This window comes from Flavivirga aquimarina, assembly GCF_030540835.1.
Classification (GTDB): Bacteria; Bacteroidota; Bacteroidia; order Flavobacteriales; family Flavobacteriaceae; genus Flavivirga; species Flavivirga aquimarina.
The window spans coordinates 1-115,343 of the sequence record NZ_JAUOEK010000084.1; the positions used below are offsets into that span (position 1 = coordinate 1).

Here is a 115,343-nt window from a genome sequence, read left to right on the forward strand (position 1 = left end):
CAAGAGAAATTATTTGCACAATTTCAATTGAGCGATCTCGTTCCCGAGCAGAACTTTTATAGACGCTTAAAAGGGGTATTGGATTTAGACTTTCTATACCCAATGACCAAGGGCTATTATGGAGAAAGCGGACAAAAGAGCATAGATCCTGTAGTTTTCTTTAAACTCTGTCCGGTTGGCTATTTAGAGAATATTATAAGTGATAGACACTTAATAAACCACTGTGGTTTACGTCTAGATATCTTATACTTTTTAGGTTATGATATAGATGAATAACTGCCCTGTCACTCTACGATAAGCCGAACCCGACAATTGTATCCAGAAATTGTTTTTGAAGAGGTTTTTACAAGATTACTAGGTATGTGTGTAGACAAAGGTATGGTCAGCGGTCATACCCAAGCCATAGACTCGGCACCAGTAAAAGCCAATGCTTCTATGGACACTTTAGAACTAAAAGTCCCTAAAGAAGATTTAGAATCTCATCTGCACCGAATTCGTCATATTAGTGCTATGGATAAAGAATCAGCTAGCATAAGGAAATCAAAACATAATAAAGCCCCAAAACCCAACAAGCAATAAGTGCCAGATCAAGTGAGTTGCAGGCCATAAAAAGTAGAAACAAAAAATGGTGTAAAGACCAAGACCAACGCTCAGGAGCTGGTAACAAAGGTTCAAAGTACACCTCGAATAAAACCCATTACAGTCCCACTGATCCGGATGCCCGGATCAATGTCAAACCGGGCAAGGCAAGAAAGCTTAATTATATGGGTCAGTTAAGTGTAGACACCGGGCATCATGTGGTTACAGATATCAAGGCGTACCATGCAGATGGAAAAGACAGTCAGTATTTACCCGGTATCTGTAACCGCTCAGAAAGACGTTTGCACAAACAAGGCTTATTATGGCATACTTGTATAATACGGGCTATAGTAGTGGGGAGAACTATGCTTTTTTAGAAGCAAAGGGTCTATGCAGTTATATTCCGCTCCATGGGACTTACAAAGGCGGGCCAGATGGGTTTAAGTACCACAAAGCGGACGATTGTTATACCTGCCCCCAAGGAAAAGTAATACCCTTTAAAAAGGTATTTTTCGAGAAAAAGAATCATACCAAAAAGAAGGAATACAGAGCATTAAAGCCTGTTTGTGTAGACTGCCCAATACGATCGGCATGTTTAGGTAAATCGGCACAAGAAAAGAAATTTACCGTCACCTTTTATCGAGAAGGGTATGAGCGTAATAATGCCCGGGTAAACAGCCCGAGAGGCAGCTACATGAAAGGCAAAGGCCAAAGTACCGTAGAACCTGTATTAGGAACGCTAACTCAGTTTTTAGGACTTCGAAAAATAAATACCATAGGCATTGACCAAGCTAATAAAGTAATGCACTTATCAGCCATAGCTTATAACCTGAAAAAGTATTTAAAATTCACTGCTAAAACTGTAAAAAGTGATACCAAAGCAGTGTGTTATGTTATTTTAAACATAAAAACCTTAATAACACTTCAAATAAGACTTTTAACAAGCTCCTGAATTTGAAAACAAACAAGAGCTTCTAAATTTTAGTGCCTTGTGCAACGATTACCGTTGTTGTGGTGCGTTATTTTTTGCCATCATTTATAAAATCAATCGGAATATCAAATTGAGTTTCTGTTTGATTTGTTTCTTTTTCGTTAACGATATTTAATAGTCTATTAATTAATGGTAGAGCAAATTTTGGATATTTATGACCATATCCAATGTGTGTTTTAGTTTTGTTGTCATCAAATATCTGAATTTTAATTAAAGAGCCGTGTGATGAACATCCTTTGCTGTCAATATTAAAATGAAAAAAACCACTTTTTCTCAAGTCCGAGTTCAATTCATTAAATTGATTTTCAGACAATGTGTCTTCGTAAAAAAAATCTTTTGAAATATATTCTTTTCTTGGTTTGCCTTCTTCAAATGGTTTCACTTTTTTAAATGCTTTAAAAGTTCCGTCACTATTTATTTCAAGATATTCATAATGCTCTTGAAACCAGCCATTGCTTTTACTTGATATTCTGATTTTTGACCAACTTATTTCCTCAAAAAGAATTTTAGAATTATACAATTTGATTGTTTGAAAGTAACTTGGCGTGTAGCTACTATCGGAAATGATTTTCTTTGTTTCGTTGTGCGGTCTGTTTTTTAACCAAGCAGATACTGCAATTGCCGAACGGTTAATTGGATTAAGAATTAAGCTGTCAGAAGTGAACTTATTAATTTTATACCATGAATTGGTTGTTACAAAGTCTGTACAAGGTATCCAAACAGGTTTTCCGTTTTCGTCTAATGATGAACATTCATTTTTTGGATAAACGTGTTTAATTTTTAATGTATCGTTTGATATCGTGTAACCATTAAAAAAATCAAAAATATCACTTCCAATTTTCCCTTCAATTTCCGTAATAAATGTTTCTTGATTATTAAATAACCAAGAGCCTTCTATTTCTTGACATTTTAGGTTGGAAGAATTAATTAATATTATTAAAACTAAGATTTTAAATTTATTCATGATTTTTCTTTAATGCACCACAACTCCTTATATATACACTAAAAAGTGCGTTTATCCCTTAAATAAAGTCGGATATATACACCTTAATTATCTTTAGTTTAAAATCGAGAGTATTCAAATGTAAGAAAAACATTCTATCTGGAGCGGGGGAAATAGAAATACTGTGATTTTTTAGTCAACCATTAATTTACAAGTAATCTACTGATTTGATAATAAGATTAATCATTGTTAGGTGTTTTTTAGATTTAGGAAAAGAATCACGGTTGCAAATCCGCGATATCGGGGTAAAAACAGAGACATCCTACACCATTGGTGTAGTAGAATAAATAATAACAGATAACAAAGCTCATAATAAAGTAGATCAACCTGCATCACAAAACAACGTGAGTGAATTAATTAGAATCTATTTAGTATCACATTTTTATAACAAGTGGACAGGGTATTAACTTATAATCATACAGATGCTGGTGACGGTCAGGAATCGATCACAAATAGGATGCTGAGCAAGTTATATCAAAAAGAAAAATAAATAAAATAGTAACTTTGAAACCCCGACAGCTATCGGGATTGGCTAATGCTTTTCATAGGACACGGTGTTGTGGGTGGTTTTTATTCGGTCAACTATTTCCGCTGTCACTTTACTAAAATTTGAATTCACTTCACTTTTAAATTTACCATTAGCATTATTTCCTTCAATATTGTTTGCTCCCCATTTGTAAATTTCAATAACAATCGGAATTATTTCAATACCTTTTTCTGTTAACGAATATAAATATGAGGATTTATTATACACATCTATTTCTTTTTTTAGAATATCGTTATTTAGCAATCGCTTTAATCGGTCAGCAAGAATATTTGTAGAAATCTTTTCGATGGTTACTAATTCATTAAAGTGCCTGTTGTCAAAGAAAATAAAATCTCTTAATATGAGTAATGTCCATTTGTCTCCAAAAATGTCAAGAGATAAGCTAATTGGACAGTCCGACCTTCTTTCAATCCTTTTCATATACAAATATAAAAAAAAGAACTTGTAAAATAAAAGCTCTTTTGTATATTTGTACTTGTAATATGCAAGTGCTATTGTATGTTTTAAAATTAAATTATGAATAGAGTAGTTATAACAGGCATGGGGGCACTAACACCTATTGGGAATTCTGTAGATGAGTTTTGGAAAAATGCTGTTGCAGGAAAAAGTGGAGCGTCAATAATTACAAAATTCGATTCCACCAATTTCAAAACTAATATTGCGTGTGAATTGAAGGGTTTTGAACCTAAAAAACATCTAAATCATTCAGAAATTAAACGTAGCGACCTTTTTACACAGTATGCTCTTTACGCAACTTCAGAGGCGCTTGTTGACAGTGGATTAAATTTAGAAATTATTTCTCCTTTTGATGTTGGAGTAATATGGGGAACAGGTCAAGGAGGAATGAAAACTTTTGAAGATGAAGTGAAGTATTATGCTAAAAACAAAGAAAACCCAAAATTTAATCCATTTTTTGTTCCGAAATTAATAGCAAATATGGCATCAGGAATGATTTCCATTAAGTTTGGTCTAATGGGTATTAATTATACTACGGTTTCTGCTTGTGCTACTTCAAACTCCGCAATAATGGATGCTTTCAATTATATTCGGTTAAATAAAGCCAAGGTAATTGTAACTGGAGGTTCTGAATCACCAATTACAGAGGCTTCTATTGGAGGTTTCACATCTATGAAAGCAATGTCCATTCAAAACACCTCTCCCAAAACGGCATCTAAACCATTTGATATAAATAGAGATGGATTTGTAATGGGAGAAGGAGCAGGTACCTTGATTTTAGAAGAATATGAACACGCAAAAAAAAGAGGTGCTAAAATATATGCTGAAATTGTGGGAGCAGCTATGACTGCAGATGCTTATCATATTTCTGCAACACACCCAGAAGGAATCGGTGCAACTAAAGCAATGGAATTGGCATTAAAAGAAGCTAAATTGAATCCTGAAAATGTGAATTATTTAAACGCACACGCTACCTCAACACCAGTAGGGGATTTAAGTGAAATAAAATCAATTAGAAATGTTTTTGGTGACAAGCCTTTGAATCTAAAAATAAGTTCGACCAAATCAATGACGGGTCATTTATTAGGTGGTGCTGGAGCAATTGAAGCTATTCTGTCTATAAAATCTATTGAAAAAGGAATAATTCCACCAACAATAAACACAGAGACTATTGATACGGAAATTCCTGGTTCAATACCCATTGTTCTAAAAGAAGCGATTGATTTTGATGTTAAATGTGCTCTTAGTAATACTTTTGGGTTTGGAGGGCACAATGCAATTGCTATTTTCAAGAAAATGAATTAAGTCGTTTTTTAATGTGTGTTTTACAACGGTTCGTGTGAAGGATAGTTGCGTGGTTAAGCAATCAACATAGCAAAAATGGAACGAACCAGAGGAAAATCTGAAGGATTTTCCGAGTAGGCCAGAACCAAGCAATTATTTTCACTTTGTTAGCCACTGTGTTTTTTATTGAGTTGTAAATTCTTTTATATGTTCACGAATATATTTAATTCGTAAATAACTAACGCTTTCTATGTTTTCCAATTCGTAAAATTCATCATCAAGATTGTTCAATGGGTTGTCTTTATAAGATTCACTGAAACTTTCCATAGTTCCATCATCAAATTCAGCAAGTCGCACTTTGTTTTCTGCATAAATTTTATTGGCACGAGAAGTTAAATTCGCATATTTTTCCGCTCCGATTGTTTTAAATCCGATTTCCGCCATATTTGCATACTGTCCACTCGAATTAAAATAAAATTGATTATATCCACCATTATTTACCTCTCCTTCTAAAATCCAAGTAGACCAAAACGCCTGTTGTCCTTTAGATAATTTTTGAATATTAGTTAATTCATTTTTATAGTCATTTCCAATTATTTCATAGATATTATCAAATAATGTTTGTTCAAGATTATCATCAGAAATAGAGTCGATAATTTCCGATGTCAGAATTTTATATATTTTACGATTATTCCATTCTTCAAAAGATTTATCCATTTGAATTTCTTCTTTTGATTTATTAGTGTCTCCCATTAACTTCCAGAAAACAAAGAAAATTATAAAAACTATTATTAGTAAAACAATATATAATGTCATAGGTTTTTGCATTGTGGCTAACTCCTTATATACACACTAAAAAAGTGCGTTTATCCCTTAAATAAAGTGAGATATATACACCTTAATTATCTTTAGTTTAAAATCCATAATATTCAAATCTAAGAAAAATATTCTATCGAGAGCCGGGGAGAAATATAAATACTGTGATTTTTTTAGTCAACCATTAATTTACAAGTAATCATACTGATTAGGTGATAAGATTAATTATCATTTGGTGTTTTTTAGATTTAAGAAAAGAATCACGGATTTAAGGTGCAAATCCGCGATATCTGGCAACAAGGTCGCTATATGAAATCCAAGCGGCAAAGTGCAGTAGAACCTGCCTTTGGAACGCTTACCCAGTATATGGGCTTAGGAAAATAAACACTATCGGAATCAAACAAGCCAACAAAGTGATGCATCTCTCTGCTATGGACTATAACCTCAAGAAATATCTAAAATTCATCTCTAAAACAGTAAAAAGTGATACCAAAGCAGTCTGCCATGTTATTTTAAACATAAAAGTCTTAATCACACTTCATATAAGACTTTTAACAAACCTTTAAATTTGAAAACAAACAAGCACTTCCAAAAAATAAAGCTCCTTGAAAAAGAAGCTTTTGAGTTAATTTCTGTGTTTTTTAGTGCCTTGTGCAACGATTACCATTGTTGTGTGTAGTTTTATATTTTATACTTTTTTATGATTTTAGCAAATTTTTCAGATTTAATATAACTTCTTATTTACTTGTATAACATCCATAAACCCTAATTCTACTAGAGACTTTAAATCTGCTCTCGCAGTAAAACTTGAAATATTAAATCTAGCTTCTACTTCTTTAGTATTCAGAACTCTATCACTGTCATCATTTAGTAATTTTAGTAGCTGTGCAGTTCTTTCATTGATTTGAGGTATTTTCATAAATGTCTTGCCAACGGGTTTGTATAAGATTTGTGCGATTGATAGTTCGTAACATATTCGCTCCACAAATTGCAATTATTTTTTGAATGTTTAAAACTACTAAAATTTGAGCATAAATTTTATACGTCTTTGTTGCCAGTAGTGTTTTCTATTCCCGTTATTCTGTTTCTAATTCTTTTTCAAATATTCAGTTAGTGCTTCTAAATACAGTTTGTTAAATGCAGTTCCAGAAAAAGGATTCTGACTGGTTACTAAATTTCTGTCTTTTACAGCATAGTTTGCCTTTGGTAACTTACTCCTATATTTTAGCCCCAATTTTTTTAATCTTTTGGCTATTTTTCTGTTTTTGGGCTTCCCTTTCATAATGAAACGCTCAATAACAAACTCCTCAAATGGCGAAACTGAATTAACTTTAAAACCAATGTATGGATTTTCTTCTTTTGGTATTGTTAATATAAGACTTGGTGCGTGGCAAATAAGACCTGTTGGTTTATTTTCCTTTGCAAAGTACTTTAATAGAATAGGTATGTTAATATCATCTTTCAAATCTATCATTAAGCCTTGTCCCCCAGGAATTATTAAACCTATATAATCAGATTTGTTTTTAATAGCCTTTTCAAGTGTTTTTGGACTATTAAATAAACTATCCGTTTTAGTAAATGTTAAAGCTTCATTTTTCACTTCCAAGTTATTTTTCCAATACTTGTCATTTATACTTTCTTCATCTATTGTTGCAACAATTCCATTTGGTGTGGCAAAATCTACAGTATAGCCAGCTTCTGTTACAGATTTATAAGCAAGATAAAACTCATTCAAAAAAACACCTGTTTGCCGTAGTTTTTCTCCGTTGTTTAATTGTAAGGTATCTGATGCACTCATTACGAATAGTATTTTGTTGTTTTGTGCAGAAACTACGTTGGCTAGAAGCACTAATACTATTATTAAAGTCCTAATTTTCATTTTATGATGTTTTTAAATTGTAACGCCTTTCATTATTCTATCGGCAATTTTTGGACTAATTCTGTTTATGATTCTCAATAGTTTTACTTTGTGAATATTTACTTCATATCTATTGTTTTCATAAGCTTTTATAAATTCATCTACTAATCTTTGAGGTGAAATTTTTCCTTTACCTCTTCCTTTCGTCATTTCAGTATCTACTAAAGGTGGTATTATTTCAAATACTTTTATTTTATCTAATTGGTATCGTAATGATTTTGAGAAAATGTGAATTGCTGCTTTTGTTCCGCAGTAGACAGCTGATTTGGCTTTGGGAACAATGGCTAAACCTGAAGAAACATTAACAATAGCTGAATTAGAATTATTTTGTAGTACAGGAATCAATGAACTAATAAGTTTTATAGGTGAAGTCAGATTCGTACTTATTTCATTTTCAATTTTTTGTATGGCATAAGTTTCGTCCAACAAAGTTTGGTTATACTGTATACCAGCGTTGTTTATCAAGACATTTATGTCTTTGTGTTCTTGTTTTATAAAATCTACAAGTCGGTCTAATTCCGATTGTGAAGAAATATCACATTTAAAAGAAGTAATTCGCTTGTCAAATCTTGCAAGTTCTTCTAGTTTAATTTCGTTTCTGCCAATAGCTATTATTTGATTGTCCAGTTGGCAAAACCGCTCTGCCAATTCTCTGCCAATTCCTGAAGTAGCACCTGTAATAAGAATTTTGTTATTGTTCAATTTCATACTCGTGATATTTAAAGCAAAATTCACGAGAATAAAACCTAGAAGCATTTACATATGTAAAGACTTTACTTTTTAGCTCTTATTCGACTTAATTGAGTTGGTGTAATACCTAAATATGAAGCAATGTGGTATTGGTTAATTAGGTTTTCTAAATTTGGATGTTCTTTTTTGAAAATTTCGTAGCGTTCTGTTGCTTCAAGCGTTACGAGTTCTATTTCTCGTTTTTCTTTTATTACAAACTTGTATTCGGCAAATATTCTAGAAAGCCTTTCAATTTTTGGGTAATCATTATAAAGCGAAGTGATTTTGTCAAAATTTGCAACTAGAATTTTACAATCCGTTAAACATTGAATATTTATTAAATTTTTCTGTTTTGTTGTTATTGAGGAATAAGCTGCAATAAAGTTTGAAGGTGTAAAGAAAGTTTTATTGTATTCAGTTCCCGACTTATTGCGAAAGAATGCACGCATTACACCTTCTGACATAAATGCTAATTTTGCTGAAAATTCTCCTTCTTTAGCAAAGTACTCGTCTTTTTTTAATTCCATTTCCGAAAATAAGGACGTAAATATCTCCATTTCATTTTCTGTAAAATGGATAAATTTATTCAAATATATTTTCAGTTCATTCATTTTTGGTTAGGGTGTTCTTTTTTGTGACTAACGTTAAGTATATGGTTTGTTGCGTGTTTTAAGTACCTAATTTAGCAAATACAAATCGAATAGAAAATCCGCAAGGATTTTCGTAAGTAGGCTAGAACTTAATGACATTAGGCTAGAACTAGCAATAAATTATACGGTGTTAGACAACGTTTTTTTATTTATAAATTATTTTTTCCAATTCGTTTTTTTGTCCGTTATAAATTTCGAAAAAGTCAGTTGGTTTATTTGCTATTAATTTTACTCTTTCTTCGTTGTCGTGATTCAGTCGGTATATTTTTCCTTTTTTGTCTACCGCAACGTAATTTCCGTCTTCCATATCCAAAATCGTATAGAACAATTTTTCGTCCAATTCAATTTCGAATGCATAATCCAATTCCAATAGTTTAAGTTGTTCTTTTGTTAGAGTTTTTAAAGCTTTTTCAGCAATTTTTTGGTCAGGATTTTCCATTTTCAGATGTTCAAGTTTAATTGCACTTTTCTGAATTTGGTTTAAGTCAAATGTTTTGTGGAAATACTCTGGATTTTCAATCTCAATTTGGGTCAGCACATCGTGTAGATATTTTAACCTGACGGGTTCGTAAATTCCTGTCTTATGATTCAAAACTGAAATTCCAGTTATATAAAAGAAAGTTTTATGATTCCGCTTAACTTCTTCATAGCCTTTTTCACTGCAACTTCTTAAAATGGAAATTGCACTTGGGTTTTTTACAAAGCTAAATCCGTAAAATTTTGAAATTTCGATTGCCTTCGTTAATTCAGGCATTTCAGCACGCAACAATTCGGCAATTTTAAGCTCAAATTGTTCAATGTGTTTCTGCTTTATTTTTCGATTGAAAATGTTCATTTTAAATGTTGCCTAACGGCAGTCTGTCTCAAAACAGTCCTTTATTATTGTTTTAAAAATATACAATTTTGTTTTCTCGAAGCAGAATCTTTTGCATAATTCCGTATATGTCATCGGAATTCAGGATTTTAATTTTTTCTTCTTCTGTCAGTTTTATGTCCATGAATGTAAAAGTAGGATTTTTTGGGATATGAAAATTTGGAGATTTTACTTCTTTTCTAATTTTTGTAATCTTTTTTGTATTTCAAGAAGTTTATCATTTAGTGATTCTAATTCCTTAATTTTCTTTTCTTGCTGAATAGTATATAAAGTCAACTCCTCAATTTTTTTAAGAAGGGTCATATCCATTTTGGCCTGCATCACACCATTTTGTTCAAATTCTTTTGCGGATGGGATTTCAGGGAGATGACTATTTTTTTTAATGAAATTTTCAACATCTTTTAAGCTTCTTAAATTATAACCTTCTTTAAAAACATAATCAGGAGCAGGAACATTAAGGTCAATTTTAACTTCTTCTGCATGGATATTTCCCTTTACTGTAAGTTTCATATCGGGATTAGAAGTTCCTATCCCGACATATCCGTTTGAACCTATTACAAGTCTATCAACATCATTGTTATCTCCAGTAAAGTTTTTAAAAATGTGAAACTTAGTAGTATTATTTCCTGTTTCAGATACTTTAAAACCTACAAAATCTCCTCCAGCATTTCCTAGAGGATCCCATAAGATTCTTGAATTCCCTGTTAAATTAGCATTGCCTTTGAATTGGGTATCTCCAACAGCATTAATTGCCAAAAGGCTAACATCATTACTATCTCCAGTAAAATTCCTATAAATATGGAGTTTGGTAGTATTGTTTCCTGTTTCAGATACTTTAAAGCCTATAAAATCTCCTCCAGCATTCCCTAAGGGGTCCCATTGGAATTTTGAATTTCCTGTTAAATTAGCGTCACCCATAAATTGAGTGTTTCCAGAGGCATTAATTGTTATGAGGTCAATATCATCAGTGTTATTCGTGAAATTCCTATAAATATGTAGTTTGGTAGTATTGTTTCCTGTCTCAGTAGCTTTAAACCCCACTAAATCTCCACTAGCGGATCCTTTTGGGTCAAGTTCAATTTTGCTTTCTTGTGCTTTTATTCCAAAACTAATTCCAATTAAAGCGATTATTAACATTGTTTTCTTCATAATTATTATTTCTTATTATAGTTCTTTTTGTTTTTTCCAGCTTGTGGCTAACGTGTTTGTATGAGCAGTAGCGGATTTTTATGCACTTACTGTTCAGTTTAGCACAAAGTTAGTTAAAAGCGGACACTTTCATTTTAGCACTTAAACGGCTATTGCTTATAGGACACATTGTTACCTGTTGGCTTTATTCCTTTAGTTGTTTCAATCTGTCAATCGCATTTTGATTTTTTGGATTCAACTCCAAAGACTTTTTGTAATTAAAAACGGCGTTTTGGTAGTCCTTATTATAAAAATACGCTTCGGCTAAACTGTCATACAGATTTGCTGATTTTGGATAAAGATGCAAAGCCAACAAAAAAACATTTACTCCTTGAACTTTCATTTCAGGGTCAAAAGATAATCGCAATCCTAAAGTGTTCAACATTCCTTCTTGAAGCTCAAGATTTGGATGATTGCTAATTGTTTTCTTATATAATGGGATTAAATCTTGATAATCCTGTTTGAATGCCAAATCATTGAAATCTTTATATGTAAAGTCCTTTTCGATAGCTTTTTTCGTTTGTTTAAAAATCAAAATATCAGAAAACCCGTTTGCAATAGGCTTATTTTCTATGAAATCAATTGCTTTTTTCTCATTTTTGAGTGTTGCATTTAAAAACTGCAAAGTATGTTGACAAAGCAAATTGTAGGAAGCCATTATTTTATCATCACTTTTATCTTGCCTTTTATCTCTGTTAGCGAATAAGACACCGAAAGAACTAAAATAAGAATGCGATAGGTCGTGAAATCTATATCTGTAAATGTTGCTATATTTCAAAGAATCGTATAATTGAAATTTGTAGTTCAACTCTTCAGGGATTTTGTCTGTAGTTAGAACTTCCTTTGGAATTTCTTTTTGAGCGAAATGGATATAAGGAATGGAAAGCTTATCTAAATTGAAATAGGGTGATTTTTCCAAAACAGGATAATTGTATCTTTCGGTGCCATCCAAACTAACAATTACATTTATAGTCTTGTTTTTCATGACAGTAATAGCATTTGACAATCCACCAAAACTAAATCCCATTAATGCCACTTTTTCAAAATCAATATTCTCGTAGCTGTGAATTTCTTTTAGAAGAAACTCAACATCTCTCGATTGCGTTTCCATATCTTTTGTAGTACCGCCTTCCAACCAACGTGTATCTGTTCCTCTTGAAGGACTTGATATCACTACAAAACCGTTACTGGCTAAATACTCGAATAATGCAAAGTTTTCAATTGACGAGGCTTGATAACTTGGTGCATAAACTACTACTGGAAATTTTCCGTCTAATAATGTTGGATTAGAAAAAGCATTTCCCTTTTCAGAAAGATGCGCCTTATTTTCTGATGTGTTCCATAAATAAGGAAACCAATCCAACAGAAAGTAATTCGGTAAATTTTTCCATTCTTCCTCTTCTTTTAAAACCTCTAAATAGTTTAAGACTGTTAATTGCTCAGAATTACTATCTTCTATTTTTGCGGGATACCAAATACTTATTGGAATGGGTCTCTTAATAAGTCGATTGTTAAACTCATTATGAATTTGATAGGTTCTTGTGCTATCATTGACTGTATAATGTTTAAAACCTACTTCATATTTTCCGGCTTTAAGCCCGATTTCTTTTAAGGATGTCTGTCCTTTCATAGAACAGACTTGAAGAAGTATTATGGTTACTAAAATTATTTTTCTCATAATTGTGTATTTATTCTTTTTTTAGGAAATTAATTTCACTAAAGTCAACATCAAGTAGGCTTTCTTGGTCAAAGGATATTCCTAATATTTTTCTGTCTGAATTGAAATTAAATGTTAAATATCCATCAGGCACTCTTATGTCGTACCAATCAATTTTGAATGTATCAAAATGCCAATGTTCTAACTTTCCTCTAAATATAGAAGAGCGTGAAAAAGAAATCTCTAGTTCTTTTTCGTTCAACGGTTCTATATTAATGTCTCCATACATTTTATCTGTGTATACTCCCGTATAACCATTTAAGCCAAGCGAAGGCGACGTGTTATTGACTCTTGTTTTGATTTTAGGTTCTCTATTTACCCTTCTATCTCTATACCCTTTAACAGTCTCATAAAAGTCAAGGGATTTATCCTCAAATATCTGTTCAAGTAATTTAGCTTTTAGCAAAAAGGAAGCTGGCTCTTTTGAAATATTGGTTAATATGATTACACCTATGTTTAGATTTTTTATCATAAAAAGCTTTGCAGCCATTCCATCAATGACACCATTATGTTCAATTAGTTTATCATTATTTCTCGGTGTAACCCACCAACCAAAACCGTAGGAAGAGAATTCATTACCAAAAGGTGAGCCTTCAATAGGATAGATTATTTGGGGTTTGATAATTTCTGCGAGGGTCGATTTGCTTATTATAGTATCTTGTTTAAAAACCCCATCATTAAGCAACATTTTCATATACTTGTTCATATCATTTGCTGACGAGTATATAAAACCAGCAGGTGCAAGATTATCTCCTTTTTCTTGAGCAACTAGCATTTTCTTGTAATCTTCATTCCAAACGTGCGGAAACGCCAAATTTTTATTACTTTCTCTGACCGAAGAAATTGAGGTGCTATTTCTCATCTCAAGTTTATCGAATATCCTATTTTTTAGAAAATCATCCCAACTTGTTCTTGCAACCATGCTTACTATTTCTCCCGCAACGAGATACATCACATTTTGATACGCTGGTTTTTCCCGAAAACCTGATACTGGTTCTAAATATTTTAATTTTTTGATAATATCTTTTCTCGACAAATCTGAATGATACCAAAGTGTTCCTCCACTAATTTCTTTAAGCCCGCTCCTATGAGTAAGTAAATCTCTAATAGTAAAATTTTCCGAAACGTAGGAATCATACAACTCAAAATAAGGTAGATAGTCTTTTACCTTATCATCCCAGTCTATTTTTCCTTCATCTACCAGTATTCCAAGAGTTAAAGCCGTAAAAGATTTTGAAATTGAGCCTATGCCAAAGATGGTGTTTTCATCAATAGGTAAGTTTTCATTGACTTTTCTCGTGCCAAATCCTTTTGAGTAAATAACAGAATCGTTTCTTACGATACCAATTGAAAGACCAGTTACTTCAAAATCTTTCATTAGTTGGTTAATGAAAGGCTCAATTGCCTCAAGTTGTATCTTTTGAGGATAGGCATTAATCGTAATGCCGAAAAGAAATATCAAATATAAAAACTTATTCATAACAAAGAATACTCAAAATATTGCTACAAAATAAAATCTTTTCAGAGTAAAAAAATTGTATAAATGGAAACCGAACTATATGGATAACCATACTACGTCTTCACTTGAATCTATACTTTTGAAAAACAAACTTGGATTGATATTGGTGAGCGATTTGAACTCCTTTATAAAATGGGATTGGTCGTAAAAAAGACTTTTATAGGAAAGTTCTGTTAAGTTGTTTACCTTCTGAAAATCTAATAATGCATTTCTAAACTTGTGAACTTTACGATATTCAGAAGGCGTTTTACCGACAGTATTAAAAAAGATTCTATTTAGATATTGTCTTGATATTTGGTGCTTTTTTGAAATGTCAGCAATACTATGATCGCTCTCCAAATCCGCAATGATGTTTTCTATTCTATCCGTTTCAATATTTTTAAGTTTGGATAGCCAATAATTCTCAAGGTGCTCTATTTGTTCATCTCTATTCTCTATATCAATGATGGATTGCATTTTCGTATTCAAATCATCGAATGGTTGAAAATCCATACAAAAACCACTAATAAAGTAATCTGAAAGGTTTGTAATAAAATAATTGAGTCCAAGAGGCTTAAACTTAATTGTTATTTCATTGGTAGGTTCTTGAAACGTGACTTTAAAAGGTTTGGTATATCGTAATACTAAGTCGGTTACAACTTTTTCCTTCTCAGAAGGTGTTACTAAAATTTGTCCTTCTTCAATTTTTACATCTGAGTTTTGAGTGGTACTAACAAAGCATAAATTATAAGGAAAAGTTATATAATGTAAAGGCAATTTTGATTTCCCTTTTGCCATAAAATAATAACCATCAATATACCTTCTCAAGGTTTCATTTTTTGGCTTGTAATGTTGGACGTTCATTTTTTTTTAGCTTCTGATTAACGTAAGATTATTGTGTTCAAAATCAACAATTTAAAATTAGTTGTTTTTTATCTCATTTTTCTCATCTTCGTTAGCCATAGTACTAAAGACTCTTTTGGAGTCTATGAGGGATTGCAGGTAACGGTTGCGTATAAGAATAGTGCGGTTTTGAGTCCGAGGATTTTCCGTAGGAAAATCGGAGTGACCAAATACGCACTAGTCTTTGATTAAGCATAAAACTAAGCATTATTTTTATAGATTGTTGGCAATAGTATTTATTTAATTTTCCACAGTTCACTGTTTTTCAAAGTATAAGTTCCTGTAAACCAATTTATTGTTATTAAGTCGACTTTTACATTTTTGCATTCTGAACAATTAGCTATTTTTTCATTAAATTCAGTCGGAATGATATTGTTTTTCGATGACTTGAAAGATAATAAGCTTTTCCCATTTTCATCAATTCCAGAGATTCTAAATCCGAGAATTTTATAATTAATATTCTTCCTTTTTAGAAAATTAGATTTTAGTCGTATTGAATCTAACTGATTTATATTGAATAATTCAATTTCAACGTCAGAACGCTTTTCAAATTCCGCTGTTATTTTTTCTCTTTCTTCAAGACTCTGGGAAAAGCCAGAAAAATGAACAAAAGTAAAGACTATCAAAATAGAAACTTTCATTGTTTTCATATTGTTTCCAACTCCTTATATACACACTAAAAAGTGCGTTTATCCCTTAAATAAAGTCGGATATATACACCTTAATTATCTTTAGTTTAAAACCCAGAGTATTCAAATCTAAGAAAAATATTCTATCGGGAGCGGGGGAGAAATAGAAATACTGTGATTTTTTTAGTCAACCATTAATTTACAAGTAATCATACTGATTTGGTGATAAGATTAATTATCGTTTGGTTAGGAAAAGAATCACGGATTACAAATCCGCGATATCGGGTTTATTTCCACCATATAATTTTTTCTTTCTTTCTACTTTCTTCAATGTCTTGTTTATCGAAAGTCATAAAGCCCTCTGATTGTCTAGTTTTATCAGATTCAAAATCTTTAGGAACTCCAATAAATGAACCCTGGTGTGCTAAAACATAAGTTCTCCACCCATTGTCAATATATTTTGAGTTAAAAATATAAAACTCATTGTCGTAATGCTTAAACAAATCATTTCGTTTGGTTGGTGGAATTTGAATCCCCCAGCTACAATATTTTGGAGTGTCTTTTTTATAATCTTTCCATTCGCCTATAAATTCAGAAACACCTTCTTGTCCGTACCAATCACTATTTACAACAAATCCAGTTGATGTTTTGTCATACATGGTTCTAAAGTCACCAAGGAATTGTCCTACGTGTGATTGCGTCTCATTTTCATTTAGTTCATAGTTTCCACTTAAAAATCCAAATGAATAATCAGGGTCTTCACAATCTAAATTCTTTTCGTCAAGTTTCATTGATTTTTGAATCAGAATTTTGCCTGTGAAATCACAAATATTTGAATTGACTTTCGATTTTCCAATCACGGAATAAGTCTTATCGTTTACCTTTGAAACTGAAATAAACCGAATTTCTATTCTCTGATTATTTTTTCCAATTGTTCCTTGAAAAGTCTCACCAATCCAAATACCACTAAAATCATTTCGTAGCATATCTTTGCTTTCAATATAGCAATCTTGACCACTAACGTGAACAGTCAAAAAAATCAGTGTTATTACTTGTAATATTCCTCTCATATTTATACTATCTCATTATTTCTTGGTATCGCTCATTCCATGCCCGCCAACGTCAGTCTGTCTCAAAACTAATTTTACTTCTCTGAGAATCTCATATTTGAGATTTTTCAAAGATACCTATCCGAATACCAAAACCAAAATAAGAGGTTTTGAGACAGTCTGACGGTCTCGGCTATGAGTAGTTGCGTGTGTTAGCACTTAACTTTGCAAGTACACACCAAACTGAAAATCTGCGAGGGTTTTCAGAAGTAGGCGAGAACAAGCAATTACTTATAGCATCGTTGTGCGTTCGGCTTTATTCATTAATTCTTAAATAAATATTAGTTTCTTCCCAAACTTTTGCATCTCCAAAAATCAGAAGTAAAGCTCCTGAATTGTCAAAAATATCATTTAAAATCAAATCGTTATTTTGGTTTAATGCTATTCGTACTTTTTTTACGTCAACTCCACCGAAGACGTATGGTATTCCTCTGATTATTGTATTGCGATTTTTGACATATAAAAACCCGTCATTTTTAAATTTATATCTAATTGTTTGACTTTTGACAATGTTATTTTTCTTAATGAAGTCAATTTGCAATTTTCTGTCGTCAATAATCTTGATTTTGAATTTTCCTCCGCTTATTGTGTCAAAACTTATTGTATCACTTTGTCCTCTTCCATATTTACGATAAAACTTGTTGTTTGCATTGTCAAAATATGGGTATTCAGTTTTTAATTTGTCAAACGCAAAAATAGAATAGGTACCATTCAAATTGTTTACATTGGCATTATTTATTTTTACGTGATTTTCCGGATTATTTTTAAAAACACCACAACTAAAAAATAATAAGGACAAAAAAATTAAGTAGGTGTTTTTCATTCAAATTCTTTTCAGTTTCTATTTTGCGGCTGACGCACAACGTATTTGTATATGGTTTGTTGCGTGTTTTAATCACCTAATTTAGCAAATACAAACCGAATAGAAAATCCGCGAGGATTTTCTTAAGTAAGCAAGAACTAGCAATAAATTATATTCGGTGTTAGCTACAGTTATTTATTTGGTTGTTGTTTCGGTTTTATTAATTTCATTAGCTCTTTCTTTTTGTACGGCATTCTCATTGTTCTTCGATTACTAATAAATCCGTAATCATTCCACATCAATTCCGCTCCATCTTCGATGTCTTCATAAATCGGTAACAATTCTCCGATACCAACAAAAATCCATTCCATTTCTATTTTGTCAGAATTCGTAAATTTATATTCCGCTTCTTTTCCGAGCTTTACAGCTTTATCAAATGCTTTTTCTGGTGAATCAGCCTTAATTAAATGATGATTTCCCCAAGTTGTCACTCTTCGCAATTCTTGCTTTTCATTTCGCTCAACAGGTTCGCATTTTTCAATAATCTCAACGATGTACCAATTCCCGTTTTTATTTGAAATCTTTTCTGCGTTTTTCATTATTCTCTTAAATATTTTGAAAATACGTTTGCATAACGGTCGTCAAAACTCAATTTTGTTATATCCTCAAAATTGTGCTTTGTATTTTTCTTGTCTAAAATGCCTTGAGCATTAAAATATCTTATCGAAATTGATTTTTTATTAATACGCTTTAACAGTCCAATGCAAAAAAAGTTTTGTTTAGGATGTTCGCATTCCGATATAATTGTTAATTCCGTTGCTTTAATATCTTTCACTATTGAATTCCAATCCGTTAAATCAACTTTATATTTAGCTTTTACTTCACTTATTAATCCTTCTTCTTTTAAAATCCGATGGATTGTTTTGTCATTCTTATTATATCTAACGTGTTTAATTGTTTGAATTGGAATGACTTGATAGCCTAAAACTCTGAATTCATCTGTTTCTTGAAGTAATATAAAATCAGATGACTTATCGAGAATAAATCCAGTAGAGGTTCCCTCAAAACCACCTTTTTTTCTTGTTAGTCGAACGTAAAGTTTTTCAGAACAATGTTTCTCTAATTTTTCTATTACTTTCTCTTTTTTCACGGTTCTGTTTTAATTGTAGCTAACGGCAGTCTGTCTCAAAACTAATTTTACTTCTCTGAGGATCTCATATTTGAGATTTTTCAAAGATACCTATCCGAATACCAAAACCAAAATAAGAGGTTTTGAGACAGTCTGACGGTCTTGTGTATGATTTCGTTGCGTGTTTCAGCAACTAATTTAGCAAATACAAACCGAATAGAAAATCCGAGAGGATTTTCGTAAGTAGGCGAGTACTAGCGATGAATTATATACGTTGCCAACTGTGCTTTTCATTCAGTTCGTTTTCTAATATCGTTTGTATTTCTTTTCTTAAAATTCCTTTAGTTTGGGAAACGTTCCATTCTTTTTTTTCGCTCAAAGTGATAAAGAAAGGTTGACATTCCGATTCTCTGACTAAATAACACATTAACGTTCCGATTTCATTCACTTTTGAGTTTCCACTATACCAAATAAAAAGTCCGTCATTAGTAAATTCCGATACATATCTTTTCAGGTTATCTTTACTTTCTTGGTAAATATGCAAAGTTTTTGGATTTTCCTTTTTCACATACTGTTCAGCCGTTTTTTGATAAAAATCAGAAGATTCAACACGATTCGGATGAAAAGGCGGAATTGTTGTTTCTCCTTTCCAAATTGATAATCCAGACATTATTGTTCCAGAAAATTCCATCCATTTTTCGTCAAACCAATTATCTATTCGATTCACGAAAATATCAGTCGGATTCCAAAGGTTAATTCGGTTCTGAATTATTTTCTCGCAGTTGAGAATAAAATTCGGATTATCGTTATGTTTTTCTTTCAGCAGTTTCATTTTCGGCATTGTTGGCAACTCCTTATATACACACTAAAAAGTGCGTTTATCCCTTAAATAAAGTCGGATATATACACCTTAATTATCTTTAGTTTAAAATCCAGAGCATTCAAATGTAAGAAAAATATTCTATCGGGAGCGGGGGAGAAATAGAAATACTGTGATTTTTTTAGTCGACCATTAATTTACAAGCAATCTACTGATTTGATGATAAGATTAATCATTGTTAGGTGTTTTTTAGATTTAGGAAAAGAATCACGGATTACAAATCTCCGATATCGGATTTACTTATAAGAACAAAAAAAGCAGCAATCTAATTAAAGATTACTGCTTCTGTATTATGAGATTCCTGTCTGCACTTCGACTGCGCTCTGTGTGACACACAGGAATTTAACTATTCAACATCACAGGCATTACCAACATCGTAATTTGCTCTCCTTCATCAAGTCCATCAATAGGTGTTAAGATACCGGCTCTGTTCGGCATACTCATTTCTAATTGTACTTCGTCTGATCCTAGGTTGTTTAGCATTTCGGTTAAAAAGCGTGAGTTAAAACCAATTTGCATATCGTCTCCCTGATAATCGCAAGTTAAACGCTCTTCGGCTTTGTTACTGTAATCGATATCTTCGGCAGAAATATTAAGTTCTGCACCAGCAATTTTTAAACGTATTTGATGTGTTGTTTTGTTAGAGAAAATACTAACACGTCTCACCGAGTTTAAAAACTGTGTTCTGTCAATCACCAATTTATTTGGATTCTCTTTTGGAATAACCGCTTCGTAATTAGGGTATTTTCCATCGATTAAACGGCAAATCAGTTCAGAGTTTTCAAATGTGAATTTAGCATTCGATTCGTTATACTCAATGGTTACATCTTCTTCGCTAGCAGCTAAAATACCTTTTAAAAGATTTAAAGGTTTTTTAGGCATGATGAATTCTGCAACTTGGTTTGCTTTAATATCTTCACGTGTGTATTTTACTAATTTATGTGCATCGGTAGCAACAAAAGTTAAACCTTCTGTTGAGAACTGAAAAAAGACACCGCTCATTACAGGGCGTAAATCGTCGTTTCCTGCTGCAAAAATAGTTTTGCTAATGGCTGTGGCTAATACATCTCCGGTAATTACTGTTTTACTCGGGTCTTCAAGAGCTACTGCTTTAGGAAACTCATTGCCATCTGCATAAGCCAAAGCGTATTTACCATGATTAGAGCTAATCTCAACAGTATTATTCTCTTCAACAACAAAAGTAAGTGGTTGCTCTGGAAATGTTTTTAAAGTATCTAATAACAAACGGGCAGGAATAGCAACACTGCCTTTGCTATCACTTTCAACATCGAGTGTAGATGCCATAGTGGTTTCTAAATCACTTGCCGAAACTGTCAATTTAGTTTGGTCTAATTCAAATAAAAAATTATCTAAAATGGGTAAGGTGTTAGAGCTATTAATAACGCCCCCTAAAACTTGTAATTGTTTTAATAAATAGGTACTGGATACTATAAATTTCATGTATTTATACAGAGTTTAGTTTAAATAATGCTACTTACAAATATATTCGATATGTACTTAAATTGGAAACAAACTTATTAACATTTACGAAGTATACTTTTTCTTTCTGAAGTAATTAAACCCTAATCCGAATAGACTTAATAACACCACTGGTAATGCGATATTTATAAGTTGCCATTTGGTTTTTTGTGCTGTTATTTTTTGCTGATCGAGAAATGCTATCGCAATTTCTTTGGATCGAATGTTTATAAGTCCATCGTCGTCCAATAAATAATTTACTGCATTTAGTAAAAATTCTTTATTGCCGTAAGTTTTTCCCGTCCAACGATCAAAACCTAATTCTTGCGGGGTATTTTTTATAACATCGTTTTTAATAACATCACCATCTGCAATAACAATCATTTTAGTGGGGATGCTTTTATCTTTTCCTTCTTTAAGCTGAAAAGGTTTGATACGGTTGTTGTATACCGAAGTAAACGTACCCTCTAATAAAACCGCTAGGGTTTGATTTCCTTTGTTGAATAAAGTTGGGTCTAGTTCTTTAGTAACAATATCTAAACTAATTTCTCTTGGTATACCTTCCAACTTAGTTAGCGGAGCTGTTTCTAAAAGAATGGTTTTCTTAATGTCGTTTTTAAGTGTATCTATTTGATTTGCAAAATCAAACTTTACCAAATTTAGATTATTAACTATAGGATGGTTATTGTTTATTCCGGCTAATGGCGAATACGGCCACCTTAAAGGCTGAAACTGAGATTCGCTTCCACTACCCATAGCCAAAGTTATAGGAGCAGAGTAAAGCGTACTAATCATGACAGGATTAATACGAACCCCATATTTGAAAAAGAAATCGGTTAGATTTAAGTCTCTGGAAACTGCGAAATTTTTACCGGAATCGTTGTATAAACTATCTTTTTCGATAGCAACAGCATCAATTAACCATAGGCTTTTTCCACCATTCATAGTGTATTGGTCTAAGACTAGTTTCTCAGCTTCGGTAAAAGCTTCAGTTGGTTTAGCAGATATAATTAAATCGAAATCATTTAAGTCTTTTAATGTTTTTTGAGAACTATTAGTAACACTATCTAAAGTAAATGGCGCAATAAAATAGTACTCACCAATCTTTTTTACAAAATCGGCAATGTATTTATCTTCAAGCTGTTTGTTACCTTTTAAAATAGCAATTTTTCTGCGTTTAGGTTTTATTAATTTACTAAAACCATCGGCAAAGGCATACTCTAAATGTTGTACCGAATTGGTAACTATTTCTTGTTGTAATGCTCCTATTTTATTTTTAATTAGAGGAATAGTAACTGTTTGGTCGTTAAAACTTGCTAACGCCCATGGAAAAATAATGGCTTGTGAAGATTTTCCACTTTCTTGAACGCTTAACTGCATAGGTTTTAATCCACGTTGTGTAAGCTGCTGTATGTTTCGTTCTCGTGTTGCTTCGTCTTCTAACGGATTAATAAAATTGAAAATGATGTTACTGTTTTTTGCTGCAAACTCTTCAAGTAGTTGTTTGGTTTCTCGTTGTAAACGTTTGAATTCTGAAGGAAAATCATCGCCGCTTAAAAATATATCTATGATAATGGGTGATTCTACATCTTTGATAATATTTATGGCAGATTCGCTTAGTGTGTAACGATTATCTGTAGTTAAATCAAATCGTTTGAAAACTTTGCTACTTAAAACATTAATAGCAATGATTACAAGTAGGAGTATGGTTATATGTTTAATTTTTTTATTCAAAGGTCTTCTCTAATTGGTATTGTTTAACACGTATTACAGTATTGTTATTGTATATAAGCTCTATACATTCTTGCATATTATTAAAAGCTCCCGGTTTAAAACCTAAATTGTAATTCCACATATCGGACGATGTTGCTTTTATACTATCGTTCCAACCAAACCATTCGCTTTTTCCTAAAAGGGTTTCCACTTCTTTTTTGCTTTTTCCAAGAAACAAACTTTCGTCAATTATTTCTTTACTCATTTCGTAACGTAATGACGGTTTATCTTTCCATGCTTCGGCATTGAAATGTTTTTGATGGTGGTAACTACTAAAAATGTTTAATATGGGGTAAAATACATAAAAATAGGCAAGGGGTGCTAATACCAAACTTATTAATAAACTTACCCATTTGCGTTTGTCTATAGTGTTAGCAAACAACCAAATTAGTACAAAAACAAGTACAAAAAGAATAATAAATAAAGGAGTGAAAATCATTGCTTCTCTTTAGTAATATTTATTTTGGTTAGCATTAAAAAGAAAATAGTGACGCTTAAAAAGTACAAAATATCACGGGTATCGAGCACGCCACGGCTCATACTTTTATAATGTAAGCTCATGCCTAATTGTTCTATAAAATTGCTTGAAGCAAAATCGGCAATGCCTTCAAAACCTATATAAAACAGAAAACAAATAAAAACGGCTGTGATAAATGATACAATTTGATTGTCTGAAAGGGAAGAGGCAAACACTCCAATGGCTGTGTAAGCCGCAATTAAAAATAATAATCCGAAGTAAGAACCTAGTGTACTACCTGTATCTATATTACCAATAGGGTTTCCTAACTGGTAAACGGTATAAACATAAAGTAAGGTTGGTAAAAGGGCTATTAAGATTAAAATAAAGGCACCAAAATATTTTCCTAAAATGATGTTTATATGTGATATTGGTTTTGTGAGTAAGAGTTCGAGAGTACCCTGTTTTTTTTCATCCGAAAAACTGCGCATAGTAACTGCAGGAATTAAGAATATTAAAATCCAGGGTGCCAATAAAAAGAAAGGCGATAAGTCTGCAAAACCATAGTCTAAAATATTAAATTCTCCTTTAAACAACCATAAGAATAAACCATTTAAAACTAAAAAAATAGCAATGACCAAATAACCTATGGGAGATGCAAAAAATGAGTTTATTTCTTTTTTAAGTATGGCTAACATGTATCTTCTTTTGTAATTGCTACGGGTTATTTTTTTATTTTATTCAAATGTATCAATTTGTCTCGCAATGCCCTTATATTATTGGCTAAAATTTTATAATGTGCTTAATATGGCTTTAAAACTATCAACTTTAATACGGCCTTTTGTCGGTATCATATTTTGCCACACCCAATTGTAATGTTCAATAACTTCTTCTGCTTTAAGATGTGGTCTGTTCCCTGTTGTATGTGCATCTTTTACCACTGTAACGTTGTAGTCTTTTGCTAAGGCAGATTGTATAGTTGCTTCTACACAAAAATCGGTAGCACAACCTGTAATATATAATTCGTTAATATTATAAGTTTCTAATTTAGATTTAAGATTTGAATTATAAAACACATCATTAGCATATTTACTTATTAGTATATCTTCTTTAGATACTTGTAAATCTGACAATATTTCCCATGCTTCAGTATTAGGAATAAAGTCATTATGCTTTGTACCATCGTGTTGAATGTAAAAAACATGATTTCCAGAAGTTCTAAACCTGTCGGCTAATAAATTAATTTTGTTTATCACACCATGTGTATCATATCGCGGCGTTTCTGGAGTAAAAGACCCTTTTTGCATATCGATTACTAAAAGTGCTTTATGGTTCATTATTAGCTCAAAGTTTCTAATTTATCGACGCTCCATGCAATTGGAGGAATATTAAATAGGGGTTTGGTTTTAGCCCAAACGTTTTTAAAAATTTCAGATTGCCTATAGTTTTCTAGGTTCTCTTCCGTTTCCCAATAGCTGTATGTGAAAAATATGGTTGGCTCATTTTTATCTCTATAGAGTTCTAAAAACTTACAGCCTTTAAAAGATCTTATCTTCTCTTTATTGGCATCAAAATTAGCGAGAAAAGTTTCGATGTTTTCTTCGTAAAATCCCATTTTCACAATTCTTACAAACATAAAATTATTTTTTGCCATGTCCGCTTTTGGCTTTACACAAGATACACTTAAACGAACTTCTCATCTTTTATAAAATTAACACTAACCGTATCCATTAAACCAAGTCCCATGAGTGTTGATGCACTACCAACAGTACCGCTATTACTTTTATAAACGGCAATTTCTAAAAAATTGCCGGAATTAAAAACTACCAAGCCTCTGCCTTCATCGTTGCGTTTGTTTTCTTCTATGTTGAAATTAACAATATCGCTGTATTTTTTAAAAATAGTTTTAAACTTGTTGTTTCGTGCCGAAATTTCGAAAGCACGTCCTTTCTGTATCGTTTCAAAAAAGCTTCTTTTAATATTAGTAACGACATTTCCGTAATTATCAATGTAAATAACACTGCCTATAATTTGCGTTTTATCGTCATTTACATAAGGTACGATATTCTTAATAGGCTTTATTTTACTAATGGGTTTCCCTATAACATCTAAAGTGCCACCGCGTGCAATATGACATGCTGCTTTTACAAATATGTCTAACACAGGAAAGCTTGTTTGTATTTTATCGTGAATATTAATTTCCACTATTTTTTCTGGCGCAATTTCAGATGAAATCATACTCATAATACCGTTATTAGCACAGATAAAAAAATGATCGTCAAGCTTTACAGCTATATGTTTGTTTTCTGGATTTATCTCAGAATCGATACCAATAATGTGTATGGTGCCTTTTGGAAAACTGTGATAGGCATTTTGTATAATGTAAGCCGCTTCAGGAATACTAAAAGGCGAGATAGAATGAGAGATATCAACAATTTTAACATCGTGGAGTTCGCTATAAATAGCCCCTTTTGTTGCGCCAGCAAAGTGATCTTTTTCACCAAAATCAGTAGTTAAGGTTATTATCGCCATTGGCAAAATTGTTGATATGTTTTTAGCGTTAAGTCACTCAAATTTATGTATTTTTGAGTTTTAACAAAACTAATAAAATCATTTCATCGAATTAAATATTATTTTCATTTAAATTGGGTGATATGCAAAAAATAAGTATACGCCTTTGAACGAAATTGTAATCGAACTTGAAGAAATCACTCCAAAAGAGTTTTTTGGAGCTCAAAACGCTAATATTGAACTCCTAAAAAAGTATTTTCCTAAACTTAAGATAGTCGCAAGAGGTAATAAAATAAAAGCTTTTGGCGATGAGGAATTATTAGAAGAATTCGATCGTAGAATTACGATGCTTTTAAAGCACTTTGCAAAGTACAATAAATTAGATGAGAATGTTATTGAGCGTGTTTTAACAAGTCAGAGTAGCGATGATTATACTACCTCAAAACAAAGTGGTGAAGTTATCGTGCATGGTGTTCGTGGTAAACTTATTAAAGCACAAACAGCTAACCAACGTAAGATGGTAGACCTTATGCGCAAAAACGATATGGTTTTTGCTATTGGCCCTGCCGGTACTGGTAAAACTTATACAGGAGTTGCTTTGGCAGTTCAAGCTTTAAAAAACAAGGAAGTTAAGCGTATTATTTTAACTCGTCCGGCAGTAGAAGCCGGAGAGAATTTAGGTTTTTTACCGGGTGATTTAAAGGAAAAATTAGACCCATATATGCAACCTTTATATGATGCGTTGCGCGATATGATTGCCCCCGAAAAATTAGCACATTATATAGAAAACGGTACGATTCAAATAGCACCTTTAGCGTTTATGCGTGGGCGTACATTGGATAATGCTTTTGTAATATTAGATGAAGGGCAAAACACCACACATGCGCAAATGAAAATGTTTTTAACGCGTATGGGTAAAAATGCCAAGTTTTTATTAACCGGCGATCCCGGACAAATTGACTTACCGCGTCGTACAATTTCTGGTTTAAAGGAAGCGCTTTTAATTTTAAAGAATGTTGAAGGTGTAGGGATGATATTTTTAGATGATAAGGATGTGATTCGCCATAAACTGGTTAAAAAGGTGATTGCAGCGTATAAGAGTATTGAGAATAGGGATTAATCCCCATTGTCCTTCGGACATTTCCCCAAAGGGGAAAAATATTTTATTGATGGTTAGAAGGTTGAAGATCATTTACATACTAGAAATCGATTAGTTTATAAATAAGTAAATAAAAATATACAAATAAGTAAATAAAAACTCGTAAAGAGTAAAAATATAAATGAGTAATACCATTACAGACACTAATTTCAATTTTCCGAACCAAAAAAGTGTTTACAAAGGAAAAGTAAGAGAAGTATATAATATTAATGATGAGCAATTGGTAATGATTGCTACCGATAGGTTATCTGCTTTCGATGTGGTGATGCCTAAGGGAATTCCATACAAAGGACAAATACTAAACCAGATAGCTACCAAAATGATGGCTGCTACCGAAGATTTGGTGCCTAATTGGTTAACGGCTACTCCAGATCCGAATGTTGCGGTTGGATATTTATGTGATCCTTTTAAGGTAGAAATGGTGATTCGAGGCTATATGTCTGGCCATGCTGCACGCGAATATAAAGCTGGTAAACGTATGCTTTGTGGTGTACCTATGCCAGAAGGGATGAAAGAAAATGATGCTTTTCCAGAGCCTATCATTACACCAGCTACTAAAGCTGAAATGGGCGACCATGACGAGGATATTTCTAGAGAAGATATTTTAAAGCGAGGTATCGTTTTAGAAGAAGATTATGTGGTTTTAGAAGATTATACGCGTAAATTGTTTCAACGTGGTTCTGAAATTGCTGCATCTCGTGGACTTATTTTGGTGGATACTAAATATGAATTTGGTAAAACCAAAGAGGGCAAGATTGTATTGATTGATGAGATACATACGCCAGATTCGTCACGTTATTTTTATGCTGAAGGCTATCAGGAACGTCAAGATAGAGGAGAAGCACAAAAACAGCTTTCCAAAGAGTTTGTGCGTCAATGGTTAATCTCTAATGACTTTCAGGGATTAGAAGGGCAAACGGTTCCTTTTATGAGCGACGACTATATTGAAACTGTTAGCGAACGCTATATCGAGCTTTACGAAAATATTACTGGCGAAACTTTTGTAAAGGCTAATGTTTCTGATATACAAGCACGTATTGAGGGTAACGTATTGGAGTTTTTAAAGTAAGTTCTATAAAACTTTTACGTAGAGGCTTTCACCGTTATTTTTAATTTTAATTTCGATTTCCAGTTTGTCAAATAAACGGTATATATCCCGTTCTATATTACGAGTGGTGTGCATGTATGAATAACGATATTCGCCTACATATAAGTTAAACTCATTTACCTTATCAATTTTTACATAATGCTCATGAGCCGTTTCAGTGAGCCAATCTTCAATGATAAACTTTAAGCGATCATTATCCTTTGAAGCTATTTTCGAGTCCATTGTCAGTTTCGAGTTCTTATCAAAACTAAAATCGATAACGGCTGTTTTACCATCTTCATATTGCTTGTTCCATTTTGTTATGATTTCCTTCATGAAGGAATCAAAACACGAATCGTCTTTACCATAATCTTGATTCATGGCACTCATGGTCAAGCTGCCTACATCTTTTGTATAAAACATGTTGGATTCACATGTTTTTGTACCTAATGAGTTTGCAGACGAGACCTCATTTGCTTCTAAAATAATCCTTACCAAATTACCTGCATTAGATTCTACATACATAAGGTCTAGTTCGACCACTACATCGGTTGTAATATTTCTTATAAGTAAATCTCTAAATTTATCTTTTGAAAGATGCTGCACTTTAGGGTCTGAAATGATTCTTTTAAAAAGTGCCTCAAAATCTTTAGTATCGTACCCATATTGATCAAACCCATCTTTTATAGAAGCTATTCCTACCCTGATAACAGGTTCGTTATCTACCAATGTACGGATATCTTCATTTTCGTTAGCTCTGGGTATTACCATAATACTAGGTAACACCTCTTTGTCTCTTTGTCCCAGAACTGTATTGCAGAAACTCGTAATTAACAATACATAAATTAAATACTTTTTCATATATAAAATTAAATGTTGATAAGGTTATTTTTTACGGATTTACAAACCAGAACGGTTTCTTTATCATTAAATTTTTGGGCTAATTCTTCTCCGCCTTTTGTTATTTTACCTTCAGATACTTCTCCCTGTACCTTACTAACCTTAAAAACAGCTATTTCGCGCTCTCTTTTTTTCTTTCCTTTTGATGTTTCTACATAAGTGACTTCACAGATACTAAACTTATCATTTTTATGCATACCATCGTCAATACCAGCATTTACTAGTACTGTTTTTACGACAGTGCCTCCTTTTTTATTATTTACTTCTTCAAGGTCTACGATATCTGTGTAAAAAGAAACATATTCTTCGATGAAATCATTAATCTTTTTTTCTAATAATAATAAAGCATTAATAAAAGCTTCGTCCTCTGTTGAACTACCAGTTAAACCTAATGAACCTATAGTACGGCTTGTACGATTTGGACATATTACCTTAGAAATCATGAGTTCTCCCGTTTCAACATCGCTAACATTAATACTAAAAGATAAATCACATTTTTTCTCCCCGCTTTTTATAGTAGAATAACTTGATATAAGAATTTTGCCTCCAATAATGTGTTTAGCTCCTTTACTTCTGCCTTGTTTTACTACATATCCATTAATAAAATCTATGTTCTTCTGTATTTCTTTTTCAGCAAATATGCTTGTTTTAGTATACATTGTTCTGTCCAATGCAGTAAATCGCTTAGAATTAACAAAAACTTCTTTTATTTTTTCAGTTATCATTTCTGCTTCTTTCCAATTATCTGCATTTATAGCTTTGAAAGTCTGCAAGCCAATAGTTGTTTTTTGAGCAAATCCTATTGTTATAAAAAACAATGAAGTTATTAGTAATATTTTTTTCATGTTATTATTGGTTTAGTTTGTTGTATGTTTTTTATAAAGAATTACTTACATAATAATTGAGATGTCATTATGTCTCTTTGTTATAACAGAATAAGGTTAAATAAAAGGTAAGTAAAATGGGGGCTCAAAGACATTTTTATTTTAATAAGTAATATTGTTCTTAATAAAAATGTAGGGTATTTTTGCCAAATATATAAAATTATTAGTAACTTTCTGACCTTATTCCGGTTAGCATAAAAAAACTAGATGTAATGCGTTTTTTTATGATTAAATGACAAAAAATAATAGAATTATATAGCTAAGATAAATTTATGAAGCAGCAATTGTGTGCGCCCCTCCTTTTCTTTTTTTCTTGTTTTCTTTTTGCCCAGGAAACTGTTTTTGTTAAAAGTACAGAAATAGGTAATGGGATTATTTGTGAACGTGCAGGTGAATGTTTTGTTATAACTCCAGCCCATGTAGTATCTGAATCTGTGAGTGATATTTTGGTTCGTAGTGCCAATAGAATTAATAATACTGCAAATTTAATTGATGCCTATGAAGCAGATTTAGCGATTCTGGGTATTACTAAAAGTTCCAGTACTACTTGTAAAAGTTGGGATATTTCCGATCAATTTGATAGAGCTATCGATAATGTATCAAGCGGGTTTGTTGAATATTTGGATGAATTTGGAGCATCTAATATGGTTCATGTTAATATAACGTCAAAAGACCAAACGAGCTTTATTATCATTCCACAAAATGCCAATATAGGCTTTAGGAAAGGTATGAGCGGTAGTTCTTTTTATATTAATTATCAAGGCGAAAAAATCTTAGCTGGTATGTTAATGAGTATGGAAGATGACTCAAAGCAAGCTTTTGTATATCAAATAGATGATATTATGAGAACTTTAGCGTCTTTTTTCGATGTAAAAAGGCAAGTTGAAACTACTTATAACGGACCAAAAAGGTTAGGAGTTATGCTTCTTAAAGATAATAACAGGTATGTTGAGGTGAACAATAAATTAGTAACCAACATTAATAAAGGAACATCCTATAAAGCTTATGATAAATTTGCTGAGAATGATTATGTAGAGAAAGAATTCGATAATATTGTTTTGGGACGTAGTGACTTGGTTATTCCAAGCAAATTAAGGAAAGAACTAGACCAGTTGTTCTTGGGAAATGTCATTTTTGAAACCGAAACGAATAGAAAGAACATGCATACGGTATATGTCAGGTTAAATGCCAGTTTGTATTTAACAAACAACCTTAATGTAATAGATTCCTATAGCTTTATGGGAAAAGGATTGGGTTTTGATGAAAAAACTGCTGAGAAACAGGCTATAAAATCATTATTAACTAACATGGAAAATCAATTTAAATGAAAAAAAACACAGTATTAACCGTTTTTTTATTGGCGTTGTTTTTTAACGCCATGGTTTCAGCCCAAGAAAAAAAGTCACCAATTAAACCGAATCAAGAAACTGTAAACAATAATAAATGGGAGGTCTGGACAGATAAAGTACCTGTTAGTGGTAATGTAAGGGTTGGTTTAATGTTTGATAGCGATGAAAATAACCTAAACCCTGAGCATTTTTTTGCTAGAATTCCAGAGGTTAAATTAACTACTAATCTTTGTGTAGAGATCAGCTCAAAAGATGGGCGCTATTCAGCAAAACGTAGTTACACAATTACACCTACAGATGATGATGTACAAGAGTTTTTTTGGCCAACAAAATATAAAAAAGCTTTGTCAGCGTTCAAAACTGAAGAGTTGGTTATTTTGGCTTCTTTAAGCGATGACTGTAATTCAAAACCGGATGCTTATGTAATAAGTAGTTGGAACTCTATACCTTCTGATGTGATAGAAACCAGAAGTGTCTCTGTATATGTAAATTCTATCTCATCGACCAGCTTGATCGTAGACAATGATACAGGAGGCTCCATTAAATGTAGCGATTTAGAGTCTCCTATGGTAGCTTATAATAAAAAAGGCACCATCCCGGATAATAAGGTAAAAGACACCTCGACTATTGTTATAAAGCAAATGAGACGAAGAGGGCCCAAAGTGAGCTTCGTAAAATATGAATTATCATTGAAATACTCTAAAAATTGAGCGCTAAAAAGAAACGCAAACGGAAGCAGAAGCAGTTTACATTATTTAAGAAGCTGATTTTTGTTGCAGTAATGGTATTAACACCTATTATTACTATTCAGGTATTTAATCTTTTCCCCTCAACTTTTAGTGTTTCAGTTAAAACCGAGCTTTTAAAATTTAAAACTATTGACCATAACAATTCTAAAATACCTTTATATGATGTAAAAGTATTTATTAGAGAAGACGATAGTATAGGCATTGATGGATACCATGGAACCTTTAAAATAGCAACAGGAGCAACTACAACTATTGAAAGGATTTCAAATAGCTATCTTACTATTGAAATTAAGGTGAGTAAAGGTGAAAGTGCTGGAACCTTTTATTCTCCTGATGACGACGAGGTGACACATAAAGCTGATAATTATGTGTTATTTTATATTGATGATATTGCAGATAGGATTAATAGAGGAGAAACTATAATTGTTCCTATAACCGGCGAAATTACTATTGGACGTACTATTAATTATGAAACCTATGGTAATTCCAATGCTATTGTAAGATGTGGGGGAGTTACTGTAATAGGTCGATCAATATTTTGGGGGCCTTATTTTAAATCCAATACATACGATTTAAATACTGGAGATCAATTTATTATCACAAATTATGATAAGGACAAAAAAGTTAAAGTTTATGGGTTTGCAACTATAAATGAAGAGATAGGGATGACAGCTACATATAAGGCTATTGGAAAAGAGGGGATAATAATCACACCTGGACCTATGGATGATAATTCAGGCTATAATATTTCAACAACAATTTTTGATAGGTTCGAGAAAGATCGAAATGTAAAAATAATTTCATTAATGTTTGTTATTTTGGTTACTATAGCTGATATTTTACCTTTGGTTAAAGAAGTTTTTCCTGATGTTTTAAGTAAATCAAAGAAAAAGAAATAATTTATTATAGAAATTTTTCAATTTCTATCAGTTTTTCAAAAACTAAATTATTTCTTTTCCTTCTTTTTTGACTTACTCGGTTTTAACCAAAAGGCTAAAAGCAATTCATAAATCTAAGAAATATGATAAACTTTCTATTTAGAATATAGATCACAAATCATTTCATTGCTAAATATTAATAACTCATAAACCAGACATCAAGTGTCGAACTATATATAAATGAGAGTGTTTCATGAAATTGACTTCCAAATGTTACTGAAGAATAGGTAGCATTAAATGCATACATCGTTTTTCCGTTTCCGTTTATCCCAGCGGTAGATGTAGTGCTGCATACTTTAATAAATTGCCCGTCTACTGGAGATGCAGGTAGCGTAGCAGTGTAATTACCATTAATAATTACAATATTATCACTTGAGGTTAGTGTTGTATTTGCACTAATGGTTTTTACAGATAAACTACTACTAGATGGCGTTTCCCAAGTGGCATTTCCAGACGCATCAGAGGTTAATACTTTACCATCTCCAGGTGTTCCTCCGTTAAGCTTAATCGTACCTGTTTCAAGTGCTACATTACTTCCTGTTCCTAATTGTACAGCAGTTAACGCGCTATTCCCTATTTGTACTTTGTTGCTTGCAGATACCGTAGCACCGTTTCCTATGGCAGTGGCATTTGTTAAGGTACCACTGGAGACATCGGCATCATAACCTATAGCAAGGTTGTAGTCTCCTGAAGTTATAGCATTTCCTGCTTGATAACCTATCGTAATATTTCCTTCACCGTCATTGTTCAATCTACTCGAATTATTTCCTAATGCAATATTGTTGCTCCCTGTTGATTCTTCATATAAAGCAGCTAAGCCTAAAGCGATATTATTGGAACCGCTATTACCTTGTCTGTAAGAAAGTGTTCCTAATGCAATATTGTTTGCTCCGGATGTGCCTTGATAATTGGCATTTTGTCCTATAGCTATGTTACCATCTCCTTCTGCGGCATTTCTATTAGTGGCCGTACCTATAGCAACATTATTGCTCCCTGTTATAGAAAACCCTGCTTGTTCTCCAATAGCAACATTGTTAATTCCGGATGCATTGGAAACCAATGCATTTATACCTATTGAGGTATTTGTGGCAACACCTGCTGTTCCGTTTCCAATAGTCAATCCTTTTACTATAACATTAGCATCAAAAGTTTTGGCACCTGTTATGGTTTGAGCAGTATTTAAGGTTACCAAGTTTGTAATGGCACCAGCATTAGTAGCAATACCGGAAATATCTTGGTCACCAGTATTGGTACCACTTTGGTTAGCTAACAGCGTTTTTTCAGCATCAGTAAAAGCATTGGTATCCGCATTATTTTCATAAGCTGTTTTAATTTCGGCATCAGTTTGGTCAGCAGTGGCATTAGCTTCGATATTGGCTAATTTATTGGCATCAGCAGTTGGATACGTTTGTTTAGCAGTATTTAGAGCAATAGCAGTATTTTGAGTCGTTTGCTCCGTTTCAATATCGGAAATATCACTAGCATTGGTAGCAATGCCGGAAATATCTTGGTCTCCAGTATTGGTACCAGATAAATTACTTAAATTAGTGATGTCGGTGGAAGTAATATTATTAGCTTCACTACCAGTAAAAATAGGGTCGGTTTCAGTAAAGCTATCAGCAGTTTTGGCATGTAGCGCATAAGGAACGCTCATTAATTGACTAGTTCCGGTTATACTATATGAACTACCACCGGTCGGATCAATTTCAGTTTTAATAAAATAAGCATTGTTTCCCCATCCAATAGAATTAAAAGTACCACTTACTATGGTTCCTGTGCCTATTTCTATGGTTAATAAACCATTGTCATTGGTAGTTGGGTTTTGTGTTTCGACATAAACAGCAGAACCACTGGAAGATCCTTGTAAAATACTAATTTGCATACCAACGCTTTGGTTGGCTAATATTTGGTCACTAGCATTTCTAACAATAGCTTGATAGCTCATTTTATCAGGGGCTTGGGCTATAGCAGAAAATGAGGCTATAGATAAAACGATAAGTAAAGTAATTTTTTTCATCTGGTTAGTTTTTAATTATTTTAAAAGTTTGAACTTTTTGATTTAAGGTGTTGTTAATTTTTAGAATATATGTTGCCATTTGTAAATGGTCTACATTAATCCTTGTGGTATTATCTGTTACAGTTCCGTTGCTTATTAATTTTCCGGAAGTGTTGAATAGTTTATAGGATAAGGTATTGGGTTTAAAATCATCAACATGAATATTTAAAATAGATGTTGTTGGGTTAGGGTAGGTGGCAATTTCTAAGTTGGTTTCCATATCTATAACAGTTAACGTTGAAGAGTCAAAATAAAATTGAATCCCTTGAATTATGGAACCATTTGAACCGGTAGCATTTTGTTGGATTATTTGACCAACAGAATAGCTAACCGAACCTCCAGTATCTGATATGCTATTTCCGGAGGTTAATACGATTTCTTGGGCCTTTATTTGGCTAACGTATATTAATAGGAAAAATAAGAGTAAGATTAGCCTATGGTTTAAATAAAATTGTCGTGTATTTCTAAAGTTGATTTGTTTCATAATTTTTGATTTAAAATTCAAAATCATCGATAAAATGATTAAAATATCCGTTCAAATGTATAATTTAAATATTAAATAACAAAAAAATCTTACAAAAAATAAAATTTGTAAGATTAAGATTTGCTTTAAGAATTGATTTTTTCTATTGTGGATTTTACTTTTTTTAAAGGTTTTACTAATTTAGTAGAGAGCATAAATACCCTATGTTTTTAGCATGTTTAAAATAGACTTTTGCTAAAACAAATTAAAAGGTCTTTATAAGTTTATTAGGACTCTTTGCTTAAATATTAAATGATATGTATGCTAATTAATGTAGGCAGTACTCTGTTAAAGGGAGCCATTTAGAAACTATTTCTACGCCTTCATTAACCTTAATTTCCCATGCTTTAAGTTTAGACTCTAAAGTTATTGGTCAATTCAGGGTTTTCTAAACTTAAATCTCTATTCTCTTGTAAGTCGTTTGCTAGATTATAGAGCTCAATTTTATCTCCAATCTTTCTTTTTTTTCGAATGTAAAATATCTAACAAATCTGTTGGATGATTTAATATGTATTTGGCACCACTTTCAATTAACTCTTTCTTATCTCTAAAACCCCACGTTACGCCTACAGCTAACATATTAGCGTTTTTTGCTGTTTGAATATCAATATTTGTATCTCCAACAAAAATGATGTTTTCTGGTTTTATATTTAAAGTTTCGCTTATTTCTAGTGCTTTTATAGGATTAGGTTTTTTATTAACTTCTTTAGTTAAACCAAAAACAGGATGAAAATAATTAGGCAAAAGACTTGACACCACTTTTTTAGTAAGTATATCTGATTTATTAGACAATACACTTAATTTGAGTTTTTGAGATTTTAATTGATTCAACAGTTCCAAAATACCATCATAAGGTTTAGTTTTAACGGTGCAATTATTACTGTAAACATCCATCATTGCATTAAAGCAAGTATTAACGATATCATGCGTTTTATGTGTTTCAGGCAATGCTTTTATAACTAAATTTTTAATGCCGCTACCAACAAAGTGATTATAAGCTTTGTAGTTATGTGTAGGATAACCAAAATTATCAAGAACCAAATTCATAGAATCTCCCAAGTCTTCAATAGAATTTACAAGGGTTCCGTCTAAATCAAAAATAATGGCTTTATATGTCATAATTCTTGCTAAGTTAAAGTTAATAGTTGTAGTATATCGTACGTTCGTTTACTGGTTGTTCATTTCTATAATTATTTAAAGGCATATTATCTCTTAATTTTATAACTTCCTCAACCGATAAAATGATAGGTTCTTTAAATACAATCCAATTAACACTTTCCGAACAAGGTGGCGTTGTTAATGAGCCACCATAAGAATAATAGTGTTTGTCTTCTAAAAATAAACTAGATAAATCAATGTTTTGATGAATGTCTTTTGTCTTCCCTGTTTCTATTGGTAGAAAACTTTCAAAGAATTCAAAGAGCTGACTTTCATTACCTTCTTCACCCAAAATGCCAATAACGGTTATTTTACCTGTTTTGTTCAAGTGAACCAAATGCATTTCAATAGGATAAATGATACCATTTACTTTATGTTCTGATGGTTCATGAAAATGAATTTGTTTTAAGTAATACGTCTCATTTTTGTAATTTATAGAATCTCCGGCTTCAAAATCAAACTGGATTGAATGTCCATTGTTTTCTACTTCACTAATCAAAGTTGTAGGTGTGTATAATATCTTTAAATCGGTTTTTGCAGGTACTGAATCTGTGTCTTTGTGTATAATATTAATTGGAGATTGTTGCTTCCCATTACAATCCGAATTTTTTTCAATTTCTGCCCAATGCTCAGGAGCAGTTTCTCCAGAATAACTCCAGTGTGGTATTGCCTTTTGATGATCGTTGTTTAGGTGAACAATTTTTTTTGAATCATTGCAGGATATAAGTATTGAGAGTGTAAGGGTAATAACTAAAACTATTTTTGTATTCATGGTATTTATAAGAGTTTAAAACCCAAATTTAATTAAGCCATTTAATCAAAAACCTTACTTTTATCATGTTTTAGATTCAATTTTAGAAAATGAACTCATCTTGACTTTTTCTATTTCCTAAAACCTGCCTGCCGGCAGGCAGGAACGGCTAAAATTCGCCCATATTTCGTTACTTTTTTTATGCTTAGCGATGCTATGCTTTTCAAAAAATGTCTCATCTGAACAAATTTTATCTCATTTTCGGTTAAAAACAAAAAGTCAAGATGAGTTCAATTATTAACTATTTCGTTTTCGAAATTGAATGCAGATTATTGAGCGTTTAAAAATATATTCACTATAGTTTCAATAGTGTTTTCATATTTAACATTTGAAGAGTTTGATAATGCTATAATAACAAGTTTTTCTTTTGGAAAAATTTCTAACTTAGTAACACCTCCAACCGAACCGCCATTATGTCCATAACCTTTTAACTTACCTCTTTTAATAACCCCCCAACCAATACCATAGCCTGTTTTTTTACCATTATTAAGTTTTTGCGAAGTAGTTAATGTTTTAGTCGTGTTTTTTGTTAATAGCGTCTCATTAACCATGGTGTTTCCAAACTTAATAATATCATGTGTAGTCGAAATAAATCCACCGCCTGCCCATTTGTAGCTGTTATCTACATAGGTAGCATTTTTAATTTTTAAGCTATCTGTTTGATAAAATGCACTTCGGTTTAGTATAATATTTTCGTTTTTATCTGCATAAGTATTATTCATATTTAATTTAGAAAAGATATTATTTTGCATAAAATCTAAAAACGGAATACCACTGGCACCTTCAACAATAGCACTTAGTAGATTAAAACCATAAGAAGAATACATATATTTTTTACCTGGTTTGAATAAAAGAGCATCATTTTTGAAAATTTGGATACCTTCTTCAACTGAATAATAACGTTTAGCTGATAAAAATTCATCATTTTTATATCCTCTAATCCCTGCAATATGTCCAGCAATTTGTCTTACAGTAATCGGGTGTTTTTTCTCAGGAAAATAAGGAACATAAGTTTGTACAACATCATCTAAATTTAGTTTGCCTTCATCAAGTAACTTTCCAATCGCCATTGCGGTAAAAGGTTTTGAAACGCTTCCAATTCTAAAAAGTGTTTTTCCTGAAATAATAGGAACTTGATGTTCTAGATTTGCATAACCAAAACCTTCAGACCAAATGATTTCACCATTAATAGAAATAGCAATATCAATTCCTGGGATATTTTGTTTTTGTTGAAGCGAATCAATGATACGATGTGCCTTAAAAATGGCAGAAGAATATTTAGGGTTCTTAATATCTTGGCTTCCAACATTCGTTACATTAAAAATGAAAATAAATAACAGAATGAATTTAATCAGGAATTTCATATTTAAATAACATTTAAAGCCTTAGTCGTAAAGCAATTATTTAGTTTTCTTTTTTTTAGGTTTACTGGCTTTAGCTAATGGGTTAAAATTAATACATAAATCTAACCAATACGATAGATCGTCTTCGGTATCAAACCCTTCAGGTGTTACGAAAATATAACCTCTCATGGGACGTCCGGTAAAGTCCATTGGTAAACATTCTGGTTTTTCGAGTTCTTTTTCATAAATAGATTCACCAATTCTGGCCATGAGTAAACTATCGCCGTACTTTTTATCAATATGGATGCCGCAAAGCATTTTATTATCTACTTTAAAACACAAGCCACCCATCATTTTCAATTCATCAAAAGAAGTTCTTTTTTCTTTTAATTGTTGCCGAATTCTATCGGCTAAATATTCATCATAAGCCATAAAACATTAATTTTTAAATCGGTCTACTAATTTACGTATCATGTTATATACAAATGTATTGGTTTTTGCATAATAAAAAGCTATAAAACAAGCCACTACTATAAATAATAGAGCCCCAAAAATTGCTTGAGTTGGATTTAACGAATGATTTAAAAACCGTTTTAGTCCGTAACCTGTATAACTTCCAAAAAGAATAATGAAATGAATAACATAAATAGACAGTGTTTTTTCTCCTATTCTAGCTATTATAGATTGTTTTAAAAAACGTTCGAATGTGTAAAACAACCCAAATAAGATTAGTACATTTCCTAAGCGTGTGAACAAATAATTATAATTGGCGCTGAGAATAAGTAGCTCAAAATTAGTTAAATAATAGAGTTCTTTTAAGAACCAAGAAGAGTAATAAATAAGTAAATAACCAATTACAAAGTAAGTGATTATAGTAAAATTTTTAAATCGATTTCGGTGCGCATGCCTAAAAAATATAGTAGATAAAAATGCGCCAAAAGCAGAATAACCAAACCATGGTAAAATGGTAAAGATAGAGCCATTAACCTTGGTCATATAATTAGCAATTGGTAGTGGTAAGTTTTCTATAACCAAATTTCTATATAAGGGTTCGGTAATAAAACACAAGCAACCTATTATAAAAAGAACGATAGAAAATATGTAGCTGTAATGTTTAAACAAAATATGCAAACAAACCAAAATGATTAGTGATAAACCAATGCATTGCAGCACATCAATTACAAAAAAATAAGAACTAAAGTAACCACTAAACCAGCTCACTAAATTAATACGGAGACTATAACCAATACCAATAAGTAGAAGCCCTCTAAAAAAGCCTTTTTTAATTCTTAATTGGTCGTCACCTTTAGCATGAGCACGTAATAACAAATATGCAAAAACCAAACCAGAAATAGTAAAAAAAATGGGTGCCGTTATGCCTCTAAAATAAGACCATATATTGTAAACTATATTGCTAGAATCTCTATAAATAGGATTAATTAATGTATCAATAAAATGCCCTTGAAGCATCATTAAGATAGCAAATGCTCTAACAGCATCAATAAAATACAGGCGGTTTGGTTGCAAATTGGTTAAATTGGTTATGCCTAAATATACTTTTAATTATTTAAATCGAAAAAAGTCTCTAAGACTTGCCTCGGAATTTCCGCTGAATTGTCATTCTCGCAAAAGGGGAATCTTAATAAATTGAAATTGATATATTTATAAAATGATTATAACTAAAAACGTATCAATAGATGAATTGATTAAAGCCTTTTCTAATTATGCTTGGGGGTTGCCATTAGTTATTTTATTAATTGGTGGCGGACTTTACTTGCTCGTACTGTCGAGGTTTTTACCTTTTCGATTTTTAGGTCATGCTATTCAAGTATTACGTGGTAAATATGACGATCCGGACGACCCCGGGCAAATAAGTCATTTTAAAGCTCTAACAACCGCATTATCTTCTACCATAGGTATGGGAAATATTGCAGGTGTTGCAGTAGCCATTTCGGTTGGAGGCCCCGGAGCTATGTTTTGGATGTGGGTAAGTGCTGTTGTGGGCATGTCTACAAAGTTTTTTACTTCCACTTTAGCAGTTATGTATCGTGGAAAAGATAGTCGTGGAGAATTACAAGGTGGTCCTATGTATTTTATTATGGAAGGTTTGGGGAAATCTTGGAAACCACTGGCCATTATGTTTAGTTTATTTGGAATGATAGGAGCTTTACCCGTAGTAAACGTTAATCAGTTAACCCAAGCCATAAACGATATTGTATTAACCCCGAATGGTGTTGAGGTCGGCCTGAAATCGAATTTTATTTTGGCTATTATATTAGTGGTATTAACATCGGTTATAATATTGGGTGGCTTAAAGCGTATTAGCAACGCAGCCTCAAAAATGGTACCTTCTATGGTGTTATTATATTTTGGTTTGGTGCTATTTATTTTAATTTCTAATTACGAATTAGTCCCCAAGTATTTTATTATGATTTTTACAGATGCGTTTGCTGCTAAAAATTATAGTGGAGCCCCGTTTTTTGGAGGTGTTCTTGGAGCCCTCATTTTATTAGGTATTCGGCGTGGAGCATTCTCTAATGAGGCAGGTATAGGAACAGCCCCCATGGCACATGGCGCTGCAAAAACGGATGAGCCGATACGAGAAGGACTTGTTGCTATGTTGGGGCCAGCAATTGATACACTGGTAGTTTGTACACTAACAGCTTTGGCCATTTTGGTTACAGGAGTTTGGGAAACCACAACAGATAATGGAGTAAGTTTAACGGCTTCAGCCTTTAGCCATGCAATGCCGGGCTATGGCAAGTATTTACTCATGGTATGTGTCTTAATATTTAGTGTCTCTTCACTATTCTCTTATGCTTATTATGGCACCAAATGTATGTCGTTTATAATTGGCGCAGATAAAAAGCATTATTACAATTATATTTATATTATTAGTATCATATTAGCAGCTACAACACCATTTAGTGTGATGCTAAATTTAATAGATGGAGTATTTGCGTTAATGGCCATTCCTACGATGCTTGCAACACTAATCTTAGCACCAAAAGTTATAAAAGAAGCTCGGAAATATTTTAAAAGATTATAGAATAAAAGCATTTAAACCTTAAATCGAATAGTGAAAAAGTAGCGAGTTAACTTTGGCTTTTAATTTTTATGTAGTAACTTGATATCTTTGATAAATTTTTTCTTGATGCTGTTTAGAAGGGCATTACAAAAAGAAACAAGCAAAATATTTTTTTACAAAGAATAGAATTCTTTTAAGGTGATTTGGGTGTAATAATAAAACTCAATCGAGATTATTTTTTACTTATTTTATTAGTAATATGGGCAAAAGTATTACTTCTATTTGCAGAAGGATAAATGTAGATAGTATAAGCACAAAAGTTTAATAATACATTCTAAAATATCATGTCTTTTACACGTTAAAATGACTATATGTAATAATTTGAAAACGCCATTTTATAGAGTTAAGCTAGTATCAAAATAACGTTAAAGCGTGGGTAGTCAAATATTTATAAAAAAATAAGTGTAATTAAAATTTATTATATAAATTTGACTTTTTAAACGTTAAAAAGACGTTTAATTGTTTTTAAGAGGTGATTTTTCTATTATTATTTATGAAAAATAAAAGAAAGAAAACCGTTTTATACAAAGATTTAAGCACTTTGTAGTAATTACTTTTGCGATAAGTCTATTCAATTGTGTTGAGCAAATAAATTCAAATAATAAGGATGTTGATAATGCTAGTTTAACTAATGATATAATTAAACAAGTGGTGGTCGTTGAGTACTTAATTACAAAATATAATTCTCTAGAACAAGATTTAAAGTTCATAGCAGAAAAGACAAACACAAATATTTTTATCGTAAAAAAACATAATTATGAGTTCAACATTACGTAAAAGGTTTTCTAAATGGCTAGCTTTATTTTTACCGGGAATTTTTCTTCTTGGATTTAATATTGGTACTGGTAGTGTAACCGCTATGGCAAAAGCAGGAGCTACTTATGGAATGTCTTTATTATGGACTATCGTAGCATCATGTTTAACAACATTTTTTATGATAAGTTTATATGGGCGTTATACTTTAGTTACAGGCGAAACAGCATTACAGGCATTTAAAAAGCATATCCACCCAGGAGTTGGCATCTTTTTTATAGTAGCATTAACCGCAGGGGTTTGTGGTAGTGTTATGGGCGTTATGGGAATAGTTGCAGATATTTGTTATGAATGGTCTAAAAGTGTCGTAGAAGGCGGCATAGCGCCAGTTTATTTTGCTGGCTTTTTTATTGCTTTAGTCTATTTTATTTTTTGGAATGGAAAAACGCAGTTTTTTGAAAGAGCTTTAGCAGTAATAGTGGCAATTATGTCTGCCAGTTTTTTGCTAAACTTTTTTATAATGATGCCACCACCAATAGATATAGTAAAAGGACTTATTCCAAATATTCCGGAAACATTAGAAGGCGGTAAAGGCCCCTTTTTAGTAATTGCCTCTTTGGTAGGAACCACAGTATTCTCCGGATTATTTATTATCAGGACAACCCTAGTAAAAGAAGCAGGTTGGACTATTACAGATTTTAAAAAACAACGTAATGATGCTATAGTATCGGTTACCCTTATGTTTGTTATAAGTGCTTCAATAATGGCAGCTGCGGCAGGAACATTATATGTAGAAGGTTTAGGTTTGTCTAAAGCCTCACAAATGATAGAATTGTTAGAGCCTTTGGCAGGAAGTTTTGCAACGTCAGTATTTGCTATTGGTATTATTTCGGCAGGGGTATCATCCCAGTTCCCAAATATTTTAATGCTGCCTTGGTTACTATGTGATTATAATAATTCGGAACGAAAGATGACACTTCCTAAGTATCGCGTCATGGTATTATTAATATCGTTATTGGGATTGGTGGTTCCTATTTTTAATGCGCGACCAGTTTTTGTAATGATCATTTCGCAAGCATTTAATTCAGTTATCCTGCCAGTAACCGTAGCAGGTATTTTATACTTAACTAACCGTAAAGATTTAATGGGAAAACATAAAAATTCAACACTAACAAATGTGTTTTTAGTGTTGATATTATTGTTTTCAATTTTCACTTCTACAATAGGAATAAAAGGTGTAATACAATTAATAAATTAGAAATATGAGCAACGATTTAAGTCAATATGCATACATCCCTTTAAAACAAAAATCTAATCGGGTATGGCGTACTTACGAAGGTGGTGCATTAATTGACAAATGGAAAATGGACACTTCCGAGGTTGACGGTAGCATGCCGGAAGAATGGATTATGTCTACAGTTACAGCAAGAGGGAAATGGAGACCAGAAGACGAAGGACTGTCATTAATAGAGACAACATCAGGGCTAAAACCTCTTAAGGAATTAATAGAGTCTGATAAAGCACTTTTCTTAGGGGAAAAGGTTGCCGAAAAATATGGAACTACAGGGGTTTTAATAAAAATGTTAGATTCTAAAGAACGTTTAACCATACAAGTACATCCAGATAAGGAATATGCGAAATCTGTGCTTAAATCGAATTTTGGTAAAACAGAATCTTGGTATGTATTGAATAACCGTGAAATCAATGGGGAAAAACCTGTGGTTTATATGGGCTTTAAAGAAGGTGTAACCCGAGAGCTTTGGAATCAGCATTTTAAAAACCAAGATGTAGAAGGCATGCTAAATTGCCTTCATAAAATAGACGTAGAGCCTGGTGATGCATTTATGATTTATGGGGGTGTGCCACACGCCATTGGTAGTGGATGCTTTTTAATGGAAGTGCAAGAACCTACAGATTATACCATGAGAGTTGAAAGAGTAACTCCCGGAGGTCTCTCAATTTCAGATGAATTAATTCATCAAGGTGTTGGAGAAGAAATGATGTTAGAATGTTTTCATTATAACACATCCTCTTATGAAAAAGCCATAAAACAATGGAAAGTAGAACCAGAAATAATCGATGACTCAGCTTCATATACATTAAAATCTATTTTCAATGAAAAACATACCGATTGTTTTGGGCTTGAAGAACTTGATTTAAATGGCACCTATACAATTAAATCTAATGCGAGTTTTCGTGTAGCAGTGATATACTCAGGAGAAGGTACCATGATTTGTGAAGGCGAGACCTATACATATAAACAAGGCGATGAGATTTTTTTATCAGCTGCAATTAAAGAAATAACATTCAAGTCTAATTCTGCATCAAAAATATTACTGTGTTATCCACCTAAATGATTTTAGTAAAATCTTACAAAAAGTGTTAAAAAAGCAGTACAATTATTTAGAAATTAATTGTAAAAATGAAAAGAATTTATTATCTGAAATGATATATTAGCATTTCAATTTTCAAAAACTAAATTATGACAGACAAATCAAATGCAAAAGCTTACTGGAAAGAGAATATAAGATATCTTTTTATTTTATTAGGAATATGGTTTCTAGTATCCTTTGGAGCAGGGATTATTTTTAAAGATGCCTTAAACACAATAAAAATTGGAGGTTTTAAATTAGGATTCTGGTTTGCTCAACAAGGGGCTATGTATGTGTTTGTCATTTTAATATTTGTCTATGTTCGAATAATGAATAAGCTTGATAAAAAATATGGTTTTGATGTATAGTTTAGTAGCTGAAGGAATTGGTGTTCAAAATTGGACATATATATTAGTAGGGATTACATTTGCACTATATATAGGAATAGCCATTTGGTCTAGAGCAGGTTCTACAAAAGAATTTTACGTAGCAGGTGGCGGTGTATCACCATTAGCCAACGGTATGGCTACAGCAGCAGATTGGATGAGTGCTGCATCATTTATTTCCATGGCGGGAATCATTTCATTTGCTGGTTATGACGGAGCAGTATATTTGATGGGGTGGACAGGTGGTTATGTGCTTTTGGCACTACTTTTAGCACCTTATTTACGTAAGTTTGGAAAATTCACAGTACCAGATTTTATAGGAGACCGATATTATTCTAAAACAGCCAGAATTGTTGCAGTACTCTGTGCCTTATTAGTATCGTTCACTTATGTTGCAGGACAAATGCGAGGTGTTGGTATTGTTTTCTCTCGTTTTTTAGAAGTTGATATTAATACAGGGGTTATTATAGGAATGCTTATTGTTTTATTTTATGCTGTTTTGGGAGGCATGAAAGGTATTACCTATACACAAGTAGCACAATATTGTGTCTTAATCTTTGCCTTTATGGTACCTGCTGTCTTTATATCCATTCAAATGACAGGAAATCCAATTCCGCAATTAGGGTTTGGTAGTGAATTAGCAGATGGTTCCGGAACATATTTATTAGACAAACTGGACGGACTTAGCACCGAATTGGGCTTTGCTGAATATACTGAAGGTTCAAAGTCTTTAATAGATGTTTTTGCCATAACATTAGCATTAATGGTTGGTACAGCAGGTTTACCACATGTTATTGTGAGATTTTTTACGGTAAAACGTGTAAAAGATGCTAGAAAATCTGCAGGTATAGCATTATTGCTAATTGTAATATTATATACTACGGCACCAGCGGTGGCTGTATTTGCAAGAACCAATATGATCGAAACCGTTTCAAATAAAGCGTACTCAGATGTGCCGGAATGGTTTAAAAAATGGGAAGAAACAAATTTGATAAGTTTTTCAGATAAAAATTCAGATGGAAAAATTCAATACTTTTCAGGCGATGCTTTTTTGAAAGGAGAAGATGGTAAATTTGATTTTGAAAAACCAAACCCAAATACAGAGAATGAGCTTTATGTAGACAGAGATATTATGGTATTGGCAAATCCGGAAATTGCGAAACTACCCGATTGGGTTATTGCTTTAGTTGCAGCAGGTGGGTTAGCAGCAGCATTATCTACAGCAGCAGGGTTGTTATTAGTGATTTCAGCTTCAGTTTCTCACGATTTAATTAAGAAAATTGTAAACCCTAAAATTTCAGAAAAAGGGGAATTAGTAGCAGCACGTTTGTCTGCAGTGGGGGCCGTATGTGTGGCAGGTTATTTTGGTATTAATCCACCAGGGTTTGTCGCAGCAACAGTAGCTTTGGCCTTTGGTCTGGCTGCGGCATCATTCTTCCCGGCCATTATTTTAGGCATTTTCTTTAAAAGAATGAATAAAGAAGGTGCTATTGCAGGCATGGTAGTAGGTATTGTTACAATGCTTTTATATATGGTGAAATTTAAACTAGGTTGGTTCGATGATGTTGTACCTGATAAAAGTGAATGGTGGTTTGGAATTTCCCCTGAAGGTTTTGGAACTATAGCTATGGTGCTTAATTTTATTGTATCCATAGTCATTATGAAATTTACAGAAGCACCGCCTAAAGAAGTTCAAGAAATTGTAGAAAATATTAGAATACCAAGTGGGGCAGGGGAAGCAACACATTAATTCGTGTAAAATTTAGTACTTCATATAGAATATAAATAAAGTGCTCGAGCACATTTTTAAAATAAGTGATTGAATATTACTTATTTTTTCTACTTTTATGCACCAAAAACACTAAATAAGATCAAATGAGTAATTACCATATAAAACACTTAGAAGAATATTATCAAGTATATAGAAAGTCTGTAAGAGAACCAGAGAATTTTTGGGAAGAAGTAGCCGAAGAGCATTTTATGTGGCAAAAAAAATGGGACCGTGTACTAAGTTGGGATTTTAGCAAACCCGAAGTAAAATGGTTTGAAGGTGCCCAACTAAACATTACAGAGAATTGTATTGATAGGCATTTAGCGACGCGAGGAGACAAAACAGCTATTTTATTTGAACCCAATAGTCCAGAAGAAGCCGCAGAACATATTACTTATAACCAATTACACGAGCGTGTTAATAAATTTGCCAATGTCTTAAAAAGTCAAGGCATTAAAAAAGGAGACCGAGTTTGTGTTTATTTACCCATGATACCAGAATTAGCAATTTCCGTTTTGGCTTGTGCTAGAATTGGTGCCATACACTCGGTAGTATTTGCAGGTTTTTCTGCCACAGCATTATCTACAAGAATAAACGATTCAGATTGTAAAATAGTAATAACCAGTGATGGTTCTTATAGAGGCGCAAAAACTATAGACTTAAAAGGTATTGTAGATGAAGCTCTAGAAGATTGCCCATGTGTAGAAACGGTTCTTGTTGCAAAGCGAATTCATTCTGAAATAGCTATGAAAGAGGGTCGTGATAAATGGTTACAACCTTTATTGGATGAGGCTTCAATTGATTGTGCCGCAGAAGTTATGGATGCCGAAGACCCACTATTTATATTATATACTTCAGGTTCTACAGGGCAACCTAAAGGCATGGTGCACACCAATGGAGGCTATATGGTATATACGGCGTATACCTTTAAAAATGTATTTCAATATAGAGAAAATGATGTGTATTGGTGTACCGCAGATATAGGGTGGATTACCGGACACAGTTATATTGTTTACGGACCATTAGCCAACGGTGCTACCACTGTTATGTTTGAAGGTGTACCAAGTTACCCAGATTTTGGACGTTTTTGGGAAGTCGTGCAAAAACATAAAGTCAACCAATTCTATACTGCACCAACCGCCATACGTGCTTTAGCAAAACAAGGTTCAGAGCTTGTAGAGCAATACGATTTGTCCTCTCTTAAAGTTTTGGGCTCGGTAGGTGAACCCATAAACGAAGAAGCATGGCATTGGTATAACGATAATGTTGGTAAAAAGAATAGCCCGATTGTAGATACTTGGTGGCAAACAGAGACGGGAGGCATCATGATAAGTCCTATTCCGTTTGTAACACCTACCAAACCAACTTACGCCACCTTACCCTTTATAGGAATACAACCTGCCTTAATGGATGAAAACGGACAAGAATTAAAAGGCAATCAAGTAGATGGCAGACTGTGTGTAAAATTTCCATGGCCAAGTATGGCACGGACTATTTGGGGAAACCACCAACGGTATAAAGACACTTACTTTTCAGCTTTTGAAAACAAATATTTTACCGGGGATGGTGCATTAAGAGACGAAGTAGGTTATTATAGAATTACTGGACGTGTAGATGATGTTATTATAGTATCAGGACATAACTTAGGAACAGCTCCTATAGAGGATGCCATTAACGAGCATCCGGCGGTAGCAGAATCTGCCATAGTTGGGTTCCCTCATGATGTAAAAGGCAACGCGTTATATGGTTATGTTATTTTAAAAGATACAGGTGAAAGTAGAGATCAAACCAATTTACGTAAAGAAATTAACCAGATTATTACAGAGCATATTGGCCCTATAGCCAAGTTGGATAAGATTCAATTTACAAGCGGATTACCAAAAACCCGATCAGGTAAAATCATGAGACGTATCTTAAGAAAGATAGCTTGTAAAGAAACAAGCAATTTAGGAGATACCAGCACCCTTTTAAATCCGGAAGTAGTACAAGATATTATGGATAATGTTTTGTGATTTAAAGTACTATTAACTTAGTAGGTAGTCCCATTGTAGTTTTTTTCGTTTATCTAATCGCGATAAAATTTTTAAAAACACGATGGCAGTTATTAGGGCATCGCCATTAGCTGTATGTCTATCTACTTTAGGGACATTGAGTTCTTTGCATAAATCATCTAAAGAGTAATGATCTTTTAAGTTCTCGCGATAAATAACATGTTTAGATTGGTTAAACAGATATCCTGTGTCGATAAATTTATTTTTTAGTTTACCTAGTCCATGTCTTAGCAGCATCTCGTTTATCATATTTTTATCAAAATTAGCATGATGTGCAATTAAAACAGCATTTTTTATGTAAGCCAAAAATATTTTAATAGCTTCGAGTTCAGTCACTTTTTGTAAAGAACCTTTTTTCATTAATCCGTGAATCTTAACGGTTTCTGGATTAAAAACCTCTTGCTCTAAATAAAGTTCTAAACTATTATTTACATGAATAGATTTGCCAACAAAAGTAACAGCTCCAATAGATAGAATTCTATCATTTTTTTTATCAAAACCAGTAGTTTCGGTATCAAAAGCGACAAAACGAGTGTTTTCAATCAGGCTTTTTTCTACATTTTTAAAATGACTAATATAATCCATCCAAAAATTAGGATAGTCCTTTTTACTTTTACGGAACCATTTAAGAATCATTTAGGCAAAGTTTTTTAAATCAAATCTAATTTTTAAAATTTCTTGAATTTCATGAATGGGTTTAAAGCAACGTCTTAGTTTAAGTTTTTCCTCTTTAGTCAAGGTTTTTAAATCAATAAATTTACCAGAATTGTTGCGTAATAAACCTTGTTTGGTTTTAAATTTAGATAACGCCTTAAAAGCATAAGAACACGATTCGTATAATTCTTTGTTGTTAGGTTCGAGTTCTGCTAATTTTTCAAAACGTTTATAAGTATTATTAACGCCTTTTATTTGTTTACTTAAAATGAGTAATCTAGCTGCGTCAATAAGTGTCATTAATGCTCTACTTTTAATATTAAAAAGTTCTTTTTTATCACCATTTTGTTCTACTAGAAACTGTTTGAAAAAACCAAGAGGGGATGGGCTTTTTATGGCTTCGCGCCCTAAAAATTTGTAAAATAAATTCGTTTTTTCTAAGGTTGTAAAAATAGTATCTGTAAGATCATTAACTAATGATTCATTGCCATACACCAAGTTGTAATCAAAAAATATAGAAGACAATAAAACCGCTTTTTCATCCGGTTTTAAAATCCAATTTTTAAATTGAGTTTTCCATTCGGTTAAAGATTTACACCACTCTGGGTTATTTGCCATCATATCGGCTTCACAATATTCAAACCCAATTTTATTTAAAGATGTAGTAACCAGTTTAGCCAGTTCTAAAAAATAAGCCTGAGTTTCTGCATAGCGGTTTTCCGGAACATCTTCAAATACCAAAGCGTTATCTTGATCGGTAAAAAGTAACTGCTCTTTGCGTCCTTGACTGCCCAGTGCTAACCAAGAAAAAGCCACAGGAGGTTCAGTGGGCATTTTTTTTAGAGCTAATTCTACAGCACGAATAATAACGGCATCATTAATTTGCGAAATTATATTTATAATGTGCGATAGCGGGATGTTTTGCTCAATATAACTTTTTAATAATGAATTTCCCTTAAGTCTGGCTGCACGTAATTTTTTAGTTCGTTTTGCACGATTTATTTCCTTAAGTATAACTGTTGGACTATTACCCAAAGTTACCAAAACATCATGATGGGTTAAAACTCCAATAAGTTTAGAGTTAACTGTACCATCTTTAGTAATGCATAGATGTCCAATACTGTGTTTAATCATTTGCAATTGCCCATCAGCTATAGTTAACCCTTTTTTACTTGTCATTACAGGCGAACTCATAATATTAGTTACAGGTGTTTCAATAGGAAATAAACCTGTAGCTATTTTATTTTTAATATCACTATTGGTAATAATACCTACCGGTTTTTTTGTGTCATCAACGACCACAATACAACCAATTTTATGATCGCTCATTTTTTTAGCAGCTTTTTTTAAAGAGGATTCCATAGAACATGTAATGGGAGACCTAGTATAATTAGCTGTTTGAAAATTCGCCATATCTTGAGATTTATTCGGCAAATAATCACCAAAAATTTCACCAGCTTCTTCTGCTGTATAAGGATCGAAAGCATTAGACGCGAACGCGGTAATTAAATATTTATGAATTTGGGTATTATAATCTGTTACCGATTGAAAAACAGTAATTGGTATACCATATACAATGGATTCTTCATTTGCAGTAGCAGTAAGCTTATAAGGTTCTTTGGTTATAAGCGGACGCAGCCCAAAAACATCACCAATATCATGAATATTGGTAATCTCTTTAACATCATCGCTACTATAATATAGATTTATGGCACCATCTCGTACTATATAAAAATTGTCATGCTCGATGTCATCCTTTTTAAATATAGTATCCCCTTTTTCTAAATAAGTTATAGTAACCTCAGTGGCAATTTGTAACAAAGCTCTATGAGAAAGCATATTAAAAGGGGGATAGCCCTGTAAAAAATCAGCAATACGTTCGGCTATAGAGTTTTTCATAAAACATTTTTGTTTTGGAGCTTGTGGTTTATTTAAAATATAGGAAACAAATTTAATAAATAAGCACCTATGAAGTTTTGATGTTCTATGATTATTTTATTGTAGAATCACAAGGTTTTACACGAGATTGTATAATGGTTCTGGTTATAGGGTCTGTAAATACTCCTTTGTATATTGGATGCTCTCCCACATTTGTAAAGAATTCAAATTCATTATTGTGCCTAGTATAATGAATAACTGCTTCACCATTTTTGAAAAAAATAGAATCTTTACATACATCTACTTTTTTAAATGTTTCTAATATTCCTTCATTTAGAGCCTTTTCCATATCACCACCAGAACACCTTATTTTCTCATAATGATCGTCCACCCATATCATGCAATCCTTTTCATAATATTTAACAATGAAGAATATTAACCCGCTTAAAAGTATTACGATACTTATCGAAGAGATTAATAATTTCACTTTTAACCTTTTGGTAATTCCATCACAACTCTTTCTTATTTCAAAATCTTTAAAACTTTTGAAACCCAAATAATTACTTAGTGCATCTAGTGTAAAGTCTTGAGGAATAATTTTATCTATTTTTTTAGTTATATACCCCTTGTAATACCTGTTAAAAGTCATTTCGGTTATATCGATATTTAGCGTATCAAGAAACTTAATATTTAGATAATTAGCTAGACCTGATGACTTTCCAGAATCTAATTTAGCTTTATCAAAGACTAATTCCATAAGCTCTTGAATTAGTTCTTCTTTACTTGATTGTATTTCTCTACTTTTCTTCATAAAATTTAACTATCTGATTTTTAATTGTTTATAATTATGATAGGTAAATGTTAGATAGATGTTGGTATTATGTTATCTATAATTTTAAAAATCTAAACGTCTTTTGTGCTGTAATCAATTAATAGTCGTGTAAAGCTAACATGACTAATGTACAAAATTGATTTACAATGAAATACATTATACAATTACAATAGCCAAATGGAAAGTAGCTAAAGTGGTTGTATAAGGTTTCAACTTTCCAAAAAACGAGAAAGACGTCTTCTCTCTTTTAGCAAAATGCTAATGCAATAGAGCATCTGAGAAAAACTCAGACAGCCACACTATTGCCAATTTTTAAAATTTATTAAAATGAATAAATTATATTTAATAATACTTATGGTTTTCCTCAATATGGCTTTATTTTCATGTTCGCCAGAGGTTATAGAAGAAAATAATCCAACAGAAACAAAAGAAGTTGCATGTTGTGGAGAAGATGATCATATTCCGCCGCCTCCACCAGAGAAGTAGGAAATTGATTAATTAAAAACTAATTAATACTTTAGAGGAATGAAAAAACTTACGGTTTCATTCCTCTTTTTTTATAGCCAAATTATAGGTGTTCTATTTTTCATAACTAGTCCAGTTAATGGTCAGCAATTACATGATAGTATAACTTACTATCATAACATGGTTTTAAATTCCAAATCAAAAGATTCTTTACTTTCCGGATATATATATTTTAGAAATCAAAAAGAGCAAAACTTAAAAAATAAGGAAGACATCAAGGCTATTTATAATTTAAGGATGATAATAATCACTCAAATTGATTTGGGGTTGATTTATGAAGCTGAATCGTCCGTTATAGAAGCATTAAAATTAATAGATAATCAGCAAGTTATAGATAATTCTTTAATGCAGGATAAATTAGCCTTATACAATAGTTTAGGAATGATTTATAGATCAATGAATAAGTATGATAAAGCTATAGTTATATATGATCAAGCATTAGAGATTGCAAAAAGAACAAGTGATAGTATTTCATTGCATAATAATAAAGGCAACATTTATAAAGATTTGGGCGAGTTTATATTAGCTGAAAAAGAATTTAATATTGTATATAATGAAAGATTGAAAACCGGAAATGAACAATTATTAGCAAAAGCCTTAGATAACTTAGGATCGGTGCAAGGAAAACTAGGAAATAAAAGGGGCTTAGAAAGAATGCTTGAAGCACTTACAATACGAATAAAAGAAAATGATGTTCAATATTATTATACAAATTATAAGCATTTAGCTGAATATTACAAAGATAGAGGAGAGGTTAAAGAAGCAAAGAGATATGCAAATTTAGCTTACGAAGCTGCGAGCTTATACAGAGAATCTTATTTAGAAGATGCTTTACCACGTTTATTAGAATTTAGTGATGACGGTCTGGTTTCAGAGTATATTAAAATGAATGACAGCTTAGTAAAAGAACGACTTTTAGTCGATGAGAAATATTCGAGTGCTAAATATAACTTAGAAAAAGAACAACGACGAACTTTTAAAACCGAGCTTCAAAAAGAAAGGCAGGAAAAATTGAAATTAATTTATCTGTTCTCAGGATTAACGGTTTTGCTCATTGCAATTTTTACAATTTATATTTTAAAGCTTCGACACAAAAAAGAAAAATTTCAACAGGTTTATAATACAGAAATACGAATTTCAAAAAAAATCCATGACGAAGTGGCTAATGATGTATATCATGTTATGACTAAACTGCAAAGTAAAACAGATACGAATGAGGTTATTTTAGATGATTTAGAAAATATTTATACCAGAACAAGAGACATTTCTAAAGAAAACAGTGCCATAGACGTTAAAGGCAATTTTAACGGGTTACTCAATGATTTACTGTTGAGTTATAAAAATAAGGAGGTTAATGTTATAACAAAAAACAGTTCGAAAATTGATTGGAATACTATAGCTGATATCAAAAAGACGACACTTTATAGAGTGTTACAAGAATTGATGACTAATATGCGGAAACACAGTCAAGCTTCTATAGTCGCATTAACGTTTAATCAAGCCAAAAATAGCATAGTAATAGATTACAAAGATAACGGTGTTGGTTGTGAATTATTTAAAAACAATGGGTTACAGAATGTGGAAAACCGTATTAAATCTATAAATGGGACCATTACCTTTGAATCTCAGGTTAATAATGGTTTTAAAGTTAAGATTAAAGTATAGCTATGTTTGTAAAAGTTTTGGTTTCTGAAGATATGGATGATATTAACAAAGGGATATATGAATCACTTTGCGATTTGGGGATTCAGGAAATTCATCAAGTACAATATTGTGATGATGCTTATTTGAAAATAAAAAGAGCCATTTTAGACGATGCGCCTTACCAACTGCTTATTACAGATTTATCTTTTAAATCTGACCATCGTGAACAGCGTTTTTCTTCGGGAGAAGATTTAATTAAAATTATAAAAGAACAATTTCCTGATTTAAAAATCGTAGTATACTCCGTAGAAGATCGACTTCAAAAAGTTAGAACTTTAATGACTTCTAATGGTGTTGATGCTTATGTGTGTAAAAGTAGGAGAGGGTTAATAGAGTTATCGAAAGCTATTCATACTGTTTTTAAAAATGAAACATATGTATCGCCTCAAGTAGAACAAGCACTAAGCAATAAGGCAGATTTAGAGATAAATGATTATGATATAGAGCTAATTAAAGAACTTTCAAATGGTTTATCACAAGAAGCCATTAGTATGCTTTTTAAGAAAAATGGAATAACTCCAAATAGTGTAAGCTCTATTGAAAAGCGTCTTAATAAACTACGTATTGAATTTAAAGCTAATAATGCCATACACTTGGTGGCTATAGTTAAAGATTTAGGGTTAGTATAAATTCACTAAGGTTTCTGGTAAAATAGAAACTTAATTTTCACTTTGCGGAATTCCGTAAAATAATGAATCTTTTGCTTCATATCATTGTATAGCTATTAATAAGTATTATTAACATAAAGAGGAGGGAATGGCACGTCTTAATTTAAGGCGTGTTTTTTTTGATATGCGATGTGGGTTTCCGTAAGGAATATGCTCTCAATGGTTTTAGGTTTGGGGTATTATTAATATTTAAAAATTTAGAAATTTAGAAATTTAGAAATATGGCAGTAAAACACATACCAACCGAAGAAGTCCACAAAGGATATAAAGGAGGAACTACAAGATGTGGTTTTGATACTAATGACCATATAGGTCATTGGAAAAGTACTACTGAAAAAATAACATGTAACAAAAACGGATGTAAAAATTAACATTATTAGAATATTATAAACCTTTATAAAACCCCCATAAATTTTGGTTCTTAACTTTTGGGTTTAAAATATTATTAATCTTAAAAATTTAAAACAATGGCAAAATCACCATTAGGAACTCCGGTACTTACAGGAGAAAAATGTCCAGAGTCTGGAAATTGGGAAGCACAAAGTATACCATCTGCAATCATTCCTTTAACAAAAGGAGAAACGTTTCCTCCTTATAATAATCAGTCCATTATTTGGAAGCTTGTAGAGTATATTTAGAATTGTGAAATTAAAACTTAGAGCCTTGTGGAATTCCGTAAGGTTATGACTTTTAAAGGGTTTATGTTTGAAGAATTAAATGTTAAAATAATATAATTATGGCAAATTATCATGTTTCAAAAGATAATGAAAAACAACAATGGCGAATTAAAAAAGAAGGAGCTACTAAAGTAAGTGGATATGCAGACACACAGAAGGAAGCTGAAAAAATAGCAAAAGAATTATCAGTTAATTCTGGAGGAGGAGAAGTTAGAATTCATGGATTAGACGGGAAAATAAGAGATTCCGATACAGTAAAGCCTGGAAATGATCCTAGATCATCTAAAGATACCAAACATTAATTTAAAATTATGGAATACAAAGTAATACCATTCGTAGCGTCAATAGATTCTAAAAAAGGAAATTCAACACATGTTGCTGACCAATTTGAAGAAATTATTAAACACTATTCAAATCAAGGGTGGAAATATGTTCGGTTGGAAAGTGTTTCAACCTTTGTTCAACCAGATGCAGGATGTTTTGGTCTTGGAGCAAAACCAGGTTATACAACTTCTAGACAAATGGTTGTGTTTAGTAAATAATAATGAAATATTTACTCCTAATAATCATCAAGTTGTATTGGAAATATATTCCAGAATCCAAACGCAGAAAATGTTTGTTCAAAACATCTTGTTCAAATTATGTATATAAAATCACTAAAGAAAAAGGACTCATAAGCGGATTTAGAGCAATGATATTCAGAATAAATAATTGTAACTCCAATCACAATATAATTGAAGTGGATAAAAAAAAATTGTTAATCACAAATACTCATAAAGTGTTTAATGAATGTGAAATCAATCAATACTTTTTAAAATAACAAATAATGGCAAAGAAAACAGTACCCGTTAAACCTCATAGAAGGTCTACTCCAACACCAAAACCAAATCCTAATAAATCTAAACCTGGACCTAAAACGGTACCTGTTAAACCTCACAAAAGAACACCTCCAAAGTAAAGTGAATTATGAAAAAAATAATTATAATTCTATCTATATTTTTTATAGCCTGTTCAGCCGGTGAAACTAATGTTGAAGACTTTGAGCATGACGATAATATTTTATCAGAGTGGACATGTGGTACTTACAATGGGAAAATGCTTTGGACTGGACCAAAAGGCGGTTGTTATTATTACAATAGCAATGGGAATAAGACATACGTTGATAGGTCAGAATGTAACTGTTAATTCAAAACAAAATGAAAACTACAATTACATTTAACCTTAAACCTGTATCAATTATTTGCGCATTCTTGCTCTTTATTGCGGTTTTAAAATTACCAATAGAATACTATACGTTTTTGAGAATTGTCATTTTTATTGGGTCACTATTAGTCATAGTATCATTATTAAAACAAGTAATTTGGGTAATTATTTTTAGCATTATAGCCATTTTATTTAACCCAATAATCCCAATTTACTTATATCATAAATCTTATTGGATTCCTATCGATATTATTGCGGGTATACTATTTCTTTTAATTCTGTTTTTTAATAACCCAAAAGAAGGGTCTAAAAAGACAGAAACCAAAAAACAACGTGAATTTAAAAGAGATAAGATTTATTAAACTATTTAAAAACAGTTAATCAATTATGGAGGAGATAATAATTACTACCGAATTGAAAAGTCATTTTTTGCGATTATACCAAATTGCATTGACCGATGATAATTTCAGCCATTTAGAAATGCAATTATTATACAAATTTGCCGAAGAAAGAGCTATCTCTAAAATTGAATTGGATACCATTTTAACAGGATATTCTGGCGATGTCATTATTCCAGAAACTTTAGAAAATAAAATTGAATATCTCTATGATTTTGCCTTGATGATTTGGGCTGATAAAATTGTAAGTCAGGATGAGGAAATAATCTTAAAGAAGTACATCAAAAACTTTGGTTTTTTAGAAGTAAACGTTGACGATTTGTCTAAATACCTTTTAGAAAGTGCAAAGCAGGATAAATCTAAAACAGAGATATTGAAAGAACTTAAAGATTAAATTGTTATGGGGTTATTAAAAAAACTTACGGAATTGACTTCTCAAAACGGAAAAATGGATATCGCAAAACCAGAATCTGTAGAAGAGGAAAAATTAACCTATCATGCAGATGGTTATAACAGTTCCAAAGCATGTCAAGGTATTGGTTATAATTTGCAAATATCATTAGATACCATATATCAAAAATTTGAAAACAAATGTAAAGTAGATTATCATGACCAAGAACGTTTAAAACAACCTTATGTAACAGAACAAAAAGGTAAAAAAACAGCACTATTAAATAAAACAGAAGAGCTTGAAAAAATAGAAAGCAATGTAATTAGTGTTAACGAAGAAATAGATGAACTTAATCAAGATTGTAGAAAAGTAAAAACACATCCAGAAGATTTTTTTGTTGATATAGATAAAAAAGCATCGGCTAAATTCTGGATAGGTATGAGTTTTTTATTGCCGCTAGCTGCTTATATATTTGTGTTTTATATATCAACATCTTTCTCGGCTTTTTTTAGAGAATTTGACCCAGGAATTAGTTTGTTTCAAGGGATGTTTGACCCTAAAGCAATTTCAAAAGCTTATGAAGATGGTATACTAGAATTGTGTTTTGTACTTTTTATTCCATTTGTGTTTTTCGCATTAGGTTATTTAATACATATGTTTCAAGAGAAAAGAGGGGTTGCTAGTAAACTTAAAATCACAAGCCTATTTATTATCACGTTTTTATTTGACGCTATATTGGCTTATTTGATAGATGAAAAATTATATAATCTCAATAAAACATTTAATAGTGAGTCTTTTAATATCTCAGTGGCTTTTCAAAGCGTGAGTTTTTGGTTGATTATTTTTGCTGGCTTTGTTTCTTACATTGTTTGGGGTTTAGTCTTTGATTTTGTAATGAAAGAACATGCAGATAGAGATAAAATCAAGTCTTTTATCAAGGAAAAAAGAGAAGCGATTTTTGAAAAAGAAAAGGTGCTTTTAAAACTAAAAGATAAAATTAACAAAATAGAAGAGGAAACTTCTAAGCTAAAAATTAGAATATCTGAACTTCAAAACATTATTGATGGTCTCATACTTCCAGTTATGAATTATAAAGCTTTGTCTACTGAGTATTTTCAAGGTTGGCTTCAATATATAGCAGCAGAAATGGGTTTAGGGAAAAATGAGCAAGATGCTAAATTATTAGAATGTAGTAACGTCTATGAAAAACATATTAAGAGTTTAGAATTGGATACAGATACCTATCAGAATAAAGTATATACTAAAACATTATAGTTATGAAACATATAAAGTTTTTAATCATTATTTTAGTATACACTTCATTATTTTGCTGTAAGAATGATAATAAAAAGGACGTTGAAATAACAGAGGATATTATTAAATCTGAAACTTCTAGTAATTGCCCTAAATATATTTTAGATCAAAAGAAAAACAACCTCAATATAAGTGTTCTATTAGATTTGTCTGATAGAATTGAGGAAACTAAAATAAAACAAAAGGACTCTGCCTATTTATCAAGTTTGGCAAAGTCGTTTGTAGCGCATGTACAGCATAAAAAACTAGTTTTACTTGAAGATAGAATACAACTGTTTTTTAATCCAGAACCTTCTGATGAAAAAATTAATGATATTGCTAAAAAACTGAAAGTTATTTTTACAAAAAACACTGCTAAGGATCAAATAGAAGAAACGATATCACTTTATAAAACAAAACCCTCTAAATTATATGATTTAGCAAAATTAGATGCGCAAAAAGCAGGAGGTTACCCTGGTTCTGATATTTGGCGATTTTTTAAAGATGATATTAAAGATTATTGTATTGATAATTGTCACAGAAATATACTTGTCATTTTAACAGATGGTTACATGTTCTATGATAAAACGGTTATGAAAGAAAAAAATAGGACATCGTATTTAACACCAAAAAGCTTAAATCAATTACAATTAAATAAAAGTAACTGGAAAGACGAAATAGAAAAGAAAGACTTAGGCTTTATTCCTGCAACTATAGGCTTAAACGATTTAGAAGTTTTGGTAATTGGTATTGCTAGCCACAATGACGAAAATAATTATGCTCAAGATATTATTGAAGTTTATTGGAAAAAGTGGTTTGATGAAATGGGAGTGAAAAAATATAAAATTAAAAATGCTGACATTCCTTCAAGCATTGAAAAAGTGATTTCAGATTTTATTTTAAAAGCGTAGATCTGTGGGTTTTAGGTTTAATAAAAGAATAAAGTTAGGAAAAGGATTAGGAATCAATGTAAGTAAGTCAGGAATTAGACCTAGCTATAAAAATAAAGGCGGTTCTGTAAACTCAAAAGGATATTCGATTCGAACAGGAATACCAGGGTTAACTTATAGAAATACATTTAGTAAAGCTAAGAATAGTGGGTGTTTATTAATTGTAATTTTTTTCACATTAACTTTTTTAATATCGACAATTACATTTTAAAGATTAAAAACAAAAAACATGGCTTGGTACATTTGGGTAATTTTATTTGTTATCGTATTTATTTTTATACTATATACAAGTAATAAAGCAAAAAGAGAGCGATTAATGAAAAAATATAATGATGAAGAATTAGTTGATAAATTAATGCAGGGTATTTTTTGGCAAGGGCAAACAAAAAGAGAACTTAAGGATTCACTTGGTAACCCATCAGAGATTGATGAAAAAGTTTTAAAAACAAAAATAAAAGAAACATGGAAATACCAAAAAATAGGAAATAATAGGTATGCATTGAAAATTTTTGTTGAAAATGGAGTAGTAATTGGTTGGGATAAAAAATAATTGGCTTATCTTCAACGCAATAAAAATTAAAATTTGCAAAAAGCTTTTCTTATCATATTATTGTTAATACCTTTTATAGTTTTATCTCAAACTATTTCAGGCAAAGCAGTAGCCATAACAGATGGTGATACCTTCAAGCTATTAACCAAAGATTCCACACTTATAAAAGTCAGACTAGCCAATATAGATTGTCCGGAAAAAAAGCAGCCCTTTTCAGCAAAAGCAAAGCAGTTTGTGTCGGATGCCATTTTTGGTAAAATAGTCGAAGTTCGAGTTTTAAAGAAAGATAGGTACGGGCGTTACATAAGTAATGTAATTTATAACGATACCATTAGCCTCAATTACGAATTGGTTAAACAAGGTCTAGCATGGCATTATGTAAAGTATTCTAAAGACAAAAACTTACAAAGTTTAGAAGATAAAGCAAAAGCAGATAAAGTTGGACTTTGGCAAGATAAAAATGCTATTGCACCGTGGGAATGGCGAGACCATAAAAAAAAGAAAGTGAAGCTATGAAAACATTACGTTTGTTTCTTTTTATTATTACCATAGCATTAACATCAAATGTAGCTGCTCAAACCGTTTATACCACTAAAACTGGAGAAAAATATCATAAGAGTAATTGTCGGTATTTAAAACATTCTAAAAAAGAGACCACAATAAAAAAAGCAAAAGCAATGGGATATCAGGCTTGTAAAGTTTGTAAGCCAAAAACAGTTAACAAGAAGGCTGTTAATTATAATAGAAAAGAGACAAGCACGAAAATTAATTCAACTTCCAAAAATATTTTAGTAAGCATAACAAATCCAAATCAGAAGAGACAGAAAGCTACCATCCAGAAATACTATGTCTATTTTGCCGTTCCTAAAAGGTACAATATAACACCCGGTCCCGATTTAACTTTACCGATTTCCCAATCATAAGTTTCAGTGCCTTCCAGATTTTCAACAAGGTTATTCATTTCCTTTACAGAATATGTACGAAATGATGATACGATTCCGTCCCATAATACAAACAAAGGAACTATGGGAATTAAATAAGTGAAAATAATTCGTCCTATTTTAAATGGCCTTATAAAAGGAGTTGTAAAAAGAACACTTAAAGGAGAGAATATCATGGCTAAAATACTTGGAAAACTTCTTTCCTGTCCTTCAAAAACAGCAATGGAACTTTTAGAATTAATCGCGTTTTGCAAAATTAATTTAGCATCTTTTGGTTTAAAATGATGTAAGGACAAGAATTGTGTTCTCAACCCCTTTAAATTGGCTGGAACATCTCTGGCATCAATAGGAGTTTCTATAAATTCGAAGTTATCGGCTTCCTTTTTTGTGAATTCAAAGGCCGAAATATTCGGATAAAAATCTGTAAGAACTATTTTTAAATCTGGAATATCCTTTTTTAATTCGGAGTTTAACCAAATTAAACCACCACCGCCTCCAGAGCCAAGGTCAGTGATTTGATTTAGATCACTTTTATCTAAGCCTTTTTTGATTATAGGGATAATAGGCTTATACAATTTTGTTTTATTGGATAAAAACTGTAAAAAGTCTGTTCCGTAATTCCTCAAAAAAGCCGGAAACCATTTTTGATCTTCAAATTCGAATAGATGTATTCTTCCCATTAATACGAATGCTATATGGTGTACTAAGATAATAAATCTTTTACCATCATAATAACATTTAAAGGTTGCAAAATTAATATGATTCGTATTAAAGATTAGTTAATTTAGCACATCTCCTAATAGGTTAAAATTACGGTTATGAAAGACTTAGAAAACACTCCAAAAACAAAAAATAAGGTAACTATGACACAAGCCTTTAAAACGATTATATGGCCTCGGCGTAATTTGGTGTTTATTGGTTTAGTTTTAATAATCATTAAAAGTTTAGCAGGCTTAGTATTGCCCTGGCAAAGTAAGGTGTTGTTAGATGAGGTTGTGCCAAGTAAAGACACAAGCCTGTTATATAATTTAGTGGCTATAGTTTTGGGAGCGATTTTAGTGCAATCGATTACATCATTTTTACTCACACGTATATTAAGTGTACAAGCGCAATATTTAATTAGCGAATTACGGGCACAGGTACAGAAAAAAGTCCTTTCATTACCCATTAGCTTTTTCGATAACACCAAATCGGGAGCTTTAGTATCACGTATTATGAGTGATGTAGAAGGCGTTCGAAACCTTATAGGGACAGGGCTGGTACAGTTAGTTGGAGGAAGTTTTACAGCCATTATATCTTTGATTATTTTAATAAAACTAAACCCATGGATGACACTTTTTGTATTTGCGCCTTTGTCATTATTTGGATATATAGCACTAAGGGCCTTTAAATATATTCGTCCCGTTTTTAGAATCCGAGGTAAAATAAATGAAGAAGTAAAAGGGCGTTTAACCGAAACGTTAGCAGGTGTTCGTGTTATTAAAGCCTTTAATGCTGAAGCACAGGAAAACAAAATTTTTGAAAATGGCGTTGAAAAGCTCTTTCAAAATGTGAAAAAGAGCTTAACAGCTACAGCTTTAATGACGAGTTCTTCAACCTTTTTAATTGGTGTAGCAACCACAGGAATTATGGCTATTGGAGGCTATTATATGATGCAAAGTGAAATGACTACAGGAGATTTTTTATTCTTCACACTCATTTTAGGTTTTATGATTGCGCCTATAGTACAGATGAGTAATATTGGGAGTCAGTTAACCGAAGCTTTGGCAGGTTTAGATAGAACAGAAGAGCTCATGAATATGACTGCGGAAGAAGATAATGATGAAAGAATCATTCAGCTAGAAACCATTAAAGGCGATATTGTTTTTGACGATGTATCATTTTCTTATGAAGAAGGAAAAGAAGTATTGCATAACATTAGTTTTAAAGCGCCGGCTGGTTCAACAACAGCTTTGGTGGGGAGTTCGGGGTCGGGTAAATCTACCATAGCAGGTCTATCGGCTACGTTTTTAAATCCGAAATCGGGTAAAGTAACCATTGATAATCAAGATTTATCAAAAGTAAAACTAAACACCTACCGTCAGTATTTAGGTGTAGTATTACAAGATGAGTTTTTGTTTGAAGGCACTATTAGAGAAAATATCATGTTTCCAAGGCCAGATGCTACAGAGTCTGAATTACAAAATGCTGTTAAAGCAGCTTATGTAAACGAATTTACAGATCGTTTTGATGAAGGTTTGGATACCTTAATTGGAGAAAGAGGGGTAAAACTATCTGGAGGACAGCGGCAACGATTGGCCATTGCACGTGCTATTTTAGCAGACCCCAAAATTATTATTTTAGATGAGGCAACTTCCAGTTTGGATACCGAGAGTGAAGCATTAATACAAAAAAGTTTGGCTGAATTAATTAAAGACAGAACCACTGTTGTTATTGCACACCGATTAAGCACCATTAAAAAAGCAGACCAAATTTTAGTTATAGAAGCAGGTCGTATTTTAGAGTGTGGTACACACGATGAGTTAATTGCTTTAAATGGTAGGTATTATGATTTATATACTTATCAAGCTAAGATTTAATAAAATAGCAGTTTAAGGAACTAATCTTAAACTGCTATTTTTTATACCCCTTTTAGTAAAGCGTATATCTTTTACTAATTGTTATTTAAGTTCTTTATAAGTAACTCATGTACTTCATTCAATTTTTGTTCTAACTGTAACTGAGTTGGATTACTTTTGGAATAATCAAGAGGAATATTAGCAGATTCCTTTTCTGCTTCTTCTATAGCCTCATTTTTAGCTTCATCCATACCCGTCATAATGACACCTATAAATAAGTTTAACATGATCATGGTTCCAATTAAGACAAACGACACAAAAAACAAGGCGCTACCCAGAGGGTTAGCTGTAGAATTTGTACATAATGCCTCATTACCATCATATCCGTAATTTTCACAACCATACATATTTATATACATTATATCAGTCCAATCTTCAAGAGTAACCACTCTAAAGAGTGATAACATAGACATTTGTAAATTCTCAAAATGTATAGGGTCGTTTCCACCAAAAAAGAATACTCCGGCTACAGCATAGATATAAAAAAGTAAAAACAGTAAAATAGATACATACCCCAATGAAGGGATGCTTTTTAAAAGTGCACCGACTAACATTTGAAGTTTTGGTAAGGCTTTTATCAATTTTAATACACGTAGTAAACGAAGTAATCTTAATACAGCAACAGAGCTTCCCCCAAAAGGAAGAAATGTAGCTGCAACTATGATAAAATCAAAAATATTCCAAGCATCTGTAAAGTATAGCCAAGGTTTTTTACCTTCAGCTATTATTTTCACAATAATCTCTATAACAAAAATAGAGAGAATAGCTTTATTTAAGATTTCCAGTGTGGAAGCATATTTCCCAGAAAATTCTGGATACGTAGCCATGCCTACTAGCACACCGGCAATTAAAATGGCAATGGTAACTAAATTTCCAAACCATTTAGATTCAGCTATCTGTTTGCAAACTTTAACCATATCTTTTTACTTTATACTAATTTTACTTCTTTTTTATCTGAAGGATCTAAAGCAGCACTTTTTACATCTGCTTCGGCATCAATAAAGTATTCCGATTTTTCATTGTTCGCAAATTTAGACAGGCTTCCTACAGCACCTAAAGCCCCACCTTTTTCTTTTAGGTTATCTGCATCCGATTTCACTATTTGAAATGGTAAGCTAAATGGTACTTCTTTAGTTTCTCCCGGTTTAATCGTAAAATTCCCAGGAATTACAATTTCTCCCAAATCAAAATCTTTTGTCGTTTTGTTGTCCCCTCTTCCTGTTGTAAATTCTTCAATAAACTTTACTGTTAAATTTAAAACTTCCTGCTCACTTTTAGTTGTTAGGATGACCTTGCCATCTACAGTGCTATCTCCCATTGATACTTGAGCCGGGGCTTGTAAATTCACTTTAACGCCACCAATTCCTAATTTGTTTTTAATACTTGTAAAAATTCCCATAATTGTTTAATTTATTTGTTTGGTTAATAATACTAATGAATGGTTTTTAAGAAACGTAGCATATAAAATATCTTTACATTTTATTTTATTCAAAGCTGGGTTTCTATAGTTTACTTTAACTTTTATTTAGACTTTAACTTCAACATAGCTTGTAGTTGTAAAACAAATCGACATAGATTCATTATGCTCACTCTAAATAGAGAATTATTAGATTTAGTTGAAGAAAGGAGTCTAAAAATTATCAACAGCATAAGACTTAAAGAGCAGCCTTTTCCATTTTATTATTTGATAATTTAAAAAATCTTAGCTTTTGAATTCTTTCAAAATTTCGAGAAGTCGTAGAAATAAAGAATTCATTTGAGTTAGATTTTGCTCTTTTATTTCTTAAAAAGAAAAATCCGATTGCAATAATTAAGTAGATCATTATTTTGTAGGTTATAGTTTGGGTTTTATGTTATAACATAAATATATACTGAGTAAGTATATACTTATACATGGGTGTACAAATATAAATATATCTTTTATATATAAAAATATATTTTATTTTTTTGAGTAAGAGATGTTTTTGTATTTCAGTGAGCTTTAACGAATTTTTAAATACAAATGTTTTCGAATTGCTAGACATAATAAAAACAAGTATTTAAGGGGCTTCAAAAATGATTAGATAAAATCAGATATTTGAAAGTGGTTTTTTTCTTTTTAAAATAATAAAAGTTAAAAGAGACAAGACACCAAAAACTGAAAAGCCAATAAATAAGGGTAATACCGAATCTGTAACAAAACTACCAATATAATTAGCTATAGGAACAGCCATAACAGTAGAGACAAAACCATTAATAGCAGCTCCAATTCCAGCAATATGCCCCAGAGGTTGCATTGCTAAAGCCCTTAAATTCCCGAATACAAAACCAACGGCAAAGAATTGCAAAGCGAAAAAACTAATTAAAATACCAATACCTGGGTTTTCTCCTGTCCAAAATAAGATGACATATAAAATAGATATAAAAGCGTAGGCTATAGTTGCTAAATATGAAATACGCCACATACCATATTTTACAACAAAAACACTATTTAAATAGGTAGCTAAGCCAATAGATATAGCCAAACTTGCAAAAATATAAGGAAACATGTCTGCTAAATTGTATTGCTCTTGAAAAATTTGTTGCGAGGTACTCAAGTACACCATAAAAGATCCTGTTATAAAACCAGAAACAAACGTAAATCCAATAGCATCTTTATACTTGACAAATTCTTTTACCCCATCGATAAATTGATGCGATGTAAATTTTATACGCTTTTCTTTCTGTAAAGTTTCGGGTTGCCGTTTCCAAAACCAAAGCATGATTAAAACACCATATATTAAATTTACATAAAAGATAGATTCCCAGTTATAAAAATTAAGTAGGAACTGACCTAATGTTGGAGCGATTACTGGAACTAAAATAAAAACCATGACGACAATAGATAAGATTTTAGCCATATAATCACCACTATACGAATCTCTTACAATAGCAATACTTAAAGTTCTTGGAGATGATAATCCGATGCCTTGAAGTATACGTCCAATAATCATCATTTCAAAACTTTTGGTCGTCACACAAATAATACTGGCAATTACAAATACTATAAAACCTATATATACAATTGGTTTTCTTCCAAAACTATCAGATAAGGGACCAAAAACAAGCTGACCAAACCCTAAGCCTAAAAAAATCATGGTAATTAGTAATTGATTATCATTGGCATTGGTAGTACCTAAAGAATTACCAATTTCAGAAAGTGCAGGTAACAATGCATCTATAGATAATGCAACAATAGACATGAGCGATGCCATTAATATGACAAATTCGAATTGAAATTTATTACTGGGGTCTTGCATTCGACAAAAGTAGGTTATATAAAGTTATTAAGCTTAAATTTAAGTGTTATGTATTTTATGTTTTTATATAATATATAAAACAGATGTGTTTGTTATATTTACATCAAAAAAAATATGAAATACTTAACGTTTACTTTAGTTCTATCCCTTTTTGTTTCTTGTAGTAATAATGATGAAAAAGATTATGTCACTTTAAATGATAATGAAATTATAGAATATATTGCTGACAATAATTTAGTAGCAGAGAAAAGTGCAACAGGGCTTTATTATATTATTGATAATGAAGGAACGGGTGAGCAGCCGACTACAACATCTGATGTTACAGTAGCTTATAAGGGGTACTTTACCAATGGAACCGTTTTTGAAGAAAGCGACGCAGAAGGAATAACTTTTAATTTACAAAAAGTAATAGCAGGTTGGACAGAAGGTATCACTTATTTTAAAGAAGGAGGAAGTGGCACATTATTACTACCATCACATTTAGCTTATGGTAATTTAGGAAAAGGAAGCATTCCAGGAGGCGCTGTTATTATTTTTGATATTAATCTTATTTCTGTAAATTAGAGAGAAAATTTTAACTACGCTATTGCGTTCCTGAAAGGGTTGTTGTGTTATTCGACTAAACATTACAAAACATAAAATATGCTTACTAAAACCTTGATTAAAGTTTTTACCAGAGATTTAAATAAACTTAAAATTGAGATAGCATCTTATAAGAACGAAGCAAACTTATGGCTTCTTGAAAAAGAAATCACCAATTCGGCAGGTAATCTATGTCTACATATTGTTGGAAATCTTAACCATTTTATAGGTGCAATACTTGGGAATTCAGGATATATAAGGCAAAGAAATCTTGAATTTTCTACTAAAAATGTTTTAAGAGCAGAGTTATTACAACAAATTGATGATACCATTTTGCTAGTTGAAAATGTCTTAGTTAAATTATTAGCCGAAGATTTAGAAAAACAGTACCCAGTCGTAGTTTTTAAAGAACCTATGACGACTGAATATTTTCTGGTTCATTTAACAACCCATTTGTCATACCATTTAGGACAAATAAATTATCATAGGCGTTTATTAGATTCATAATAAACGATATATGATTAAAAAGAGCAATTACAGTGTTCTAAAATAGAATGAAAAATTCCTTAACATTTGATTGCCTATATTTAGGTATTATTAAAGCGTTTTTGGAGTGATATTAAAGTAATGTTATATTTAATTTATTCAAAATAAGATTATTATAGCATTAAACGAGATTAACATTATTTTATAATTTATATTATAGAATCTTTCGGATATTTGTATTGAAACAATTAAAAAAAGCAAAATGAAAAACACGATTAAAAGTTTATTAGTATTAACTATAGTAACATTATTTACATATTCTTTTACAACTATAGATACAAACAAAAAAGAGATAAAAACAGACAAGAGTAAGGTGATATGGAAAGGTTATAAAGTAACCGGATCTCACGAAGGGACCATAGCAATACAATCTGGATTTTTAAACTTTGATGCAGATAAATTATCTGGAGGCGAGTTTGTTATAGATATGGCATCTATAAATACAACCGATTTAAAAGGCATTGGTAAAAGTAAGTTAGATAAACACTTAAAGTCTGATGATTTCTTCGATGTAGCTACTTATCCAACAGCAAAACTGGTATTTACAAATGTTGAAGCTACTGGTAAAAATGCTTATACTGTTACTGGAGATTTAACTATAAAAGGCAAAACAAATGCTACTACATTTGTTGTTTCTATTTATGGGAATAAAGCAAATGTTACTTTAAAAATTGACAGAACAAAGTATGGTATAGAATATAAATCGTCAAGCTTTTTTGATAACCTAAAAAATAAAGCTATTTATGATGAGTTCGATCTGGTATCAGATTTAGAGTTTTAATTATAAATTAGCATAAATCAGTAGAGACCTGCCAGGTTTTTAAAACCTGGCAGGTCTTAGGTCTTGTTAATATAAATCATTTCGTAAATATCATAATGTATGGTTTCAGGGCAATCGTATGAAACACTACCAATTCCCTCTGTCCTTTACATTAGCTTCACACAGTTTAATAATTTCAACGATTCGTTTTTCTCGTGTAGCTTGACGTTTTGCCTGATTTACCCAGTATAGATAGCTTTTCCTATAAGAAGGAGCAAAATTATTATAGTTATTAAAAGCTACTGGGTTTTTATCAAAAGCTAATTTTAAATCTTCAGGAATAATACCTTTTTCAACAGCATCTAAAGCAGTCCAACTACCATTTTGTTTTCCGGTTTCAATAATTTTAAAACCGCTTTCGTGCATCAAATTATTGGCTGTTAATTCTTTTATATATCTTTTGTTTAGTGCACTCCATACACTTTTAGGGTTTCTTGGGGAGAAGCGTTGTCGGCGTTTTCCGTTACCCAAACTTTTAACTGTGGAATCTATCCAACCATAACAAAGCGCTACTTTAACAGCCTCTTCCCATCGCATAGAAGGCTCTTTGTTTTCTACCTTGTAAAAGATGAGGTAAATACCTTTGGAAGCGTCATGGTTTTTATGTAACCAGTCGCGCCATTCAGTATCAGTTTTAAAATAAAGTTCAGGAATTTCCACTGTTTTAAAGCTTGTTTATTTCAATGTAAAAATCTCGATCAACATTAAAAGATATGATTTCTGATTCTAATGATATGGTGTTCCAGTCAGATTTTGGAAATAGCCATTGTTCTTTTTCATTAATACTAACTTGAATAGGCATGTCAAATTTGTCAACAGTATTTGTCCAACGATATTTCAATGTATTCTTATCAATGGTATATTCAAGTGTTGGAATTTTTGTAGTTCTTAAATATTGATTAAAAAACGCAGTTAAGTCGATACCAGTTTTCAGGCTCAAATAATTTTCAATTTGTTGTGTTGTTACAGTTTGATGGTAAAAGTCTTTATTCAATCCGCGTAAAATGTTCCGCCACTTTTCGTCATTTTCAATAAGCTGTCTAAGCGTATGCAACATGTTAGCTCCTTTATTATACATGTCGCCAGAGCCTTCTTTGTTAACATTGTAATGACCTATTATTGGTTTATCATTTCGAATATTTTTTCGAGTACCAATTACATATTCAGATGAAGCCTCTTTACCGTAATAATAATCTACAAATAAGTTTTCAGAATACGATGTAAAGCTTTCATGTATCCACATGTCTGCTACATCTTTATAAGTAATGTTATTAGCAAACCACTCATGTCCGGATTCATGTATAATAATAAAATCGAATTTTAGACCCCATCCTGTGCCAGATATATCTTTACCTAAGTAACCTTTTTTATATTTATTACCGTAAGTCACACTACTTTGGTGTTCCATGCCTAAATAAGGGGTTTCAACCAGTTTGAAACTGTCTGCATAAAAAGGGTATGGACCAAACCAATGCTCGAAAGCTTTCATCATTTTAGGAGCATCTTTAAAATGCTCTTTGGCTTTCTCTAAATTATCTTTTAAAACATAATAATCCATATCTAAACGACCTCCTAGTCCATAATACACTTCAGAGAAATTAGCATAATCACCAATATTGATATTAACGCCATAATTATTAATGGGGTTTTTTACGAACCAATGATACGTTTTTGTGTCTCCATATTGCTCTATACGTTTTAATCTGCCATTAGAAACGTTCATTAAATTTTTAGGAACATTAACACTAATAAGCATACTATCTACTTCATCGTACATATGGTCTTTACATGGCCACCATACACTAGCACCTAAACCTTGGCAAGATGATGCTACAAAATGGTTTCCATTTAGGTCTTTTTTCCATGAAATACCACCATCCCAAGGTGCTCTGACAGCTTCTTTGGGGTTTCCGCTATAATATATATCTATAGAATTTACATCATCTGCTTTTTGTTTATCAATCAGATTTATAAAATGCGCATTGCCGTCATATTTTATGTTTAATTCTTTGCCATTCTGTATGGCTTTGGTAAGTTTTAGTGGGGGTTGTAAATCAATTTGAATGACCGAATCCCTTTCTAAAACTGTATATTGAATTGTGTTTTTTCCCGAAATGAATTTTTTATCCGGGTCTACTTTAATATCTAAATGATAATAGGTTAAATCCCACCATGCACGTTCTGGAGTAATAGAACCCCTTAATGTATCCTGTCTGGTGAAACTATTTTTTTCTGAAAGTAAGTTTTGAGCGTTAATCGAAATACATGAAATTATGAAGAAAAGTAATATATATAAACGATGGACCATTATTTTAGCTTTGCTCAAAATTAAATAAAAAGGTTCTTAAGAATTTGTTAATGTTTAATTAGAGGTTTAATCTCTAAAGACTTTGTTAGGAAATACAACAACACTTTCAAAACCATTTTCATTAATTGATGCGATTCCGAAAAAATAATTATCAATAACAATACCATCTAATGTAAATTCTGAAACATCTCCAACATACCTACTATAATCCCAAGTTGGAGAGGTGGTGCTTCTCCAGTAAATTTTATAACCTTTGGCTCCATCAACCCTATCCCATTTAAATTTAGCAGCAGGTTCTACAATACCTCCTATACTAACATTTTTGGGCGGAGGAGGGGCAGAAGCTAAGCTTGCCATATTTATAACGTTTACTGCGGTGAGTTTTTTTGCATAATCGAAATTTACATGAGCAATAACATCACCATATTTTATGCCATTTTCTTCACGGATGTCCTGATGCTGTTGTGTGTAGTTTTCGTGTGCTTCCATAATACGGATTCCGGCATACCCCAAATCGTTAAAAGGGCGGTGGTGGCCGCCACGACCAAATCTATCTAACCTGTAAACCATCATAGGATTCATTTCCGGCATATACATTTTTGTGGTTTTATAAACGTAACGTGCTAACTGACGTGAAATACCATCGACTTCACCTCCATAAAACCGACGTAGTGTTCTCTCACGTTCTGTTTCATTTGGAGGAACTGGTTCAGAAAATATTCTAAAAGTTCTATTATCTATAACACCATCAACACCTTTAATATTCCCAATCATATCATTATTAAAAACACCAATAATATCCCATGCTTTTTCTTGAGCATATTTTGCTAATCCGGCACCACCAAAAAGTCCTTGTTCCTCTCCAGATAGGCCAACATAAACAATACTGCTTTCAAATTTATATTTAGATAATACTCTGGCAGCTTCTATAGCACCTGCCATTCCAGATGCATTATCATTGGCTCCGGGCGCATCTGTTGTAAAATCCATAGTATCGCTGGCACGAGAATCAATATCACCGCTCATAATAATATAGCGATTGGGGTATTTAGTTCCTTTTTGAATAGCAACCACATTAACCACCCAGGCATCATGTGGTACACGATTATTACCTTTTTTAGTAACGAAATCTTTTTGGTAAAAGACTTCCAGGCAATTATTGCAATCTTTTGAAATAGTTTCAAATTCCGATTTTATCCATCGTCTGGCTGCGCCAATACCTCTAGTTTTAGAAATGGTATCGCTAAAGGTGTTTCGTGTTCCAAAATTTACAAGTGTTTGAATATCTTTCTCGATCCGTTTTTCGGAAACGGTTTCAATGATATTATACAATTGTTGATTTGTTTGTGCAGATAAAAAGACACTTAAAAACAGGAATAAACCTGTAACTGTAACCGTTGTTTTCATGTTATTATTTAGTATAATTAAACTTGACAGTTTCTATAGAACCGTTTTTTTGATGTATATCTACATATACATTCATTTCATTATCGCTTACTTTTTCAAAAGACATACCTTCGAAAATCACCTTGTTAGCAGTTATTTCTTTAAGAGGAAAATCTACTGTTTCGTCTTTTGTTTCCCACCCTTTTAAATCATTATTGAAATGTTTTAATTGAAGTATGAGCGTGTTTTCTACTTCACGAATTATTTCAATTTCATAAAATGACACTTTATTATTATTGATTAATTTAAATGTTGCCATCATAGAACCACCGGAAGGTTCGCTCCAGTTTTCCTCGGTAATTCCTCCAAATGCCTCTCCTTTCCAATTCCCGGAAATCCATGAAATGTTTTCTAATTTGGGTTCTAGTGTTTTTTTTACTTGAGCTTTACAAGCTAAACTATAAAAAGAAACAATCACAATTAATACAATTACAATATTTTTTTTCATAACCTTATGTTTTAAATTGTTTTATAGTATTAAGACGTTTGTGATGTTTAAAATTGAGACAAATTTTTTAAGTTTAACTTATGACTGTAATTTAGTGAGCTATGCTAACGGATATGAAATATAATAAAAGCGCTTCGAAAATAAATCCAAAACGCTTTTAATTGAGTTAGTCACCACTTATATTTTACACTAAAAACAGTATTTATTTTCTTTAGTTACTTTATCTGCTATAATATTTCTTAATTCTATAATATTAGGCATGTTTACATATTTAATGTAACGCTTTAAGCCCACAAGCATCATACGTTGTTCATCTCCTGTAGAGAATGAAATGATGGAGTGCTTTCCTGCCGTTTCAATAACATCAATGGCATGGAATAAATTTAATTTAGCCATGGCAATCTGTTCTTTTACTTGATCTTCACCTTCCTTTTTGGCCATTTTTTCGGCACGAAGAATGGCAGATTCTGCTAAATAAATCTGTATTAAAATATCTGATGCTGCTAACATTAATTGTTGTTGCTCTTCAATTTTTTCACCGTATTTCTGTAAAGCAGCTCCGGCCACCATTAAAAAGAGTTTTTTAAGATTCTTTATAATGTTTTTTTCTTCTGAAAATAATTCAGAATAATCTGGAACCTCAAATGATGGAATTCCGACCAATTCATCTTTTACTGCCATAGCAGGTGTTAATACATCTACATGGCCTTTCATGGCTTTTTTAATAAGCATACCAATGCTTAGCATTCTATTGATTTCATTGGTACCTTCATAAATCCTTGCTATACGAGCATCTCGCCATGCCGACTCAATAGGTGTTTCTTCAGAAAACCCCATGCCTCCAAAGATCTGAATACCTTCATCTGTACATCTTTGCGTATATTCGGAAACAGCTACTTTTAAAATAGAACATTCAATAGCATATTCTTCAACACCTTTTAATTCTGCTTCTTGGTGGGTATCTTTTCCATTATTCTGGCGTAAAGTAATACGGTCTTCTATATTTTTAGCAGCTCTGTAACTGGCGGCTTCACCTACCCAACAATTAGTAGCCATTTCTGCTATTTTCTGGCGAATGGCTCCAAAACTTGAAATGGGTGTTTTAAACTGAATACGTTCATTAGCATATTTGATAGATTCGGTAATAGTACGGCGTTGTGCATCTAAACAGGCAGCCGCTAACTTTATACGACCAACATTTAGAGCATTCATGGCTATTTTAAATCCATTACCTCTAGTTGATAACATATTTTCAACAGGTACAATGGTTTCATTAAAGAAAACCTGACGCGTAGAAGAAGCACGAATACCTAATTTATGCTCTTCTTCTCCCATGGTAATACCATTAGGGTTTTCTGGGTCATATTCTATTATAAATCCGGTAATATTTTTATCGTCTTCTATACGTGCAAAAACAATCATTAAACTACAAAAACCGGCATTAGAAATCCACATTTTTTGTCCCGTGATTTTATATGTTTTTCCATCTTCAGATAATACTGCTTTGGTCTTTCCAGAATTGGCATCGCTACCAGCACTAGGTTCGGTTAAACAATACGAACCAAACCATTCACCAGAGGCTAATTTTGGAACATATTTTTGTTTTTGTTCTTCGGTACCATAAAGCGTAATTGGCATAGTACCAATACCAGTATGCGCCCCAAAAGCCGTACTAAAAGAACCCGTTGCACCAGAAATATAATCGCATACAAGCATTGTATCAACAAACCCCATACCCATGCCACCGTATTCTTCGGGGACAGAGATACTTAAAAAACCAAGTTCTCCGGCTTTACGCATACAAGACTCGGTTAATGCATAATCTTTGGCCTCAAAACGTGGTTTGTTTGCCCAAATTTCTCTATCAACAAACTCAGTCACAGCTTCTTTCATCATTAACTGGTCTTCGTTGAAATCTTCAGGAGTGAATATATCTTCACAATTGGTCTCTTTTACAAGGAATTGTCCGCCACGTAAAATATCTTTTTCTGATGTTTCCATTTTTAATAGTTTAAAGAAGAAAGAAAATAGAAAATAGACTCTAACCAAGTCTGTTTTGAAATCCCATAGTCATTCTTTGGAACTCTTCTATTTTTTCTTCTAGTATGTTTAATGTTTTATTGTTTATATATTTTCTATGATGTGCTACTAATAATTGTGTGTCTAATTCAAAAGATGAACCTAAAGAGATATCTAAAAAATGACTGAAAGATTTATCTGTTCTAGAAGATCCTTCAGCAATATTGCTAGGCATCGAAATTGAACATTTGCTCATTTGAGAACTTAAATCGAATCTTTCATACTTTGGAAAGCCTAATAATATATCAGAAATACTATTTGTGATTTCTAGACCAAGTTTCCAGATTTTTAAATTTTTGTAGTTATGTCTTCGTTTTGCACACATTTTAAAGTCTATTTTCTTTTATCTCTTTTCTATAGTCTTTTTAAGTTTATTAATTTAAAAATTCAAATATGCCACAGGCTCCTTGTCCGGTTCCAACACACATAGTAACAGCGCCATATTTTCCTTTCATGTTGCGTTTGCGCATTTCATCAAATAATTGCACCGATAATTTTGCACCTGTACAGCCAAGCGGATGCCCCAGAGCTATAGCTCCTCCATTTACATTTACAATATCCGGATTGAGGTCTAATTCTCTAATCACTGCTAAAGATTGGGATGCAAATGCTTCATTTAATTCTATAAGCTCTAAATCTGATTGTTGTAATCCTGCTTGTTTTAATGCCTTTGGAATGGCTTTTACAGGACCTATTCCCATAATACGTGGTTCAACACCAGCAGCTGCATAGTTGACTAAACGCGCAATAGGTTCCAGATTTAATTCTTTTACCATGTCTTCACTCATCACCATAACAAAGGCAGCGCCATCACTCATTTGAGAAGAGTTTCCAGCCGTTACACTACCTCCGGCAGCAAATACAGCTCGTAATTTTGCTAAAGCCTCTTTATTGGTTCCGGCACGAGGCCCTTCATCTTTTGTAACGGTATATGTTTTAGTCGCTTTCTTTCCATTGGAATCTATATAAGTCTGTTCTACTTCAATAGGCACAATTTGGTCTTGAAAACGGTTTTCAGCCTGGGCTTTTAAAGCCTTCATATGTGAATTATATGCAAATTCATCTTGGTCTTCGCGAGAAACCTTAAATTGGTTTGCGACAGCTTCTGCTGTATTTCCCATACCCCAATAATAATCTTCATGACCTGCTTTTACAATGTCATAATTTAACTCAGGTTTAAACCCCGTCATAGGTACAGCACTCATGCTTTCTGCGCCACCAGCGATAATACAATCAGCCATTCCGGATTGTATTTTTGCTGTAGCAATACCAATGGTTTCAATACCCGACGAGCAAAAACGATTTACAGTAACTCCGGGAACATCGACACTATCTAATCCCATTAAGGAAATAAGACGTGCCATATTTAAACCTTGAGAACCTTCTGGCATAGCATTGCCCACAATAACATCGTCTATACGGGTTTTGTCTAATTGTGGCAGCTCTTTCATCATATACTGAATGGTTTCTGCAGCCAATTCATCAGTTCTTTTAAAACGAAATACCCCTTTTGGAGCTTTTCCAACTGCTGTTCTGTATGCTTTTACGATATATGCTTGTTTCATATTAGCCCCCTAACCCCCAAAGGGGGAATTCCTATTAGGGGTCAATAGGGTTTTATTTATGTGTTAATTTCAATTTTTTATTCAGAATATAAATCCATTTTCTTTTTAAAGTCCCCCTTTGGGGGCTAGGGGGCTTTTAATTCCTTAATGGTTTCCCCGTCTTCAACATATGCTGTATACGTTCTAAAGTTTTGCGCTCTGTACATAAGCTTAAAAATGCTTCACGTTCTAAATCCAATAAATATTGTTCGGTAACTAAGGTGGGTTCCGATAAATCACCTCCAGCCATTACATAAGCCAATTTATTTGCTATTTTATGGTCGTGCTCACTTATATAATTTGCGGCTTCCATAGAATCTGTTCCCACTAAAAACATGCCCAAAGCTTGTTTTCCAAGTACTTTTACATCGTTGCGTTTTACGGGTTGCGTATAACCGGCTTCTGCCATTAGTTTTGCATGAGCTTTCGCTGTAGCTATTTGTCTGTCTTTATTAATAACGACTATATCTTTTCCTTTTTGAAGGATTCCCAGATCGAAAGCCTCATAGGCAGATGTTGCAACTTTAGCCATACCAATGGTTAAGAAGTATTCTTGCAGCGTATTTAATTCCACATCGCCTTTCTTAAAAGTATCAGAAGCTCTTAAAGCCATTTCTTTAGATCCGGCTCCACCAGGTATAACACCAACTCCAAATTCTACTAAGCCAATATAGGTTTCGGCAGCTGCAACTACCTTATCGGCGTGCATAGATAATTCGCAAGCACCTCCTAAAGACATACCATGTGGTGCCGAAATGGTTGGAATAGAGGAGTAGCGCATACGCATCATCGTATCTTGGAAATATTTGATAGCTGCATTAAGTTCATCATATTCTTGTTCAACAGCCATCATGAATATCATACCAATGTTGGCTCCAACTGAGAAGTTAGCACCTTGGTTGCCTATAATTAATCCTTGATAATCCTTCTCTGCTAAATCAATTGCTTTATTAAGCCCTGCTAAAACGTCTCCGCCAATGGTGTTCATTTTAGATTGGAATTCGCAGTTCAATATACCATCACCTAAATCTTCGATAACTACCCCAGAATTTTTAAATACTTCATTAGATTTTCTAATATTATCTAAAATGATGAAAGCATCTTGACCTGGTATTTTTTCTTGTGTTTTCTTTGGAATGTCATAAGCATAAGTAGCCCCATCTTTAACAGAATAAAATGATTTATTACCAGAAGTCAGCATATCATTTACCCAAGCTGCAGGAGCTAAACCTTCAGCTTTCATTATTTCTATACCTGCTTCGACACCTATAGCGTCCCAAATTTGGAAAGGACCATGTTCCCAACCGAAACCGGCTTTCATAGCGTCATCAATTTTATATAATTCGTCTGTTATTTCGGGAATACGATTAGAAACGTATGCAAATAAAGCAGCGAAGCTTTTTCTGTAAAACTCTCCGGCTTTATCCTTACCGGAAACTAATACTTTAAAGCGATCTACAACTTTATCAATGGTTTTAGTAAGTTCTAAAGTAGCGAATTTTGCTTTTTGTGCAGAGCGATATTCTAAAGTGTTTAAATCTAAAGATAGGATTTCTTTTTTACCTTCGGAAGATACCGTTTTCTTATAAAATCCTTGTTTTGTTTTGCTTCCCAACCATTTATTTTCCATCATGGTGTTGATGAAATCTGGTAATTTAAAAAGCTCAAGACGTTCGTCTTCTTTACAATTTTCTGCAATGCCGTTTGCTACATGAACTAATGTGTCTAAACCAACAACATCTACTGTTCTAAAGGTTGCAGATTTTGGTCGGCCTATAACTGGACCCGATAATTTATCTACTTCTTCAATAGTTAAACCCATGTCCTTAACAGCATGGAATAAACTCATAATACTAAAGATACCGATACGATTTCCAATAAAGGCAGGTGTATCTTTAGCAACTACAGATGTTTTGCCAAGGAATTGTTCACCATAACCATTTAGAAATTCTAAAACTGAAGCATCTGTTTTTGGACCGGGTATGATTTCGAATAGTTTTAAGTAACGTGCCGGATTAAAAAAGTGTGTTCCGCAGAAATGTTTCTGAAAGTCTTCACTGCGACCTTTACTCATGAATTTAATTGGAATACCAGACGTATTACTAGTAATTAAAGTACCCGGTGTTCTGTATTTTTCAAGTGTTTCAAAAACTTGTTGTTTTATGTCTAATCGTTCAACGACGACTTCCATAATCCAATCAACATCAGAAACTTTGGCTATATCATCTTCGAGGTTACCTGTGGTAATACGATTAGCAAATTTAGAATGGTAAATTGGTGAAGGTTTCGATTTTAATGCTGTTGCTAAGGCCTCATTAACCAATCGGTTTCTTACGGGTTTATCTTCAAGTGTTAAGCTTTTGGCTTTTTCTTTATCATTTAACTCTCTTGGAACTATATCGAGTAATAAAACATCTACGCCAATATTAGCAAAATGGCATGCAATACCACTTCCCATAATACCAGAGCCTATAATGGCCACTTTTTTAATTCTACGTTTGCTCATTTTATATGACTAATCGTTTTGATTGTATATTTTTTTATTTGATACCATATCATTAATAATTTCAGCTACTTCATAAAAATTTTTTATTTTTTCTTCCGAAATATTTTTTCTTATGGTTTCATTAAATGTTAAAACTTTCTCTCTTGAATAGGCTCTTTTTTCTAGACCAAATTCTGTGAGAGAAATAATGACACCTCGACCATCTTCAGGATTGGGTTTACGTTCAATAAGTCCCTTAGCCTCCATAGTTTTTAATATTCTGGATAAGCTGGTAGCTTCCATACCCATCTTAGGTCCTAAAGCAGTTGAAGGCGTCCCTTTTTCCGGATCGATACTTAATAAAGTAAAGCCCGTTGCCATGGTGCTTTCAAATTTTGCAGCTTCTTCATTATACATTTTTTGCACTGCAAGCCATGTAGTTCTTAGCATGTAATCGATAGTTTTATCTTTCATTATGATTTAGTTGGTCACCAAATATATGAAAAATTTACTATGCATGCATAGTAAATTTGATAAAACTTAACACATTTTTATTGAGAGAGTATTGAAAATGTACTTTGTAGTGATCTTTAAAAATTAAGGTCTGTAGATTTTTTCTATTAAATCGACATACTTTTTCTTGATCACTTCTCTTTTCATTTTCATTGTAGGTGTTAAGTGGCCAGAATCTATTGACCAGACATCTGGGGTTATTTCAAATTTTTTAATCTGTTCCCATTTACTAAAGCTTTTATTGGCTTTATCAATTTCTTCTTGAATACGTTCTAATAATTTAGAATTGGTAATCGTATCATTTATAGATTGAAATGTTATATCATGCCGTTTTGCCCATTCTTCAACAAATTCAAAATTAAGTTGAATTAATACCGTAGGCATTTTTTCGCCTTCACCAATAACCATAGCTTGTTCTATAAAGCGTGATTGTTTTAATTCGTTTTCAAGCAGGGTAGGGATAATATATTTACCACCAGACGTTTTAAACATTTCTTTTTTACGTCCTGTAATTTTTAAGAAGCCTTCTGCATCAATTTCTCCTTTATCACCTGTGTGAAAATAATCACCTGTCATAACACTGGCAGTCTTCTCAGGATCTTTATAGTAACCCAACATAACATTTGGTCCTTTACATAAAATTTCACCATCCTCGGCTATTTTAACTTCTACACCATCTATTACTTTACCCACAGAGCCTATTTTCCAATCGTTATTACGTTTATCACTTGCTGAAATTCCGGGCGATGTTTCAGTTAGTCCATAACACTCCATAATGGGCATATCTGCTGCACCAAATATTTTACCAAGTCGTGGTTGAAGTGCTGCACTACCTGATGCCATGAAAACTATTTTGCCACCTAAAGCTTCTTGCCATTTTTTGAAAATTAGTTTGCGTGCCAATGCTAATTTTAACTCATACCACCAGCCGTTTTTTTCGTAAGGTTCATATTTCGATCCAATATCTACCGCCCAAAAAAACAATGCCTTTTTTATGCCTGTTAAATCGGATCCTTTAGCTATAATTTTATCATAAACCTTTTCTATTAATCGAGGCACCACAGTCATGGTAGCTGGTTGCACTTCTTTGGCATTGTCTCCTATTTTGTCTAAAGCTTCTGCAAAATAAACTTCAATGCTACCAAATTGATATAAATAAAGGAAAACGCGTTCAAAAATGTGACATATTGGTAAGAAACTTAATGCTTTTTCACCATGTTTTAAGGGAAATTTTAGTTGAGCAGAAAGCACATTAGAAACAATGTTATTATGAGAAAGCATAACGCCTTTTGGTTTTCCGGTTGTTCCCGATGTGTAAATAATAGTAGCTAAATCATTTGGCTGTACAACATCTTTTCTTGCTTGTACTTCATCATTATTCGATTCGTCTTTTCCTAAGTCAAGTAATTCGGAGTAATGCTTGCAATTTTTTATATGATCGAATGAGTAAACTTCTTTAAGTTGCGTTTTAGACTTAACCTTATTAATTTTTTCCAAAACTTCATCATCTGAAACAAAACAATATATAGATTCACTATGGTTTAAAACATATTCATAATCTTCTGCACTAATAGTTGGATATATTGGAATGCTTTGCGCACCTACTTGCAGAATACCTATATCAATAATATTCCATTCTGTTCTATTAGTTGTAGAGATAATAGCTATTTTATCGTCTTTTTGAATACCTAATCTTAGCAAAGCTCTACTTATAGCATTGGCTTTATCTATATATTCTTGAGTTGACATAGCATGCCATTCGCCATTATATTTGGAGTTGAATGCTTTATCTAAGCTATGATTTTTCAACTGGTAATACGGGAAATCAAAAATTCTTGTAATTTCTGTCATTTACTATTTTAATAGGTTCTTGTACTGCAAAATAGGAAATTAAAAAAGGATTTTCAAATTGAGTACTTTAAATTGCGTTTTATACAACGAGTTTTAGACATTAATAGTATATGTAATTCTAAATCTAATTTCCATACCTGTTTGTCATTAAGAAATCGTTTATTAATTATATGTTATAATGAATTATTATTAAAAATACATTTAATTAATATAAATAACAACAAAATTGTACGAAATATATTTCTCTCTTGAATTTTTGTAGAAATAAAAGTTAAAAGTATAAATATTCTATTTTAAAAATTCAAAAACTCAAACGTTTTCGTAACAAATATTTAAAAAAATCCTTGTTTTTATTGGGCTAAACTGATAATTGTCAGTTTTAAAATTAATGGTGGTATTTATCTTTGAGTAAGTAAAACAAACATGATTTTTTTAAATATTAATAAAATAAACAATGGAAGTAAAACAATTTAAATACGGAAATTGGACAGAGGAAATCGACGTGAGGGATTTTGTTATTAATAATATAACTCCTTATCACGGAACATCAGATTTTTTGGTTGGTCCCAGTCTTAAAACCCAAAAATTATGGAACGTATGTAAAGAAGCGACTAAAGAAGAACGCCAAAATAATGGGGTACGTTCGGTAGATACAGAAACAATTTCGACTGTTAGTGCCTTCAATGCTGGATATATTGATAGAGACAATGAAGTTATTGTAGGATTGCAAACAGATGAATTGTTAAAACGAACCATGAAACCATTTGGCGGTTTTAAGGTGGTTCAAAAAGCTTTATCTGAGCAAGGTGTAAAGCCTAATGAGAATATAACAGAATTGTTTTCTAAGTATGTTAAAACACATAATGATGGTGTTTTTGATGCGTATACTAAAGAAATAAAAAAATTCCGTTCTCTTGGTTTTTTAACAGGTTTGCCAGATAATTATGCAAGAGGAAGAATTATTGGGGATTATCGCCGTGTAGCTCTATATGGAATTGATTTTCTGATTAAATCTAAACAAGAGGACTTAGGGAATATAGAAGGACCAATGAGCGATGCTGTAATTCGCTTACGCGAAGAAGTTTCTGAGCAAATTAGGGCATTGAAAGAAATGGTTGAATTAGGGGCTAAATATGATTTAGACTTAACAAGACCAGCCGACAATGCAAAAGAAGCGGTACAATGGACGTACATGGCTTACCTAGCTGCTGTAAAGGAACAAGATGGTGCTGCTATGTCTTTAGGTAATGTGTCTACATTTTTAGATATTTTTATTGAAAACGATTTACAAGAAGGTCTTATAACCGAGGAAGAAGCTCAGGAATATATAGATCAGTTTGTTATGAAACTACGTATGGTACGCCATTTAAGAATGGGTGCCTACGACGAAATTTTTGCGGGAGATCCAACTTGGGTAACCGAAGCCATTGGAGGTATATTTAAAGACGGAAGAACGAAGGTTACCAAAACCTCTTTTCGTTTCTTGAACACTTTATATAATTTAGGACCATCACCAGAGCCTAATATAACGATTCTTTGGTCTGAAGATTTACCTCAAAACTTTAAAGAATATTGTGCTAAAGTATCCATTGACACATCATCAATTCAATTTGAAAATGATGAGTTAATGAGAGAAAATAGGGGATCTGACGATTATGGAATTGCTTGTTGTGTATCTCATCAAACTTTAGGGAAGTCTATTCAGTTTTTTGGTGCACGTACTAATTTAGCTAAAACATTATTATTAGCTATTAATGGTGGGCGTTGTGAAATAACCGGAACTAAAATGGTTGATGGTATCGCCGCTTGTAATTGTGAATATTTAGATTTCGATAAAGTTATGGCTAACTTTAAGATAGCTATGAAAGAAGTCGCACGTGTTTATAATGATTCGATGAATATTATTCACTATATGCATGATAAATATTATTACGAAAAGGCTCAAATGGCATTAATTGATACAAACCCGAGTATTAATATAGCTTATGGTATAGCAGGTTTATCCATTGTAGCAGATTCACTTTCAGCAATTAAATATGCTAAAGTAAAACCTATAAGAAACGAAGAAGGTTTGGCTGTCGATTTTAAAATAGAAGGGCTATTCCCATGCTATGGTAATGATGATGATCGTGTGGATGTTTTAGCAGTAAATGCTGTTGCCGATTTTAATAATGAATTAAAGAAATTATCAGTTTATAAAGATGCAGAACCAACGATGTCTGTGTTAACGATTACATCGAATGTAGCTTATGGGAAGAAAACAGGAGCAACCCCGGATGGTAGAGCTAAAGGAGTTCCGTTTGCACCGGGAGCTAACCCGATGCATGGTAGAGATTCTCATGGAGCAATCGCATCGTTAAACTCAGTTGCTAAAATTAATTATAAAGATTCTCAAGATGGTATTTCTAATACCTTCTCAATTGTACCAAAATCTTTAGGAGCTAATGAGGCTGATAGAATTGAAAATTTAACAACCATTTTAGATGGCTATTTCTCAAGAAATGCGCAACATATTAATGTAAATGTATTAGACAAGGAAACATTGCTTGATGCTATGGAGCACCCAGAGGAGTATCCGCAATTAACTATTCGTGTTTCTGGTTACGCTGTTAATTTTGTAAGATTAACAAAAGAGCAGCAATTAGAAGTTATTACACGTTCTTTTCACGAATCCATGTAGTTTTATTAATATTTATTTTAAGTATCTGCAAAAGAAGTACAATGCTTCTTTTGCGGGTACTAAATTAAAAAAGATTATCCCATTAAAACAGAAGAAAACATATTAAGAGTACACTCTATTGAATCCTTTGGAACACATGATGGTCCAGGAATTCGTTTGGTTATTTTTTTGCAAGGTTGCAAATTAAAATGTGTGTATTGTCATAATCCAGATACTATTGAAACTTCTGGAGGTAAGTTATATCATATCGATGAGTTGGTAGAGATAGCCCTAAAAATGAAACCTTATTTTGGTAAAAAAGGAGGCGTTACAGTATCGGGCGGCGAACCTTTATTACAGTCTAAAGAATTAATTCCTTTTTTTAAAAGGCTTAAAAAGGAAGGGATTCATACTAATGTAGATACCAATGGCAGAATATTAAATCATTTTACAGAAGTATTGTTAGACTATGCAGATTTGGTCATGCTAGATATTAAGCACATGACAGAGGAAGGTTATGAGGCTATAACAGGAATGCGGAATAAAGAAACGGCTTTTAATTTTGCAAAACAAAGGGAAGCTTCTGGAAAAAAAATGTGGTTACGATATGTGCTAATACCAGAGATCACAAATAAGCCTGAACTTTTACATCAAATGGGGGCTTATTTTAAAGATTTCAAAACCATTGAGAAAATTGAACTTCAGCCATATCATAAATTGGGTATTCATAAGTGGGACGCTTTAGGTTGGGATTATCAATTAAAAGATGCCCGAGAAAACACAGAGAAAGAAATAGGTATGGCAGTTAATATATTAGAAAAATACTTTAAAGAAGTTAAAATAAATTAAGAAGGAAGTGTTGTAACTATCGGCACTCAAATCATGTATATTATGAGCGAACTAAAACTTAAAAACCGTTGGTTAATAGCTGCTTCGGCAGTTGGAATCCACATTTCAATAGGATCTGTATATGCGTATTCAGTTATGACTAATCCGGTTAAAGATATTTTTGATGTTGATGGCAGTGTTATAAAATGGGCTTTTAAAATAGCTATTTTGTTATTGGGTTTATCGGCAGCATTTTTAGGTAGATGGGTAGAGAAAGTAGGACCCAAAGTAAGTGGAACAACAGCAGGATTATTTTACGGTATTGGTATTTTAGGTTCTGGACTTGCTGTTCAATTAGAATCGTTAACGCTATTTTACCTTTGTTATGGCGTTATTGGTGGTATTGGATTGGGGCTTGGTTATATTACACCGGTAAGTACTTTAGTGAAATGGTTTCCAGACAAACGTGGTTTAGCAACTGGTATGGCCATTATGGGGTTTGGTTTTGCTGCCTTAATTTTTGGGCCAGTCATGCAATCTCTTTTTGATGCTGTTGGTGTATCTAATGCCTTTTATATTCTTGGGGTTATTTATATGATACTAATATTATCCTCGGCAAGATATATTGAAAGGCCACCGGAAGGTTATATGCCGGATGGCTTTAAACCGGGAGAAGGTAAAACGATAAAAGCTGATATATCTAATATTAATGCCAATGAATCCCTAAAAACACCTCGTTTTTATTATATCTGGATTATGATGTTTATAAATATCGCTTGTGGTATAGCCATTATATCTGCTGCTAGCCCTATGATGCAGGAAAAATTAAATTATACGCCTATGGAAGCAGCAGCAATAGTAGGTTTAATAGGTGTGTTTAATGGTTTAGGTAGAATTATGTGGTCTGGTCTTTCAGATTATCTGGGAAGAGCAAATACTTATATTATATTCTTTGCTTTTCAAATATTGGCATTCTTTTTCTTGCCTAAAATTTCAATGGAACTGGTTTTTCTGGTAGTACTGTTTACAGTCATTACGATGTACGGGGGCGGATTTGCAACGTTACCCGCATTTCTGGGAGATTTGTTTGGAACGAAACAATTAGGCGCTATACATGGTATGGTATTAGCTGCTTGGGGATTAGCTGGTGTTGTAGGCCCTACAATTTATGATGTTGTTAAAAATGCGACAGGGTCTTTAGACGATACTTTGGAAGTCTTTGCCGGTTTGTTTGTTATAGCACTTATAGTATCAATGTTAATGAAACGATCTGTAACTAAAGCTTATAAAAAAATAGATAAAAGTTTAGAGTTTGCCTGAAAGCGGTGACTTTAGTTTTCATAATTTTTTGTAGTCAAAAAAGCCCCGAGATAATAGTTATTATTTCGGGGTTTTAAGTATGGGTTTTATTTCTTGAGTTTGTGCTACAACGAGCTTGTATAAGATTGCGTGGTTAAGCAACGAATTTAGTAAATACAAACCGAATAGAAACCCGAGAGGATTTTTGTAAGTAGTCTTGTGCCAACAATTAATTTTATACGACTTACCACACGTAACTTTTATTTATTTCCTCCTTTAATTCATTTAATTGAGATGGTTTTTTTGCAGGATTTTTTACAATTTCTCCATTTTCGTCAATTAATATGTAATAAGGATAGTAAAAAGAACCAACTCGCTCAAGTTTTTTAATTACATCTGTTAATAGTTTTTTATTTGCTCTAATGTGATACCCTTCTAAATTGTAAAATTTTATCATCTCTTTCCAAATTTTTTCCTCACTAACTCTGCCTTCACAAATATATAGGGTTTCCATATTTTTAGATTTAAGAAGCGCATTTAAACTGTCTTTATATTGAAATTCTTTTTTACAGGGAGTACACCAAGTTCCCCAAATATCTACAAAGACTTTTTTCCCCTTTAAGATTTTAATTAATTCCTCAAAAGTATTAATGTTCTTATAGTTTTCAACGTACTTGATTTCGTTGTTGATGCTAGATTCTGAAATCTTGCGGTGAAAATCTATGATAGGTTGTATATTACCGATTAAATGTTCAGTATAGCTGCTATTTGGATACTCTTTGTTGAAATTTTCATAAAGCATAATTAATTCTTTAGAGTTTTTTTTGTTTACATAGCTATTGCTTAAGATATAGGTGGCATAATAATATTCTAATGATTTTCCTTTTAAATATTTTTTTGCCTTGTTTATATTGTATGAATGAATTTTTCCTTTCTCAAAATTATCAAAGTTAACCGTATCAGAATTTAATTGACAGACATTTATATAACTTTCCATCAGGGGAAATGACCAAGGTGTGGAAATGTTAAATGAGTCAGTCGGTTGAGTTTGTTCAAATATCCTTTTCCAAATGCCTAAGATTTGAGCGTTTTGAGTTTCAGTACTATCTAAATGTTTTTTATATCGCATTGCTGCAATTTCAGCTTCTAAAGCTGAGTAGTAGTATTTTCTGTCTAATTCTGCTAAATCATAAAACTTCTTGTTTATTTTTTGTTTTTCTAGCTGTTTTTGGAATTCTGTTAGTTCTTTTTGCTTTCGAGTATTTATTTTTGATGATATGGATGATAAAATCGAATCTTTTAACAGCTCATTAGACATACTAAGAACATGAAATTCTGGAAGAGCGAATGAATTGTATAAGTTTTGGGCTTGGCTGGACGTTGTACCTTTTATATTAACTTTTTTGTCCTTTGTTGTCAAATCGAAGTCAATTTCGTATTCTTTACCTGGTTCAACCAACAATACCGCCGAAGTTTGTTTGGGTATATATAATGTCACAAACGATGCTAAGTCGGATTTCATAGAAATCGTGAAATTGCCTAAAGAATCAGGTTCTACTGATTTTTTAGTTCCATAAAACCAAGTTCCATCGACTGGTACTGTAAATTCAATTTTATCTGGGATACTTCCATTAATTTTTCCACTGATTATTATTTTATCATTTTTTTTTGAACAGCCAATAAGTCCAATTATTAGAATTGCTATAAATATTCTTTGTATTCTCATTTTTGTAATGTGATAACAGTTGTGTGTAAGGATAGTTATGTGATTAAGCTACTAACTTACTAAAAATGAAACGAACCAGAGGAAAATCTGCATTATTTTCCAGTAGGCTAAAACCAAGCAATTATTTTTACACGGTATTACTTGCTGTTATTTTTTAATTAATTGGATTGAGACACTTTTTAGCCATTTTATTATTACTTTTTATATACCCATAGTTTCCATAAAGCCCTTTTAGGCGCATTGTGTCATTTTTCATTATTATGGTGTCCTTTTCCCATCTTTTTTCCCAATAAATGATGCCCTTTTTTAAAATTCCAACTGCATTATAAATTGATCCGTTCTTATCAACACGACATTGATAAACGAAATTATTGGGTTTTATTTCTATCCATAACCATTGTTTCTGGAAATTCCTACATTCCAGTAATATCTTTATCTTTAATTTTACGTGTTGAAGAGCACCCAATTAAGGTTAAGATAAATATTAAAATTATAAAGTTTTTCATAGGGTTTTAATTAATTATAGGTAACGTATGAATATGTTCACTGGTGTATAAACCCTTTATTATATATACACCAAATATGCCCTATTTAAAAAAAGGGCAATTTGCAACATGTTTACTTATAGTTAAATTTATTTATTTTCAATCCACTTTCTAGCATTAACGAAAGCTTCCAGCCATGGAGACACTTCGTCTTTACGTCCATCAGGGTAATTAGCCCAGTTCCATTGGAATGTAGAACGCTCAATATGTGGCATCGTTACTAAATGTCTTCCTGTTTTATCACTCATCATAGCAGTGTTAAAATCTGATCCATTTGGATTATGTGGATAGCCTTCATAACCGTATTTTGCAACGATATTGTATTGATCTTCTGTATATGGTAAATTAAATTTTCCTTCACCATGAGAAATCCAAACTCCTAAAGTACTTCCTGCAAGTGTAGAAAGCATTACAGAATTGTTTTCCTGAATTTTAACAGATGTGAATGAACTTTCGTGTTTGTTAGATTCGTTATGAATCATTTTTCCATGAACATCATGTTCTGGGTTTATTAAATCTAATTCCATCCAAAGTTGACATCCATTACAAATTCCAACAGATAACGTATCTTCTCTAGCAAAGAAATCTTTAATGACTTTGTTTGCCTTTTCGTTATATTTAATGGCACCAGCCCAACCTTTAGCAGAACCTAAAACATCGGAGTTACTAAAACCTCCAACAGCTCCTAAAAACTGAATATCTTCAAGAGTTTCACGACCAGAAATTAAATCGGTCATGTGCACATCTTTTACATCAAAACCAGCTAAATACATGGCGTTTGCCATTTCTCGTTCTGAATTACTTCCTTTTTCACGAAGTATGGCAGCTTTTGGACGCCTTGTCTCCTCGAGCGTAGTCGAGAGGTTGTCAAGTTTTCCTGTAAAATGTTTTGGGAATGTATATTGTAAAGGTTGATTTTTGTAATTATTGAATCTATCTTCAGCTAAATTATTGACTGTTTGCTTTTGATCTAGTAAAAAAGATGTTTTATACCAAACATCACGTAATCTAGAAACCGTCATTGTGAATACTTCAGCATTATTAATAATACTTAAAGTATCATTTTCTGTTACTTTTCCAATATTATGGAATTCAATATTAGCTTCTGTTAAAACTGATTCAATAGAAGAATCTTTAGCTTGAATAACAATCCCTGAATTTTCAGCAAATACTATTTTAAATGTATCTTTTTCGTTTAAAGAAGATAGGTCTAATTCTGCTCCCGTATTCACATCGGCAAAACAAAGTTCTAGTAAGGTTGTAATTAACCCACCTGAAGCGACATCATGTCCTGCAACGATTTGTTCGTTAACAATTAAACTTTGTATGGTATTGAATACATTTTTTACATAAGCAGCATCTTTAACATTAGGCGCGTCGTTTCCTATTTTGTTAAGTACTTGAGCAAAAGAACTACCTCCTAATTTAAAATCATCCTGAGAGATATTGATATAATAAATATCACCACTATTTTTCTTAAAAACGGGTTCTACAATTTTATTTATATCGTTACAATTTGCTCCTGCAGAAATAATAACCGTACCTGGAGAGATAACTTCTTCATTTGGGTATTTTTGTTTCATTGAAAGCGAATCTTTTCCTGTTGGCACATTGATTCCTAAATCGATAGCAAACTCCGAAACCGCTTTTACAGCTTCGTATAAACGAGCATCTTCACCTTCATTTTTACAAGGCCACATCCAGTTTGCAGATAATGACACATTTTGTAATCCATCTTTTAAAGGTGCCCAGATAAGATTTGTTAAAGCTTCTGTGATTGAATTTCTACTACCAGCTACAGGGTTAATTAACCCAGAAATAGGGGAGTGTCCAATCGAAGTTGCAATACCTTCTTTTCCTTTATAATCTAATGCCATAACGCCAACATTGTTTAAAGGTAATTGTAAAGGTCCTGCACATTGTTGTTTGGCTACTTTGCCACCAACGCAACGGTCTACTTTGTTTGTTAACCAATCTTTACAAGCTACGGCTTCTAATTGTAATACCTGATCTAGATAGTTATAAAATTCATCAGCATTATAACTAACATCACTATAGTTTCTTGTTACCGTTTTATCGGTCATGATTGTTTTTGGCGAACTTCCAAACATATCTTCCATGGCTAAATCCATAGGTTTGTTGCCTTTGGTTTTAGATTGGAATGTAAATCTATCGTCTCCTGTAACATCACCAACAGTGTACATTGGTGAACGTTCTCGATCTGCAATTTTGTTAAGTGTATCTATATGTTTTTCAGAAATCACTAAGCCCATACGTTCTTGAGACTCGTTCCCGATTATTTCTTTGTCTGATAATGTTGGATCACCAACAGGTAAGGCATCTAAATCTATTTTTCCACCAGTATCTTCAACTAATTCAGAAAGACAGTTTAAGTGGCCTCCAGCACCATGATCGTGAATTGAAACGATGAAATTTTCATCACTTTCCACCATACCACGAACGGCATTAGCAGCACGTTTTTGCATTTCCGGATTAGAACGCTGTACGGCATTTAATTCGATTCCTGAAGCGAATTCACCAGTATCTGCTGAAGATACTGCTGCACCTCCCATACCAATACGGTAATTTTCACCACCAAGAATTACTATTTTATCACCTGTTTTTGGTGTATCTTTTAGAGCTTGTTCTGCTTTTCCATACCCAATACCGCCTGCTTGCATGATAACTTTATCGAAACCAATTTTACGAGCATCTTCCTCGTGTTCGAAAGTTAAAACAGAGCCACAAATAAGGGGCTGTCCGAATTTGTTTCCAAAATCTGAAGCGCCATTAGACGCTTTTATTAAAATATCCATAGGGGTTTGGTATAACCAATCGCGTTCTTCAACAGCTTTTTCCCAAGGCTTGCCCTGAGCGGAGTCGAATGAGTCTTCTAAACGCGAGTAAGAGGTCATATAAACCGCAGTTCCGGCTAAAGGTATAGAGCCTTTTCCACCGGCAAGTCTATCTCTAATTTCTCCACCTGAACCCGTTGCAGCACCGTTAAAGGGCTCAACAGTAGTTGGGAAATTGTGTGTTTCTGCTTTAAGCGAAATAACAGATTCAAATTCTTCTGTAGTATAGTAGTCTGGAATATCTGCTCGTTTTGGAGCAAACTGTTCTACTTTCGGGCCTTTCACGAAAGCCACATTATCTTTATATGCAGATATAATATCGTTTGGATTTGCTTCCGATGTTTGTCTAATCATCTTAAATAAAGATAAAGGCTTTTCTTCTCCATCAATAACAAATGTGCCGTTAAAGATTTTGTGTCGACAGTGTTCTGAGTTTACTTGCGAAAATCCGAAAACTTCAGAGTCGGTTAATGGTCTGCCAATTTTTTTAGAAACACCTTCTAAATATTCAACTTCTTCGTCACTTAATGATAATCCTTCTTGTTGATTGTAAGCTGAAATATCTTCAATATCTAGAATCGCTTCTGGGTGAATATCAATCGTAAAGGAATTTTGATTTAACCCATTGAATTTCTCTGAAATCATTGGATCAAATGTTTTAAAATCTTCAGAAACGGCATCGAATTCTTCAATTCTAATAATGCCAGTAATCCCCATATTTTGAGTGATTTCAACAGCGTTGGTACTCCATGGGGTTATCATCGCGGCACGTGGACCAACAAAAAAAGCATCTAAAGATGCTTGTTCTATTTTTGGCTGGTTGCCAAATAACCATACTAATTTTGAGGTTGTTTCGGTTGATAATTCTTTTGTTGTTTGAACGGCAAATACTTTACCGGTTACGTTTCCAAAGAAATGAATCATTATGTATTGATTTGTGTGTGTTTAAAGAAAGTGCAAATTTACTTCTTTTTAGTCGAATTTCTTGTAAAAATATAATGCGTAAAATAGATAGTTATTCACGAGGTTTTAAACATAGGGAATTGTTCTGTTTTATAAAAAAAATGCAAACCATTTGGTTTGCGTTTATCTCGTTATTTTATATAGGTTGTAAATAGCTGTTTTTAAATAGGGAGTGTTTTAATTTTGCTTAATGTTTTTTTTGCTAATTCTATTTTTTCCGGGAACAATTCTTTTCCTTTAATATCTTTGGCAATACTAGATATCCTCTCTTTTGTCGTTTTAGACATAGAAAGCACTCTTGTTGCTTTTAATATATGTTTTTTTTGTTCCATGCAACTTTATTTACTATACAAATTTAACTTATTTTTTCTTAAAAACCAAAATGCCAATATATTCATTTTCAGATGTATACTGTGATAATGAGCTTGTGTTTTCGTTGGTTAATCCAAAAAACATATAGGTTTTACTTAGCTTATCTAAATTTCTGTCTAGATAGTATCTGTAAGTTTTAATTCTTCTGTTAAAATTTTTACAAACAGTTTCACAATTTTTTTTGCAATTGGATTCACAAAGTTTTTTAAAATCATCTTTACTATCGCTACCCTGAACCCAAATAGCAGCATCTTCATTTTCTTTAAAGAATTTGGGAATCGTATTTAATACGGTGCTAAATACTTTTCTCATATCACCATTATTGCTATTTGAATAATCAAAGATGTTACCATTATCTTCATTGTAGTCTCCAAACCCTAAATTATAGATAACTTTCCCTTTTCTTTTAGCTACTGGCGTATATTCGATGGCTTTAATTATCGATTTGTGTCCTTTGCTTTCAAATAGGTACTGAATTTTTCTTGTTTCAGACTCGAGAAGTTCTGTTTTATAAGCAGGTATGCTGTTCAAAATTTGGTGACTTTTATACTCAAAGGTAATGCTTTTTCTTATTCCTGCCTTTCGTCTGCGCTCAAGATAAACTACGGCAGGAATCTTGTAAATTGTAATATAATTCATCAATTTTTCTACTACAATTTAAATTTTTAGATTCGTACCCTCTCCGGTAATGATGCTATATGCTTTCTTTTAGTGTAAATTGAACCGTTATTCTGAGACTCGTGTTAAAATTTAACTAGCGTAAGCAATGACGTAGTCGAAATGATAGTTCCATTGTCCTCCTGAGCGCAGTCGAAGGACTTGTTAGTTATTACCTTTAAAGCGTTTCGTTAAGCTTCGCTAGGTATCTTCAATATAAAATACATTTTATATTTCGATAATGCTCAACGTGACATATTAGATAAATTAAAATACTGAAAAACAATTAATTATAAAATAACGTCAATGGTAGGAGCATCAAAGTGCGACATGAGAATCTGTTGAATTGAACAAAGAAGATATAGTTTTTATTGAACAGATTATCACGGTCGTTCCTCCCTCATAATGACTATAGCTTCATGGTTTAAGTTACTATCTATGAGATTCCTGCCGTAGTTTATCTTGAGCGAAGACGAAAGGCAGGAATGACAAAACATTGTTCAATTTATAAGATTCCTCCTCGTGCCTCGATCGGAATGACAAAACGTTACTTTTTATGAGGTTCCTACCAAAGGTTATCTTGAGCACAGACGAAAGGCAGGAATGACAAACGGTTCTCAAAAATACTTTTTTAAAAGACCAGACACAGAACCATGATAAGAACTACCAAATAAATTTAAATGCACTAAAAGATAATACAATTGGTAGATTTCTATTCTTGCTGAGGTATTCTCATCTGTTTTAAAATGAGAAGCATAGGTTTCGTAAAAAGTGGCATCAAAGCCACCAAATAATTTGGTCATAGCAATGTCTACTTCGTGATGTCCAAAGTAAATAGCAGGATCAATGAGGTATGGTACATTATCTTTAGATATGAGATAGTTTCCACTCCATAAATCACCATGTAATAGGGCTGGTTTTATATTTGAAAATAAAGGTTCTAAGAAGTCTTTGATGCTTTGTACAGATGGACATTCATTTTTAGAAAGTAGCTGTTTTTCTTTGGCTAATTCTATTTGAGGCTGTAAGCGTTCGGTTGTGTAGAAATCGACCCAAGTTGTATTTGGTTTATTATTTTGAGGTAAACTGCCGATGAAGTTATCTTGATCTAAACCGAAATTATCGGAAGTACATTGATGTAATTGCGCTAATTGGTTTCCTAAGTTTTTATAATCTGAAGATGAAGGTGATTTACTTTCAATAAACTCCATGAGTAGAAAAGTGTTATTCTGAAAGCTATCGTGAGCATAAACCTTAGGTGTTTTTATGGTATTTGTTTCTCTAATTACTTGCAATCCATAAGCTTCAGCTTGAAACATTTTTACAGCATGTATTGAGCTGTTTAATTTTAAAAAGTAGGAGTTGCTTGAGGTTTCAATTTTATAAGTATTTGAAATGTCACCCCCATGAACCGAGGAAATTCCAGTAATGGATTCTTTAAGAATATTGGATAAATATATTTTTAAATCATGGTTCATTATTTAAAAATAAGAAAGACTTAGTAGAAGAGTGTTATCTTTTTCGTTTATAATGACTTTGAACGATCTCATTTAGAAATACTTCCGTTTTAACATGGTTAAATATTAATGATTTTGGAAGTGTATCAAATAAAGGAACCCCACCTCCCAGTACAATAGGAATCGTGGAAATTCTAAGTTCATCAATTAAATCGGCTTTGAGGAAATTTTGAACTGTTTTTCCTCCATCAATATAAAGGTTATTAAAACCCTTTTTATGAATACTATCTAAAACATCACTTTCTTTTCCATGTAACAGCGTTACTTTGTCTTTAAGATTATCTGGAACTTCTTTAAGTGAATGACTTAAAACAAATACATGCTTTTTATAGGGCCAGTCTATGTCAAAACTAATAACAGTTTCAAATGTTGTTTTTCCCATGACTATCACATCTATCTCTTCCATTAAATCGTAATAGCCCATGCCATTTTGTTCTGGATTTGGAATCATATCTAACCAATCCAGTTCGCCATTTTTTCCAGCGATATAACCGTCTAAGCTTTTACCAATAAACACGATGTTTTTATATTCCATATTTAGTTTTAAATTTAGTTAAAAAAGAATATAAAAATAGAAGATTCAAAAAGTAAATACAGAACTATAAACGAAAAGTTATTAACTTTTCCTCTCTAAAAGTGCCATATAAAACCCATCAAATCCAGAAGTGTGAGCAAAAACTTTTTTGTCTTTTATCAAAGAAAAATTGGCACCAGCTTCAGATTTTAAAAAAGTCTTTACTTGATTTTGGTTTTCAGATGGTAATACAGAACAGGTAGCATACACTAACTTACCTTCTGGTTTTACCATTCTGGAATATTGTTGTAACACGTCTTGTTGGGTTACCCTAATTCTATCTAAAAACTCGGGTTCTAATTTCCACTTAGCATCTGGATTTCTACGTAAAACCCCCAGACCGGAACAAGGCGCATCAATTAAAACACGATCTGCTTTATTGTATAATTTTTTAATTGGCTTCGTAGAATCAATAACTTTTAACTCCACATTATGCACACCATTACGTCTGGCTCTTATTTTTAATTTTTTGAGTTTGCTTTCGTAAATATCCATAGCCACAATCTGACCTTTGTTTTCCATTAAAGAGGCAATATGGAGCGTTTTACCACCAGCACCAGCACAAGTATCAACCACTTTCATACCTGGTTTTACGTCCAGAAAATCGGCCACTAATTGAGATGATGCATCTTGAACTTCAAAAAGCCCTTTTTTAAAAGCATCAGTAACAAAAACGTTGGCACGCTCTATTAATTTAAGCGCAGAATCATGACCTTTAATAAATTCGGTTTCAATACCTTGGTCATGCAAGATGTTTTGTAGTTTTTCTTTAGTGGTTTTAAGGGTATTGGTTCTTAAAATAACATCAGCTTGTTCGTTCTGTTTTGCTATTTCTTTAGTCCACATTGTTTCACCTAATTCTTCTAAACCAACTTCATCAATCCAATCAGGAATAGATTCTCTGAGTTTTCTAATTTTTGAAAGTTCATCAAAACGTCCCTTGATTTTTCGAGTAGGTGTATTTTCAAAATATTTCCAATCGGGTAATTTTATACCTTTTAAAGTAGCCCAAACAGCAAACATGCGCCATAGGTTGTCCCTATCAAAAGGTTCTTTTACTTCAGCAATTTCAGCATACAAACGTTTCCAACGTACAATATCGTAAGTTGTTTCAGCAACAAAAGCTCTATCTCGGCTCCCCCAACGTTTATCTCGTTTTAATAGCTGTTGAATTACCTTGTCGGCATATTTGCCTTCATTAAAAATTAGGGTTAATCCATCTATAACAGCAAAGCAAAGGTTTCTATGTAATCGCATGGTTTTTTAATAAGGCTGCAAAGTTACGCTTAATAAAACAATTAATTTCTTATTTTGCAGGATTAAAAAACACATTTGACGGAGCAAAATTTCATAGACGACTTAATTGAAGGAAAACAATCTGCTTACAGTAAGCTCATTGATGATTTTCAGCAAAAAGTATTTGCTACTTGTATATCGTTTGTACCTAATAAAGAAGATGCCGAAGACATTGCCCAAGATGTTTTTGTTGAAGTTTTTAATTCAATTGGTAAATTTAAAGGGCGTTCTAAGTTATCAACATGGATATATCGTATTGCAACCAATAAATGTTTAGAGTTTATAAGAAAAAAGAACACTAAAAAACGCTTTGCTTTTTTACAATCTATTATGGGGAATGAGATTCCTGTTGATAAATCAAGTTATTTTACAGAGATGAATCATCCGGGAATTGTTTTAGAGAATAAAGAAAAAAGTGAAACCCTTTTTAGAGCGATTAATCAATTACCCGACGCTCAAAAAGTGGTATTTACATTAAGCAAAGTAGATGGGAAAAGTTACCAGGAAATTTGTGATATTACTGAGAAAAGTATGTCCTCGGTAGAGTCTTTAATGTTTAGAGCGAAAAAGAATTTGCAAGGGTTATTGGAAAATTTTTATAAAAATGACATTTAACGCAAGTTTTTATAAATTATTGCATCTAAAATTATAATATGAAAACAAATAACACCATACAGGAAAAAATAGAAAGCACTTTTAGTGCTATGGATGCTATTGAAGAGGTTAAAATATCTCCTTTTTTCAAAGATAAGACCATGCGTAAATTGTTTGAAGAAAAAGAAGAAGAAAAAGTAATATGGTCTTGGTTTACGCCCAAACTACAATTGGCAACATTAGTATGTCTTATATTGATTAATGCTTATGCATTTACTAATTTAAGTGCTGACAATCATGAAGATAATGTTGAAGAGTTTGCAGAAACTTTCGGATTGTCTACAAATTCTGATATAGATTTATTTAATTAAAAAAGAATAATATGAATAAAAATAAACTCTTATATATCTTACTCGCTTTTTTAATTGTAGTTAATGGTTTCTTTTTGTCTAAATATTTAGGAGTACCTGAAGTTACCCAAGATAGAAAAAAGCCCATGGGTGATGCGAAACCATTTAGTTTTATTGCTAAGGAATTAAAATTTGAAGAAGAACAACTTGTAGAGTTTGAAAAAATTAGTAAAGAGCACCATCAAGCCATGCGAAGATCTTTAGATGCAACAAAAGCTTTAAAAGATGAATTGTTTGATGAAATTTCTAAAGATAGTATCTTTCAGGATAAAGTAGATTCTATTATAGATTTATTGGGTAAACAAGGACAGAAAAAAGAAAAGCAAATATTTTTTTATTTAAGAGATGTTCGTAGAATATGCAACGATAAACAAAAAGAACGTTTTGCCAATATTATTAGTGACGCTTTACGAAAAAGAGGAGCTAAAGGAGAGAGACCAGAAGGCCCTCCCCATGGAAGACCAGAAGGCCCTCCTGGAGATATGCTTGATGGGCCACCTCCACCAAGACCATAGTTAATTTGAAAACATCATTAAAACCCTATTAAGTCATTTACTTAATAGGGTTTTATAATTGAAATTACATTGTGAAAAGTTAAAATCAAGTTAAAGGAACAAGTATTTTAAGCAATTGGCATCTAAATATTCATAACATTAAAACAAGTAAATTATGAAGCGTAATACATTAAGAATAGGTATATTTTTAGGAATGATGACATTCCTGTTTACATTTAACACTAATGCGCAATCTTCTGACAAAAATCAGGGTAGACAAAAACCTCCAACGATAGAAGAACTTTTTGAAATGATGGATGCTAATGAGGATGATAAATTGTCTTTAAAAGAAGTAAAAGGACCTTTAAAAAAGGACTTTTCAAAAATTGACACTGACGAAGACGGTTTTTTAACAAAGGAGGAATTAGAGAAAGGCCCAAAACCTAAAAGAAAGGAAGATTAAAAGTAGTAATTGAGTAACAAAACATATTTTAAATATTGGTTTACATTATTTTATAGTTTGATTATGTAAATTTGGTTGGTTGGTTAGTTTGGAAAGTTTCACAATATTTTTTGTGAAACTTTTTTATATTAAACTTTCATAAAATGGTATGGTCTAAGATAGTATAAACCTTTTATTTAATATAACCAGTTGTTCAAAGTTAAATGATACTTAGCACGTTTAATTAGTGAATTATTAATATGAAATAATTATGATGAATTTTAAATATTTATTGATAGCACCTTTTGTAGTTTTTATTTTTTTTATCTCATGTTCCAGCTCAGGAAATGAAAATCTGACTATCTGGTATCAGGATTTGGATGGTGACGGACTAGGAAACCCCGATGTTACCATAGAGTCTGAAAATCAACCTGATGGTTATGTTGCAAACAATGACGATACCAATGATAATATTGCAGCTACAGACTATGATATATCTTCAATACTTAGCAAATTTATTGGAACCGGTTTATCTTATGAAGTAAATGGAAATACAGTAACTTTTACAACCCAAGATTTACCAGATCATACAAGTCCGTATTGGCCAGTTAGTAATAGTTTGTATGAAGACTATAACGGCACAAATTCAAATTGGAATCAAAACCCAAATGAAATTGCAACTCAAAATGTTGTGCTTACCATTACTTTAAACCCAGAGGAAGCAACAACGCATCAAGCTACGAATTTGGGGCCAATTGGTATTTCAAGAAATGGTGTTGTATTTTTTAATCAGTACGCAGGGCCAGACCAACCATTAACAAGTGAAATAAATTCGTTTGATCAATGGTTAGGACACCCAACAGGAATGGATATGTATCATTATCATATTGAGCCTACTTACCTAACGCAGGAATTTGGAGAAGATGCTTTTTTAGGGCTTTTGGCCGATGGTTTCCCTGTTTATGGACCTGTTGAAAATGGCGAAACGATAACAAATAATGATTTAGATGCGTATCATGGTCATACATCTGCTACCGCCGATTTTCCTGAAGGAATCTATCATTATCATGTAACAAACCAAGACCCATATATTAATGGTAATGGTTATTTTGGTACGCCGGGTAATATTTCGAATTAGATGGATGTCTAGCAAATTAATATATATCATCTTTTTTACAGGAGTACTATATGCCTGTAATACCGTAAAACATAAACAAATTATTGAAGCATCAGATTCTAATTTGAAGCTTAATAATGGTGTTTTATTATACAAAGGCTTACCTTTTACAGGAAATTTACAAGCATATTATGTTGACAAAATTTTAAAATATGATATTGAATATGTTGATGGAAAAAAAGAAGGTTACGAGAAGTATTGGTTTAGAAATGGTTCAAAATCAATAGAGCGTTATTATACAAAAGGGCATAAATCTGGAGTACATAAAGCTTGGTGGAACGATACTGTTCTTAGATTTGAATATCATTTTAATAATAAAGGTGAGTACCATGGTATTGTTAAAGAATGGTATAAAACTGGTCAATTGTTTAAAATGTTTAATTATTTAAATGGAAAAGAGGTTGGTAGCCAACGTCTTTGGAAAATAGATGGCACTATAAAAGCCAATTATGAAGTGGTTAATGGAGAGCGATTTGGTTTAATAGGTTTGAAAAAGTGTTATACAGTGACAACAAATAGCGACGAAATTAGATGAAATATACTATTTTAATAGTATTGGTTTTTATTATTGCATCTTGTAAAAATAAGGAAGCTGAGAGTAATGAGATAGCAGAGTTACCTTATTTTAACAGTAGCGACTTTACCCCCGAGTGGAATAAAGCGATACATAAAATTCCAGCATTTTCTTTTACCAATCAAAATGGAGAAACTGTTACTAATAAAACGTATAAAAACAAGATTTATATAGCCGACTTCTTTTTTACTACTTGTCCGGGTATATGTCCTAAGCTTACAAAAAATATGACAGGTCTTCAAGAAGCATATAAAGATGACCATGATATTATGTTACTTTCTCATACTGTAATGCCTTGGAAAGATTCAATTCCTATTTTAAAAGATTATGCCCAAAGGAATGGTGTGAATGCTGCAAAATGGCATTTGGTAACTGGAGATAAGGATGAATTATATAATATAGCGAGAGCAGGGTATTTTGCTGATGAAGATTTTATAAAAACACAAGATGAAAGTGACTTTATACACACTGAGAATTTTATTTTAATAGACAAGCAAGGTTTTATACGAGGTGTATATAACGGTACTTTAAAAATTGATGTAGACCGTTTAAAGCGGCATATAGCGATTCTGAAACGGGAGATTTAGTGGTATAATTACTTTTCACGCGAATCCATATTTTGATTTTTTAGGATAGTCATTGAAATGGTTAAAAGCAGTCATGTCGATAAATATACGATTTAGACATCTCATTATATAAGCTTTAATTATAATGGGGTAATCTCCTGACTTCGATTTATTTTTTAAACTTTTTTGTTTGAAAATCGACAGTTTATTTATTTTCAGATTTCAATTCCTTTATACTGTTTACAACATCATTATGATTTAGCATGTCTTTCATAAACTGGTAAGCAGGTTTTGCAATAACCCTACTTAAAGCGGGTTCTATAACCACACATGCATCAGGACAACTTTTACAATCGTTACATTTGTTAATAGCACAGTCAATATCCTCATCATTGTCTTTAATTCTTTTTTTAATTTTTTTAATGCATAAAGTATCTAAAGCTATTTTCCCATAAATATTTTGAACATCTTCAAAAGTGAATTTATGAGGTAGGTAGATACTTATAAATCTTATATCGTCTTCTGTTTTATCAAGGTATTTTAATTTATTTTTTATGTATATGGGGAACATTTCTGTAGCCGCAACAGATGAAATAATGGCATTTATTTCGTTGGATTCATTGATCTCAAGATCTTTGCAGTAAGACAGATGTTCTTTTAAATAATTTTTGATAAATAAATCTTTATCATTTACAATGTTAACAAATACATCTTCTTTGTGTTTCTTTTTAAATACTTTATTAGTATCGACTTCCCGCTCCATTTTATTTACAGCGCTGTATAATTTATAAGCAGAAAGTAACCCTGAATTTTCGTAGATACCTCCATCGTTATATTGTCCTTTTCCTTCTATAGTGGCAGCAGGGCTTATTAGAGGGAATCTGTTTGTAGTAGATACAGCATTATAAAAAGAAAGGGTACTATTTCTTTTTGAGCCTAATTCCAGAATATCATCAGCCCCCATATATAGGAGCGAATTTATGTCTTTATGTTTATCGTCAATCTTGACAGAAACGGCCATACCCTGACCTCCTTTAATATTAGTCGTATTTGCAATAAGTATGGGAAAACCAGAATATTTTTCGTAGATATTCTTTTTCCAATAGTTCCTGAAAGGAGTAGAGTTGAATTGTAATGTATCAAATCCGGAGTATTCAGCATAAACTTTCATAGCTGATGTAGAACGATCCTTCCCTTTTGAATCACACACAAACCTAGGGACTAAAAGATGGTTTAAAAGATCCCTGCCGAGAAGATGTGTTAAATCCATAGCTAAGATGTTTTCAGTGGCTATGGTATCAATAGCGTTATCAATTTTATTTTTATGACTCAATGCCACAGTTGTGTTTACTAACCCAATAGTACCACCGGAGGCTCCGGACAGGCATACTGTATTATTAATGAAATCGGGGTGTTCTTTTATAATTTCGTTTAAAACCGCCATAGTCCACGCATTGGCTTTCATACCGCCTCCATAGCAACCAACATAGTATCGAGAATTTTGATTAGAATCTTTTCTTAACTTATTTACATAGGCTTCGAGGCTTAGTTCGCCAGATTTTTTTCTTTTAATTTGTTCTAAATGATACAAGTTACTCTTCGTGCCGTCTATAAACCTTGCTGTAATATTAAATATCAGTAAGACAAAAACGGCTGTAGCAAACGTAAAAAAGAAGCGTTTTTTGTTTTGTTTGGCGAAAACTTGATCTGATTGATTGTAATAAATAAAGTGTTTGATTATTATAACGATGATACCATAAAATAGGTAGAAGTATGATAGGATAATGATTATCGCATTAATACCCAGTGCTTGTTCTGGAAAGAAATTAATGAATATTAAAAAAAATAAATTAATAAAACCGCTGTATATTAAGATTTGAAGAAATACAATATTGTTACTCATGGAACCAAAGCTTAATTGCAATACACGTATTTTTGAAAAGAACTTTAACAAAGGGTTGCCTCCGGTAAAATCGTGACGCTTAAAATAGTCTCTTATCTTGTTTATTCTTTCGTTTATTGGAGTATCTATATTTTCGAGATTCATTAAAGTGAAAGCGTAGAAAATAGCCAATACTTTAGGATTGAAAAATACATATCTGAAAATAGATCGATATGTTCTGTAATACACATATGTAATCGATTGAAATACAATACATGTCAAGCTAATAAAAACTGTTGTTTTGTTATAGGGAGAATCAGCATATATATACAACGATATTAATAAAGCTGTATGAATAATAACGGTGGCAATTAAAAGCACTAAATAAACGAGCATGGGCCTTTTTATACTGTATGGGCTAGAGGTTTCGTTTTCATCATTGACTAAATAGACCTCTGTAGGATCATCAGTTACTCCTCCAATATTTAAAAAATCTTTATTGTCAATTTGCCATTTTTCTTTTTTCTTTTTTAAAACGTACAACCACCAGATAAGAGTTATTAGCAATGGAGTTGAAAGGCCACTAACAGAGAAATTGCAGATAAAGTTAGTGTCTGCAGTGTAAGCAATCATATAAAACAAGGCTACATAAAAGAAGGCTCCTAGGGTACGCCTTAAAAAATTAATATAGTTTTCATAATTCTTGTGACCTTTATTTTTATTGTTGTCTTGCTCAGTTTTTTTTATATACCAAATGGTACCAAATAGCCAAATTTTCCTAGAGATTCGCCAATCCTTTTCAGGGATTTTATCACCATTTTTTAAAAGAAAATAGTTTGGATAGTGTGATAGGGCGATGCAAAATATTGGTGCGAAAAAACCCAATAAGCCACCGACAAATAGAAAAGGGGATTCGTATAAATCTACTACAATAGAGTTTACCTGTGGTACTTTGGGTAAAGCAGAACCGATAATAAATAATATAATCAGGCTTATGTATGAGGACTTAATAAAATCCCAAATTATAGTCAGTCCATTTTGTATTGAATATTTTAGTATAGTCAATAGAAATATTATAAATGAAGAAGCGTAGAAAACTACTTTTATTGTAGCAATTTTTTTTGGATACGATTTATTTGTCAAGTAGTGGATGTTTTCTATAACATCAAAGGTATAAGCTGCAATAGCTGCTATTAAATATACCCAGAAAAACCATTTGTTTGTTGTGTTGTTTTTAGCTTTTGTATAGATGTAACACCCAATTATATATAACAGAAATATGGCCCATATAAAGTCTGTATAGAAGAAAAGTTTAAAGAAAAGAATAAACTTGTCATCAATAAGGGTGCTATCGAACCAATTAGCATCTATATTTTCGTCTGTAAATTGAGGACGATCAATAAGTCCATTAGTTTTGAACAGTCCAGTAAAAATGACCATACCTATAGTCAACAGAATGAATATGAAAAGGGAATATTTTGAGATACCGTTTCTTAAAAAATATTTGAAAGGGTTGTATGTTAAATTATTGTTTTTTAGCATAATATGTAGTGTTTGTATAAAATTACGTATAATTACAAAAATTGAAATACGTACATATACGTATTTTTTCAATTAAAAACTGATGTTTTATGAATAGAATAGTTCTCTTGTTAATTTTAAACATTTTAGTTCTTTTGAATTGTAAATCAAAAGAAAGATTCAAGCCAAGAAATATTTCTGAGGTTGAAATTCAAACCTTTTTGAAAGATTCCATGTTAAATGTAAGAGCTTTGGAAGTCAATGAAGGATGGGTGTCGGTTATTTCTTCAGCAGGAGTAGGTTATACTCTTTCTTTAAATAAGAATGACGCAGTTTTTAGACCAAAAATGTTAGACTCTTTAAATTACAGATCTTGTGCTTTTCAAAACAACACATTTTTTTATTTGTCAATAGGTAACCCTGTCAAATTATATAAAGCAGGTACATTGGTTTACGAAGAGATTCACGCTAAAGCCTTTTACGATTCCATGGATTTCTGGAATGACCAAGAAGGCATTGCTATTGGTGACCCTACAGATGATTGCATGAGTATTATTATTACTCGAGATGGAGGTGAAACATGGAATAAATTATCATGTGATTCTTTACCAAGCGCTAAAGAAGGAGAAGCTGCTTTTGCGGCGAGTGATACTAATATTGCCATTGTAGGGGATCGTACTTGGGTAGCTACTGGAGGAAAATCAAGTAGAGTTTTATATTCACCAGATAAAGGGAAAACATGGGAGGTTTATAATACACCAATAATTCAAGGCTTAGAAACGACAGGAATGTATTCTATTGATTTTTATGACGAACTTATTGGTTTTGCCATTGGTGGCGATTACACTAAGCCCAATGATAATGTAGCTAATAAAATTAAGACAGTTGATGGAGGCAAAACATGGGAGTTAGTAGCTCAAAATGAAAATCCGGGATATAGAAGCTGTGTGCAATATATACCAAATAGAGCAGGGAAGGAGTTAATAGCGATTGGGTTTAAAGGAATTGATTATAGTAATGATTCTGGTAATTCCTGGAAACATTTAAGCGACGAAGGTTTTTATACCATTCGATTTTTAAATGATTCGATCGCCTATGCATCCGGTGCGGGGAGGGTGTCTAAGTTAACTTTTAGGGAATAAACGAGACAGGCTGCTACGATATTTTAAATATTGAAGAATTAATTTTTTAGAAGCCCCCTTTTTATCTTTTTATTGTCTCTTTTTGTGTTCTTTATTTTTATAGTGATCTAATATTTTTCTTTTAAAATCATCTTCCGCTACTTTTAATAAAATAATTTTTTTCGGTGAAATAATTTTCAACAATTTAGAAGATAATTCCATGCGCTGTTTATGAAGTTCCTTTTCTGCTTCATTTAATTTAGTAATTAACTCTTTGGCTCTTTTATCGGTCATGGTATCTATACTAGATCTTATTTCTCGACGAATACTTCTAAGATCCTGATACTTTATTTTATTTGTAGTTTTATCATAGTTGTTATAAACAGGCCAAAACTGTTGAGCTTCTTGCTCTGTTAAATCTAATTTTTCTGTTATAAATGAAATTTTAAGTGCTTTTATTTTTTCTCTATTTTGCTGTGCTAACATATTTAGCGAAAAGAAAAATAACAATATGGGGAGTATGATTTTTTTCATGGTGTTTATTTTTATTCAACAATAATATCTTCAATGTCTAAATTGTTCAATATATATGTTTCTACGGTTTCTGTTTCTACGTTATACTCTATAAAATTTTCTTCCAATAAATCTTCTTCGGGCAGTAATGCTGCAATTTCATAAGAGCCAATATTCTCATCTATAATATAATTTTCTACTGTTTCAATGTCTAAGGAATCAAAAGTTAGTTCCTTTTCAAAAATAGAAAGATTAAATAAAAGTAATACAGCGGCAGCGACACTTGATATATAAATTAAGGTTCTTTTTTTAAATAACGGGATTACTTTTGTAGATTTCTTAGCAGAGACTTTATTTATTATGGTATCTTCTAATGTATCAAAATAGTCTTTAGGTAATTTAAAACCAGAATCACTGGACATTTTTTTAAGTTTTATATCACTTAAAATAACGTCTTCTAACTGGTTAAAATACCCGTCTGGAACTTTAAACCCGGTTTCTTTTATGTTATGTAGCTTATTTTGTTTCATTATCTTATTAGTAAGACCTATAGTTTTAAAAAAGGTTTAATCTTTAGTTAAAAACGCTTCAATTTTCTTAATGGCAATGTGATATGACGCTTTTAAGGCACCTTCACTAGTCTCCAGAATATCAGCCATATCTTTATATTTTATGTTTTCAAAATATTTCATATTAAAAACAAGTTGTTGTTTCTCTGGTAATATAGCAATAGCTTGTTGTAATTTTAGTTGAATTTCGTCACCATCAAAATAGGTGTCGGATGCTAAATCGTTTATAGCTAATCTCTGTATTTCTTCGCTTGTAACTTGCAGCCGTTTCGCATTTTTATTTATAAATGTAATTGATTCGTTGGTGGCAATACGGTATAACCATGAAAATAATTTGCTATCTCCTTTAAAGTTATGAATATTTTTGTAAACTTTAATAAATGTGTTTTGGAGTACATCGTCTGTGTCATCATGCGATTTAACAATATTACGAATGTGCCAATACAAACGTTGCTTGTAAAGCGTAATTAGTGTCCTAAAAGCTTTATCCTTTTGTTCTTCTGACTTTAGTTGTTCTATTAGTTCTGTTTCGTCGGTCACAAAAATGGTTTAGTTTTAGACTAATAAAGATACTGAAAGTTTAAACTTTATTTTTCGATTTTGTTGAAATATTGTAAATGTTTAACAATCAATTAATTATGTAATTTTAAATCGATTAAGTGTATTAAAACAACGATTAAATACATTTTTTCTTGTTTAAAACTGTTTTTTGTTTTATGTTTGTAACAGAAACCTACTTATGTTGTTAGCCTTCCCCAAGTCTATCAATGAACAAAAAAGGATAGAAGCCCAAATCTCTATCCTTTTTTATTTTTTAATATAATTCAGTTAAATCGTTTTTTAAAGTTTAAATGGATTAATTTTTTATCCAAAACTTTGCATCTCTACCAATTTGTAATAAACACCTTTTTTGCTAATAAGCTCTTTGTGTTTACCTTGTTCAACTATCTCCCCTTTGTTAAGAACGACTATTTCATCTGCATTTTGAATGGTAGATAATCTATGTGCAATAACAATAGAGGTTCTGTTTTTCATCATGTTTTCTATGGCAGCTTGTACAACTCTTTCACTTTCGGTATCTAAAGCTGAGGTCGCTTCATCCAAAATCATAATTGGAGGATTTTTAAGAACAGCTCTTGCGATACTTAAACGCTGCTTTTGACCGCCCGAAAGTTTATTTCCGGCATCTCCAATGTTTGTGTTAATGCCTTTTGGTAAATCTTTAACAAATTCCCACGCATTGGCAATTTTAAGTGCTTCGATAATGTCATCATCGGTAGCATTAGCGTTATCATTACCAAGCTTTAAATTGTTTTTAATGCTATCGTTAAAGAGAATAGCGTCTTGGGTAACTATACCCAATTTATTTCGTAGAGATTCGGTAGTTAAATCACGAATATCTGTCCCGTCTATTAAAATGTTCCCCTTATTAACATCGTAAAAACGAGTAATCAAGTTGGCAATAGTCGACTTACCGCTTCCAGATTGTCCAACAACTGCTACCATTTTACCTTTAGGAATGGTAAGAGAAAAATTGTTAAGAACGTATTCGTCTTCATATTTAAAAGAAATATTATCGAATTTTAGCTCAGAATCAAAACTTGTTTTATTAATAGCGCCTTCTTTATCTTTTAAAGGGTTTTCAGTATCAATAATTTCTTGTATTCTTTCTGCTGCTGCACCACCTTTTTTAATATTATAAAGACCTCTTGAAATCGCTTTTGCAGGTGTTAGTACATTATAGGATAGCCCCATGTATACAATAAACATACTGTCATCTAGATTAGTAGAAGTGCCACTTAATACAAGATTACCTCCGTACCATAAAATAACAGCTATGATGCATATACCTAAAAATTCACTGGTTGGAGATGCCAGATTTTGACGGTTTAGTAATTTATTTGAAAAATGGTAAAAGCGCGATGTGGATTCTTGAAATTTTTCGTTAAACTCCTCTTCGGCATTAAACCCTTTTATAATACGTAATCCTGTTAAGGTTTCTTCTAATGTAGATAGAAAAGTTCCTTGTTCCTTTTGAACGCGGTCTGATTTTCTTTTTAAACTTTTACCAATTTTGGAAATAACAAAGCCCATTATTGGAATAAAAATGAAAACAAATAATGTAAGTTGCGGACTAATGTAGAGCATCACTGCAATAGTGAAAATAATTGTTAGAGGTTCTCTAACAATAAGCTCTAAAACAGACAAAAAGGAATATTGTAAATCTAAAACATCGGCAGTTACTCTTGCCAGAATATCACCCTTTTTTTTCTCTGAAAAAAAGGAAAGAGGCAGTTCAACAGTTTTTCTATAAACTTTATTTCTAAGGTCTCTTATAACACCATTACGTAAGAATACCAGAAAATAGTTTGCAAAATAACCCGAAATGTTTTTCAACAGGAATACTGTTAAGATAAGGCAAACAACAAATACGAGTGCTTTAGAATTATCACCATTTGTATAATGGTCCATCATGAATGCCAGATATTTTTTAACAAAATCTCCTATGTCCATTAATCCAGACCATTCTGGTTTTACGGTTGGTACATTTTGCTCTTTGCTAAAAATAACATCTAACATGGGTTTTAAAGCTACAAAGGATAGTGTACCAAATAAAGCAAAAAAAATGTTGCAGATTATATGTCCAATAGCATATCGTTTATACGGTTTCGCATACCGTAAAATATTTACAAAATGATTCATCTAGTGATGTTATTATTTTTTACACTTCGACTACCTGCCCGTCCGGCAGGTGGACGCTCAGTGCAAGTTGTAACATTCTTAAAAGTTATTTTGAAATGAATTAATTCAAGTATAAAATGTGTCATTAATTAAGTTTCATATCTTTTAAGATGGCATCTATTTTAGATTCCAGTTTAGCTTCAGTGCTATTAAAGGCTTCGACAGATTCTAAAGTATCATTAACGCTAATGTAGAATTTTATTTTAGGTTCTGTACCACTTGGTCTTAGTGCTATTTGACTCCCATCTTCTGTATAATAAATTAATACATTAGATTTTGGGATGTCAATAGTAGTTTCTTTACCTGTAATCATGTCTTTGGTAATAGATAATTGATAATCTTCAACTTTTACTACTTTCGATCCGTTAACTACGGTTAGTGGATTTTCACGGGCATCAACCATCATTTGCTTGATTTCTTCTGCCCCTTCAATGCCTTTTTTAGTCAGAGAAACTAAGCGTTCTTTATAAAATCCATGTGCTACATATAATTTAATAAGTTCATTGTAAAAAGAACTTCCAATAGCTTTAGAGTGTGCTGCTATTTCACAGGCCAAAAGTGTTGATGTTACGGCATCTTTGTCTCTAACAAAGTCACCAACCATAAAACCAAAACTTTCTTCGCCACCTCCAATAAAATCAAGCTCAGGGAAATCTTTTATTAATTTTGCTATCCACTTAAAACCAGTTAAAACAATTTTGCTGTCTACACTATAGGCTTCAGCAAGTTTGTTTAGCATTGGCGTAGATACTATGGTAGATGAAATAAACTCTTTCCCTTTTATCTTACCTTCAGATTTCCATTGTTTTAATAAGAAATCAGTCATCATTAACATGGTTTGGTTTCCGTTAAGTAGTTGTAACTTATTTTCAGAATTACGAACTGCTACACCTAACCTGTCACAATCGGGATCTGTACCTATAACAATGTCTGCACCAACCTCGTTAGCTAATTCTAATGCCATTTTTAATGCTGCCGGTTCTTCCGGGTTTGGAGAGGCTACGGTTGGGAAATCCCCGTTAGGCACTTCTTGCTCTTTTACGATATGAACATTTTTATATCCGGCACGTTTTAAAGTTTCAGGAACTGCCGTAATTGATGTTCCATGAAGTGATGTGAAAACAATTTTAATGTTATCTTTTGCTTCTTGTGAAGCACTACCACTACCATTTTTTACCGATGCATCTATAAATACATCATCAACATCTTTCCCTATATAATGGATGAGATTATTATTGGCTTCAAATTTTATATCGGCATAATCCAGATCGTTTATTACCTGTATCACAGCATTATCATGTGGAGGTACTAACTGGCCTCCATCTTGCCAATATACTTTATAACCATTATATTCTGGTGGATTGTGTGACGCAGTTAAAACGATACCACAATGGCAATTTAAATGTTTTACAGCAAAAGAAAGTTCTGGAGTTGCGCGCAAATCTTCAAATAAATAAACCTCTATATTATTTGCCGAAAACACATCTGCTACAACTTTAGCGAGTGTTTTACTGTTATGTCTACAATCATAGGCAATAGCTACTTTTAGATTTTCATTAGGAAATGATTGGTGTAAATAATCACTTAAACCCTGAGTACTTTTTCCAAGAGTGTATTTGTTTATGCGATTGGTACCTACACCCATAACGCCACGCATACCACCAGTTCCAAATTCCAAGTCTTTATAAAAACTTTCCTGAATATCTTTTGGATTATTGGCAATGCTATCTTTGATGAAAGCTTGTGTGTCATCATCAAAAGTTGGAGTTAACCAGGCATTTATTCTATCTAAAATCTTTGGTTCTATGTAAATCATGTCTTAAATTAAGTATGAGCAAAAATAGTTAATTTGTCAGATAAATTCTTTCTTTTTTCTATCGAACTAATATTTAATAACGCAAACGTTTTAGTGTTTTATAAGTCCTCCAAGAGTCATATTTTAAGAAAAAAACAACCATTCTAATTAAAATTTAATTCATTTTTAATTGAGTAACGTTTTCTGTCTTGTTTGGTTCGTAAAACAATTTCTCCTAAGAAACCTGCAACAAAAAATTGTGTACCAATAATCATAGTTGCTAGTGCTATATAGAATTGCGGCCGTTGTGTAATAAGTCTACCTGTAGGGTTTAAAAATAACTTATCTATACCCAAATAGAAAGAAAACCCTAAACCGATGGTAAACATAATAAACCCTAAAGCACCAAATAAATGCATAGGACGTTTACCGAAGCGTGATAAGAACCAAATGGTGATTAAATCTAAAAACCCATGAATGAAGCGGTTCATCCCAAATTTTGTTTCACCATATTTTCTAGCTTGATGCTGTACTACTTTTTCACCTATTTTTGAAAACCCAGCATTTTTAGACAGAACGGGGATATAACGATGCATTTCACCATTAACATCAATGTTCTTAATCACATCTAACTGGTAAGCTTTAAGGCCACAATTAAAATCGTGTAATTTAACACCAGAGGTCTTTCTGGCAGCCCAGTTGAATAATTTTGAAGGTAAATTTTTGGCAATAACAGAATCGTAACGTTTCTTTTTCCAGCCAGAAACCAAATCGAAACCGTCATTTGTAATCATGTTGTAAAGTTCCGGGATTTCATCGGGATTGTCTTGTAAATCGGCATCCATAGTAATAACCACATCGCCATTTGCTTTTTCGAAACCAGCATGAAGTGCTTGTGATTTACCAAAATTCTTAAAAAACCGAATGCCTTTTACATGTTGGTTTTGTGATGCTAATTGTGTAATAATTTGCCAGGAATTATCTGTACTACCATCATCAATAAAAATAATTTCATATGAAAAATGATTGGATTGCATAACTTTTGCAATCCAATCATGTAATTCTGTTAAAGAGTCTTGTTCGTTTAGTAGTGGTATAACTACAGATATATTCATTTAAAAGGTTTCAATATTTACTATTCAAAAATAATGAATTTATTCTGTGTCTGGGTTACTTTTTTTCATTGCAGCTGCAACTATTAGTCCTATGATTGCAAAAAAGATAATACTTTGCGCTAAAGATTTAAATTGAGTGCCTATAGCGAAAGTATCTTGATTCTCAATTTGTTCAACACTTTCAGCAATTTTTTCAATTGGAGCGCCTGCACTCCTCATAAAGTTTTCCGTATTGCTAATCAAAATATCTTTTATTTCTAGTGAAGCTTGTGGATCGATAAAATTAAAAATGATAATTGAAACTAATGTGCTTATAATTATGCCTACGGTAACTGTTATAAAAAAGGAAGAAAAAGCTTGTTTGAAGGAAAGAAAGTTATTAAAGTAAGCTTTAATTTTTGCAGTAGCAACTATCCCGAAAACTATAATAGCTAATGGTAAAATTAAAAGCATAACCCAATAATTCACCAATAACCCAAGATTTATTGTATATCCTAAAAGCGTAAATAAAGATAAACCAATTCCTAAATATAAACCATAGTTTATAGCAATAGACTTTAAAGATTTTTCCATAATATTTTGTTTAAAATGTTAGTTGAATTATTAGTATTCAAAGATAGTGAAACGTTACACAAGCGGTCTAAATAAAAAACAATAAAAAGCATTGTGCATTTCTAAAAAATACTTAAATTTGCAGCTCTAAAATTGTAAAGAATAAAAAGATTTAGTGATGAGAAAAGGTATACATCCAGAAAATTATAGAATAGTAGCATTTAAAGATATGTCTAACGATGATGTGTTTTTAACAAAATCTACTGCAGAAACAAAGGAAACTATAGAGGTTGATGGCGTTGAGTATCCACTTGTTAAAATGGAGATATCAAGAACATCACACCCATATTACACTGGTAAATCTAAATTAGTAGATACAGCTGGTCGTATTGACAAGTTCAAAACTAAATACGCTAAATTTAAAAAATAATTTAATCGTATTATAATATATATTAAGCCTTTCATAAACTGAAAGGCTTTTTTATTTTATCTAATTGAGTTACTTTTGAAAATGTAAATAAAAGGCTATAAAAACTAAAGCTTCTAACTCACAACTTTAATTTTTTATGAATTATATTCTTTTTGATGGATCTTCTCGTAACAATTTGTTACCATTTACATTCACCAGACCGGTTGCAGATATTAGAATTGGAATTTTAACCATTCGTGAAAAATGGGAATTTTTTTTAAACTCAACTACGACTACAGTTACCGAAGATTATTTGTCTGATAAATACCCAATGGTAGAAATGGAAGAAAATGTGATGATTCATGCATCGTATCTTCCAAATCTAAAATTGGTTGAAATGATAAAAGGATTAAAAGAAAACCAGGCCATTTTTAAAGGAGAAGATGTTATTGCCTTTTTTGCTAAAGAAGCACAAGATGATATCGATTTTGATCGGTTTGAAATATTTGAGTTTAATGACAATATTATAAAGGTTGAAAATACTTGGGATATATTTTCTAAAAATGGAGAAGCCATTCAAGAAGATTTTAACTTAATTACAAAAGACAGAGTATCTCAATCTATACCGCCTAGTAATAACATTATAGCTTCGGAGAATATTTTTATCGAAGCAGGAGCAACATTGGAATTCGTGACGCTTAATGCAAGTAAAGGTCCCATTTATATAGGAAAAGATACAGAAATAATGGAAGGCACCACCATACGTGGTCCTTTCGCTTTATGTGAGCATGCCGTAGTTAAAATGGCTGCAAAAATTTATGGACCAACGACTATTGGCCCTTATAGTAAAGCTGGTGGTGAGATAAATAATTCTGTATTATTTGCCAATTCAAATAAAGGACACGACGGTTATTTAGGAAATTCTGTTTTAGGTGAATGGTGCAATTTAGGAGCAGATACTAATAATTCTAATCTAAAAAATAATTATGCTGAAGTACGATTATGGGATTATGAAACAGAAGGTTTTGCAAAAA

110 protein-coding genes and 2 pseudogenes (1 of these 112 running past the window's edge) are annotated in these 115,343 nt (G+C 32.2%); 46 read left to right on the forward strand and 66 right to left on the reverse strand.

Features of this window, described 5'->3' with window-relative positions; all coding sequences use genetic code 11:
- Nucleotides 1-1,462, forward strand: a pseudogene (locus Q4Q35_RS22490) (IS1182 family transposase); the annotation flags it as partial.
- 136 nt (nt 1,463-1,598) lie between these two features.
- On the opposite strand, the gene Q4Q35_RS07340 reads toward Q4Q35_RS22490, so the two are convergent.
- Entirely contained in the window at nt 1,599-2,534 is a 936-nt protein-coding gene (locus Q4Q35_RS07340; protein WP_303277312.1) for a hypothetical protein, read from the reverse strand.
- A gap of 571 nt (nt 2,535-3,105) precedes the next feature.
- Complete coding sequence (locus Q4Q35_RS07345; RefSeq protein WP_303277313.1) at nt 3,106-3,540, reverse strand: winged helix-turn-helix transcriptional regulator; 435 nt, start codon at nt 3,538-3,540, stop codon at nt 3,106-3,108.
- 96 nt (nt 3,541-3,636) lie between these two features.
- Between Q4Q35_RS07345 and fabF the strand changes: the two genes are divergently transcribed.
- Nucleotides 3,637-4,881 carry a beta-ketoacyl-ACP synthase II gene (gene fabF, locus Q4Q35_RS07350; protein WP_303277314.1) on the forward strand — a complete coding sequence of 415 codons (1,245 nt, stop codon included), beginning with the start codon at nt 3,637-3,639 and terminating at the stop codon, nt 4,879-4,881.
- Between the two features lie 162 nt (nt 4,882-5,043).
- Here the strand turns inward: fabF and Q4Q35_RS07355 are convergent, their stop codons facing one another.
- Complete coding sequence (locus tag Q4Q35_RS07355; RefSeq protein WP_303277315.1) at nt 5,044-5,676, reverse strand: DMP19 family protein; 633 nt, start codon at nt 5,674-5,676, stop codon at nt 5,044-5,046.
- A 294-nt stretch (nt 5,677-5,970) separates the two neighbouring features.
- On the opposite strand from Q4Q35_RS07355, the pseudogene Q4Q35_RS22495 reads away from it, so the two are divergent.
- Nucleotides 5,971-6,173: pseudogene (locus tag Q4Q35_RS22495) on the forward strand (transposase); the annotation flags it as partial.
- A gap of 227 nt (nt 6,174-6,400) precedes the next feature.
- On the opposite strand, the gene Q4Q35_RS07360 reads toward Q4Q35_RS22495, so the two are convergent.
- From Q4Q35_RS07360 to Q4Q35_RS07465, 22 genes are all read right to left on the reverse strand, one after another.
- The gene (locus Q4Q35_RS07360) at nt 6,401-6,661 is read right to left on the reverse strand and encodes a DeoR family transcriptional regulator (protein ID WP_303277316.1); all 261 of its coding nucleotides are present in this window, start codon (nt 6,659-6,661) and stop codon (nt 6,401-6,403) included.
- Between the two features lie 102 nt (nt 6,662-6,763).
- On the reverse strand, nt 6,764-7,555 hold the full coding sequence (locus Q4Q35_RS07365; RefSeq protein WP_303277317.1) for a DJ-1/PfpI family protein: 792 nt from the start codon (nt 7,553-7,555) through the stop codon (nt 6,764-6,766).
- Between the two features lie 12 nt (nt 7,556-7,567).
- Entirely contained in the window at nt 7,568-8,302 is a 735-nt protein-coding gene (locus tag Q4Q35_RS07370) for an SDR family oxidoreductase (protein ID WP_303277318.1), read from the reverse strand.
- 65 nt (nt 8,303-8,367) lie between these two features.
- A complete protein-coding gene (locus Q4Q35_RS07375; protein WP_303277319.1) occupies nt 8,368-8,934 on the reverse strand; it encodes a Crp/Fnr family transcriptional regulator in 567 nt (188 codons plus the stop codon).
- A 184-nt stretch (nt 8,935-9,118) separates the two neighbouring features.
- Nucleotides 9,119-9,808, reverse strand: a complete 690-nt coding sequence (locus Q4Q35_RS07380; RefSeq protein WP_303277320.1) for a hypothetical protein — start codon at nt 9,806-9,808, stop codon at nt 9,119-9,121.
- 207 nt (nt 9,809-10,015) lie between these two features.
- On the reverse strand, nt 10,016-10,996 hold the full coding sequence (locus Q4Q35_RS07385) for a tail fiber protein (RefSeq protein WP_303277321.1): 981 nt from the start codon (nt 10,994-10,996) through the stop codon (nt 10,016-10,018).
- 184 nt (nt 10,997-11,180) lie between these two features.
- On the reverse strand, nt 11,181-12,713 hold the full coding sequence (locus Q4Q35_RS07390; protein WP_303277322.1) for a prolyl oligopeptidase family serine peptidase: 1,533 nt from the start codon (nt 12,711-12,713) through the stop codon (nt 11,181-11,183).
- 10 nt (nt 12,714-12,723) lie between these two features.
- Nucleotides 12,724-14,232: a serine hydrolase gene (locus Q4Q35_RS07395; protein WP_303277323.1), complete on the reverse strand. Its 1,509-nt coding sequence runs from the start codon at nt 14,230-14,232 to the stop codon at nt 12,724-12,726.
- Nucleotides 14,233-14,307: 75 nt separating this feature from the next.
- Entirely contained in the window at nt 14,308-15,114 is an 807-nt protein-coding gene (locus tag Q4Q35_RS07400) for a helix-turn-helix domain-containing protein (RefSeq protein ID WP_303277324.1), read from the reverse strand.
- 275 nt (nt 15,115-15,389) lie between these two features.
- Nucleotides 15,390-15,803, reverse strand: a complete 414-nt coding sequence (locus Q4Q35_RS07405; protein WP_303277325.1) for a hypothetical protein — start codon at nt 15,801-15,803, stop codon at nt 15,390-15,392.
- Between the two features lie 266 nt (nt 15,804-16,069).
- Nucleotides 16,070-16,852 carry a hypothetical protein gene (locus Q4Q35_RS07410; protein WP_303277326.1) on the reverse strand — a complete coding sequence of 261 codons (783 nt, stop codon included), beginning with the start codon at nt 16,850-16,852 and terminating at the stop codon, nt 16,070-16,072.
- A gap of 295 nt (nt 16,853-17,147) precedes the next feature.
- Nucleotides 17,148-17,714: a hypothetical protein gene (locus Q4Q35_RS07415; protein WP_303277327.1), complete on the reverse strand. Its 567-nt coding sequence runs from the start codon at nt 17,712-17,714 to the stop codon at nt 17,148-17,150.
- Nucleotides 17,715-17,884: 170 nt separating this feature from the next.
- On the reverse strand, nt 17,885-18,292 hold the full coding sequence (locus tag Q4Q35_RS07420; protein ID WP_303277328.1) for a DUF4288 domain-containing protein: 408 nt from the start codon (nt 18,290-18,292) through the stop codon (nt 17,885-17,887).
- On the reverse strand, nt 18,292-18,843 hold the full coding sequence (locus Q4Q35_RS07425) for a hypothetical protein (protein ID WP_303277329.1): 552 nt from the start codon (nt 18,841-18,843) through the stop codon (nt 18,292-18,294). The genes Q4Q35_RS07420 and Q4Q35_RS07425 overlap by 1 nt, the downstream gene beginning before the upstream one ends.
- A 244-nt stretch (nt 18,844-19,087) precedes the next feature.
- Nucleotides 19,088-19,654, reverse strand: a complete 567-nt coding sequence (locus tag Q4Q35_RS07430) for a hypothetical protein (protein WP_303277330.1) — start codon at nt 19,652-19,654, stop codon at nt 19,088-19,090.
- A gap of 390 nt (nt 19,655-20,044) precedes the next feature.
- Nucleotides 20,045-21,163: a DNA polymerase III subunit beta gene (gene dnaN / locus Q4Q35_RS07435; protein ID WP_303277331.1), complete on the reverse strand. Its 1,119-nt coding sequence runs from the start codon at nt 21,161-21,163 to the stop codon at nt 20,045-20,047.
- An 84-nt stretch (nt 21,164-21,247) separates the two neighbouring features.
- Nucleotides 21,248-22,915, reverse strand: coding sequence for a gliding motility-associated ABC transporter substrate-binding protein GldG (gene gldG / locus Q4Q35_RS07440; RefSeq protein ID WP_303277332.1), 1,668 nt, complete (start codon nt 22,913-22,915; stop codon nt 21,248-21,250).
- On the reverse strand, nt 22,908-23,393 hold the full coding sequence (locus tag Q4Q35_RS07445; protein WP_303277333.1) for a hypothetical protein: 486 nt from the start codon (nt 23,391-23,393) through the stop codon (nt 22,908-22,910). The genes gldG and Q4Q35_RS07445 overlap by 8 nt, the downstream gene beginning before the upstream one ends.
- Nucleotides 23,390-24,109, reverse strand: a complete 720-nt coding sequence (gene gldF, locus Q4Q35_RS07450) for a gliding motility-associated ABC transporter permease subunit GldF (RefSeq protein WP_303277335.1) — start codon at nt 24,107-24,109, stop codon at nt 23,390-23,392. Before gldF ends, Q4Q35_RS07445 begins: the two co-directional genes overlap by 4 nt.
- A gap of 93 nt (nt 24,110-24,202) precedes the next feature.
- Entirely contained in the window at nt 24,203-24,748 is a 546-nt protein-coding gene (locus Q4Q35_RS07455) for an isochorismatase family protein (protein ID WP_303277336.1), read from the reverse strand.
- Between the two features lie 2 nt (nt 24,749-24,750).
- Nucleotides 24,751-25,047 carry a putative quinol monooxygenase gene (locus Q4Q35_RS07460; RefSeq protein WP_303277433.1) on the reverse strand — a complete coding sequence of 99 codons (297 nt, stop codon included), beginning with the start codon at nt 25,045-25,047 and terminating at the stop codon, nt 24,751-24,753.
- A gap of 47 nt (nt 25,048-25,094) precedes the next feature.
- Nucleotides 25,095-25,943 carry an SAM hydrolase/SAM-dependent halogenase family protein gene (locus Q4Q35_RS07465; RefSeq protein ID WP_303277337.1) on the reverse strand — a complete coding sequence of 283 codons (849 nt, stop codon included), beginning with the start codon at nt 25,941-25,943 and terminating at the stop codon, nt 25,095-25,097.
- A 145-nt stretch (nt 25,944-26,088) separates the two neighbouring features.
- On the opposite strand from Q4Q35_RS07465, the gene Q4Q35_RS07470 reads away from it, so the two are divergent.
- Both Q4Q35_RS07470 and Q4Q35_RS07475 read left to right on the forward strand, forming a co-directional pair.
- Complete coding sequence (locus Q4Q35_RS07470) at nt 26,089-27,042, forward strand: PhoH family protein (protein ID WP_303277338.1); 954 nt, start codon at nt 26,089-26,091, stop codon at nt 27,040-27,042.
- A 160-nt stretch (nt 27,043-27,202) separates the two neighbouring features.
- Nucleotides 27,203-28,150: a phosphoribosylaminoimidazolesuccinocarboxamide synthase gene (locus Q4Q35_RS07475; protein WP_303277339.1), complete on the forward strand. Its 948-nt coding sequence runs from the start codon at nt 27,203-27,205 to the stop codon at nt 28,148-28,150.
- 3 nt (nt 28,151-28,153) lie between these two features.
- On the opposite strand, the gene Q4Q35_RS07480 is transcribed toward Q4Q35_RS07475, so the two are convergent.
- Entirely contained in the window at nt 28,154-29,029 is an 876-nt protein-coding gene (locus Q4Q35_RS07480) for a DUF8604 domain-containing protein (RefSeq protein WP_303277340.1), read from the reverse strand.
- 8 nt (nt 29,030-29,037) lie between these two features.
- Nucleotides 29,038-29,913 (reverse strand): LpoB-related protein, encoded by an 876-nt coding sequence (locus Q4Q35_RS07485; protein WP_303277341.1) that lies wholly within the window; start codon nt 29,911-29,913, stop codon nt 29,038-29,040.
- Between the two features lie 311 nt (nt 29,914-30,224).
- Here Q4Q35_RS07485 and Q4Q35_RS07490 point away from each other — a divergent pair, with 311 nt between their 5' ends.
- From Q4Q35_RS07490 to Q4Q35_RS07500, 3 genes are read left to right on the forward strand one after another with little or no spacing between them, the layout of a single operon-like run.
- Nucleotides 30,225-31,280 (forward strand): hypothetical protein, encoded by a 1,056-nt coding sequence (locus Q4Q35_RS07490; RefSeq protein ID WP_303277342.1) that lies wholly within the window; start codon nt 30,225-30,227, stop codon nt 31,278-31,280.
- Nucleotides 31,277-32,011, forward strand: coding sequence for a hypothetical protein (locus Q4Q35_RS07495; RefSeq protein WP_303277343.1), 735 nt, complete (start codon nt 31,277-31,279; stop codon nt 32,009-32,011). The genes Q4Q35_RS07490 and Q4Q35_RS07495 overlap by 4 nt, the downstream gene beginning before the upstream one ends.
- Complete coding sequence (locus Q4Q35_RS07500) at nt 32,008-32,949, forward strand: hypothetical protein (RefSeq protein WP_303277344.1); 942 nt, start codon at nt 32,008-32,010, stop codon at nt 32,947-32,949. Before Q4Q35_RS07495 ends, Q4Q35_RS07500 begins: the two co-directional genes overlap by 4 nt.
- 175 nt (nt 32,950-33,124) lie before the next feature.
- Here the strand turns inward: Q4Q35_RS07500 and Q4Q35_RS07505 are convergent, their stop codons facing one another.
- From Q4Q35_RS07505 to Q4Q35_RS07535, 7 genes are all read right to left on the reverse strand, one after another.
- Nucleotides 33,125-35,005, reverse strand: coding sequence for a beta strand repeat-containing protein (locus Q4Q35_RS07505; RefSeq protein WP_303277345.1), 1,881 nt, complete (start codon nt 35,003-35,005; stop codon nt 33,125-33,127).
- A 4-nt stretch (nt 35,006-35,009) separates the two neighbouring features.
- Nucleotides 35,010-35,528 (reverse strand): T9SS type A sorting domain-containing protein, encoded by a 519-nt coding sequence (locus Q4Q35_RS07510; protein WP_303277346.1) that lies wholly within the window; start codon nt 35,526-35,528, stop codon nt 35,010-35,012.
- 483 nt (nt 35,529-36,011) lie between these two features.
- Nucleotides 36,012-36,686 (reverse strand): HAD family hydrolase, encoded by a 675-nt coding sequence (locus tag Q4Q35_RS07515; RefSeq protein WP_303277347.1) that lies wholly within the window; start codon nt 36,684-36,686, stop codon nt 36,012-36,014.
- 19 nt (nt 36,687-36,705) lie between these two features.
- Entirely contained in the window at nt 36,706-37,497 is a 792-nt protein-coding gene (locus Q4Q35_RS07520; protein WP_303277348.1) for a carbonic anhydrase, read from the reverse strand.
- A gap of 308 nt (nt 37,498-37,805) precedes the next feature.
- Nucleotides 37,806-38,900: a serine hydrolase domain-containing protein gene (locus tag Q4Q35_RS07525; protein ID WP_303277349.1), complete on the reverse strand. Its 1,095-nt coding sequence runs from the start codon at nt 38,898-38,900 to the stop codon at nt 37,806-37,808.
- Between the two features lie 36 nt (nt 38,901-38,936).
- Nucleotides 38,937-39,311 carry a TfoX/Sxy family protein gene (locus Q4Q35_RS07530; protein ID WP_303277350.1) on the reverse strand — a complete coding sequence of 125 codons (375 nt, stop codon included), beginning with the start codon at nt 39,309-39,311 and terminating at the stop codon, nt 38,937-38,939.
- Between the two features lie 6 nt (nt 39,312-39,317).
- Nucleotides 39,318-40,406 carry a heparan-alpha-glucosaminide N-acetyltransferase domain-containing protein gene (locus Q4Q35_RS07535; protein ID WP_303277351.1) on the reverse strand — a complete coding sequence of 363 codons (1,089 nt, stop codon included), beginning with the start codon at nt 40,404-40,406 and terminating at the stop codon, nt 39,318-39,320.
- 142 nt (nt 40,407-40,548) lie between these two features.
- Here Q4Q35_RS07535 and Q4Q35_RS07540 point away from each other — a divergent pair, with 142 nt between their 5' ends.
- From Q4Q35_RS07540 to acs, 6 genes are all read left to right on the forward strand, one after another.
- Nucleotides 40,549-41,928: an alanine/glycine:cation symporter family protein gene (locus Q4Q35_RS07540; RefSeq protein ID WP_303277352.1), complete on the forward strand. Its 1,380-nt coding sequence runs from the start codon at nt 40,549-40,551 to the stop codon at nt 41,926-41,928.
- 796 nt (nt 41,929-42,724) lie between these two features.
- Nucleotides 42,725-43,978 carry an Nramp family divalent metal transporter gene (locus Q4Q35_RS07545; RefSeq protein ID WP_303277353.1) on the forward strand — a complete coding sequence of 418 codons (1,254 nt, stop codon included), beginning with the start codon at nt 42,725-42,727 and terminating at the stop codon, nt 43,976-43,978.
- A 4-nt stretch (nt 43,979-43,982) separates the two neighbouring features.
- A complete protein-coding gene (locus Q4Q35_RS07550; protein WP_303277354.1) occupies nt 43,983-45,077 on the forward strand; it encodes a type I phosphomannose isomerase catalytic subunit in 1,095 nt (364 codons plus the stop codon).
- 125 nt (nt 45,078-45,202) lie between these two features.
- On the forward strand, nt 45,203-45,460 hold the full coding sequence (locus tag Q4Q35_RS07555; RefSeq protein ID WP_303277355.1) for a DUF4212 domain-containing protein: 258 nt from the start codon (nt 45,203-45,205) through the stop codon (nt 45,458-45,460).
- A gap of 16 nt (nt 45,461-45,476) precedes the next feature.
- Entirely contained in the window at nt 45,477-47,228 is a 1,752-nt protein-coding gene (locus Q4Q35_RS07560; protein WP_303277434.1) for a sodium:solute symporter family protein, read from the forward strand.
- A gap of 125 nt (nt 47,229-47,353) precedes the next feature.
- Nucleotides 47,354-49,261: an acetate--CoA ligase gene (gene acs / locus Q4Q35_RS07565; RefSeq protein WP_303277356.1), complete on the forward strand. Its 1,908-nt coding sequence runs from the start codon at nt 47,354-47,356 to the stop codon at nt 49,259-49,261.
- Between the two features lie 12 nt (nt 49,262-49,273).
- On the opposite strand, the gene Q4Q35_RS07570 is transcribed toward acs, so the two are convergent.
- The 3 genes from Q4Q35_RS07570 to Q4Q35_RS07580 all read right to left on the reverse strand — a co-directional run bounded on the left by Q4Q35_RS07570 (nt 49,274) and on the right by Q4Q35_RS07580 (nt 52,643).
- A complete protein-coding gene (locus tag Q4Q35_RS07570) occupies nt 49,274-49,936 on the reverse strand; it encodes a 3'-5' exonuclease (RefSeq protein ID WP_303277357.1) in 663 nt (220 codons plus the stop codon).
- Nucleotides 49,937-51,853, reverse strand: coding sequence for a DUF294 nucleotidyltransferase-like domain-containing protein (locus Q4Q35_RS07575; RefSeq protein ID WP_303277358.1), 1,917 nt, complete (start codon nt 51,851-51,853; stop codon nt 49,937-49,939).
- A 91-nt stretch (nt 51,854-51,944) separates the two neighbouring features.
- The gene (locus Q4Q35_RS07580; RefSeq protein ID WP_303277359.1) at nt 51,945-52,643 is read right to left on the reverse strand and encodes a hypothetical protein; all 699 of its coding nucleotides are present in this window, start codon (nt 52,641-52,643) and stop codon (nt 51,945-51,947) included.
- A 546-nt stretch (nt 52,644-53,189) separates the two neighbouring features.
- On the opposite strand from Q4Q35_RS07580, the gene Q4Q35_RS07585 reads away from it, so the two are divergent.
- The 15 genes from Q4Q35_RS07585 (at nt 53,190) to Q4Q35_RS07645 (ending at nt 61,539) form a co-directional block, all read left to right on the forward strand.
- Complete coding sequence (locus Q4Q35_RS07585; RefSeq protein WP_303277360.1) at nt 53,190-54,854, forward strand: ATP-binding protein; 1,665 nt, start codon at nt 53,190-53,192, stop codon at nt 54,852-54,854.
- Nucleotides 54,855-54,856: 2 nt separating this feature from the next.
- On the forward strand, nt 54,857-55,522 hold the full coding sequence (locus Q4Q35_RS07590) for a response regulator (RefSeq protein WP_303277361.1): 666 nt from the start codon (nt 54,857-54,859) through the stop codon (nt 55,520-55,522).
- Nucleotides 55,523-55,782: 260 nt separating this feature from the next.
- Nucleotides 55,783-55,932 (forward strand): hypothetical protein, encoded by a 150-nt coding sequence (locus tag Q4Q35_RS07595; protein WP_303277362.1) that lies wholly within the window; start codon nt 55,783-55,785, stop codon nt 55,930-55,932.
- 96 nt (nt 55,933-56,028) lie between these two features.
- A complete protein-coding gene (locus Q4Q35_RS07600) occupies nt 56,029-56,199 on the forward strand; it encodes a hypothetical protein (RefSeq protein WP_303277363.1) in 171 nt (56 codons plus the stop codon).
- A 98-nt stretch (nt 56,200-56,297) separates the two neighbouring features.
- Entirely contained in the window at nt 56,298-56,540 is a 243-nt protein-coding gene (locus Q4Q35_RS07605) for a DUF2188 domain-containing protein (RefSeq protein ID WP_303277364.1), read from the forward strand.
- Nucleotides 56,541-56,549: 9 nt separating this feature from the next.
- The gene (locus Q4Q35_RS07610; protein ID WP_303277365.1) at nt 56,550-56,780 is read left to right on the forward strand and encodes a hypothetical protein; all 231 of its coding nucleotides are present in this window, start codon (nt 56,550-56,552) and stop codon (nt 56,778-56,780) included.
- A 2-nt stretch (nt 56,781-56,782) separates the two neighbouring features.
- Nucleotides 56,783-57,058: a membrane protein insertion efficiency factor YidD gene (gene yidD / locus Q4Q35_RS22385; RefSeq protein ID WP_367892735.1), complete on the forward strand. Its 276-nt coding sequence runs from the start codon at nt 56,783-56,785 to the stop codon at nt 57,056-57,058.
- A 6-nt stretch (nt 57,059-57,064) separates the two neighbouring features.
- The gene (locus Q4Q35_RS07615) at nt 57,065-57,196 is read left to right on the forward strand and encodes a hypothetical protein (RefSeq protein WP_303277366.1); all 132 of its coding nucleotides are present in this window, start codon (nt 57,065-57,067) and stop codon (nt 57,194-57,196) included.
- A 238-nt stretch (nt 57,197-57,434) separates the two neighbouring features.
- Nucleotides 57,435-57,803, forward strand: coding sequence for a DUF6804 family protein (locus Q4Q35_RS07620; protein ID WP_303277367.1), 369 nt, complete (start codon nt 57,435-57,437; stop codon nt 57,801-57,803).
- A 25-nt stretch (nt 57,804-57,828) separates the two neighbouring features.
- On the forward strand, nt 57,829-58,233 hold the full coding sequence (locus Q4Q35_RS07625; protein WP_303277368.1) for a hypothetical protein: 405 nt from the start codon (nt 57,829-57,831) through the stop codon (nt 58,231-58,233).
- A gap of 6 nt (nt 58,234-58,239) precedes the next feature.
- Complete coding sequence (locus Q4Q35_RS07630) at nt 58,240-59,505, forward strand: hypothetical protein (RefSeq protein ID WP_303277369.1); 1,266 nt, start codon at nt 58,240-58,242, stop codon at nt 59,503-59,505.
- Between the two features lie 2 nt (nt 59,506-59,507).
- Nucleotides 59,508-60,434, forward strand: a complete 927-nt coding sequence (locus Q4Q35_RS07635; RefSeq protein WP_303277370.1) for a hypothetical protein — start codon at nt 59,508-59,510, stop codon at nt 60,432-60,434.
- Nucleotides 60,435-60,438: 4 nt separating this feature from the next.
- Nucleotides 60,439-60,684, forward strand: coding sequence for a DUF4236 domain-containing protein (locus tag Q4Q35_RS22390; RefSeq protein WP_367892736.1), 246 nt, complete (start codon nt 60,439-60,441; stop codon nt 60,682-60,684).
- An 18-nt stretch (nt 60,685-60,702) separates the two neighbouring features.
- Nucleotides 60,703-61,023 carry a hypothetical protein gene (locus Q4Q35_RS07640; RefSeq protein WP_303277371.1) on the forward strand — a complete coding sequence of 107 codons (321 nt, stop codon included), beginning with the start codon at nt 60,703-60,705 and terminating at the stop codon, nt 61,021-61,023.
- Between the two features lie 33 nt (nt 61,024-61,056).
- The gene (locus Q4Q35_RS07645) at nt 61,057-61,539 is read left to right on the forward strand and encodes a thermonuclease family protein (RefSeq protein ID WP_303277372.1); all 483 of its coding nucleotides are present in this window, start codon (nt 61,057-61,059) and stop codon (nt 61,537-61,539) included.
- Between the two features lie 334 nt (nt 61,540-61,873).
- Here Q4Q35_RS07645 and Q4Q35_RS07650 read toward each other — a convergent pair whose 3' ends face one another.
- A complete protein-coding gene (locus tag Q4Q35_RS07650) occupies nt 61,874-62,644 on the reverse strand; it encodes a hypothetical protein (RefSeq protein WP_303277373.1) in 771 nt (256 codons plus the stop codon).
- Between the two features lie 138 nt (nt 62,645-62,782).
- Here Q4Q35_RS07650 and Q4Q35_RS07655 point away from each other — a divergent pair, with 138 nt between their 5' ends.
- Nucleotides 62,783-64,543, forward strand: a complete 1,761-nt coding sequence (locus Q4Q35_RS07655; protein ID WP_303277374.1) for an ABC transporter ATP-binding protein — start codon at nt 62,783-62,785, stop codon at nt 64,541-64,543.
- Nucleotides 64,544-64,617: 74 nt separating this feature from the next.
- Here the strand turns inward: Q4Q35_RS07655 and Q4Q35_RS07660 are convergent, their stop codons facing one another.
- The 3 genes from Q4Q35_RS07660 to Q4Q35_RS07670 all read right to left on the reverse strand — a co-directional run bounded on the left by Q4Q35_RS07660 (nt 64,618) and on the right by Q4Q35_RS07670 (nt 67,815).
- Nucleotides 64,618-65,499 carry an ion transporter gene (locus Q4Q35_RS07660; protein WP_303277375.1) on the reverse strand — a complete coding sequence of 294 codons (882 nt, stop codon included), beginning with the start codon at nt 65,497-65,499 and terminating at the stop codon, nt 64,618-64,620.
- An 11-nt stretch (nt 65,500-65,510) separates the two neighbouring features.
- Nucleotides 65,511-65,981: a sporulation protein gene (locus Q4Q35_RS07665; RefSeq protein ID WP_303277376.1), complete on the reverse strand. Its 471-nt coding sequence runs from the start codon at nt 65,979-65,981 to the stop codon at nt 65,511-65,513.
- Nucleotides 65,982-66,651: 670 nt separating this feature from the next.
- Nucleotides 66,652-67,815 (reverse strand): multidrug effflux MFS transporter, encoded by a 1,164-nt coding sequence (locus Q4Q35_RS07670; RefSeq protein ID WP_437439739.1) that lies wholly within the window; start codon nt 67,813-67,815, stop codon nt 66,652-66,654.
- 159 nt (nt 67,816-67,974) lie between these two features.
- Between Q4Q35_RS07670 and Q4Q35_RS07675 the strand changes: the two genes are divergently transcribed.
- The 3 genes from Q4Q35_RS07675 to Q4Q35_RS07685 all read left to right on the forward strand — a co-directional run bounded on the left by Q4Q35_RS07675 (nt 67,975) and on the right by Q4Q35_RS07685 (nt 69,769).
- Complete coding sequence (locus Q4Q35_RS07675; protein WP_303277378.1) at nt 67,975-68,424, forward strand: FKBP-type peptidyl-prolyl cis-trans isomerase; 450 nt, start codon at nt 67,975-67,977, stop codon at nt 68,422-68,424.
- A gap of 78 nt (nt 68,425-68,502) precedes the next feature.
- Nucleotides 68,503-68,949, forward strand: coding sequence for a DinB family protein (locus tag Q4Q35_RS07680; protein ID WP_303277379.1), 447 nt, complete (start codon nt 68,503-68,505; stop codon nt 68,947-68,949).
- A gap of 241 nt (nt 68,950-69,190) precedes the next feature.
- A complete protein-coding gene (locus tag Q4Q35_RS07685; protein ID WP_303277380.1) occupies nt 69,191-69,769 on the forward strand; it encodes a YceI family protein in 579 nt (192 codons plus the stop codon).
- A gap of 126 nt (nt 69,770-69,895) precedes the next feature.
- Here Q4Q35_RS07685 and Q4Q35_RS07690 read toward each other — a convergent pair whose 3' ends face one another.
- From Q4Q35_RS07690 to Q4Q35_RS07735, 10 genes are all read right to left on the reverse strand, one after another.
- Nucleotides 69,896-70,468, reverse strand: a complete 573-nt coding sequence (locus tag Q4Q35_RS07690; RefSeq protein ID WP_303277381.1) for a YdeI/OmpD-associated family protein — start codon at nt 70,466-70,468, stop codon at nt 69,896-69,898.
- 4 nt (nt 70,469-70,472) lie between these two features.
- Complete coding sequence (locus Q4Q35_RS07695) at nt 70,473-72,116, reverse strand: M1 family metallopeptidase (protein ID WP_303277382.1); 1,644 nt, start codon at nt 72,114-72,116, stop codon at nt 70,473-70,475.
- A gap of 66 nt (nt 72,117-72,182) precedes the next feature.
- Nucleotides 72,183-73,523 (reverse strand): M28 family peptidase, encoded by a 1,341-nt coding sequence (locus Q4Q35_RS07700; protein WP_303277383.1) that lies wholly within the window; start codon nt 73,521-73,523, stop codon nt 72,183-72,185.
- Nucleotides 73,524-73,527: 4 nt separating this feature from the next.
- Nucleotides 73,528-74,010 (reverse strand): DUF6265 family protein, encoded by a 483-nt coding sequence (locus Q4Q35_RS07705; protein ID WP_303277384.1) that lies wholly within the window; start codon nt 74,008-74,010, stop codon nt 73,528-73,530.
- Nucleotides 74,011-74,199: 189 nt separating this feature from the next.
- Entirely contained in the window at nt 74,200-76,011 is a 1,812-nt protein-coding gene (locus Q4Q35_RS07710; protein WP_303277385.1) for an acyl-CoA dehydrogenase FadE, read from the reverse strand.
- A 40-nt stretch (nt 76,012-76,051) separates the two neighbouring features.
- Nucleotides 76,052-76,414 (reverse strand): four helix bundle protein, encoded by a 363-nt coding sequence (locus tag Q4Q35_RS07715; protein WP_303277386.1) that lies wholly within the window; start codon nt 76,412-76,414, stop codon nt 76,052-76,054.
- A gap of 49 nt (nt 76,415-76,463) precedes the next feature.
- Nucleotides 76,464-77,654 carry an acetyl-CoA C-acyltransferase gene (locus Q4Q35_RS07720; RefSeq protein WP_303277387.1) on the reverse strand — a complete coding sequence of 397 codons (1,191 nt, stop codon included), beginning with the start codon at nt 77,652-77,654 and terminating at the stop codon, nt 76,464-76,466.
- A 136-nt stretch (nt 77,655-77,790) separates the two neighbouring features.
- Nucleotides 77,791-80,199, reverse strand: a complete 2,409-nt coding sequence (locus tag Q4Q35_RS07725; protein WP_303277388.1) for a 3-hydroxyacyl-CoA dehydrogenase/enoyl-CoA hydratase family protein — start codon at nt 80,197-80,199, stop codon at nt 77,791-77,793.
- A gap of 9 nt (nt 80,200-80,208) precedes the next feature.
- Nucleotides 80,209-80,652, reverse strand: coding sequence for a MarR family winged helix-turn-helix transcriptional regulator (locus tag Q4Q35_RS07730; protein ID WP_303277389.1), 444 nt, complete (start codon nt 80,650-80,652; stop codon nt 80,209-80,211).
- A gap of 123 nt (nt 80,653-80,775) precedes the next feature.
- A complete protein-coding gene (locus tag Q4Q35_RS07735; RefSeq protein ID WP_303277390.1) occupies nt 80,776-82,542 on the reverse strand; it encodes an AMP-dependent synthetase/ligase in 1,767 nt (588 codons plus the stop codon).
- A 454-nt stretch (nt 82,543-82,996) separates the two neighbouring features.
- Here Q4Q35_RS07735 and pflB point away from each other — a divergent pair, with 454 nt between their 5' ends.
- From pflB to Q4Q35_RS07750, 3 genes are all read left to right on the forward strand, one after another.
- Entirely contained in the window at nt 82,997-85,222 is a 2,226-nt protein-coding gene (gene pflB / locus Q4Q35_RS07740; protein WP_303277391.1) for a formate C-acetyltransferase, read from the forward strand.
- 117 nt (nt 85,223-85,339) lie between these two features.
- Nucleotides 85,340-86,050 (forward strand): pyruvate formate-lyase-activating protein, encoded by a 711-nt coding sequence (gene pflA / locus Q4Q35_RS07745; protein WP_303277435.1) that lies wholly within the window; start codon nt 85,340-85,342, stop codon nt 86,048-86,050.
- A gap of 42 nt (nt 86,051-86,092) precedes the next feature.
- On the forward strand, nt 86,093-87,349 hold the full coding sequence (locus Q4Q35_RS07750; RefSeq protein WP_303277392.1) for an L-lactate MFS transporter: 1,257 nt from the start codon (nt 86,093-86,095) through the stop codon (nt 87,347-87,349).
- Nucleotides 87,350-87,572: 223 nt separating this feature from the next.
- On the opposite strand, the gene Q4Q35_RS07755 is transcribed toward Q4Q35_RS07750, so the two are convergent.
- The 7 genes from Q4Q35_RS07755 to Q4Q35_RS07785 form a co-directional block, all read right to left on the reverse strand.
- Nucleotides 87,573-89,054, reverse strand: a complete 1,482-nt coding sequence (locus Q4Q35_RS07755; protein ID WP_303277393.1) for a TlpA family protein disulfide reductase — start codon at nt 89,052-89,054, stop codon at nt 87,573-87,575.
- A gap of 634 nt (nt 89,055-89,688) precedes the next feature.
- Complete coding sequence (gene purL / locus Q4Q35_RS07760; RefSeq protein ID WP_303277394.1) at nt 89,689-93,378, reverse strand: phosphoribosylformylglycinamidine synthase; 3,690 nt, start codon at nt 93,376-93,378, stop codon at nt 89,689-89,691.
- A 200-nt stretch (nt 93,379-93,578) separates the two neighbouring features.
- Nucleotides 93,579-93,749: a hypothetical protein gene (locus Q4Q35_RS07765; protein WP_303277395.1), complete on the reverse strand. Its 171-nt coding sequence runs from the start codon at nt 93,747-93,749 to the stop codon at nt 93,579-93,581.
- A 28-nt stretch (nt 93,750-93,777) separates the two neighbouring features.
- Nucleotides 93,778-94,428 (reverse strand): DUF6934 family protein, encoded by a 651-nt coding sequence (locus Q4Q35_RS07770; protein WP_303277396.1) that lies wholly within the window; start codon nt 94,426-94,428, stop codon nt 93,778-93,780.
- Between the two features lie 635 nt (nt 94,429-95,063).
- The gene (locus tag Q4Q35_RS07775) at nt 95,064-95,924 is read right to left on the reverse strand and encodes a fructosamine kinase family protein (protein ID WP_303277397.1); all 861 of its coding nucleotides are present in this window, start codon (nt 95,922-95,924) and stop codon (nt 95,064-95,066) included.
- Between the two features lie 34 nt (nt 95,925-95,958).
- Nucleotides 95,959-96,498, reverse strand: coding sequence for a dihydrofolate reductase family protein (locus tag Q4Q35_RS07780; protein ID WP_303277398.1), 540 nt, complete (start codon nt 96,496-96,498; stop codon nt 95,959-95,961).
- An 81-nt stretch (nt 96,499-96,579) separates the two neighbouring features.
- Complete coding sequence (locus tag Q4Q35_RS07785; protein ID WP_303277399.1) at nt 96,580-97,794, reverse strand: RsmB/NOP family class I SAM-dependent RNA methyltransferase; 1,215 nt, start codon at nt 97,792-97,794, stop codon at nt 96,580-96,582.
- A 75-nt stretch (nt 97,795-97,869) separates the two neighbouring features.
- Here Q4Q35_RS07785 and Q4Q35_RS07790 point away from each other — a divergent pair, with 75 nt between their 5' ends.
- From Q4Q35_RS07790 to Q4Q35_RS07820, 7 genes are all read left to right on the forward strand, one after another.
- A complete protein-coding gene (locus Q4Q35_RS07790; protein WP_303277400.1) occupies nt 97,870-98,448 on the forward strand; it encodes an RNA polymerase sigma factor in 579 nt (192 codons plus the stop codon).
- A 38-nt stretch (nt 98,449-98,486) separates the two neighbouring features.
- On the forward strand, nt 98,487-98,798 hold the full coding sequence (locus Q4Q35_RS07795) for a hypothetical protein (RefSeq protein WP_303277401.1): 312 nt from the start codon (nt 98,487-98,489) through the stop codon (nt 98,796-98,798).
- A gap of 11 nt (nt 98,799-98,809) precedes the next feature.
- Complete coding sequence (locus Q4Q35_RS07800; protein ID WP_303277402.1) at nt 98,810-99,352, forward strand: hypothetical protein; 543 nt, start codon at nt 98,810-98,812, stop codon at nt 99,350-99,352.
- A gap of 154 nt (nt 99,353-99,506) precedes the next feature.
- A complete protein-coding gene (locus Q4Q35_RS07805) occupies nt 99,507-99,794 on the forward strand; it encodes a CREC-EF hand family protein (protein ID WP_303277403.1) in 288 nt (95 codons plus the stop codon).
- Nucleotides 99,795-100,044: 250 nt separating this feature from the next.
- Nucleotides 100,045-100,911, forward strand: coding sequence for a YHYH protein (locus tag Q4Q35_RS07810; protein ID WP_303277404.1), 867 nt, complete (start codon nt 100,045-100,047; stop codon nt 100,909-100,911).
- A 4-nt stretch (nt 100,912-100,915) separates the two neighbouring features.
- Nucleotides 100,916-101,485, forward strand: coding sequence for a toxin-antitoxin system YwqK family antitoxin (locus tag Q4Q35_RS07815; protein ID WP_303277405.1), 570 nt, complete (start codon nt 100,916-100,918; stop codon nt 101,483-101,485).
- Complete coding sequence (locus tag Q4Q35_RS07820; protein ID WP_303277406.1) at nt 101,482-102,111, forward strand: SCO family protein; 630 nt, start codon at nt 101,482-101,484, stop codon at nt 102,109-102,111. The genes Q4Q35_RS07815 and Q4Q35_RS07820 overlap by 4 nt, the downstream gene beginning before the upstream one ends.
- 184 nt (nt 102,112-102,295) lie before the next feature.
- Here Q4Q35_RS07820 and Q4Q35_RS07825 read toward each other — a convergent pair whose 3' ends face one another.
- Nucleotides 102,296-105,514: a hypothetical protein gene (locus Q4Q35_RS07825; protein ID WP_303277407.1), complete on the reverse strand. Its 3,219-nt coding sequence runs from the start codon at nt 105,512-105,514 to the stop codon at nt 102,296-102,298.
- A gap of 89 nt (nt 105,515-105,603) precedes the next feature.
- Between Q4Q35_RS07825 and Q4Q35_RS07830 the strand changes: the two genes are divergently transcribed.
- Complete coding sequence (locus Q4Q35_RS07830; protein WP_303277408.1) at nt 105,604-106,635, forward strand: WD40/YVTN/BNR-like repeat-containing protein; 1,032 nt, start codon at nt 105,604-105,606, stop codon at nt 106,633-106,635.
- 69 nt (nt 106,636-106,704) lie between these two features.
- Here Q4Q35_RS07830 and Q4Q35_RS07835 read toward each other — a convergent pair whose 3' ends face one another.
- The 7 genes from Q4Q35_RS07835 to Q4Q35_RS07865 form a co-directional block, all read right to left on the reverse strand.
- The gene (locus Q4Q35_RS07835; RefSeq protein ID WP_303277409.1) at nt 106,705-107,148 is read right to left on the reverse strand and encodes a sensor of ECF-type sigma factor; all 444 of its coding nucleotides are present in this window, start codon (nt 107,146-107,148) and stop codon (nt 106,705-106,707) included.
- Between the two features lie 11 nt (nt 107,149-107,159).
- Entirely contained in the window at nt 107,160-107,657 is a 498-nt protein-coding gene (locus tag Q4Q35_RS07840; protein ID WP_303277410.1) for a hypothetical protein, read from the reverse strand.
- Nucleotides 107,658-107,693: 36 nt separating this feature from the next.
- Nucleotides 107,694-108,236 carry an RNA polymerase sigma factor gene (locus Q4Q35_RS07845; RefSeq protein ID WP_303277411.1) on the reverse strand — a complete coding sequence of 181 codons (543 nt, stop codon included), beginning with the start codon at nt 108,234-108,236 and terminating at the stop codon, nt 107,694-107,696.
- 324 nt (nt 108,237-108,560) lie between these two features.
- The gene (locus Q4Q35_RS07850) at nt 108,561-110,399 is read right to left on the reverse strand and encodes an ABC transporter ATP-binding protein (RefSeq protein WP_303277412.1); all 1,839 of its coding nucleotides are present in this window, start codon (nt 110,397-110,399) and stop codon (nt 108,561-108,563) included.
- A 124-nt stretch (nt 110,400-110,523) separates the two neighbouring features.
- On the reverse strand, nt 110,524-112,254 hold the full coding sequence (locus tag Q4Q35_RS07855) for a phospho-sugar mutase (protein WP_303277413.1): 1,731 nt from the start codon (nt 112,252-112,254) through the stop codon (nt 110,524-110,526).
- 143 nt (nt 112,255-112,397) lie between these two features.
- The gene (locus tag Q4Q35_RS07860) at nt 112,398-113,348 is read right to left on the reverse strand and encodes a glycosyltransferase family 2 protein (RefSeq protein WP_303277414.1); all 951 of its coding nucleotides are present in this window, start codon (nt 113,346-113,348) and stop codon (nt 112,398-112,400) included.
- Between the two features lie 39 nt (nt 113,349-113,387).
- On the reverse strand, nt 113,388-113,921 hold the full coding sequence (locus tag Q4Q35_RS07865) for a DUF4199 domain-containing protein (protein WP_303277415.1): 534 nt from the start codon (nt 113,919-113,921) through the stop codon (nt 113,388-113,390).
- Between the two features lie 157 nt (nt 113,922-114,078).
- Here Q4Q35_RS07865 and Q4Q35_RS07870 point away from each other — a divergent pair, with 157 nt between their 5' ends.
- Entirely contained in the window at nt 114,079-114,330 is a 252-nt protein-coding gene (locus tag Q4Q35_RS07870; protein ID WP_303277416.1) for a type B 50S ribosomal protein L31, read from the forward strand.
- A 136-nt stretch (nt 114,331-114,466) separates the two neighbouring features.
- Nucleotides 114,467-115,343, forward strand: the 5' portion of a protein-coding gene (locus Q4Q35_RS07875; protein WP_303277417.1) for a GlmU family protein. It continues 299 nt past the right edge of the window; 877 of the gene's 1,176 nt are visible here — the first part of the coding sequence; the start codon lies at nt 114,467-114,469; its stop codon lies beyond the right edge, outside the window.

Coding starts and splice junctions, on each gene's coding strand:
- Q4Q35_RS07340 (WP_303277312.1), bottom strand. CDS start 2,534: ATGAATAAATTTAAAATCTTAGTTTTAATAATATTAATTAATTCTTCC.
- Q4Q35_RS07345 (WP_303277313.1), bottom strand. CDS start 3,540: ATGAAAAGGATTGAAAGAAGGTCGGACTGTCCAATTAGCTTATCTCTT.
- fabF (WP_303277314.1), top strand. CDS start 3,637: ATGAATAGAGTAGTTATAACAGGCATGGGGGCACTAACACCTATTGGG.
- Q4Q35_RS07355 (WP_303277315.1), bottom strand. CDS start 5,676: ATGACATTATATATTGTTTTACTAATAATAGTTTTTATAATTTTCTTT.
- Q4Q35_RS07365 (WP_303277317.1), bottom strand. CDS start 7,555: ATGAAAATTAGGACTTTAATAATAGTATTAGTGCTTCTAGCCAACGTA.
- Q4Q35_RS07370 (WP_303277318.1), bottom strand. CDS start 8,302: ATGAAATTGAACAATAACAAAATTCTTATTACAGGTGCTACTTCAGGA.
- Q4Q35_RS07375 (WP_303277319.1), bottom strand. CDS start 8,934: ATGAATGAACTGAAAATATATTTGAATAAATTTATCCATTTTACAGAA.
- Q4Q35_RS07380 (WP_303277320.1), bottom strand. CDS start 9,808: ATGAACATTTTCAATCGAAAAATAAAGCAGAAACACATTGAACAATTT.
- Q4Q35_RS07385 (WP_303277321.1), bottom strand. CDS start 10,996: ATGAAGAAAACAATGTTAATAATCGCTTTAATTGGAATTAGTTTTGGA.
- Q4Q35_RS07390 (WP_303277322.1), bottom strand. CDS start 12,713: ATGAGAAAAATAATTTTAGTAACCATAATACTTCTTCAAGTCTGTTCT.
- Q4Q35_RS07395 (WP_303277323.1), bottom strand. CDS start 14,232: ATGAATAAGTTTTTATATTTGATATTTCTTTTCGGCATTACGATTAAT.
- Q4Q35_RS07400 (WP_303277324.1), bottom strand. CDS start 15,114: ATGAACGTCCAACATTACAAGCCAAAAAATGAAACCTTGAGAAGGTAT.
- Q4Q35_RS07405 (WP_303277325.1), bottom strand. CDS start 15,803: ATGAAAACAATGAAAGTTTCTATTTTGATAGTCTTTACTTTTGTTCAT.
- Q4Q35_RS07410 (WP_303277326.1), bottom strand. CDS start 16,852: ATGAGAGGAATATTACAAGTAATAACACTGATTTTTTTGACTGTTCAC.
- Q4Q35_RS07415 (WP_303277327.1), bottom strand. CDS start 17,714: ATGAAAAACACCTACTTAATTTTTTTGTCCTTATTATTTTTTAGTTGT.
- Q4Q35_RS07420 (WP_303277328.1), bottom strand. CDS start 18,292: ATGAAAAACGCAGAAAAGATTTCAAATAAAAACGGGAATTGGTACATC.
- Q4Q35_RS07430 (WP_303277330.1), bottom strand. CDS start 19,654: ATGAAACTGCTGAAAGAAAAACATAACGATAATCCGAATTTTATTCTC.
- dnaN (WP_303277331.1), bottom strand. CDS start 21,163: ATGAAATTTATAGTATCCAGTACCTATTTATTAAAACAATTACAAGTT.
- Q4Q35_RS07445 (WP_303277333.1), bottom strand. CDS start 23,393: ATGATTTTCACTCCTTTATTTATTATTCTTTTTGTACTTGTTTTTGTA.
- gldF (WP_303277335.1), bottom strand. CDS start 24,109: ATGTTAGCCATACTTAAAAAAGAAATAAACTCATTTTTTGCATCTCCC.
- Q4Q35_RS07455 (WP_303277336.1), bottom strand. CDS start 24,748: ATGAACCATAAAGCACTTTTAGTAATCGATATGCAAAAAGGGTCTTTT.
- Q4Q35_RS07460 (WP_303277433.1), bottom strand. CDS start 25,047: ATGTTTGTAAGAATTGTGAAAATGGGATTTTACGAAGAAAACATCGAA.
- Q4Q35_RS07465 (WP_303277337.1), bottom strand. CDS start 25,943: ATGGCGATAATAACCTTAACTACTGATTTTGGTGAAAAAGATCACTTT.
- Q4Q35_RS07475 (WP_303277339.1), top strand. CDS start 27,203: ATGAGTAATACCATTACAGACACTAATTTCAATTTTCCGAACCAAAAA.
- Q4Q35_RS07480 (WP_303277340.1), bottom strand. CDS start 29,029: ATGAAAAAGTATTTAATTTATGTATTGTTAATTACGAGTTTCTGCAAT.
- Q4Q35_RS07485 (WP_303277341.1), bottom strand. CDS start 29,913: ATGAAAAAAATATTACTAATAACTTCATTGTTTTTTATAACAATAGGA.
- Q4Q35_RS07490 (WP_303277342.1), top strand. CDS start 30,225: ATGAAGCAGCAATTGTGTGCGCCCCTCCTTTTCTTTTTTTCTTGTTTT.
- Q4Q35_RS07495 (WP_303277343.1), top strand. CDS start 31,277: ATGAAAAAAAACACAGTATTAACCGTTTTTTTATTGGCGTTGTTTTTT.
- Q4Q35_RS07505 (WP_303277345.1), bottom strand. CDS start 35,005: ATGAAAAAAATTACTTTACTTATCGTTTTATCTATAGCCTCATTTTCT.
- Q4Q35_RS07510 (WP_303277346.1), bottom strand. CDS start 35,528: ATGAAACAAATCAACTTTAGAAATACACGACAATTTTATTTAAACCAT.
- Q4Q35_RS07515 (WP_303277347.1), bottom strand. CDS start 36,686: ATGACATATAAAGCCATTATTTTTGATTTAGACGGAACCCTTGTAAAT.
- Q4Q35_RS07520 (WP_303277348.1), bottom strand. CDS start 37,497: ATGAATACAAAAATAGTTTTAGTTATTACCCTTACACTCTCAATACTT.
- Q4Q35_RS07525 (WP_303277349.1), bottom strand. CDS start 38,900: ATGAAATTCCTGATTAAATTCATTCTGTTATTTATTTTCATTTTTAAT.
- Q4Q35_RS07530 (WP_303277350.1), bottom strand. CDS start 39,311: ATGGCTTATGATGAATATTTAGCCGATAGAATTCGGCAACAATTAAAA.
- Q4Q35_RS07540 (WP_303277352.1), top strand. CDS start 40,549: ATGATTATAACTAAAAACGTATCAATAGATGAATTGATTAAAGCCTTT.
- Q4Q35_RS07545 (WP_303277353.1), top strand. CDS start 42,725: ATGAGTTCAACATTACGTAAAAGGTTTTCTAAATGGCTAGCTTTATTT.
- Q4Q35_RS07550 (WP_303277354.1), top strand. CDS start 43,983: ATGAGCAACGATTTAAGTCAATATGCATACATCCCTTTAAAACAAAAA.
- Q4Q35_RS07555 (WP_303277355.1), top strand. CDS start 45,203: ATGACAGACAAATCAAATGCAAAAGCTTACTGGAAAGAGAATATAAGA.
- acs (WP_303277356.1), top strand. CDS start 47,354: ATGAGTAATTACCATATAAAACACTTAGAAGAATATTATCAAGTATAT.
- Q4Q35_RS07570 (WP_303277357.1), bottom strand. CDS start 49,936: ATGATTCTTAAATGGTTCCGTAAAAGTAAAAAGGACTATCCTAATTTT.
- Q4Q35_RS07575 (WP_303277358.1), bottom strand. CDS start 51,853: ATGAAAAACTCTATAGCCGAACGTATTGCTGATTTTTTACAGGGCTAT.
- Q4Q35_RS07580 (WP_303277359.1), bottom strand. CDS start 52,643: ATGAAGAAAAGTAGAGAAATACAATCAAGTAAAGAAGAACTAATTCAA.
- Q4Q35_RS07585 (WP_303277360.1), top strand. CDS start 53,190: ATGAAAAAACTTACGGTTTCATTCCTCTTTTTTTATAGCCAAATTATA.
- Q4Q35_RS07590 (WP_303277361.1), top strand. CDS start 54,857: ATGTTTGTAAAAGTTTTGGTTTCTGAAGATATGGATGATATTAACAAA.
- Q4Q35_RS07595 (WP_303277362.1), top strand. CDS start 55,783: ATGGCAGTAAAACACATACCAACCGAAGAAGTCCACAAAGGATATAAA.
- Q4Q35_RS07600 (WP_303277363.1), top strand. CDS start 56,029: ATGGCAAAATCACCATTAGGAACTCCGGTACTTACAGGAGAAAAATGT.
- Q4Q35_RS07605 (WP_303277364.1), top strand. CDS start 56,298: ATGGCAAATTATCATGTTTCAAAAGATAATGAAAAACAACAATGGCGA.
- Q4Q35_RS07610 (WP_303277365.1), top strand. CDS start 56,550: ATGGAATACAAAGTAATACCATTCGTAGCGTCAATAGATTCTAAAAAA.
- yidD (WP_367892735.1), top strand. CDS start 56,783: ATGAAATATTTACTCCTAATAATCATCAAGTTGTATTGGAAATATATT.
- Q4Q35_RS07615 (WP_303277366.1), top strand. CDS start 57,065: ATGGCAAAGAAAACAGTACCCGTTAAACCTCATAGAAGGTCTACTCCA.
- Q4Q35_RS07620 (WP_303277367.1), top strand. CDS start 57,435: ATGAAAACTACAATTACATTTAACCTTAAACCTGTATCAATTATTTGC.
- Q4Q35_RS07625 (WP_303277368.1), top strand. CDS start 57,829: ATGGAGGAGATAATAATTACTACCGAATTGAAAAGTCATTTTTTGCGA.
- Q4Q35_RS07630 (WP_303277369.1), top strand. CDS start 58,240: ATGGGGTTATTAAAAAAACTTACGGAATTGACTTCTCAAAACGGAAAA.
- Q4Q35_RS07635 (WP_303277370.1), top strand. CDS start 59,508: ATGAAACATATAAAGTTTTTAATCATTATTTTAGTATACACTTCATTA.
- Q4Q35_RS07640 (WP_303277371.1), top strand. CDS start 60,703: ATGGCTTGGTACATTTGGGTAATTTTATTTGTTATCGTATTTATTTTT.
- Q4Q35_RS07650 (WP_303277373.1), bottom strand. CDS start 62,644: ATGGGAAGAATACATCTATTCGAATTTGAAGATCAAAAATGGTTTCCG.
- Q4Q35_RS07655 (WP_303277374.1), top strand. CDS start 62,783: ATGAAAGACTTAGAAAACACTCCAAAAACAAAAAATAAGGTAACTATG.
- Q4Q35_RS07660 (WP_303277375.1), bottom strand. CDS start 65,499: ATGGTTAAAGTTTGCAAACAGATAGCTGAATCTAAATGGTTTGGAAAT.
- Q4Q35_RS07665 (WP_303277376.1), bottom strand. CDS start 65,981: ATGGGAATTTTTACAAGTATTAAAAACAAATTAGGAATTGGTGGCGTT.
- Q4Q35_RS07670 (WP_437439739.1), bottom strand. CDS start 67,815: ATGGCATCGCTCATGTCTATTGTTGCATTATCTATAGATGCATTGTTA.
- Q4Q35_RS07675 (WP_303277378.1), top strand. CDS start 67,975: ATGAAATACTTAACGTTTACTTTAGTTCTATCCCTTTTTGTTTCTTGT.
- Q4Q35_RS07680 (WP_303277379.1), top strand. CDS start 68,503: ATGCTTACTAAAACCTTGATTAAAGTTTTTACCAGAGATTTAAATAAA.
- Q4Q35_RS07685 (WP_303277380.1), top strand. CDS start 69,191: ATGAAAAACACGATTAAAAGTTTATTAGTATTAACTATAGTAACATTA.
- Q4Q35_RS07695 (WP_303277382.1), bottom strand. CDS start 72,116: ATGGTCCATCGTTTATATATATTACTTTTCTTCATAATTTCATGTATT.
- Q4Q35_RS07700 (WP_303277383.1), bottom strand. CDS start 73,523: ATGAAAACAACGGTTACAGTTACAGGTTTATTCCTGTTTTTAAGTGTC.
- Q4Q35_RS07705 (WP_303277384.1), bottom strand. CDS start 74,010: ATGAAAAAAAATATTGTAATTGTATTAATTGTGATTGTTTCTTTTTAT.
- Q4Q35_RS07710 (WP_303277385.1), bottom strand. CDS start 76,011: ATGGAAACATCAGAAAAAGATATTTTACGTGGCGGACAATTCCTTGTA.
- Q4Q35_RS07715 (WP_303277386.1), bottom strand. CDS start 76,414: ATGTGTGCAAAACGAAGACATAACTACAAAAATTTAAAAATCTGGAAA.
- Q4Q35_RS07720 (WP_303277387.1), bottom strand. CDS start 77,654: ATGAAACAAGCATATATCGTAAAAGCATACAGAACAGCAGTTGGAAAA.
- Q4Q35_RS07725 (WP_303277388.1), bottom strand. CDS start 80,199: ATGAGCAAACGTAGAATTAAAAAAGTGGCCATTATAGGCTCTGGTATT.
- Q4Q35_RS07730 (WP_303277389.1), bottom strand. CDS start 80,652: ATGAAAGATAAAACTATCGATTACATGCTAAGAACTACATGGCTTGCA.
- Q4Q35_RS07735 (WP_303277390.1), bottom strand. CDS start 82,542: ATGACAGAAATTACAAGAATTTTTGATTTCCCGTATTACCAGTTGAAA.
- pflB (WP_303277391.1), top strand. CDS start 82,997: ATGGAAGTAAAACAATTTAAATACGGAAATTGGACAGAGGAAATCGAC.
- Q4Q35_RS07750 (WP_303277392.1), top strand. CDS start 86,093: ATGAGCGAACTAAAACTTAAAAACCGTTGGTTAATAGCTGCTTCGGCA.
- Q4Q35_RS07755 (WP_303277393.1), bottom strand. CDS start 89,054: ATGAGAATACAAAGAATATTTATAGCAATTCTAATAATTGGACTTATT.
- purL (WP_303277394.1), bottom strand. CDS start 93,378: ATGATTCATTTCTTTGGAAACGTAACCGGTAAAGTATTTGCCGTTCAA.
- Q4Q35_RS07765 (WP_303277395.1), bottom strand. CDS start 93,749: ATGGAACAAAAAAAACATATATTAAAAGCAACAAGAGTGCTTTCTATG.
- Q4Q35_RS07770 (WP_303277396.1), bottom strand. CDS start 94,428: ATGAATTATATTACAATTTACAAGATTCCTGCCGTAGTTTATCTTGAG.
- Q4Q35_RS07775 (WP_303277397.1), bottom strand. CDS start 95,924: ATGAACCATGATTTAAAAATATATTTATCCAATATTCTTAAAGAATCC.
- Q4Q35_RS07780 (WP_303277398.1), bottom strand. CDS start 96,498: ATGGAATATAAAAACATCGTGTTTATTGGTAAAAGCTTAGACGGTTAT.
- Q4Q35_RS07785 (WP_303277399.1), bottom strand. CDS start 97,794: ATGCGATTACATAGAAACCTTTGCTTTGCTGTTATAGATGGATTAACC.
- Q4Q35_RS07795 (WP_303277401.1), top strand. CDS start 98,487: ATGAAAACAAATAACACCATACAGGAAAAAATAGAAAGCACTTTTAGT.
- Q4Q35_RS07800 (WP_303277402.1), top strand. CDS start 98,810: ATGAATAAAAATAAACTCTTATATATCTTACTCGCTTTTTTAATTGTA.
- Q4Q35_RS07805 (WP_303277403.1), top strand. CDS start 99,507: ATGAAGCGTAATACATTAAGAATAGGTATATTTTTAGGAATGATGACA.
- Q4Q35_RS07810 (WP_303277404.1), top strand. CDS start 100,045: ATGATGAATTTTAAATATTTATTGATAGCACCTTTTGTAGTTTTTATT.
- Q4Q35_RS07815 (WP_303277405.1), top strand. CDS start 100,916: ATGTCTAGCAAATTAATATATATCATCTTTTTTACAGGAGTACTATAT.
- Q4Q35_RS07820 (WP_303277406.1), top strand. CDS start 101,482: ATGAAATATACTATTTTAATAGTATTGGTTTTTATTATTGCATCTTGT.
- Q4Q35_RS07825 (WP_303277407.1), bottom strand. CDS start 105,514: ATGCTAAAAAACAATAATTTAACATACAACCCTTTCAAATATTTTTTA.
- Q4Q35_RS07830 (WP_303277408.1), top strand. CDS start 105,604: ATGAATAGAATAGTTCTCTTGTTAATTTTAAACATTTTAGTTCTTTTG.
- Q4Q35_RS07835 (WP_303277409.1), bottom strand. CDS start 107,148: ATGAAAAAAATCATACTCCCCATATTGTTATTTTTCTTTTCGCTAAAT.
- Q4Q35_RS07840 (WP_303277410.1), bottom strand. CDS start 107,657: ATGAAACAAAATAAGCTACATAACATAAAAGAAACCGGGTTTAAAGTT.
- Q4Q35_RS07850 (WP_303277412.1), bottom strand. CDS start 110,399: ATGAATCATTTTGTAAATATTTTACGGTATGCGAAACCGTATAAACGA.
- Q4Q35_RS07855 (WP_303277413.1), bottom strand. CDS start 112,254: ATGATTTACATAGAACCAAAGATTTTAGATAGAATAAATGCCTGGTTA.
- Q4Q35_RS07860 (WP_303277414.1), bottom strand. CDS start 113,348: ATGAATATATCTGTAGTTATACCACTACTAAACGAACAAGACTCTTTA.
- Q4Q35_RS07865 (WP_303277415.1), bottom strand. CDS start 113,921: ATGGAAAAATCTTTAAAGTCTATTGCTATAAACTATGGTTTATATTTA.
- Q4Q35_RS07870 (WP_303277416.1), top strand. CDS start 114,079: ATGAGAAAAGGTATACATCCAGAAAATTATAGAATAGTAGCATTTAAA.